This window comes from Streptomyces sp. NPDC107575, assembly GCF_055657265.1.
Genome location: NZ_JBVKBG010000004.1, coordinates 775,811 through 889,687, shown reverse-complemented (window position 1 = coordinate 889,687; position 113,877 = coordinate 775,811). Strand labels below are relative to the sequence as shown.

The window sequence follows — 113,877 nt, the reverse complement described above, 5'->3', positions numbered from 1 at the left end:
ACGCTGGCGGCCGGCCCAGATGCCCCAGAACCCGGCAGCCACCGCAGCGACAACCGGAATGAGCAACCACAGGAGCGCTGCCATGCCGACCTCCCGACCCCATGAGCGACTGCCACTGACGTATCAGCAGATTAACCATCCGCAGTCCCAACGCTCGCCGCAGGGGGGCGGTTACGCAACTGGAGCCTCAGCAGGCTCCCACCCACTCCTCCGTCCCGTCCGAGAAGGTCTGGTGCTTCCAGATCGGCACTTCGTGCTTCAGGTCGTCGATGAGCTTGCGGCAGGCCTCGAAGGCCTCGCCCCGGTGCGGGCAGGACACGGCGACGACGACCGCGAGATCGCCCACGGTCAGATCACCGACTCGGTGCACGGCCGCCAGGGCGCGCACGGGGTACTCGGCGACGACCTTCTCCGCGACGCGCCGCATCTCCGCCTCGGCGGTCGGATGGCAGGAGTAGCCGAGCTTGTCCACGTCGGCCCCGCCGTCGTGATTGCGCACGGTCCCCACGAAGAGCGCCGTGCCTCCCGCGGCGTCGTCACCGACGGCCGTGAAGACCTCGTCCACGGAGAGCGGCGTCTCTCGGACGGCGAGCAGCTTGATGGGGTCCTGTGCCGCGTGCTCGCCGGGGTGCTCGTGCTGGGTGGGTGCCATGCCCTCATCGTGCCGCACGCCGCCGACAACCGTGAATAGCGTTTTCGACCGGCACGCGCGCGTACGGGGTTGGAGCCTCCTACAGGTGGGCCGTGCGGTCGGTCCGTGTCAGATGCGCCGTCGCGCCTTCCGCACGCGCCGCACCACGGCCGCCGTGCCCAGCAGAGCGACGGTCGCGCCCGCGGCACCGGCCGCCGTCGCGTCCTTGCGTCCGAGGCGCCGGCCCGCCACGGTGCGCCGGCCCGCGACCTCCTCGAGCAGTTCCGCGAGGACCTCCTCGTTGGTCCACTGGGGTCGCCACCCGGATTCGTGCAGCCTGCTCCCGCTGACCACCCACGGGTACATCGTGTAGGCGAGGTCGCCCGCCGGGGACGGCGTCAGGCCGATCCGGTGCAGCCGGGCCGCCGCGCCCAGGGCGACCGCGGAGGGCAGCTCCATGCGCCGGATGCCGCTGAGCTCCTCGACCTCCTCCTGCTCCAGCCAGCCGTCGCAGCCGACTGCGAGCTCCCCGTCGACCCTCTCCAGGGCCGCGTGCTCCAGGGCGCTGCACAGGTCGTCCACGTGGCAGAACTGCCAGGCGGGCCGCGAACCGGCCACCACAAGGAGGCGCGGCGACTCGAAGTACCTGGTGAGCGCGGTGTCCGTGCCGCCGACGAGCACCGCGGGGCGCACCACGGTGACGTTCAGGCCCGGATGCGCGCGCGGGGCACGGCGGGCGAGCCGCTCGACCTCCAAGAGGTCGCCGACCCCGGTCGCCTCGGCGGTGGCGCGCAGTTCCGCGTCCTCGGCGAGCGGGAGCTCGTTGTCCTCGAGGGCTCCGTAGACCATCGTCGAGGTGCACAGGACGACGCGGTGCACGCCTGCGGCGGCCGCGGCCGTGAGCACCGTCTGGGTGCCCCGCACGTTGTACGCGGTGCGGGCCGCGGGGTCGGACTCCAGGTCGAGGTCGAGGGCCAGGTGCACGACGACGTCGGCGCCGCGCAGCTTCTCGGCGATGGCCGGGTCCCGCACGTCCAGGACGTGCCAGGTCGCGGACGCGCACTCGCCGCGCCGCTCGTCGATGGCGAGGACCTGCTTGATCTCGTCCGACGCGGCGAGCCGCTCGGTGAGCAGGGCGCCGATGCCGGACGCGGCACCGGTGACCGCGACGACGGGGCCGCGGACGGCGGATTTGGACGAAGGGTTTCGCGCTGCGCGAACCTGCGGATCTGGGGAACTCACCGGGCGTCTCCAGCGGTTGTCTTCAGTACGTACCTGTATGACGCGTACGTACCAGGAGGCATCCATCCTGCCGCAGGCCATTCGTCGGCGAAGCACTGAGGCCCGATCCGGTCATGGTGTCTACGCTGGGTGTGTAGTCGGGCAGTCGCCGCCGGGCCAAGAAACCGGCGGCCCAACCAGCCGAGGAATCCCGTGAGTGACACCCCATTCGGTTTCGGCCTTCCGCCGGAGGAGCCGGACGACGGCGACGAGGGCAAGAAGAAGGACCAGCAGGGCGGTGGCGGTCAGGGACCGGCCGGCCCGTTCGGATTCGGGTTCCCGGGCCTGCCCGGCGCGGGCGGCCCGGGAGGCGAGGGCGGGGACAACCCGTTCGCGGCCATGTTCGGCTCGATGAATCCGAACGATCTGGGGGCGGCCTTCCAGCAGCTCGGACAGATGCTCTCGTACGAGGGCGGCCCGGTGAACTGGGACATGGCCAAGGACATCGCCCGCCAGACGGTCTCGCAGGGCACGCAGGACGGCGTCAAGGACGCCAGCGTGGGCCCCGCCGAGCGCACCGCGGTCGAGGAGGCCGTGCGCCTGGCCGACCTGTGGCTGGACGACGCGACGTCGCTGCCCTCGGGCGCGCACTCGTCGGTGGCCTGGAGCCGCGCCGAGTGGGTCGAGGCGACCCTCCCGGTGTGGAAGGAGCTCGTCGACCCGGTCGCCGAGCGCGTCGGCATGGCCATGGGCGATGTGCTGCCCGAGGAGATGCAGGCCATGGCGGGCCCGCTGATCGGCATGATGCGCTCCATGGGCGGCGCCATGTTCGGCCAGCAGATCGGTCAGGCCATCGGCGTGCTCGCGGGCGAGGTCGTCGGGTCCACGGACATCGGCCTGCCCCTGGCCCCGGCCGGCAAGGCCGCGCTGCTGCCGCTGAACATCGAGTCGTACGGCAAGGACCTCGGCGTCCCCATGGAGGAGGTCCGGCTCTACCTGGCGCTGCGCGAGGCGGCCCACCAGCGGCTGTTCTCGCACGTGCCGTGGCTGCGCTCGCACCTGTTCGGCGCTGTCGACGGGTACGCGCGCGGGATCAAGGTCGACACCTCGAAGCTGGAGGACGTGGTCGGCCAGTTCGACCCGCAGAACCCCGAGCAGATCCAGGAAGCGCTCCAGCAGGGCATGTTCCAGCCGGAGGACTCCCCGGAGCAGAAGGCCGCTCTGGCCCGCCTGGAGACGGCTCTCGCGCTCGTCGAAGGCTGGGTCGACGCGGTGGTCCACGCGGCCGCGAAGCCGCGCCTGTCGTCCGCCGACGCGCTGCGCGAGACGCTGCGCCGCCGCCGTGCGACCGGCGGTCCCGCGGAGCAGACGTTCGCGACGCTGATCGGCCTGGAGCTGCGTCCGCGGCGCCTGCGCGACGCCTCGCGCCTGTGGGCCTCGCTCACGGACGCGCGCGGTGTGGACGGGCGTGACGGCCTGTGGGCGCACCCGGACATGCTGCCGACGGCGTCCGACCTGGACGACCCGGACGGCTTCGTGCACCGCGACGAGCAGCTGGACTTCTCCGAGATCGACAAGATGCTCGGCGAGGCGGCGAGCGGCCGCTCCACCGAGAAGCCGGACCTGAAGAAGGACCAGGACGACCAGGACGGCCAGGGCGAGGGCGACAAGAGCGAGGGCGACTCCGACAAGTGAGCCTGTACGACGACACGGTCCTCGTGCTCAAGGGCTACGAGGACCAGCCGGACCTGCGCCAGGTCTATCTGGACCATCTGTCGGAGCACGGCGCCGACGGCTTGTGGAAGCCCTGCACCGCGGGGCACATCACGGCGAGCGCCCTGGTCGTCGACCCCGCGCGCGGGCGCGTGCTGCTCACGCTCCACAAGAAGCTGCAGATGTGGCTTCAGATGGGCGGGCACTGCGAGCAGGACGACCCGACGCTGCGGGCCGCGGCCCTGCGCGAGGCGACGGAGGAGTCGGGCATCCCCGGCCTCACGCTCCTCGAGGGCGGCCCGGTCCGCCTGGACCGGCACCCGATTCCGGGGCCCTGCACCCAGCACCTGGACGTGCAGTACGCGGCGCTCGCCCCGGCGGACGCCACGGAAGCGATCAGCGACGAGTCCCTGGACCTGCGCTGGTTCGGCTACGACGAGGTGGCGGACGTCGCCGACGCGTCCGTCGTCCGTCTCGTGGAGGCCACGCGGGCGCGGCTCTGACGCACCCCATGTGTAAGGGGCGGTCGCCATTGGCGACCGCCCCTTACACATGCTCTTACGGAGGCGTCAGCTCCAGACGTTCCCCTGGTTCTGACCGCGGGCGCCCTGCTGCCCCATCCCGTACTGCGCGGCGAGGCCTCCACCGACCGCCGCGTGCTGCGGCGGCAGCAGCTCGCTCGGCTGGACCAGCGCGTAACCGCTGCCCATGAAGCTGAGCTCCCAGCCCTCGCCGGTGTTGCCCCGGCGCCGCCAGACGCCGGACGAGTGCGTCTGCGCCTGCATCTGCACCCGCAGCCCGGTGGACCAGGCGACGATGGCGTCCGCGTCCGCGTTGACGTACTGGTCGGGCGTGACCCGGAGCATCAGCGGCTGGCCGGACGTCATCAGCGCGACCTTGCCCTGCCCGGTGATGTTGAGCTGGTACTTGCCCGAGCCGGAGATGCCGAACTGGCTGTCCACGGCGACGACCTCGTGGTGCAGCGACGAGTCCATCGCCAGCACGTAGCTGCTGTCGACGGTCAGGCCGTCCTGTTCGACATCCACTACGTGGATGTACTGGGCGAGGTTCGCCAGGTAGACGGTGCCCTGCCCGTGGCAGCGCATCAGGCTGAGGCCCTCGCCGGTGTGCGCGCGGGCGCGCTGCTGTCCGGACGTCTGGTACTCGCCGTCGAACTCCATCAGCCCCTGGTAGGCGACCATCGCGCCCTTGCGGGCGAGGATGTCGTCATGGCCCTCCAGGGCGACCCGCAGCATCTGCGGGTTCTGCACCGTGTAGCGCTCCTGGGTCTGCTGCTCGGTGTGCGCGAAAAGCGGACTCTGCATGGTGTGCTCGTTCCCCCTCAGCCCCGGACTCGGAGGCGGTCGGTGCTGTCCTCACTGGGCTGTACGACGACGATGCCTTCCCCGGAGAAGCCCATCTGGTAGGCCTCGCCGCTGCCGCGCCCGATGAGCGAGCCGGCCCGGAAGCTGCGCTTGCCCTTCACCTTGAGACTCGGCGACCAGGCGATGAGCGCGTCGGGGTCCACATACGTCTCGTCCTCGCCGCGGCCGCAGTCGACCACGATGGGGGTGCCGCGGGAGGTCAGCGCGACGTGTCCCTGGCCGCTGACCGTGATGTTCCACAGGCCCTGCCCCGTGAACTTGGCGAGGCCCTTGACGCGCTCGACGCCCCACTGGAGGTGTGCGTCGAAGGCGAGGAGGTTGGTGCCGTTGACGGAGATCGACTCGCCGCCGAGGTTGATGACGACGACGTCGGCGCCGTAGTCGGCGAGGTAGAGCAGGCCGTCACCGGAGCACTTCATGAGGGGCGCGCCCTCGCCGGTCATCCAGTCGCGGGCGATCTGGCGGACGGCGGGCGGGTTGGGCTCGTACTGGACGAACCCTTCGTAGGCGACCATCGAGCCCACGCGCGCGAAGAGGTCGTTTCCGGTCTGCATGGCGACCTTCAGCATGTTGCTGCCGTGGTTCTCCATGCGGGCGGCTACCGGGGTCGGGGCGAAGCCCGCGAGCGGCTGGTTCATGACGGGCTCCCTCAGACCTCGTACGGCTGGACGACGATGAAGTTGCCGGGTGCGCCCCGGAACTGCAGGTTGACGCCTTCGCCGCTGTCGCCCGGGTAGGCGTTGCGGCGCATGCGGACCTGGTTGGAGACGATCGCCTGCGCGGCCGCGGACCAGGCCACGACGGCGTTGGAGTCGGCGAACGTCGTGGGCGTGACCGGCAGCACGACGGGCGTGCCGTGGGTCTTCACGACGACCGTCCCGGTGCCCTGGAACTGGAGCACGAACAGGGCTCCTCCGGGGATGCCGTGCCCTTCGATCCTGCGCACTTCGTGCTGCAAGCTCTCGTCGAACGCGAGGACGTTCTCCGCGGAGACGCAGATCGCGTCTCCCTGGAGCTCGATGGGGTGCACATGGGTGGCCTCTTCCGCGAAGAAGACCTGGCCGCGGCCGGAGCAGCGCATCAGCTGCATCTCCTGGCCGGTGGCGTTGCCCACGATGCGGCCGGCGAATCCGGCGCCCTTGTAGCTGAACTCGACCTTGCCCTGGTAGAGCACCATGCTGCCCTGGCGGGCGAGGACGGGCTGGTCTCCGCTCGCGCCGAGGTCGACGCGGATCAGCTTCTTGTTCTGGAGCGTCCAGCGCTGACCCGTGGGGGCCTCGCGGTACTTCTCCAGAGCGGCGGCCACGCCCGGCGCGGCGGCCTGCTGCGGGATGCCCTGCTGGGCCGGGGCCTGACCGAAGACCGGCTGGGCGAGCGGCGTCGGAGGCTGCTGCCCGAAGCCCTGCGGAGCGGGCGGCGTCTGGGGCTGCTGGCCGTAGCCGGGCGGCAGCGTCGCGCCCCCTTGGCCGGGGACCTGCCCGAACTGCGGCTGCTGGGGCGGCTGCTGGTCGTACGGGCTCGGAGCGCTCGGCGCCGGGGCCGGCGGAGGCGGGACCGTGCCGGGCGGCGTAGCGAGCGGGGCGGCGATGGTGGGCGCCGCGTGCACCGAAGGCGCGGGGGCCGGCGGGGGCGTGGGCGCCTGCGCCGGTGCGACGTTCTGCGGCGTCGGCTCGGGAGTCGGGGCGGGGGCCGGAGCGGGCGCCGCCGGGGCCGCGGGAGCACCGAAGGCCGGCGGTGCGGCGGCCTGAGCGGGGGGCGCGAAGCCGGGAGCAGCGAAGCCGGGCGCCGCCTCCTGCTGCGGCGCGGCCGCGGGCTCCTCCTCGGCGACCTCGCCACCGAAGTTCCTCAGCAGCGCGTCAAGACCTCCGTCGAAGCCCTGCCCGACAGCGGCGAACCGCCACACGTCCTTCAGATAGAAATCGCCCAGCATCACCGCACGCTCGGTGGAGAACTCACCACCATGGAAGGAATAGCGCGCGACTTCCTCACCACCGGCGACGATACGGATGTATCCGGGAGCGACCTGCGACATCTGCCCCGCACCGTCGATGGTCGCGGTGAACGAAAGCTTTTGGATGCTCGCGGGGATCTTGTCGAGTGTGACGCGGAAGGATTCGGTGTCACCGGCCTGTGCGCCCAGCAGCTGGACGGACTCCTCGGGCGTTTTCGGCTGGTTGAAGAAGACGAAGTACCGGTCGTCGGACAACCGCTCCTCGGCGTCGAGGCCGAAACAGCTGATGTCGAAGCTCAGTCCGGGGCCGGTGATCTGTACACCCACGTACAGATCCGTGCCTGCGGTGAGGTCACTGATCTTGGCCTTGTGGCCGCGTTGGAATTCCCTGGCCATGCGTAACGACCGTCCCCCATCCCGATGGTGATTGCGTCGCGCCAGGCTATCCGCAAACACCGACACTGAGAGAAATCGGTACACCCCTGGTACAGAAGCCGCGCGGAAAGGCGATCAGTCGCCGCGCGCGGCGGGCAGGTGCGGGAGCCGGTCGGCGGCGACCACTCCTTCGAGATATCCACGCGCCCGCTCCGTGCGCGGATACGCCTCCAGGAGCCTCCAGAACCGCGGCCCGTGGCCGGGGACCAACAGGTGCGCGAGCTCATGGATGAGCACGTAGTCGACGACGTACTCGGGCATGCCCTGCAGCCGGTGGGAGAGCCGGATGCTGCCCTCCGCCGGAGTGCACGAGCCCCATCGGGTGTTCTGGTTCGTGACCCAACGCACCGAAGCGGGGCGGGCCTTCCCCTCGAGGTACTGGTCCGACAGCCGCTCGGCGCGGTCCGCCAGCTCGGTGTCGCCGAGCACCCGCTTGCTCTCCTGGGCGGCCAGCTTGTCGAGCATGACGCCCACCCAGCGCTTCTCCTCGGCCTCCGACATGCGCGCCGGGATGAGCACCACGGTGCGATCTCCCTCGCGGTACGCGGAGACGGTCCTGCGACGCCGGGAGCTTCTGCGCACCTCGACCGCGCTCGCCCCCAGGCCGCCTGAGGGCGGGCTGGTCGTGCTGCGCTGCGTCTTGGTGGCACGGTGCAGTGGGTCGGCGGACACGCCCCGACGTTACCCGCTGGACCGTGCGGAAGTCCCGCCTCCGGAAGTCTTCGGTGCGGCCCCGCGATCCGCCCCTCGGTTAGTACGACTATCACCCACAGCCTGTGGACAACTTTCCGCACGGATCCGGCCGCCCGGGCATGCTGGCGGTCGATCGACGGGAACGACACCGTCGGCACAGTACGGGGGACAGCCATGCATCCGATCCTGAAACCGGCCCTGCGGCGCGGCTGGCACGACCTGAACACGGTGCAGTTCGGACTGACGCCGGCGCACGCGGTGGTGCTCGGGCCGGTCGACACGGCCACCGGCAGCTTCCTGACACTGCTCGACGGCACCCGCGGGGTCCCGCTCCTGCGGCAGGAGGCCCAGCGGATGGGCCTTCCGGACGGCCACGTGGACGCGCTCCTGGAGCGGCTGAGCGGAGCGGGGCTCCTCGACGACGCGACCGGCGGCGGTGCTCCGGCCGTGGAGCTGCGCAAGCAGACGCGCGTGCTGGACCGGCTCCGTCCCGACCATGCCGCCCTGACGGTCACGACCTCGGAACCGGCCGAAGCGATACTGAAGTTGGCCGCCCGGCGCGCGATGCGGGTCCAGGTGAGAGGTGCCGGACGAGTGGGTGCGGTCATCGCCTCTGTGCTCGCGTCCGCGGGCATCGGCCATGTCGATGTGCGGGACGGCGGATGCGTCGAGCCATGGGACGTGGCACCGGGCGGGCATCCGGTGGAATCGACGGGCGAGCGCCGGGACGTGTCGGCCCGTCGGGCGGTGCGCTCGATGGCGCCTGCCAGGCCACCGCGCCCCGACCGGCGCAGGCCGGCCCCGGAGCGCCTCGCGGAGCCGGATCCCGAAGCACCCCCGCTCTCCCTCGTGATCGTCGCCCCGCGTGACGGACTGGCGGTCCACTCCCCCGACCCGGCCGCGGTCGAGGACCTGCTGGGGGCCGGCATTCCCCACCTGTACGCGGGCGTCGTCGAGGCCACAGGCGTGGTCGGGCCGTTGGTGCTGCCCGGTGGGACCGGCTGTGCGCACTGCCTGCTCCTCGGGCGCACGGACCGGGATCCCACCTGGCCCCGGCTGCTCGCCCAGTGGAGTTCGGGGCCGGCCGGCCGTCAGGTGCAGGCCTGTGACCTGGGCCTTGCCACCGCTGTCGCGGGACTCGCCGCGGCGCATGGACTGGCCTTCCTCGACGGGGAGTTGCCGTCGAGCACGGGCGCCCGCTGGGAGGCTGCCGCACCGGGGCTCGACTGGCACGCCCGGCCGGTGTGGCCACATCCGCAGTGCCCGTGCGGTGCGGGTGAGGGAGGTAACGGGCAGGAGGTCTCCGAGGACGCAGTGCCGCACGACACAATGGCGGGGTAGGCAATGGCTGTCGGTACTACGGCACCCGGGCATGCGCGGCATGGCTGTTCGGCATTTGGAGGGGTGTATGTCTGATCTTCCCCGGAAGGCGGTTACCCGTACCGCCAAGCTGGCAGCGCTGCCGATCGGCTTCGCGGGCCGCGCGACCTGGGGCATCGGCAGACGCATCGGCGGCAAGTCGGCCGAGCTCGTCGGGCGGGAACTGCAGCAGCGCACGGCGGAGCAGCTGTTCAAGGTGCTCGGTGAGCTCAAGGGCGGGGCCATGAAGTTCGGGCAGGCGCTGTCCGTCTTCGAGTCCGCCCTCCCGGAGGACGTCGCGGGCCCGTATCGCGCCGCCCTGACGAAGCTTCAGGAAGCCGCGCCTCCGATGCCGACCCGCACCGTGCACGCGGTTCTCGACGAGCGGCTCGGCGAGCAATGGCGCGAGCTGTTCCTCGAGTTCGACGACAAGCCCTCGGCCGCGGCGTCGATCGGGCAGGTGCATCGCGCCGTGTGGCACGACGGCCGCGAGGTCGCCGTGAAGGTGCAGTACCCGGGGGCGGGCGAGGCCCTGCTGTCGGACCTCGGCCAACTGAGCCGCTTCGCGCGCCTGTTGGGCCCGCTCGTCCCGGGCATGGACATCAAGCCGCTCATCACCGAGCTGCGCGACCGGGTCTCCGAGGAGCTGGACTACGCGCTGGAGGCCCAGGCCCAGCGGGCCCACGCGGAGGAGTTCGACGAGGACCCCGACGTCGTGGTGCCGCACGTGGTGCACCAGTGCGAGCAGGTGCTGGTGACGGAGTGGATCGACGGAACGCCGCTCGCCGAGGTCATCGACAACGGCAGCGAGGACGAGCGCGATCGCGCGGGTCAGCTGCTCGCCCGCTTCCTCTTCTCGGGGCCCGCGCGCACGGGCCTGCTGCACGCAGACCCCCACCCGGGCAACTTCCGGCTGCTGCCGGACGAGAAGGGCGGCTGGCGCCTCGGCGTCCTCGACTTCGGCACGGTCGACAGGCTGCCCGGCGGTCTGCCCGAGCCGATCGGCGTCTCCCTGCGCAGAACGCTGGACGGCGAGGCGGACGCAGTCTACGAGCTGCTCTGCGAGGAGGGCTTCGTCAAGGAGTCGATCGAGCTCGAACCGGACGCCGTGCTCGACTACTTGCTGCCGATCATCGAGCCGGCCCGCGTCGATGCCTTCACGTTCACCCGCTCCTGGATGCGCAATCAGGCCGCCCGGATAGCCGATCCCCGCTCCCCCGCCCACCAACTGGGCAAGCAGCTCAACCTGCCGCCTTCGTATCTGCTGATACACCGGGTGACGCTCAGCACGATCGGGGTGCTGTGCCAGCTCGGGGCCACCGTGCGGCTGCGGGACGAACTGGAGGCGTGGGTACCGGGCTTTGCGACCGGGGATGCGGCGGAGGTCGAGGAGTGGCCGGCGGCGGAGGCCTGATCACCACCAGTCGGAGTCGAGCCGTCCCTCGATGGCCCTGATGTTCTCCCGGGCGCAGGCGTCGCAGAAGTACCGCCGGATACCGCCCTCGACGGAACATGTCCAGGTCAGCGGCAGCTCCCGGACGGTCGTGCCGCAGCGCGCGCACGCGAGGGTCTGGTGGTCGGGCTGCTGCGCGGAGTCCCCGCCAGGAAGAGACGTCACCCGGCGACGATAACGCGATGAGCCGATGAACGCCGGGCGCCACACGCCTCGGGGGCCGGTCCGCTTCGGACCGGCCCCCGAGGGGAGCAGCCGCGCTGTCGCGGCGACATTCGACGAACCCGGTCGTGGGTTCGCTTACTGCATGACGGCCTGGGCGAGCGCGCGCCGGGCACGCAGCGAAGCGCGCTCGGCACGGCGCTGCATCCGGCGGGCGGTGGCCAGGCGCACGGCCCGGCGTTCGCTCTCGGACGCCCTCAATTGGTCGTGCATATGCGCACGAGCCAGGGCTTCTGGGATGAGTTGCATCTGACGGGTCCTGTTCTGGCGCGACTCGTTCGCGCCGGCGGTGGTGAAGTCTGGGATCGCGGAGCCTTCGGGCTCGCTCGTGAACGGCTTCATCGGGGCCTGCTTCTTGGGGTCGTGCGTGAGGGGGCGGTCGATCGTTCCGGGGGTGTTCATGCCACGACCGGGTTCTTGCGCGGGCGGCCACGCGGCCGCTTCCGGGCGACGACAACGCCCTGGACGAACAGCTCTCCGCCCCAGACGCCCCACGGCTCACGCCGCTCCTTGGCGCCGGCGAGGCAGGCCTCCATCAGCGGGCAGGTACGGCAGAGGGACTTGGCGTACTCGACGTCCGCCGGCGACTCCGCGAAGAAGACCTCGGGGTCATAGGCACGGCAGGGGACGGGTACGTCGAGGTTCTCGATGGCGTCGTCGAGCGCGGTGAGCGCGGTCAGCGGGTTCAAGGTGGAGTCCTCCGTGGACACGGGCGGGGAGAGAGGGCCTGAAGGCGGTACGGACGGGGCGTGCGCTTCGAGTTGCACGGTGTCTTCTTCCTCGTCTGGTCGTCCGGCCGGTGGGCCGGTTGGTGGCGGTACCGGGTTCTTTTCTTGTCCCGAGGCCCCTTCGTTCTGGTTCCTCGGAAGATCGCTGGATCTTTCGGGAAAACAGAAGGGCCGCGGATCCCGGATGGGGTTCCGCGGCCCTGAAGGCGCCGGCCTGATCGTCGTCAGGCTGGATCGCTCCAGGGTTCGAGCCCACGGAAGGCCCACATCGTGTGGTGCTGCGTCGTCTGCTTCCGGAATCCGGCACCGGCCGCCGCAAAGGCATAGGCCTGAGCCTGTGCCGTCGCTACTGCTTCCGGTGCCTTGGTCGGTCGCTCATTGCGCTCGCGGACGGGAAGACCCGCGAGGGACAGGCCGGACTCCGGACGGATGGCGGAGATGCCAGACAGACCGGTGCCCAGGTTCGAGGAGCCGAGCAGGCAGGAAGCGACGACCGAGAGATCGGTCATTTTGGCGGTGCTGATGGAGCTGGCGTTGATGCTGATCACTGGAATCGCCTCCTCTCGGCGTCTCGGGGACCGGTGCGAACCGATCCGACGGCTTTCAAGTACAACACGGAACCAGGGCCTCCGAGAAGGCCGCTGCTTTCGTGCTTAAGAACCTATGGGGATTGTTGGGGCATGCGCAAACTATTTTTTCGACGAGTTCGCATCAGTCGTCCCCCGCCTCCTCATCGATCTGATCGTCAATCGTCTGACCTGCGCAAATAGCCAGAACATCGGATCCGTACGTCCGAAACTTCCGGCGTCCGACGCCCGGGATGCGGGACAGCTCGGCCGCGTCCTCGGGGGCGGACTCGGCGATGGCGATCAAGGTCTTGTCCGTGAAGACGCAGAACGCGGGCTGGCCGAGACCCTCCGCGGTGCGGCCGCGCCACTCGATCAGTCGCTCGTACAGCCCCTCGTCCATGTCCGACGGGCAGTCCTCACAGCGCATCAACTTCATCTCCACGGCCTCGAGGGTGCGCCCGCACACGCGGCAGCGGGCCACCTTCCGGTCGCCCCTGGGGCGTGAGGTGCCGCCGGGCGACTCGCGGGTGCCCGTACGGGTGCCGAACTCGATGCCGCCGCGTCCCGCACTCGCCCCGCGTCCCGCCACTCCCTTGGACCCCGGCCGCAGCCCGTCGAGGAAACGGCTCGGCCTGCGGTTCGGCCGGCCGCCCGGCGAACGGGACAGCGCCCAGGAGAGACCGAGATGGCGCCGCGCGCGGGTCACCCCGACGTACAGGAGCCGCCGCTCCTCCTCGATCTGCTCGTCGGTCTTGGCGTAGGTGATCGGCATCATGCCCTCGGCGAGGCCGACCAGGAAGACCGCGTCCCACTCGAGGCCCTTCGCCGCGTGCAGCGAGGCGAGGGTGACGCCCTCCACGGTCGGGGCGTGCTGCGCGCTCGCCCGCGCGTCGAGCTCCGCCACGAACGCGCTCAGGGGCGCGGTGGGCTCGGCTCTCGCGAGGTCCTCCGCGAGCCGGGCGATGGCCGCGAGCGACTCCCAGCGGTCCCGCACGGCGCCGGAACCCGCGGGCGGCTCGCTGGTCCAGCCCGCTCCGGACAGCACGGCTCTGACCTGGGAGGGCAGATCGACGGCCTCGTCGAGCCCCGCGTCGTTGTCCCCGAAGCGGGCCGCCGCGCGCAGCTCGTGGTGTGCCTTGCGGACCTCGGCGCGCTCGAAGAAGCGCTCGGCACCGCGCAGCAGGTAGGGCACGCCCGCGTCGGCGAGGGCCTGTTCGTAGATCTCCGACTGCCCGTTCGTCCGGAACAGGATCGCGATCTCGCCGGCCGACACCCCGGCGTCCATCAGCTCCCGGATGCGGCCTGCAGCGCCTTCGGCCTCGGAGGGCTCGTCGGCGTACTCGACGTAGGTCGGCTCGGGCCCCGCCTCGCGCTGCGAGATCAGCTCCAGGCGGTGCTCGGCGGCGCGACCGCTCGCCCGCTCCAGGACCCCGTTGGCGAGGTGCACGACCTGGGGCGAGGAGCGGTAGTCACGGACCAGCTTGACGACGGTGGCACCGGGATGGCGCGTGCGGAAGTTGAGCAGATGGTCGGGGGTGGCCCCGGTGAAGGAGTAGATCGTCTGGCTGGCGTCGCCGACGACGCAGAGGCTGTCGCGGTCGCCGAGCCACAGGTCGAGCAGGCGCTGCTGGAGGGGGCTGACGTCCTGATACTCGTCGACGACGAAGTGCTGGTACTGGGCGCGGACCTGCTCGGCGATGTCCTGCCGGTCCTGGAGGATCCCGACGGTGAGCAGCAGCACGTCCTCGAAGTCGATGACGGAGCGGTCCCGCTTGAGCGTTTCGTACGCGGAGTAGATCTGGGCGATCTCCGCGGGATGCCGGGGCGCCTCACGGCCCGCCTTGTGCACCGCCGCGGCATAGTCGCCGGGGACGGTCTGCGTGACCTTGGACCACTCGATCTCCGCGGTCACGTCGCGCAGCTCACCGCGGTCCAGGCGCAGCCGAGAGGCGGCAGCGGCGTCGGCGACGAGCTGGATCTTGCGGTCGACGAGTCGGGGCAGCTCCCCTCCGACGGCCTTGGGCCAGAAGAACTGGAGCTGGCGCAGGGCGGCGGAGTGGAAGGTGCGGGCCTGTACTCCCATGGCGCCGAGCTGCCTGAGCCGGCCGCGCATCTCGCCGGCGGCGCGGTTGGTGAACGTGACGGCGAGGACGGTGTTGGGCTGGAGGATCCCGGCGCGGACGCCGTACGCGATGCGGTGGGTGATCGCCCGCGTCTTGCCCGTGCCCGCGCCCGCGAGCACACACACCGGACCGTGCAGGGCCGTCGCCACGGCGCGCTGCTCGGGGTCGAGCCCCTCGAGCACCGCGTCGGCGGATTCCGGGACCTGCGGGAACAGGGTGGAGTGCGTTGCTGCTGTCACCCCGCCATGCTGCCAGGTCCGCGGGGACGGATGCGTCGCGTTGTCCACAGGCGTCGAGCGTTAGTCGTACTAACGCGTTCGACGTGCGGGAATGGTCGCCGGGTCGCGTACGTTCGACTACTTGCGAACACGCACCCCCAGCCACCGAAGGAGCGCGAGGAAATGCCGGGCACTGTGACGATGTACAGCACCACGTGGTGCGGCTACTGCCAGCGGCTGAAGAAGCAGATGGACCGTGAGGGCATCGGGTACACCGAGGTCAACATCGAGCACGACCCGCAGTCCGCGGCCTTCGTCGAGAAGGCGAACGGCGGGAACCAGACGGTCCCCACGCTCCTCGTGGTGTCCGACAGCGGCACCGAGTCGGTCATGACGAACCCCTCGCTGGCCCAGGTCAAGCAGGCCATGGCCGCCTGATCCAGCCGGCTTCGAGCGAACGGCCCCCGCCCGCCCACGGGTACGGGGGCTTTCCGCTGCCCGCGGCCGTTTTCGTCTCTGCGGTCAGAAGACCAGCACCACGGCCAGCACGGCGAGGAAGACCAGCAGGACGATCATCGCCAGCAGGTTCGCCGCGCGGTTGCCGGTGATGTCCTGGTTGCCCCTGCGCCTGAGCGCCCACTCGCGCCGCCGGGCCGCCGCTTCCTCTTCCCGCCTGCGCTGTTCCGCGGAGCCGGTCATGACCTCGCCCCCTTCAGGGCTACTGGGACCACCCTCCCACGAGGTCAGCGGGCCCGCAGATCACTCAGAGCGCGTCGCTGGGCTTCGGCAGTGGCTTGCCGTACCAGAGCTCGATCAGCCGGGCCGCGATCGAGATCCCGTAGGGAGGCATGACCTCGCCGGAGTCGAAGGCGGTCCGCAGGTCCTCGCGGGAGAACCAGCGCGCCTCGTGGATCTCGTCGCCGTCCACGTTGATCTCGAAGGACGTGGCGTGTGCCATGAAGCCGAGCATCAGGCTGGACGGGAACGGCCAGGGCTGGCTGGCGACGTACTCGACGTCCCCGACGACGACGCCCGCCTCCTCGAAGACCTCTCGCCGCACCGACTGCTCGATGGACTCACCGGGCTCGACGAAGCCGGCGAGCGTCGAGAAGCGCCCTTCGGGCCAGTGCACCTGGCGGCCGAGCAGGATGCGGTCCTGCTCGTCCGTCACGGCCATGATCACGGCCGGGTCGGTGCGCGGGTAGTGCTCGGCCCCGCAGGCCGGGCAGCGGCGGATGTGGCCCGCGGCGGCGATGACGGTGCGTTCGCCGCAGCGGGAGCAGAAACGGTGCAGCCGCTGCCAGTTCTCCAGGGCGACGGCGTGCACCATGAGGCCCGCGTCCCGCTGCGAGAGCAGCATCCCCGCCTCGCGGAGGCCGGCGGGGCGCGCGGACTGGTCCATACGCCCGGGAAGCGTGTCCTTCTGGAGCGCGAAGTAGCTCACGCCGTCCTCGTCGGTCCCCAGGAAGTAGCGATGGGCCTCGGTGAGGGGCGCCTCGAAGGCCGGGGTCATGACCAGTTCCGTCCGGCCGTCCGGTGTCTCGTCGATCAGCGCCTGGCCGCCGGAGACCACGAAGACGCGGGTCGTGGGGTGGCTCCACGCGGCGGCGAGCCAGGCCTCGTCGAGGCGGTGGTGCGCCGCGCGGTCGATGCCGCTCGGCGCCGAGAGCGAGAGCGGTCGCCCTGCGGCGAGGTCGGCGGTTCGGTCGGTCCAGGTGGTCACGAGTGCTTCCAACTCCCCCGGTGGAATGGGTGGTTCGGCGGGCGGTTCAACGAGGCGGGTGCGCGGTGCCTCAATCAGTGTGCATCTGCCCAGCTCTCCGCGAGATCGCCCCACAGGTAGGCGGTTGTTTCGACACCCTTCATGAGGAGGTCGAGTTCGACCTTCTCGTTGGGCGCGTGCCAGCCGTCGGACGGCACGGAGATGCCGAGGAAGAGCACCGGGGCGTTCAGGACGTCCTGGAGGTCGGCCGCGGGGCCCGAGCCGCCCTCGCGCGTGAAGCGGATCTTCTGCTCGAAGGCCTGTCCCATGGCGCGTACGACGGACTTCAGCGCCGGGTGGTCGAGCGGGGTGAGGCAGGGTCGGGTGGCGGCCCCGAAGGTGACCGTGTGGCGGATCCCCGCGGGCAGCTGCTCGGCGACCCAGGCGGTGACGGCCTTCTCGATGTGGTCCGGGTCCTGGCCTGCGACCAGGCGGAAGGAGAGCTTGAGCATCGCGGAGGACGGCACGATCGTCTTGCCGCCGGGGCCCTGGTAGCCACCGCCGATGCCGTTGACCTCCGCGGTGGGGCGGGCCCAGATGCGCTCCAGGGTGCTGTGCCCGGCCTCTCCGTGGGTGGCGCGGGACTTCGCCGTGCGCAGCCACTGCTCCTCGTCGAACGGGAGCTCCGCGAAGAGCTCGCGCTCCCGGTCGGTGAGCTCCACGATGCCGTCGTAGAAGCCGGGGACGGCCACGCGCGCGTGCTCGTCGTGCAGCGCGGCCACGAGGCGGGCCGCGGCGGTCGCCGGGTTCGGGACGGCGCCGCCGAACGAGCCGGAGTGGATGTCCTGGTCGGGCCCGTACAGCTCGATCTCGCAGTCGGCGAGGCCGCGCATGCCGGTGCACACCGTGGGAGTGTCCTCGGACCACATGCCGGTGTCGGAGACGATCACGGCGTCCGCGGTCAGGCGCTCCTTGCGCTCTTCCACGAGGGCGCGGAAGTGCGGGGAGCCCGACTCCTCCTCACCCTCGACGAGGAGCTTGAGGTTGACGGCGGGCGCGGTGCGGCCGGTCGCGGCCAGGTGGGCGCGCACGCCAAGGGTGTGGAAGAAGACCTGTCCCTTGTCGTCGGCCGCCCCGCGCGCGTGGAGACGCTTTCCGACGACGACCGGCTCGAAGGGGTCGGTGTCCCAGCCGTCCTCGCGGGCGGCGGGCTGTACGTCGTGGTGCCCGTAGACGAGGACGGTGGGGGCCTCGGGGTCGCCGGAGGGCCACTCGGCGAACACGGCGGGGGCGCCGGGCGTCTCCCACACCTCGGTGGTCGGGAAGCCCGTCTCGGCGAGCTTCGCGGCGAGCCAGTCGGCGCTGCGCCGCACATCCGGTGCGTGGTCGGGCTGGGCGGACACGGACGGGATCCGCAGCCACGCGGCGAGGTCCTCGAGGAACGCCTCGCGCTGGTTCTCGATGTACGCACGGACTGTGCTGACGGCAGTGTCAACGGGCTTGCTCATGGTCACGAGCCTATCCGCCCGCCCGAACGTGTTCGTCCGGCGGTTCCTCCACGGGCTCCACCGGCTCCTGCGGGTCCTCCAGCAGGAGCCGCTCCAGCTCCTCCCGGCCGGGCAGCCGACGCGGCCGGACCGTCTCTCCGGTGCGTACGTACAGGAACGCGGCGCTCACCGCCTCCAGGGGCACGCCCTGCTGCTCGGCCCAGGCGAGCCGGTAGACGGCCAGCTGGAGCGGGTCGGCGGACTTCCGGTGGGCCGTCTTCCAGTCCACGATCTCGTACGTCGCGTCGTCCCCGTCGCCCTCCTTGTAGACGGCGTCGATACGGCCGCGGACGACGCGGCCCGCGATGGCCAGCTGGAAGGACGTCTCCACCCGGTAGGGGGCGCGGTGGGCGTACGGGGTGCGCTCGAAGGCCTCCTTGAGCTCCTCCAGGTCCCGCTCGTCCGCGATCTCGGCATCGCTGCCGGGCAGCTCCTCCGGGTCGAGCATGGGCAGCCGGAGCTCTTCGAAGCGCGACTCGATCCAGGCGTGGAACCGGGTGCCCCTGCGGGCCGCCGGCTGGGGCGGCTGAGGCATGGGGCGGGCCAGTTCCTGGGCGAAGGCGTCCGGGTCCGCGGCCATCCGAAGGAGCTGGGACGCGGTGAGCGTGTGCGGGACGGGAACGTCGCGCACGGCCGCGCGGGCGCGCAACAGCTCGCTGCTCAGTGCCTCGAGGTCGCGGTCCCAGGAGGCGATGGTGCGCGCCTCCTCCGGGGTGAGCTCCGCCTCGGGGGTAGGAGCGGGGTGCGGCACGACCGGGGCCGCCCGCTCGGGCTCGGCCGCGCGCGCGTCGGCACCGGCCGGGAACGCGGCGTCCTCGTACGGGTCGCGGTCGCCTTCGTCAGGAGCGTGGTCGCCTTCGTAAGGGTCGCGAGCGCCCTCGTCCGGAACGTAGCCGTCCTCGTAAGGGTCGTAGGGCGGTTCGTCGTCCTCGGGCGGCGGTGGCCAGTCGGGGTCCTCGAAGGGCGGCTCGTCGAGGACGGCGGGGTGGGTCTCCGTGTGGGGGTGGGCGGTCTCCGGCCCTGTCGCGCGCTCCAGGTGCGCCAGGACCGTGTGGGCGGCGGCCCGGCGGCGCGCGCGTGCCTCCTCGTCCAGCGGCAGCGGCCAGGCGTGCTCGACCGCGTTCTCCTGGAGGGCCGGGTTCTCCTCGTCCTCTGCCGGTTCGTCCGCCCAGGCCTCGATCTCGCCGTACCCCGCGGCGCAGTGCTCGTACAGGGCCTCGAGGAAGTCCGACGGTCCACGTGTGCGCTTCTGGGACGGGCCCCACCAGTGCCCGGAACCGAGCAGCAGGGAGCGCGGGCGCGTGAACGTGACGTATCCCAGGCGCAGTTCCTCGGTGTGCTGGTGGTCCTTCATGTCGGCGTGGAAGGCCTTCATGCCCTTGGCGTCCCACGTCTCGATGTCGGGCAATGTGGCGCCGTCACCGCGCAGTTCGTGGGGCAGGACCTTGGCCTGTGCCGTCCACTTCTCGCGCCCCTGGGTGCTCGGGAACGTGCCGTTGACGAGGCCGGGGACGGCGACGACGTCCCATTCGAGGCCCTTGGACTTGTGGGCGGTGAGCACCTTCACGGTGTCCTCGCCACCGGGCAGCGCGTTGTCGAGGCCCTTCTCGTACTGCGCCGCGGTGCGCAGGAATCCGAGGAAGGCGAGCAGCGTCGCGGAGCCGTCGTTGGCCGCGAAGGACGCGGCGATGTCGAGGAAGTTGGACAGCGTCTCGCGCCGCCGGGCCGCCAACGCGTGCGGGGACGCGGAGAGTTCGACCTCCAGGCCGGTGACCGCGAGGACGCGGTGCAGCACGTCCATGAGGGGGTCGGACAACGAGCGGCGCAGCTCGCGCAGTTCGGTGGCGAGCCGGGCGAAGCGCACGCGCGCGTCCGGGGAGAACGGCAGCCCGTCGTCGTCCTCCGCGTTCTCGGCCGAGGTCTCCAGGAACGTGTCGAGCGCGTCCGCCAGCGATATCACCTCGGAAGGGTCGACCCCCTCGACGGCGGCGGCCAGGCGCCGGTCCGGGTCGTCGTCCTCTCCCCCGCGCGCGTGGGAGACCAAATAGCGTGCCCGGCGCCCGAGGAGAGCGAGGTCGCGCGGGCCGATGCGCCAGCGCGGGCCGGTCAGCAGCCGCACGAGGGCGGCATTGGCGCCGGGGTCCTGGAGGACCTCGCACATGGCGACCAGGTCGGCGATCTCCGGGAGGTGCAACAGGCCGGAGAGGCCGACCACTTCGACCGGGATGTCGCGGGCGACCAGGGCGCCCTGGATCTCGGCGAAGTCGGTCGCGGTGCGGCACAGCACGGCGATCTCGCCGGGAGGCGTCCCCGTGGCGACGAGGTGGCCGATGGAGTCGGCGAGCCAGTCGATCTCCTCGCTGTGCGTGCTCAGGAGGGCGCAGCGCACGACGCCGTCCCGCTCGGCCCCGGGGGCGGGGCGCAGGGCCTCCACGCCCGCGTGCATCGCCCTGAGCGGCTCGGCGAGCCCGTTGGCGAGGTCGAGCAGGCGGCCACCGCTGCGCCGGTTCTCGCTGAGCGCGAAACGGGTGGCCGGGCGCCCGTCCGCGTACGCGAAGTGGCGCGGGAAGTCGTCGAGGTTGGCGACGGAGGCGCCGCGCCATCCGTAGATCGCCTGGCAGGGGTCTCCGACCGCGGTCACGGCGTGGCCCGTGCCCCCGCCGAAGAGGCCCGCGAGCAGGATCCGCTGGGCCACGGAGGTGTCCTGGTACTCGTCGAGCAGGACCACGCGGAATTCGTCGCGCAGGATCTCGCCGACCTCGGGCCGCGTGTCGGCGAGCGTCGCCGACAGGGCGATCTGGTCGCCGAAGTCGAGGAGGTCGCGCGAGCGCTTGGCCGCCCTGTAGTGGCCCACGAGTTCGGCCAGCTCCAGGCGCGCGGCGGCGGCCTCGGGCACCTTCCGCAGGTCCGCGTTGCTGAGCTTGACGCCTTCGAGGGCGCGCAGCAGCTCCTGGTCGTACGCGCGCAGCTTGCCTGGTTGTACGAGGTGTTCCGCCAGCTCGCCGTCCAGGGTGAGCAGATCGCTGACCAGGTCGGCGAAGGAGCGCGTGAGGGCGGGATACGGGCCGGGCGCTTCGCGCAGCACGCGCGCGGCGAGCTGGAAGCGGGTGGCGTCGGCGAGCAGCCGTGTGGTGGGTTCGAGCCCGAGGCGCAGGCCGTGGTCGGTCAGGAGCCGGCCCGCGAAGGCGTGGTACGTGGAGATCACGGGCTCGCCGATGGGGTCTCCCCTGCTCGAACGAAGTTGAGAGCTTGGGGAAGGGTTGTCCGGGTCGATGGTGTCGGGGTCGGTGACGCCCGCCTTGACCAGGGCCTTGCGGACGCGCTCGGACAGCTCGCCCGCCGCCTTGTTGGTGAACGTCAGGCCGAGGACCTGCTCGGGGGCGACCTGACCGGTGCCGACCAGCCAGACCACGCGCGCGGCCATCACCGTCGTCTTCCCGGAGCCCGCTCCGGCCACGATCACCTGCGGGGCGGGCGGCGCGGTGATGCAGGCCGTCTGCTCCGGGGTGAACGGGATGCCGAGCAGCTCTTTGAGCTGCTCGGGGTCGGTGAGGCGCGTGGTCACCTCATCGAGGCTAACCGGCACCACTGACAGCGCCGTCCTGTTCCGGCTCAGTGGAGGCGCACGTCACTCGACCACGTGTTTGCCCTCCGTGCGCGCGCTGCACGAGGCGCGGAAGGCGCAGTGCGTGCAGTGCTGTCCGGTGGTCGGCACGAAGCGCTCGTCGAGGACCTTGCCGGCCGCGGTGGCGAGGAGATCGCCGACCCATTCCCCTTCGAGCGGCTCTTGCGCCTGCACCTTCGGCAGGGCCTCGCCGCCGTCCTTCTTGGCGGCGCCCTGCCGAAGCTGCACCAGTTCGGCCCCACCGGGGTGCGGCCGAACTCCGTCGAAGACCTCGTCGACCGCGCCCTCGTGCACCGCGAGCTGGTACACGGCGAGCTGTGGATGGCGGGCGACGTCCGCGGCGCTCGGCGCCTGCTTGCCGGTCTTGAAGTCGACCACGTAGGCGCGGCCCTCGTCGTCGCGCTCCACGCGGTCCATGGAGCCGCGGATGCGCACTTCGTAGGAGCCCGCTTCGAGCGTCACGTCGAAGTCGTGCTCGCTGGCGACGGGGGTGCGGCTCGTCCGGTCCATGACGTGCCACCGCAGGAAGCGCTCGAGCGCGGCGCGGGCGTTCTCCTTCTCCTGGGCCGACTTCCAGGGCGCGTCGAAGGCCAGCGAGTCCCACACGGAATCCAGGCGCTCCATGAGGACGGCGAGGTCGGCGGGTGTGCGCCCGGAGGCGACCTCGTCGGCCAGGACGTGCACGACGTTGCCGAAGCCCTGGGCCGCGGTGGCGGGGGCGTCGGCCTTCACCTCGCGGCCGAGGAACCACTGCAGGGCACAGGTGTTGGCCAGCTGGTCGAGGGCGCTTCCGGAGAGGACCACGGGGTTGTCCCGGTCGCGCAGCGGGACCTTGCTCTCGGTCGGCTCGTACATGCCCCACCAGCGGTAGGGGTGGGCGGACGGCACGAGCGGTCTGCCGTCGTCGTCACTGAGCGCGGCGAGCTGGGCGAGGCGGCGCGCGGCAGCCTCGCGCAGCCCTTCGGAGACGCGCGGGTCGACCGTTGTGGAGCGCAGTTCGGCGACGAGCGCGGCGACCGCCAGCGGGCGGCGCGGGCGCCCGGTGACGTCCTTGGGCTCCACGCCCAGCTCGGTGAGGAACCGGGACGGCTGGTCGCCGTCGTCCGCGGGGGCCTTCACCGCGGTGACGACGAGCCGCTCCTTCGCGCGCGTGGCGGCGACGTAGAAGAGGCGTCGTTCCTCCGCCAGCAGCGCTCCGGGGGTGAGGGGTTCGGCGAGGCCGTCGCGACCGATGCGGTCCGCCTCCAGGAGCGAGCCGCGGCGCCGCAGGTCCGGCCAGAGTCCTTCCTGGACGCCCGCGACGACGACGAGCCGCCACTCCAGGCCCTTGGAGCGGTGCGCGGTCATCAGGCGCACGGCGTCGGGGCGTACGGCCCGTCCGGCGAGGGTGTCGGCCGCGAAGTCCTGGGCCTCCAGCTCCTCCAGGAAGTTACGGGCGCCACGGCCGCCGGTGCGCTCCTCCGCGCGCGAGGCGACGGCGAACAGGGCGCAGACGGCGTCCAGGTCTCGGTCCGCGTTGCGCCCTGCCGCGCCGCCTCGGCGAGCGGCGCGCTCGAGCCGGGTCGGCCAGGGAGTGCCGTTCCACAGCTCCCAGAGGGCTTCCTCCGCGGTGCCGCCGTCGGCGAGCTTCTGGCGGGCCGTCGTGAGGAGCGCACCGAGACGCTGCGCCCCGCGCGCGTAGGCGGGGTCGTGCAGAGCGAGCCGCTCGGGCTCGACGAGGGCACGCGCGAGCAACTCGTCCGAGGGCGGCGGCAGCGCGTTCCCGGCCGCGCGCTCCTCCTCGCGCAGGGCGCGCCCCAGGCGGCGCAGATCGGCCGCGTCCATACCGGCGAGCGGCGAGGCCAGGAGTTCGAGCGCCGTCTCGGTGTCGATCCGCGGCTCGCCTTCCAAAGCGACCGGACCGTCCTGCGCGTCCTGCGCGTCCTGCGCGTCCTGCGCGTCCTGCGCGTCCTGCGCGTCCTGCGCGTCCTGCGCGTCCTGCGCGTCCTGCGCGTCCGAAGTGTCGGCGGTCTCGGTTCGGGCCGCCACCTTGAGGGCCGTCAGCAGCGGCATCACCGCCGGTTCGTGGCGCAGCGGCAGGTCGTCGCCGTCGATGTCGAGGGGAACGCCGGCCGCCGTGAGCGCGCGCCGCACCCCCGGAATGCTGCGCCCGCCGGCACGCACCAGGACAGCCATGTCGCTCCACGGGATGCCGTCCTCCAAATGGGCACGCCGCAGGATGTCCGCGATGTTGTCGAGCTCCGTACCGGACGTCGGATACGTGTAGACCTCGGCCCTGCCCCCGTCGCGCACGGGCGACAGCTCACGGTGGGCCCGCACCTTGTGCGCGGGCAGCCGGGTCAGGGGCATCCGCTGGGTGATGCGGCGCGTCGCCTCCAGGAGACGGGCACCGGAACGCCGGGAGGTGGTGAGCACCTCGACCGGTGCGGGGGCGCCGTCCGCCTGCGGGAAGTCTCCGCGGAATTCCAGGATGCCGTTCACGTCCGCGCCCCGGAACGCGTAGATCGACTGGTCCGGATCGCCGAACGCGACCAGCGTGCGCCCCCCGCCCGCGAGCGCGTGCAGCAGCCGCACCTGGGCCGGGTCGGTGTCCTGGTACTCGTCGACGAACACGGCGTCGTACTGCGTGGCGAGCCGCTCCGCGACCTCCGTGCGGTGCGCGAGGAGGACGGCGCGATGCACCAGCTCCGCGTAGTCGAGCACGCCCTGCGCGTCGAGGACGTCCAGGTACTCGGCGAGGAACGTGGCGGCCGCCCGCCAGTCCGGGCGGCCGATGCGGCGCGCGAACGCGTCCAGGGCGGCAGGCCCCAGACCCAGCTCACGGCTCCGGGCGAGGACCGCGCGCACCTCGTCGGCGAAGCCCCGCGTGGTGAGGCACGCGCGCAGCTCGTCCGGCCAGCGCACATGCGCGAGCCCCGCCTGCTCCAGGTCGATCTGCCCCGCGAGCATCTCCCGTACGGCGACGTCCTGCTCGGGACCCGAAAGGAGGCGCAGGGGCTCCACGAAGAGATCCGCGTCCTGGTGGGCGCGGACCAGGGCGTAACAGAACGAGTGGAACGTCGTCGCCTGTGGAGCGCGCGCCGCCCCGATGCGCTGTGCCATGCGGTCGCGCAGTTCGACCGCGGCCTTGCGGCTGAACGTGAGCACCAGGATGCGTGCGGGATCGGTGCCCTTGGCGATGCGCGCCGAGACGGCCTCCACGAGCGTCGTGGACTTGCCCGTCCCGGGACCGGCCAGGACGAGGAGCGGCCCGTGGGCATGGTCAACCACCGCACGCTGATGTGCGTCCAGACGAGGGGGGTCCACCGGAGCCGGCCGGGTACGCACCAGTCGGTACGCACCGGGGAGCCCCTGTCGAACCTGGTGCTGCGACAGGTGCCGGGTGGACGAGGAGGAGCTCACGTGGATCGCTGGTCCTGGTGGGTGTGCTGGTGGTCGAAGAGCCGCCCGCGCGAAGCGGTGGCCAAGGGTTGAAGGAGGTGTCTGCCATCGACGGTGCCGTCGACGCTACGCCGTCGAGTGTGGCGGAAGCCGGGCTTCCGGCGCCCCTCCCGCACTCCTGCGGGCGCGGATGTGCCCGGTCTCACCAACGGACACGGGAGCGCCGAAGTGCCCCGCATGCCCCGTTTCCCCCATACGGGTCACCGGCCCCCCACCCGCGCGCGGGATGGCCGAAGCTGTCAATTGTGAGCTTCCGTACCCGCCCGGCCGTCCCACCGCGCGCGCTTCATGTCGAGGCGTGGCACGTGCCCCTCGGCGGCCCGGGACGCCTCACGCAGGGGTGTGCTCTCCTCCCTGTAGTGCTCGAGCGCGCGCAGTTCGCTCCCCGGCAGGAACTGTCCGTCCGCCCGCACCACACGCCACCACGGAACCGCGCCTCCGTAGAGGGCCATCACCCTCCCCACCTGGCGGGGGCCGCCCTCCTCGAGCCATTCGGCCACGTCCCCGTACGTCATGACCCGGCCGCGCGGGATCAGCTCCGCGACGTCCAGGACCCGCTCCGCGTACGCGGGAAGCTCTCCCGCCGGTTCGCTCTCCTTGCTCATCCGGCCCATCCTGCCGCACGGCACCGACAGTGCGGGCGGACGTACGAGAGGCGGGCCCCACAGACGCGGACCGCGACGCCGGCCGAGGACTCCCGCCTTCTCGAATGCACCCTGATGCCCCCCTATGACGGTGCGGCATGCCACCATCGTGCGGGCGGTGACTGGTGATACGAGATCAAGAAGAGACCACGGAGCAGCAGAGCGTGCACCCCGACAAGGCGGAGGGCACCTCTGTGGCACCGGCGCGCCCTGACGACGACGGCCGACAGGCCGCCGAAACGAAGCACGAGCAACCGTTGCACGACCCCGACTGTGCCGACGGTGACGCGCACACGGAGCAGGTCGACGGCGACGAACCGCTGCTCCCCGCGCGCGTGCACCGCCCCTCCGACCTCATGCGGCTCCTCGTCGGCCTGCTCGCCGTCGTCGTGCTGCTGGCCATCGCGGCGTTCGCGCACGGCACGACCTCGGGCTTCGCGCAGGACATCGACAAGGGCACCGGCCAGGCGCCCGACCTCCTGACCAAGTTCGCGGGCCTCGCGTCGAGCATCGCCATCCTGCTGGTCCCGGTCGCGTTCGCCATCGAGCGGCTCGTCAAACGCGACGGCCTGCGGATCGCGGACGGAGTGCTCGCCGCCGTCCTCGCGCACGGCGTGACGCTCGCGACGGATCTCTGGGTCGCCAAGGCCGCCCCGCAGTCCATCAAGGAAGCGCTCACCACGGTGTCGCCCAGCGACATCCACGCGCTGACCGACCCGGTGCACGGCTACTTGGCGCCCGTCATCGCCTATATGACCGCCGTCGGCATGTCCCGGCGACCACGGTGGCGCGTCGTGCTGTGGGTGGTGCTGCTGCTCGACGCCTTCGCGATGCTGGTCACCGGCTACACGACACCGTTCTCGATCATCCTGACAGTCCTCATCGGCTGGACCGTCGCCTACGGAACGCTGTACGCCGTCGGCTCCCCGAACGTGCGCCCCACAGGGCAGACGCTCCTGGCCGGCCTGCGCCACGTCGGCTTCCACCCCGTCAACGCGTCCCGTGAGGAAGCCCAGGAGGGCACCACGGAGAACGGCGACCGGGGGCGGCGCTACTTCGTCACCCTGGAGGACGGCCCGCCGCTCGACGTCACCGTGGTGGACCGGGAGCAGCAGGCACAGGGCTTCTTCTACCGCGTGTGGCGGCGTCTGACGCTGCGCGGCATCACGCAGCGCCGCAGCCTCCAGTCGCTGCGCCAGGCCCTGGAACAGGAGGCGCTGCTCGCCTATGCGGCGATCGCCGCCGGGGCGAACGCGCCGAAGCTGATCGCGACCTCCGAGCTCGGCCCCGACGCCGTCATGCTCGTCTACGAGCACGTCGGCGGCCGGTCCCTGGACTCGCTGCCGGACGAGGAGATCACCGACGAGCTGATGCGCGACACCTGGCACCAGGTCCAGGCGCTCCAGTCACGGCGGATCGCGCATCGCAGGCTGGCCGGTGACGCGATTCTGGTGGATCGTTCCGGCACCGTGGTCCTCACGGATCTGCGCGGCGGTGAGATCGCCGCGGGCGACCTGGTGCTCCGCATGGACATCGCGCAGCTGCTCACGACGCTCGGCCTGCGGGCGGGCGCCGAGCGCACGGTCGCGTCCGCCGTGGGGGTCCTCGGCCCGGACACCGTCGCCGACTGTCTACCGCTGCTCCAGCCGATCGCGCTCACCCGCTCCACCAGGGCGACGCTGCGCAGGCTCGGACGTGAGCGTGCCCAGCGCGAGCGCGAAGCCGTCCTGGAGGCGTCCAGCAAGGCCAAGCAGACGCGCATCGACGAGGCCGCGGCCACCGACGCCGGCAAGGTGTCCGTACGCGCCGAGAAGAAGTCCGAGAAGGCGGAACGGCAGGCCGAGAAGCGGGCCCTCGACGAGGCCCTGGAAGAGGCCCGCGAGGAGGATCTGCTGACCCAGATCCGCCACCAGGTGCTGCGCATCCGGCCGCAGGCACCCGTCGAACCGGCCCGCCTGGAACGCATCAGACCGCGCACGCTGATCAGTTTCATCGCCGGTGCGATCGGCGCGTACTTCCTGCTGTCGCAGCTCACCCACATCGACTTCGGGGCGATCGTCGGCGAGGCCGAGTGGGGCTGGGTCGGCCTCGCGGTGCTGTTCTCCGCGCTCAGCTACGTAGCGGCCGCGATGAGCCTGCTCGGCTTCGTGCCGGAACGCGTCCCCTTCATGCGGGCCGTCGCGGCACAGGTCGCCGGGTCCTTCGTGAAGATCGTGGCGCCGGCGGCGGTCGGCGGAGTGGCGCTCAACACGCGCTTTCTGCAGCGTGCGGGGGTGCGTCCGGGGCTCGCCGTGGCGAGTGTGGGCGCCTCTCAGTTGTTCGGCATGGGCAGCCACATCCTGCTGCTGCTGACCTTCGGTTACCTGACAGGGACCGAGAAGACGCCCTCCCTGTCGCCGTCCCGCACGGTCATCGCCGGTCTGCTGACCGTCGCTGTGCTCGTCCTCGTAGTGACGTCGATTCCGTTCCTGCGGAAATTCGTCGTCACGCGCGTGCGCTCACTTTTCGCCGGTGTCGTGCCCCGCATGCTCGATGTGCTGCAGCGGCCCCGGAAGCTGCTCACCGGCATCGGCGGCATGCTGCTGCTGACCGCCTGCTTCGTGATGTGCCTGGACGCCTCGATCCGCGCCTTCGGGGACGAGACCCAGACCACGATCAGCCTGGCCAGCGTCGCGGTGGTCTTCCTGGCCGGTAACGCGCTGGGCTCGGCCGCCCCGACACCGGGTGGCGTGGGCGCCGTCGAGGCGACCCTGACGGTGGGCCTGATCGCGGTCGGCCTGCCCAAGGAGGTGGCGGCGCCCGCGGTGCTGCTGTACCGGCTGCTCACCCTGTGGCTCCCCGTCCTCCCCGGATGGCTGTTCTTCAACCACCTGACAAGGAAGGGCGCTCTCTAGGCGACTTGGGCATCCTTCGGGCGGCGACGACCTCACTCGCACAGCCCGCAGCCCGAGCGCCCCGCACCCCGCCGCCGCAGGATGGACGCATGCCCAATCCGTCCTGGTCCCGTACCGCTGCCCTGACCGCCGCCACCCTGCTGTCCGTGTCGCTCGCGGCGTGCAGCAGCGACACGGACGACGACGTGGATCTTTCGTCCCAGGAGCTGAGCTGGAAGGACTGTCCCGCACCCGCGGAGTCCCAGGGCGGCGGCGACGCGCCTTCCCCGCTTCCCGGCGGAGCCGAGTGGCAGTGCGCCACCATGAAGGCGCCACTCGACTGGAGCGACCCCAAGGGCGAAACGATCGACCTGGCGCTGATCCGCGCCAAGGCGAGCGGCAGCCAGGACAAGCGCATCGGCTCGCTGATCTTCAACTTCGGCGGCCCCGGCGGCTCCGGGGTCACCACCCTCCCCGCCTTCGGCTCCGAGTACGCGAAGTTGCGCACCCGCTACGACCTCGTCAGCTTCGACCCGCGCGGAGTGGGTCGCAGCGCGGGCGTCGAATGCGAGGACGACAAGCAGCTCGACGAGTACTTCCAGCAGGACTCGACACCGGACGACACTGCGGAGCAGAAGAAGCTCGTCGACAACATCAGGACGTTCAACGGCACGTGCGAGAAGAACTCCGACAAGGTCCTCCCGCACGTGCGCACCACGGACGCGGCCCGCGACATGGACCTCATGCGCCAGGTCCTCGGCGACGAGAAGCTGCACTACTTCGGCATCTCGTACGGCACCGAACTGGGTGGCGTCTATGCCCACTTGTTCCCCAAGAAGATGGGCCGCGCCGTGTTCGACGGCGTCGTCGACCCCACACAGGACCCGGAGGAGGGCGCGCTCGGCCAGGCGAAGGGCTTCCAGCTCGCCCTCGACAACTACGCGAAGCACTGCACGTCGCAGGCCGAGGACTGCCCCGTCGGGGACACCCCGCAGGACGTCAAGACCAAGATCGCCAAGCTGTTCGACGAACTCGAGGAGAAGCCGATCCCGGGCATCTTCCCGCGCGACCTCACGCAGACCGCGGCGACCAACGGGGTCGCGCAGGCCCTGTACTCGCAGGACTTCTGGGAGTACCTGACCGAGGGCCTCCAGCAGGCCTACAACGGCGACGGCAAGATCCTCATGGCGTTGTCGGACTCGATGAACGGGCGCAACGAGGACGGCAAGTACAGCAATATCCAGGCCGCGAACATCGCCATCAACTGCGCCGACGACAAGCCCCGCTACTCGGCGAAGGACGTAGAGGCGAAGCTGCCGGAGTTCCGCGAGGCGTCCCCGATGTTCGGCGACTATCTGGCCTGGGGCATGCTCAACTGCTCCGGCTGGGCCGTCGACGGGGCCGCCGAGCACCCGGACGTCAGCGCGCCCGGCTCCGACCCGATCCTCGTCGTCGGCAACACCGGCGACCCGGCCACCCCGTACGAGGGGGCGAAGAAGATGGTCGGCGCGCTCGGCAAGGGCGTGGGCGTCGAGTTGACGTACGACGGCGAGGGTCACGGGGCCTACGACAGCGGAAACAAGTGCGTGCACGGCGCCGTGAACACCTACCTCCTCACGGGGAAGCCCCCGAACGAGGGAACGGTCTGCAAGTGATCCCGGAGTTGTCCACAGGCCGAGTCGGAGGCCAGCGGACGCTCCTACCATGGCCTGACTGTCTTTCGAACGGGGGCAGTTGAGGGGGGAGGTGCCATGGCGGCACAGGATTCGCGTGCGCCCGCGGGCGCACGCACACACCGGAAGATGGGGGCCCGCGCGCTGGCCCTGGCCGCGGCCGTCGTGCTGACGGCCGGGCCGATCGCGGGCTGCAGCGGCTCGGGCGGGGACGCCGGCGGAGGCGATCCGACGTCGCCTCCGGCATCCGCCTCACGCTCCGGCGGCGCGGCGCCGGGCGACGGCGGCTCCCCCACTCTCCCCTCGTCGCTCACCGACCAGCGCCTCGACTGGGGCCGCTGCCGGGCGCACGCGGGCTCGCCCGCGCCCGGCTCCGACTGGCAGTGCGCGACGCTCAAGGCGCCACTCGACTACGCCGATCCGTCCGGTCCCACGATCGACCTCGCCCTCATCCGCACCAAGGCGCGAGGGGACGAGGACGGGCGGATCGGATCCCTGCTCTTCAACTTCGGCGGCCCCGGCGGCTCCGGAGTCGACCTGCTGCCGGCCTTCGCGCCGCAGTACTCGAAGCTGCGTGAACGGTACGACCTGGTGAGCTTCGACCCGCGCGGCGTCTCGGCGAGCCGCGGGCTGCGCTGTCGCAGCGACAAGGAGACGCGGGCGGCCGAGTCCGTCGACCTCACCCCGGACACCAAAGCGGAGGAGGCCGCGTACCTCCGGGACGCCATCGCGTTCGGCAAGGGCTGCAGCGAGCAGGCCGGCGCACTGCTCGCCCATGTGTCGACCACCGAGGCCGCGCGCGACATGGACCTGATGCGTCAGGCTCTCGGGGACAAAAAGCTGCACTACATGGGCGTCTCCTACGGCACCGAACTGGGCGGAATCTACGCCCACTTGTTCCCCGACAAGGTCGGACGCCTCACCTTGGACGCCGTGGTCGATCCGACCGCGGGACGCATTGAGCAGGCAGAGAACCAGGCCCGCGGCTTCCAGCGGGCCCTCGAGAACTACTTCAGGTCACGCGGCAAGGACCCCCGGGAGGGAGCGCGAGAGATCGCCGCACTCCTCAAGAAGCTCGACGGGAAACCTCTGTCCGTCCCGGGCGGACGGGAGTTGAACGAATCGCTCGCGACGACAGGCATCGCGGTCACTCTGTACAGCAAGAACAGCTGGCCCGCCCTGACACGAGGTCTGCGGGACGCGGAGCGGGGCGACGGCAGCACCCTGCTCTCACTGGCCGACTCGTACAACGACCGTGACGCGAGCGGGCGTTACGGCACGGCGAGCCACTCCCAGCGGGCGATCTCCTGCCTCGACGACAAGGTGCGGCCCACCGTGCGGGAGACGAAGGAGCGGCTCGCGAAATTCCGGGAGATCTCGCCCGTGTTCGGGTCGTACATGGGCTGGGACACGGCGGGCTGGTGCCATGACTGGCCGGTGCCCGGCCAGTGGGACGACCCGGATGTGAGCGCGCGAGGAGCGGCGCCCGTTCTCGTCGTGGGCAACACCGGCGACCCGGCGACTCCCTACGAAGGGGCCCGCCGCATGGCCGACGAGCTGGGCAAGGGCGTCGGCGTCGAGCTGACGTGGAAGGGCGAGGGGCACGGGGCGTACGGCTCCGGCAGCGCCTGCGTGGACTCGGCGGTCGACGCGTATCTCCTGGAGGGGCGAATACCGCGCGACGGCAAGGTGTGCTCCTGACGGCGAGCGTCCGCCCCGATACGACGGACGGGCCTCGCGCGTCGTGCGCGAGGCCCGTCCGATCAGCTCACAGCGGCTGAGCCGAGGCTCAGTAGACCGGCTTGTCCGGCTCGATCTGGTTGACCCAGCCGATGACGCCGCCGCCGACGTGCACGGCGTCCGCGAAGCCCGCGGACTTCAGTACGGCGAGGACTTCCGCACTGCGGACACCCGTCTTGCAATGCAAGACGATCTTCTTGTCCTGCGGCATGTCCTGGAGGGCCGTGCCCATCAGGAACTCGCCCTTCGGGATCAGCTTGGCGCCCGGGATGGAGACGATCTCGTACTCGTTCGGCTCGCGGACGTCGATGATCTCGATGCTCTCGCCGTCGTCGATCCACTCCTTGAGCTGCTTCGGAGTGATCGTGGAACCGGCGGCCGCCTCCTGCGCCTCGTCGGACACGACGCCGCAGAAGGCCTCGTAGTCGATGAGCTCGGTGACGGTGGCGTTCGGCCCGCAGACCGCGCAGTCGGGGTCCTTGCGGACCTTGACCTGGCGGTACTGCATCTCGAGGGCGTCGTAGATCATCAGACGGCCGACCAGCGGGTCACCCACGCCGGCCAGGACCTTGATCGCCTCGGTGACCTGGATGGAGCCGATGGACGCGCACAGCACACCCAGGACACCGCCCTCGGCGCAGGACGGGACCATGCCGGGGGGCGGGGGCTCCGGGTACAGGCAGCGGTAGCACGGCCCGTGCTCGGACCAGAAGACCGAGGCCTGGCCGTCGAAGCGGTAGATGGAACCCCACACGTAGGGCTTGTTGAGCAGCACGCACGCGTCGTTGACGAGGTAGCGCGTCGCGAAGTTGTCCGTGCCGTCGACGATCAGGTCGTACTGGCTGAACATGTCCATCACGTTGTCGGCCTCGAGCCGCTCCTCGTGAAGGATCACGTTCACGTACGGGTTGATGCCGAGGACCGAGTCCTTCGCGGACTCCGCCTTGGACCGGCCGATGTCGGCCTGGCTGTGGATGATCTGGCGCTGCAGGTTCGACTCGTCGACCTCGTCGAACTCCACGATGCCGAGCGTGCCCACGCCGGCGGCGGCCAGGTACATCAGGGCCGGCGAGCCAAGGCCACCGGCGCCCACACAGAGCACCTTGGCGTTCTTCAGCCGCTTCTGCCCGTCCATCCCGACATCCGGGATGATCAGGTGGCGGGAGTACCTGCGGACCTCGTCTACGGTGAGCTCAGCAGCTGGCTCGACCAGGGGTGGCAGCGACACGGGGACTCCGTTGGTCGGTATCTACGTACGGTTGTTCCGTCTGTAACACTGCCACGCCCTCCTTCATTCCGAGACACCGCGTCCGATGCGCGAGACGATTTCGTCCCAGTAACCGGGCATCGCCTCCCACGGGTCGGTCGAGCCGTCCCGGTCCGTGCGATCGGTGAAGTAGATCGTGCCCGCGCCCTGCCAGCGCGCGATGCGCAGCGCCTCCTCGAGATGGCCGAGGGGCATCCCGTGGACGAAGTGACAGAACCGCTCGTGCGGATAGTCGGCGGTCCACTCGGCGACCTGGGACCAGCGATAGTCGCTCCAGGGTCCGGAGAAGGTCACCAACTGGTCGGCGCTCTCGGCGTAACCGGGGTACGGGTGGGTGCCGTGGTTGAACACGATGTGCGCGTCGTCGACGAGGGCGCGCAGGGTCGTGGTGGCGCGCCGGACCTCGGGGAGCGCGGCCCGCTCGGTGGGGCAGCGGTCGAAGTAGAAGCCGTCCACCTGGTACCAGTCGAGGAAGCGGTGGGCGTCGGAGACGAGTTCACCGAAGGCGCGGGCACCGTAGGCCAGGTCCAAGTGACCAAGGACACGCACCCCGGCCCGCCGAAGCCGGCCCGCCGCCTCCAGGCAGTGCTGGTCGGGGCGGGAACCCGGACCATTCGCAACATTCAGTACAACCCAGTGCAAAGGCGTTGCGGGGCGGGTGAGTTCGGCCCACTCCGCGGGTGCGACGAGGGGGTGCGCGAAACCGGGGACACCGAAGCCCAGTCGTACGTCGGTGCTCGACAGGCCGGTCGCGGTCGGGGTCAGATACGGCATGCCGCCTCCATCCAGATGTCGGCGAGGGACTCTTCGAGGTTGATGCGGGGACGCCAGCCGAGCCGGTCGCGGGCCGTGCGCACGTCGGCCTGCTGCCAGCTGCCGCAGCCGTCGGGGTACGGATACGCGGTCGGCACGGGTGGCATCCCGTGGTCCGATTCGGTGCGGGGGTGGCCGACGGATGGCCGCATCCCGACGGCCGGGCCGTCGAGTTCGTGGAGGGATCCGCCGAAACCGGCGACGCGGGCGAGCACGGCGGCGGCGTCACGCAGACGCACGGCGCGGCCCGAGCCGATGTTGATGACGCCCTGCGCGGCGGAGAGCGACGCGGCGTGCACGGCGCGCGCCACATCCCGTACGTCGATGAAGTCGCGCTGTGCGCCGAGGCCGCCCAGCTTCAGTTCCCCGTCGCCGGCCTGCATCGCGCGGCGCATCGCCTCGGCGAGCCGGCCGAGCGGGGATCCGGCCGGGGTGCCGGGCCCCGCGGGCGAGAAGACGCGCAGGACGACGGCGTCGAGGCCGGAGCCGAGGACGAGTTCGGTGGCGGCGAGCTTGCTGACGCCGTACGGGCCGCCTGGCCTGGGCACCGCGTCCTCCGCGGTGGACGAGCCGGGCTGCGAGGGCCCGTACTCGGCGCCGCAGCCGATCTGCACGAGGCGGGCGCCGCAGCCGCTGCGCCGAAGGGCCTCGCAGACGGTGGCGACGGCCACGGTGTTGTGCCGGGTGAGTTCGCGGGCGCCGCCGCGGGTGGCGCCGGCGCAGTTGATGACCACTCCCGGGTGGACGGCGTCCAGGAAGCGGGTGAGTGCTCCCGGGCTGCCGGTGGCGAGGTCGAAGCGGACGTCGGCGTCGTCGCCCCGGCCGAGTGTGGTCAGCTGCACGGCGGGGTCGGCCAGCAGGCGGTCGGCGACGAAGCGGCCCAGATACCCGTTGGCTCCGATCAGCAGAACCCTCATCGGGTGCCTCCCAGGGCTCGCGCTCCGGTCCCTCGGAGCGCTCCGAGGGCGCCGCGCGCTGCGCGCGGGACGCGCCGGTCGAGGATTCCGCGCTGCCCGTGCGGTCCGGAGTATCCGGCGTATCCGGCGCCTCCGGGAGGAGGGGTGGTCATCTGGCGTTCTCCTTATGGGGGTTGCCCTGGGTCTTCGGATGGGCCCGCGGTGTCGGCCCCGCGGGAGGTGGGTGGTGCTGGTCATGTGGCGAGGGCCGGCCGCGGTGGCGCGGCGCGCTCGACGGGAGCGGCGGTGGCGGTCACGGTGCCCAGCCGATCGGGTCGTCGGCGTTCGCGTGGGCGGAGGCCCGGGTCAGGGTGCGGGTGGCGTGCACGAGGAGGACGAGGGCGGCGACGGCGCAGGCGACCGCCGGGACGACACCCGCGCCGACGGCGTCGACGGCGGTCTCGACGGGCAGGCCCAGGACGTCGCAGCCGGGGAGGCGTGCGGCGAAGACCGTGGCGACGGCCAGCACTTCGAAGGCGACGGCGGCGCCCAGTGCGAGCGCGGGTGCGTGTGTGCGGCGGTGCGCGGTGAGGAGGCGGGCGAGCAGGAGCAATACGCCGAGGGCGCCCGCTCCGGCGTAGTCCACCTTCTCGTCGAGTACGGCGCCGGCCAGCACGAGGAGTGCGACGAGGGCGAGCGCGAACAGGGCCACGGCCCCGAGGAGCAACGGGCGGACGGAGGAGGCGAATTCGGCGAGTCCGCGGCTCGTGGCGAGGCGGCGTCGCGCTCCGCCCGAGAAGAGCTGGGCGCACCAGGTGGCCGGCGCCACCGCGACGGCGAGCGCGGCCAGTGGCGCGACCGCCGGGGCCCAGGGCTCGTCGGGCCCGCCCGCGAGCGCGGCGTCGAGGAGTCCGTCCCCGAGGAGCGCGTACGCGAGCAGCCAGCAGGACCAGAGCCGGGCCGAGGGGGCGGAGGGGCCGTCGACGGCACGCAGCGGCCCGTGGCGCAGCGTCGCGCGCAGGGCGACGAGGGCGGCGAGGACACCGACGATGCCGACGGCCAGGCGGACGGTGCCCGTCGTGGCGTGGAGGCCGAACAGCGTGAGCGCGCAGGCGGCGCCCGGCAGCAACGCGAGCCCGGCCCACAGACCGCGCACGCCGGTGGCGGGAGCGGTGGCCTCGACGACGGGCTCGTACGGGCCGCCGTCCCTCGACGCGCGGGCGTACATCTCCTCGGCGAGCGAGAACACGTCCTTGTGGCGGAAGCGGGCGGCGGTCCTGTCGGTGACGCCGTGAGCCTCGAGACCCGCGGCGATCTCCAGCGGGTCGACGGCCCGCTCGCACAGGTCACGGTGCCGGTGCATCAGCCCCTTGACCGGGTCGGCGCCGGAACGGCGTTGGGCGGGACGGGAGTTGGCGCCGCGGGGCTCGACCTCCTGCGACTCCGCACCGCGCGGACCGACGATCCGCGCGACATCGGCACGGTGGTCCGCCTCCGTACGGAAGTCGTCGTCACCTTGGCCCTCAGGACGGGTGTCCGGGTCATGGGAGTCGGCGCCACGGGAGACCGGGGCATGGGAGTCGGCGTCACGAGAGTCCGCGTCACGCGAATCCGCGCCACGGGAGACCGCGCCACGAGAATCCGCGCCACGAGAATCCGCGCCACGAGAGACCGCGCCACGGGACCCCGCCTCACGAGAATCCGCCTCATGGGACCCCGCGTCACGGGAATCCGAGCTGCGGACTTCGCCACTGCTGGACCCCATGCCACCCGGCTCCACATCGCTGGACTCAGCGCCGCTCGGCTCCATCGGCTCCACGTCGGCGGGGCTCACATCACGGGCACCGCCCTCAAGGACCGACGACCGCCACGCCGCTGGATCGCCCAACAGCCCCACGTCCAGATCACCCAGATCGCCCAGGTCACCCAGGTCGGCCTGTTCCGTGGCGGCCACGTCGCCGGTCGCCTCGCCGCCGCGCGTGCCCAGCGCCTCCGCCGACCCGGCGCCCCATGCTCCGGCGCTCACCGGCACCCGGGGCGCATCGGCGTCGCCCCCGGTCCCGGTGTCGCCGAACGCGGCGCGCTCACTCGTGCGTTCGCTGATCCGCCCGGTCATCCGTCCGCCTCCCCGCTGCCCTGCGTCATCCCGGCCAACTGCTCCCGCTCGCCGCCGTCGGCTCCCCAACTGGTGCCTGCCGCCCCGCCCGAGCGCCCGGCCAGCCATGCGCCGCCCCGGTCCCCCGTGCTCTGCGTGGTCCAGCGGCCCGGCACATGGGCCTCCGGCGGGTACGCGAACGGCAGGGGGTCGCCCGCGTCGTCGACGACCTCCCGGCGTACCGGGCAGCGCGAGACGATCTCCAGGTAAATGCTGTGAAATGCCGTGACGTTCTGTTCGACGGTGAACAGCTCCAGGGCGCGCGCCCGCGCCGCCGCGCCGAGCCGTTCGCGCCGCGCGGGGTCGCGCAGCAGCGCCACGCACGCCTCGGCGAGCGCGCGCGGATTGCGCGGCGGCACCACGAGCCCCGTGCCGCCGATCACCTCGACGACGGCGCCCGCGTCCGTGGACACCGTCGCGCGCCCGCAGAACATGGCCTCGACCAGGCTGACCGGGAAGCCTTCGACGACGCTGGAGAGGACGACGACACCGCAGGAACCGTAGACATCGGCGAGGTCGGGGGCCTCGGGGGACCCCAACTCCTCGAAGGAGACGGGGTTCTCGCCCACGGCGTGGATCCCCTCCGCCTCGTCGGGGAAGAGCTGCGCGGCGAGGGCCTTGCAGTGCCCGAGATACAGGGCCGCCTCGCGGTCCGCCGCGGGGTCCGAGGCCTCGGCCACGCCGCCGGGCCCGGCGGACGCCCTCGCGGAGACGAACCCGTCGGCCGGCCATCCACCGCCGTCCACAAGGCCCGCACCCGCGGCGGCGCCCGCTCCGGCCCCCGCGACCGCCCCGGCCTCAGGCACCCCCACGATGCGCAACCGGGCCCTCGGCTCCTCCTTGCGGATCTCCGAGAACGCGTGCAGCAGCGAGATCAGGTCCTTGGAGGGGTCGACGCGCCCGACCCAGACGAGGGTGTCCGGGTCGCCCGGCCCCTCCCGCTCGCCCACCGCGGCGAAGTGGCCGGCCTCCATGCCGGGGTGAATGGTGCGCAGCTTCGCGCGGTCGGCGCCGCACCGCTCCTGCCAGCGCCGCGCGTGCGCGTTGCCGGGCGTGATCACGGTGGCCTGCCGGTAGACCTCGGCGGCGAGTCGGCCGTGGAACGCGGCGAGGAGCGCGCGCACCGGCGCGCTCAACTCGGCGTCGCCCGCGGCGATGTACCGGGCCCTGAGCTGCACCCCGTACTCCGTGACGAGCAGCGGCACCCCGTAGAAGTGCTTGGCGATAAGACCGGGCAGAGCGGCCGCGCCACCGGAGGCCGCGTGGCAGAGGTCGACGGACGCGAGCCCGCCCCCTCCGGACAGCCCCGTGGGGAACCCTGAAGAAGAAACGGAAGAGGCTGAAGAAGCCGAAGAAGCCGATGCAGAAGCACCCGAGGCGCCCGACGTCGCCCCCGGGCCACCCGACGACAAAGCCGAAGCCCCCGACGCCGCCGCCTCCGACGTCGCACCGGCGCCCGCTCCCGCTCCCGTCCCCACCCCGTACCCCGAAGCCGCACCGAACCCGGACCCGTCCTCGTACCAGTCCAGCGACAGCGGCCGCAGCTCGCGCTCCACATGCGCGGCGAAGGAGAGCAGATCGGGCACGCGGGCCGCGCGCACCGCACGGAGTGCGCCGGGCGCGCGGCAGGCGCGCTCCAGGATGCGTACGGCGGCCTCGGAGCGCAGGGAGATACCAAGGGCGCCCTCGTCGCGGGCGAGTTCGGCGAGCCCGTACAACGCTTTGGCGAAACGGTCCGCCTCGCTCGCTCCCATGTCATCGGAGGTCGCGTCGGCCGAGACCACGGCCTCGACCAGCTCCCGGTACAGCGCGGCGAACCGACGCCGCGCCCGCCGCCCGAACGCGCCGTCGCGTGCGCCGCTCTCGCTCCCGGGCGCCGCCGCCCACATCGGAGCGGTCCGCACGCGCATGACCTGAGGCGGCAGTTCGAGCCACCCCGCGCCCTCCTGCTCCTGGCTGGTGGCGAGCGCGTAGATGTCGAACTCGTGCTGATCGAGCCCGCGCACAAGCCGGTCGCACCAGAGTCTGGCCTCACCGTTCACATACGGATAACCACCCTCGGTAAGCATTCCGATGCGCACGCGTACACCCCCGATCTCCCTTACAGGGAGCCGCCGTTGGATTGGCGGCTCGCAGCGGGACGAACGTATGCGGACATGCCGGTGGCGTGATGGACGGTTGTCCATCACGCCACCAAAAGGGGTGAACGGGCGTAACTTTCCCGCACGCGCGACGTTTGGTCGCGCTATGAGATCAAACGGCTACGGATAGCTACGTAGCGTCAACCCTTGGGAAAGGCCCAGGGGTTGGGCTTGCACGTGATCCCGTCGGACGTCAGGAACTTGGTCTGCTGCTGCATGACCGGCGCGAGCGCGCCGTCCTGCGAGCAGGTCACGTGATTGAAGCCGAGCCGGTGCCCGACCTCGTGGTTGATCAGCATCTGCCGGTACGGGTAGATGGCGTTGTCGCCGAGGACCTTGTCGTACGTCTTCGAACCCTGGGCCCACCGGTACGCGTTGATCATCACGCGGTCGGTCGCGGCGGAGTCGCACGACACGTTGTCCTCCGTCGTGTCGAGGCCCGACTTCGCGCACCAGTCGGCCGTCGTGCCCGGGCTCGCGAGCGTGATCACGAAGTCCGGCTTCCCGGAGGAGACGCGCTCGAAGGTGCGGGCGCTGTCGTGGGCCCAACTCCGCTTGTCGTTCAGGGTCTTCTGCACCGCCTGCGCGAACAGCGACCCGTCGAGCCCGAGCCCCTTCTCCACGTCGACGCGGTAGCGGAACTTCTGCCCGCTGCCCGGCGCCTTGTCGGATCCGGGGACCGCCGCGAACGCGCCGGAGGCCTTCAGGTCCGTCGCGAGCGGGTACTTCTTGGCCATCTTCTGCCCGTACGTCACCGGGGCGGCGGGCGCCGTCTCCTTCGGGACGGCCCGCTGGTCCGTGCGCGAGGCGGAGCCGCCGTGCGGACGGCTGCCCTCGGCGGCCTGCGCCCGCGCGTCACGCGCGGAGCCGCCGTCCCTGTCGGCGACCTGCCCGGCGACGACCACGGCGAGCACGGTCGTGACGGCCGCGGCGGCGATGCCGGTGAAGGTCATGCCCCTGCCGCGCTTCTCCCGCCCGCCGTCGGTCCCGGCCGGCGCCCCGTCCTCCGGCGGCGCGGGCGGCTCGGCGTCCCACTCGCTCACGCGCGCGTACGGGTCCGTGGCGACAGGAGCGGCGACACCCGCGGAAGCGCTGGCATCCGCGACCGCGTGGGCACCCACGGGCGCGTGGACCCCCGTAGGGGCATCGAACGCGTCGATGTACTCCTGCCGCGGATGACCGTGAACCGGAGTCCCCTGAACCGGAGTTTCCTGGACCGAAGCCTCCTGGGCCGGAGTCTCCCGCCGCGGCCGCGGCCCCGGCAGCGGTGAATCGGCGGGGGCCGTCGCCCCGTGCTCAGGTCCGCGCGCCGACGCCACCGGCCCCGCGACCCGCGGCACGGACGTGCCCCAACCGCCGCCCGGCTCCCGCGCTTCGGGATGGCCGCCGCGCACCGGACCAGCACCTGGACGCGCGGACGTGTGCCCCGGGAAGGGGGGACGTCCGGACACCGGAGGCGGGGTGGGAGCGGGCGGCGCCTCTGCGGGCCCGCGTCGTCTGCGCCCGGTGCCCGCGGCCGGCCGTGGCGCGGCGTGCGCCTCGGCCTCTACCTGTACGTCGACAGCGTCCTCCGCGCCGTCTGCCGATCCTCGGCGGCGATGCCGTCCCACAGGCCGCCTCAGCTCCCCAGTGTCGTGTGGTCGTCGGTGCCGGATGCGTCGCTCGCGGCATCTCCGACACTACTGGCGCTCCCGCGCCTCTTGTTCAACGCTTCGGTGTCGGCGAGGAGTTCCCGGAACGCCGTCGCCACCGTGCTCGGGTACTCCATCATCGCGACATGCCCCGCGTCCGGGAGCGTGAGCAGCCTCGAGTCCCGGAAGGCGCGTGCCGCGCGGGCCGCCATCCGGTACGAGACCAGCAGGTCACGCCCGCCGTATATGAGCTGCGTCGGCGCGAGCACGCGCTCGGCCTGGCGCCAGAGGCCGTGCTGCCCTCCGAGCGTGTACGCGTTCACGACTCCGCGCGCGGAGCGGGCCATCGCGTCCCAGAAGTACGGCAGCCGGAGCCGTCGTTCCATCTCCTCGACGGCCGCCCTGAAGCCCTCGGGCGTGACCCGGTTCGGGTCTCCGTAGCAAAGGGCCATCACGCCGCGCACCCGCTGCTCGGGCGTCCACTCCTTCGTCAGGCGCGTGAAGAGCGGGGCGACGCCGGGCACCGCGAGCAGTCCGGTCGGCAGCGCGGTGCGCTGCACCCGGATCTCCGGCAGTGCGGGCGACACCAGGGTGAGCGTGCGGACGAGATCGGGGCGCGCCGCGGCCACGCGCGTGGCGATGGCTCCGCCCAGCGAGTTGCCGAAGAGGTGCACAGGGCCGCGGCCCTGTGCGTCGAGATAGCGGACGATCGCGCGCGCGTGCCCGCTCACCGAGTAGTCGCCGTTGTCCGGTGGCGGCGAGTCGCCGAACCCCGGCAGATCGACCGCCTCCCCGTCGACGACGTCCGCGAGCAGCGGCATCAGCGCCGACCAGTTCTGCGAGGAGCCGCCGAGCCCGTGCACGTACAGCGCGGGCGGCAGCCCCTCGCGCGCTCCGGGACGGGACCGCACCGACAGCGTCAAGCCGGGAAGTCCGACCGATCGCAGGCGCTCCCCCTCGGCGGCTTCGACGGCGCCCGGCTTGGGCGTCGCGGCGGCGATGGCGGCAGGCACGCGCGGCGACTCGGTCGAAGACATGCGACATATGTTACGAGACGATCACACAGTGGATCGCGTGTTCGCCGTCACAGATCCGAACGCGGCACGACCGGGCGGGTTCGGACAGGGGATCCCGGGCCACTTCGGCCCCGGGGCCCGTGCCGCCCGGGAGATCCCCGAAGGGTCGCATAGCGCCCCGATCGGGTGTCTCATACGCTCGATATCAGGGCACCCGTCCACCGCAAGGACAGGTGAGGAAGGGAGCCACCGATGACGGTCGACCCGAGCGACCCCGAAACCTTCACGGAGCGCCGCCCCGCCGAGGCGGGCGTGGAGACCCCCGAGGCCGACAGCGCGGAGCAGTACACGGACCTCGCACCCGAGCAGGACGACGAGCCCGACACGGAGGCCGACCCGGACACCGCGAACGAGGCGGACCGGGCGGAGCAGGCCCGCGTCGTCGCGATCGACGAGGACGACTATCGGTGACCACTGCACCGATACCGGTGAACGGTCCGCCGATACCGGTGAACGGTGCGCCACGATCCACCCATTTGTGACCACAGATGTGACATCGGGCTCACTACATGCGGTTTTCACAGGAGTCCGGTCCGTGAAATTCTGCGCTCGCACCGCGCACATCAGGGTTACCCAAAAGTACGATGGCGTCGCGGCGCACACCGCACACGGACAATCTTGGGAGGCGGCGTGACAGCCATCGAGCAGACGGAGGCAGCGCGCCCCAAGGGCACACGCCTGCCGCGCCGTGCCCGTCGCAATCAACTTCTGGGCGCCGCCCAGGAGGTTTTCGTCGCGCAGGGGTACCACGCGGCCGCGATGGACGACATCGCCGAGCGGGCAGGCGTCAGCAAGCCGGTGCTCTACCAGCACTTTCCCGGCAAGCTCGAGCTCTACTTGGCGCTGCTCGACCAGCACTGCGAGTCCCTGCTGCAGTCGGTGCGCACGGCGCTCGCGTCCACGACGGACAACAAGCAGCGCGTCGCGGCGACCATGGACGCCTACTTCGCGTACGTGGAGGACGAGGGCGGCGCGTTCCGGCTCGTCTTCGAGTCGGACCTGACGAACGAGCCGGCGGTGCGCGAGCGCGTCGACCGGGTCAGCCTGCAGTGCGCCGAGGCGATCTCGGACGTGATCGCGGAGGACACGGGCCTGTCCAAGGACGAGTCGATGCTCCTCGCGACGGGGCTCGGCGGCGTCTCGCAGGTCGTCGCGCGCTACTGGCTGTCCAGCGCCAGCCCGGTCGAGCGCGACACGGCGGTGCAGCTGTTGACGTCGCTGGCTTGGCGCGGCATCGCGGGCTTCCCGCTGCACGGCGCAGAGCACCACTGAGCGCGCCCCACTGAGCACGCCCCTGCGCGCACCCGGCCCGGCACCACGGCGCGCTCTGTTCCCGTCCGGCTGTTCGCTCTTGGCGTGCAGCCGTGGCGCCGGGAGTCTCGCCTGGCCGGGCTAATGTTTGCTGGGTACGGCGCGGTGTTCCGCGCACATCACGGATCGTCGGAGGGACAAGGCCGTGGAGGTCAAGATCGGCGTGCTGCACACGCCTCGCGAGATCGTTCTGGAGAGCGACCAGTCCGCCGAGGAGGTCGAGAGCGCGGTGTCCGCGGCGCTGTCCGGCAAGTCCCAGCTCCTCTCCCTGAAGGACGAGAAGGGCCGCAAGGTCCTGGTCCCCGCCGAGCGCCTCGCCTATGTCGAGCTCGGCGAGCCGTCGGCGCGGAAGGTGGGCTTCGGCCCGCTCTAGAAGCTCCCTGAAGGGACGCGCGCACAGAACGTGAAAGGCCTGATGGCACGGCTGCCATCAGGCCTTTTGCGTGGTCACGGCAGACACCCGGCCGATCCTCGCGCGGAGGGTTGCACCCGCGGGGCCAGGGGTAGACCGGCTACGTCCGACACGCACCCAACGGCCGCGCGGGAGGTATCCGCACCATGCTTCTCGAAGTTCTCGGCTCCGCACTGCTCGGCATGGCACTCGCCCTCGGGGCGGGCCACCGACTGCCGCACAGGCTGCCGTCACGCACGCTCGTGCTGCCGACCGGCGTCGCGGGCGCCCTGTTCGGGGCGTTCGTCACCCACAGCGCGCTCGGGCCCGGCCATGCGATCGCCACGCTCGGCGGCGCGGTCGCGATGTCCGTGGCCCTGCTCTCACTGCTGCTGCGCCCCACCCGTGGCAGAGCACGGCAGCAGCTGACCCCGTACGCGTAGCCGGAGAGCACAGGCGCCAGACCCGGGAGCCAGGTCCTGGGCAGCGGCAGCACCCGCTGAAGCCAGGTCCTAGGCGGCCAGCCCCAGCGCCGCCATCCGCTTGGTGTGCGCCTCGGTGATCCGCGAGAACATCTTGCCGACCTCGGCCAGGTCGAAGCCGTCGGCCACGCCCCCGACCAGCATCGTGGACAGCGCGTCCCGGTCCGCGACCACCCGCTGCGACTGCGACAGCGCCTCCCCCATCAGCCGCCGCGCCCACAGCGCGAGCCGGCCGCCCACGCGCGGGTCGGCCTCGATCGCGGCGCGCACCTTCTCCACGGCGAAGGACGCGTGGCCGGTGTCGTCGAGCACGGCGAGAACGAGCGAGCGGGTGTCCGAGTCGAGGCGGGCCGCGACCTCCCGGTAGAAGTCGGACGCGATCGAGTCGCCGACGTACGCCTTGACCAGGCCCTCAAGCCAGTCCGACGGCGCGGTCTGGCGGTGGAAGCCGTCGAGCGCCTCGACGAACGGGTCCATCGCGTCGGTCGGCTCCACGCCGATCGCCGACAGCCGGTCGCGCAGCTGCTCGAAGTGGTGGAACTCGGCGGACGCCATCTTGGCCAGCTCCGCCTTGTCGGCCAGCGTGGGCGCCAGCTTCGCGTCCTCGGCGAGCCGCTCGAACGCCGCCAGCTCCCCGTACGCGAGCGCGCCCAGCAGGTCGACGACGGCGGCGCGGTAGTTCTCGTCCGCGGCCGCGGTGGCCCAGTCCTGGGCTGCGATACCGGTGAGGCCCTGGTTTCCTTCGGGTGTTTCGGCGGACGGCGTGGCGTTGTCAGGCGTCTCCATGAAGCGCACAATAGCCCGCTCTCCGTGTCTCGGAAGTCCCTGGTCAAGGAGTGTGACAACGGCTACGTGCGGCATTCGGCCATCGCACATGCGCGATTCCGGGGTATGGTGGTAAAGAGCCCGCCGAGTGCAAGGCGCCGCAAACGCGCTTCTGCGCACTTTCGGACGGGCCTCATGAATGAGGATGCCCGGTCGGAGGCCCGATCGGCTCCGACCCGACAGCCCTCCGGGTCGTACGTCACAAGGCGTACGGATCGAGGAGGGGCCCTCAGCGGCACGAGCGCTCGAGCGTCGGCAGTGGTCCCGCGCCATCCGGTCCACCCGATCCCCGCAGACCGCGGCTCGAGTCCGGTGTACCAGACCGGCACGGTCGAGAAGACCCCCGCGTTCGCCTCGCGCCGCACCTCACAGAAGAGGCAACACCCTGACTACGCAGACTTCGACTTTCCGTCAGCTCGGCATTCTTCCCGAGACGGCGGAGGCCCTTGAGGCCGTCGGCATCATCAATCCCTTTCCCATCCAGGAGATGACCCTCCCCGTCGCCCTTTCCGGCACGGACGTCATCGGCCAGGCCAAGACCGGCACGGGCAAGACCCTCGGTTTCGGCCTGCCGCTCCTGGAGCGCGTCACCGTCCCCGCGGACGTCGAGGCGGGCCGGGCCACGCCCGAGCAGCTCACCGACGCCCCGCAGGCCCTCGTCGTCGTCCCGACGCGCGAGCTGTGCCAGCAGGTGACCAATGACCTCCTGACCGCCGGCAAGGTGCGCAATGTGCGCGTCCTCGCCATATATGGCGGTCGTGCGTACGAGCCCCAGGTCGAGGCCCTGAAGAAGGGCATCGACGTCGTCGTCGGTACACCCGGCCGACTGCTCGACCTGGCAGGCCAGAAGAAGCTGAACCTCTCGCACGTCAAGGCGCTCGTCCTCGACGAGGCCGACGAGATGCTCGACCTGGGCTTCCTGCCCGACGTCGAGAAGATCATCAACATGCTTCCGGCGAAGCGTCAGACGATGCTGTTCTCGGCGACCATGCCGGGCGCCGTCATCGGCCTGGCCCGCCGCTACATGTCGCAGCCGACGCACATCCGTGCCACGTCGCCGGACGACGAGGGCGCGACGGTGCGCAACATCGCGCAGCACGTGTACCGCGCGCACAACATGGACAAGCCCGAGATGGTCGCGCGCATCCTGCAGGCCGAGGGCCGCGGACTCTCGATGATCTTCTGCCGTACGAAGCGCACGGCGGCCGACATCGCGGACCAGCTCAAGCGGCGCGGCTTCGCCTCCGGCGCGGTCCACGGCGACCTGGGCCAGGGCGCGCGTGAGCAGGCGCTGCGCGCGTTCCGCAACGGCAAGGTGGACGTCCTCGTCTGCACCGACGTCGCCGCGCGCGGCATCGACGTCGACGATGTGACGCACGTCATCAACTACCAGTCCCCCGAGGACGAGAAGACCTATCTGCACCGCATCGGCCGCACCGGCCGCGCGGGCAAGAAGGGCATCGCGATCACGCTGGTCGACTGGGACGACATCCCGCGCTGGCAGCTGATCAACAAGGCCCTCGAGCTGGACTTCAACGACCCGGTCGAGACCTACTCCTCCTCCCCGCACCTCTACGAGGAGATGAACATCCCGGCGGGCACCAAGGGTGTGCTGCCGCGCTCGTCGCGCACGCGCGCCGGGCTCGACGCCGAGGAGATCGAGGACCTGGGCGAGACCGGTGGCCGCGGGGCGTCGTCCTCGCGCGGTGGCCGGGGCGACCGCGACCGGAACCGTGACCGTGACCGTGGTCGGGACCGCGAGCAGCGCGAAGAGCGCGAGCGCCCGGCGCGCGCGCCGCGCCGCCGTCGCCGCATGCGCGGTGGCGAGCCGGTCGGCGCCGGAGAGGCCACGACCGCGCCCGCGGCACCGTCCGCACCCGCGTCCGTCCCCGCTCCCGCCGAGGAGTCCGCCGAGCCGCGGACGCCGCGTCGTCGCCGCCGTACGCGCGGCAACGCCGCCGCCACGCAGGTCGCGCCGGTGGCCCCCGCCGCCGAGGCGGTCGTGGAGACGGTCGAGGCGGAGATTCCCGCCCAGCCGCGTCGCCGTACGCGCAAGAAGGCCGAGCCCGTCGTCGAGACGGTGGAGACCGTGCCGGCGGCCGCGGAGCCGGAGCAGGCCGCGCCGAAGGCGAAGCCCGCTCGCACCCGCAAGAAGGCGGAAGCCGCGGTCGAGACGGCCGAGGCCACCGAGGTCGCCGAGGCGAAGCCCGCCACCCGGACCCGTACGCGGAAGAAGGCCGAAGCGGCCGTCGACACCGCTGAGGCCGCCGAGGCGAAGCCCGCCACGCGCACGCGCACCCGCAAGAAGGCGGAGGCCGCGGTCGACACCGCCGAGGCCACCGAGGCGAAGCCGGCGCGTACGCGCAAGAAGGCCGAGCCGGTCGCCGAGGCGGCGGACGCGAACGAGGCGAAGCCGGCCCGTACGCGCACGCGCAAGAAGGCGGAGGCCGCCGTCGACACCGCCGAGGCGGCCGAGGCCAAGCCCGCCACGCGCACCCGTACGCGCAAGAAGGCCGAGCCCGTCGTCGAGACCGCTGAGGCGGCCGAGGCGCCCGTGGCGAAGCCGCGCCGCACGCGCAAGAAGGCGGAGGCCGCGGTCGACACCGCGGAGGCCGCCGAGGCCAAGCCCGCCACGCGCACCCGTACGCGCAAGAAGGCCGAGCCCGCCGCCGAGACCGCTGAGGCGAAGCCCGCCACGCGGACCCGGAAGAAGGCCGAGCCCGCTGCCGAGACGGCCGCCGAGACGACGGTGACGAAGCCGCGTCGTACGCGCAAGAAGGTCGAGGCCCCCGAGGCCTGATCGGTCCACGGCGAAAGGCCCGGATCCCGCTGCTGCGGGGTCCGGGCCTTCGTTGTCGGTGGCTGCGCGTAATCTCGGCAGCATGAGCAGGCCCGCGACCTTCACCCCGCCGCCCGGCACCCGTGCGCACCGCCTCCGCACCGCCCGTGGCGACTTCGCCGCGCTCATCGGCGAGCCGGCCGAGGGCCCGGTCCTGGGCACCGCCCTGCTGCTTCCCGGGTTCACGGGGAGCAAGGAGGACTTCATCGAGCTGCACGCCCCGTTGAGCGCGGCCGGTTACCGGACCGTCGCCGTGGACGGCCGCGGGCAGTACGAGTCGGAGGGCCCGAAGGACGACGAACGGCCTTACCAGCAGCGCGAGTTGGCGCTCGACGTGCTCGCGCAGGTCGCGGCGCTCCGAGCCGGCGAAGGAGCCGTCGGGGGAACCGGCCGGGTGCATCTGCTGGGCCACTCGCTCGGCGGGCTCGTCGCGCGCGCGGCGGTCATCGAGGATCCCGCGCCGTTCGCCTCGCTCACGCTGATGTCCTCGGGCCCCGCCGCCGTCGCACCGCCCCAGCAGGAGCGCGCCAAGCTGCTCCAGGACGCCCTCGTCGCGCTCGACATGGCACAGGTGTGGCAGGCCATCCAGGGCCTGGACGCTCCGGAGGACGCCGCCGACCTCCGTGGTGACGGCGAGGATCTGCGCCGCCGCTGGATGGCGAACAGCCCGGCCCAGCTCATCGCCACGGCTGGGCAGCTGCGCACGGAGCCGGACCGGGTGGCCGAGCTCGCCGCGCTCGGCCTCGCGATACATGTCCTGTCGGGCGAGCGGGACGACACCTGGCCCGTGCCCCTCCTCGACGACATGACGGAGCGCCTCGGCGCGGACCGCACCGTCGTCGCCGGGGCCGAGCACTCCCCCAATACGGACCAGCCGGGGGCCACGGCCGCCGCGCTCGCCGCGTTCTGGGACCGCCACCCGACGGCGTAGAACCACAGGTCACAGCCGTCTCGCCGCACTACTGACGCACGAGTCATTAGCCGATCGAAAAATTTCCTTAGCGTAGGGAATGTTTGCAGCGGGCAACTCGTTGTACCCACTGGAACGCGCGGCACTGCGGCCGCGCAATTCACTCTTAACGGCCGGGCAACCGCCCGGCCGTACGGCGGGATCAAGCTGAGAAGCCCCGCACCAGTAGTTCTCCTTCAGGAGGATCACCAGACGAAGGGAGAAGCCCATGCGCTTCGAAATCATGCGACTCGACGATGTCGACGGCACCGCCGTGGACAGCACCGTCGTGGACGCCGCCTCCGTCAACCGGATCGTTCAGCAGGCCGCCGCCATCGGGCAGCGCCTCTACATCCGCCCGGCAGAGTCGTCCGCCTCGTAACGGCGTAAGACGACTTTCACGCGTCGAAGCCCCCGTACGCACGCTGCGTACGGGGGCTTCGCTGTGGTTCCGGACGGTCAGGAACCCTGGATCACCTGCGTCACACCGTTGATGATCTGCTGCACCGCGATCGCGGACAGCATCATGCCCGCGAGCCGGGTCACCAGGACCACGCCGCCGTCCTTGATGACGCGGATGATCACCAGCGAGTAGCGCATCACCAGCCACAGCACCACATGGATCGCGACGATCGCGGACCAGACGGAGATCTGGTCCCCCATCGAGTCCGCGTCCTGCACCGCGAGGATCACGGAGACGATCGCGCCCGGCCCGGCGAGCAGCGGCATGCCGAGCGGCACGAGGGCGACGTTCACGTCCTTGGTCTGCTTGGGCTCGTCGGTCTTGCCGGTCAGCAGGTCGAGCGCGATCAGGAGCAGCAGCAGACCGCCCGCGATCATCAGCGCCGGGACGGAGACGTGCAGATAGGCCAGGATCTGATTGCCCAGGACGCCGAACACGGCGATGACGCCGAAGGCGACGCAGACCGCCTGGAAGGCCATGCGCTTTTGGACCTTGGCGGGGCGGCCCGCGGTGAGGGCGAGGAAGATCGGAGTGATTCCGGGAGGATCCATAATCACAAAAAGCGTGAGAAAAAGGGATCCGAAGACGGCAGCGTCGAACACGGTGGGGTGCCTTGCGAGAGTGGTGCGGAAGGGTGGGTCGGGTCACGTACGGAGCGCGTACGTGGTGACGAGCGCGGGGCGCGTCAGGCGCGGTGTCCGCCGGCGCCCGGCACCGGGAAGGCGCCCGTCGCGCGCCGCGTGATCTCCCCGTAGACCTCGGGGTCGGTGGTGTACTCGCCGAGCACGCACGTCTTGCGGCTGCCGTGGTAGTCCGAGGACCCGGTGGTCAGCAGGCCGACGTCGGCGGCGAGGCCGCGCAGGCGCTCGCGGGTCGCGGCGTCGTGGTCCATGTGGTCGACCTCGATGCCGTCGAGCCCGGCCTCCGCCAGCTTCGCGATCGCCGACTCGGGGACCGTACGGCCACGCTTGACGGCGGCCGGGTGCGCGAAGACGGTGACGCCACCGGCGGCCTTGACCAGCCGGATCGCCTCGAAGGGATCGGTCTCGTGCTTCGGGACGTACGCGCGCCCACCGTCGGCGAGCCAGTCGCCCGTGAAGGCGTCCGAGACCGTCGGTACGACGCCGAGCTCGACCAGCGCCGTGGCGACGTGCGGGCGGCCGACCGAGCCGTCGCCCGCGATCCGGGCGACCTGCTCCCAGGTGACCGGCACACCCAGCTCGTTCAGCTTGGCGATCATGCCCTTGGCGCGCGGCACCCGGTCGTCGCGGACCAGCTCGCGCTCGGCGAGCAGGGCCGGCTCCTCGGGGTCGAAGAGGTACGCCAGCATGTGCATGCTCACGCCGTCGAGGCGGCAGGAGAGCTCGGCGCCGGTGACGAGGGTGAGCCCCCCGGGCAGGGCGGCGACGGCCGCGGCGTGCCCGCGCGTCGTGTCGTGGTCGGTGAGCGCGACGACGTCGAGGCCGGACGCGGCGGCGTTCCGCACGAGCTCGGCCGGGCTGTCCGTGCCGTCGGAAGCGGTGGAGTGGGTGTGCAGATCGATGCGCACGGCTGCGTACTCCAGGCTCGACGGACTGACGGGGACCGCTCAAGGATAACGGGGATTCACGCACCCCCGTCACCACCGAACCGGGCACGGGCCCCTTACCGCACCCGTACCCCGGAGGCTCACTTCAGAATGCGCGGCGACAGCGCCCCGCACGGCAGCAGGTCCACCTCGGCCCCCGCGTCCCGCAGGTCCGTGAGCACCAGCTCGTCGTACATCAGCATGCCGGTCTGCTCCGGCCACACGACCGCCCACAGCCACAGGCCGCGCGCCTCGCCGGCGAAGACCGCCCGGTCGTCCGGGGTCCCGGAGACGTGCCACATCGGGGTGGGCCTGCCCGCGGCGAGCACCTTGGCCTGCGGGGGACCCGAGACCTCCATGTACGGGCCGGGGTCGGGCCCGTCGATCCCCGCGTAGCGCGCGCCGAGGCCGACGCCCAGCTCCTCGGCGACGAGCACCAGCTCACCGGGGCCGCCGAGGGGTCCGGGTCCCGAGCAGGCGACGGCGGTGGCACGGCCGCCGTGGCGCTCGTCCCCCGCGTTGGCCACGCCGGTGAACAGCCAGCCGACGGGCAGCGGCCAGGGCATCCAGACCGGCACCCGCGCGCGACTCACCACCACGCTGAGCGCCTCGACGCTGGGCGGGATCACGGGCTGCATCGGATGCACGGTCCCGTGCACATCGCACTGCCAGGAGTCGGCAAAGAGTCCGGGAGCCCTGACCCGGCCACCACACTTCGGGCAACTGGGTTCGCCCCTCATAGAGCCCCACGGTCCTCCCCGTCCCGCGCCGCGTCAAGGACGATCACCCGTCCGGACGGCAGGGCCGTGGCGCCCCGACCAGGAGAGATAGATGTAGCTTGCATTAATTAGCTGCTCTAACTTATTATGTGTATACGCCAACGATCCTGCGGGGCCCGAAAGGCCCAACGGACTCGAAGCACTCGAAGGAGCAGCAGGCATGAGCCACAGCAGTACAGGGGGTCCCGCCGAAGGGGACACGTTCGACGCAGGTGCGGGCAGCATCCTGCGTCAACCGAAGGCGGTCTGGGCGACCGCCGGGGCATCCGTCGTCGCCTTCATGGGCATCGGCCTGGTCGACCCGATCCTGCCGTCGATCGCCAAGGGCCTCGAAGCGACACCGAGCCAGGTCTCCCTGCTCTTCACCTCGTACTTCCTGATCACCGCCATCGCCATGCTGGTGACCGGATTCGTCTCCAGCCGCATCGGCGGCAAGAAGACCCTCCTCGTCGGACTCGCCCTCGTGGTGGTCTTCGCGGCGCTCGCGGGCACGTCCGGTTCCGTCGGGGAGCTCGTCGGCTTCCGCGCGGGCTGGGGGCTCGGCAACGCGCTGTTCGTGTCGACCGCGCTGGCGGTCATCGTCGGCGCCGCCGCGGGTGGCAGCGCCGCCGCGATCCTCCTCTACGAGTCCGCGCTCGGACTCGGCATGGCCTGTGGGCCACTGGTCGGCGCGCTGCTCGGCAATGCCAGCTGGCGTTACCCGTTCTTCGGCACCGCCGCGCTGATGGCCATCGGATTCGTCTGCATCACCGTGCTCCTGAAGGAGCAGCCGAAGCCCGCGCAGAAGACCTCGATCCTCGACCCCATCAAGGCGCTCGGCCACGGCGGCCTCGCGTCCGCGGCGATCTCGGCCTTCTTCTACAACTACACGTTCTTCACGGTGCTGGCCTTCACGCCGTTCGTGCTGAACATGACCCCGTACAAGTCGGGCGCGGTGTTCTTCGCCTGGGGTGTGCTGCTGGCGCTGTTCTCGGTGATCGTCGCGCCGCGCATGCAGGCCCGCTTCGGTTCGCTCAAGGTGCTCGGCGGCTCCCTGGTGCTGCTCGCCCTGGACGTGCTCGTCCTCGGGTACGGCAGCCACACCGCGGCCATCGTCTGCACGATCCTGTCCGGCGCCTTCATCGGCGTGAACAACACGGTCTACACGGAGCTCGCGCTCGGCGTGTCGGACGCGCCGCGCCCGGTGGCGAGCGCCGGCTACAACTTCGTCCGGTGGTTCGCCGCCGCGGCCGCCCCGTTCTTCGCGCCGAAGATCGAGGAGTGGAGCAACATCCACATCCCGTTCGTGGTCGCCGCGGTCACGGCGGTGCTCGGCGCGGTCGTGGTCTGGGTGCGCAGGAGCGCGCTCACCCACGAGGCGGAGGAGCTGGAGCCGAAGCACGCCACCGAGGACAGCGTCTCGGTCTACGCCAACTGACGGGCTCTCAGCCCAAGGGCTCCTCAGTCCAAGGGTTCCTCAGTCCAAGGGCTCCTCAATCCAGGGAAACGGACTTGCGCAGCGGATCGCGCAGGTCCGTTCCACTGTTCAGCCATTTCTCCTGGAGCGCGGCCGCGCCGTGCACCCGCTTCCACGCCGCCTCGTTCGGCGTCATGGGCAGCAGCGGCAGGAAACGTACGGGCTCCAGCGGTGCGTCGAGCTCCAGGTCCTCGATCAGGCCGCCCGGCTCCGCGACGAGGGTCGAGGTGAACGGGGCGGCGGGCCACAGCGGTTCGCCCACGTCGAGCGAGGCGCCCGGCGCCACGACGAGCCCCTCGACCTGCGGGGAGGCCGCGAGGACCGCGAGCGGGCGCAGCACCTTGTCGGTGTCGGCGAGCCCGGCGCGGACGGTCAGGACCAGCTCGGCGCGGGGGCCCGCGACCGGGTCGGCGAGGGCCGCCGTGGGGTCGGTCATCGGGGACGCCGACATGCCGAGGGTGGCGTAGCGCACCACGTCGCCCTCTGTGAAGCGCAACACCTCGATCCGGTCGGTGCCGAGGAAGGTGACCGCGGCTCGCGCGTCCGGTTCACCCAGGGTTGTCCTGAGACGCGCCTCCACGAGCGCGAGAACTTCTGCCATCCCGCGAGCATAGATCTCGCCATCAACGGGTAAGGACGGGGCCCGCTTTCGCCGGTCGGCTGATACTCTTGGCCGCTGGTCGGGACAACACGCAGCGCGTGTCCGCCGAGGGCCCCCGCGAGCCCGTCGGAGTACCGACCCGTTTCACGTCCCCCACGGGGGACCGGCCGGAGGAGGTGGGGCTGTCATGGATCGAAGTCGACCGTGCAGTACTACCCGTTCTTCCGGCCTGTAGGGCCCAGGGCCTCATTTTCCCCGCAGTCAGCCGCACTCCGTGCTGGCCGCGCCTGCCGGAAGAGCACTTCGTTCCCCTGATCTCATCGACGCCCGCCTCGGACGTCGCGATCTGAATCAGTCAGCGAAGCCGCCCCGCATCGGTGCGGTGCTTCCCGCTTTGTGGACGTGCAGCATGTCCCGGTTTCCGGTTGGCCAGGACGTCCTCATTCCGGGTGGTTCCACCCGACGCACGGCGACTCCCGCCCGCGAAGGAGCCTGCCCATGTCGATGATGCGCGACCTGCGAGCCGCCGTCCGTCCCTCGCTGCGCAAGAGCGTCGCCCCGTACGCCAACGAGGCCCGTTCCTCTTACGACTTCACGCGTGACGCGGCCGCCTGTTCGGCTGTCGTGGACTGCGCCGTGTACCGCGACGGAGTCCGCGTCCCGTCCTCCGAGTGCCTCACGCCCGGCGGGGCGAAGCACCAGGTGCGGCGCGACGGGGGCTTCGCCTGGATCGGCCTGCACGAGCCGACCGAGGAGGAATTCGCCGGTATCGCCGCCGAGTTCGGCCTGCACCCGCTCGCCGTCGAGGACGCCGTCCACGCCCACCAGCGGCCCAAGCTGGAGCGTTACGACGACACGCTGTTCACCGTCTTCAAGACCATCCACTACGTCGAGCACGCCGAACTCACCGCCACCAGCGAGATCGTGGAGACCGGCGAGGTCATGTGCTTCACCGGCCGGGACTTCTTCATCACGGTCCGACACGGCGGGCAGGGCTCGCTGCGCGCGCTGCGGCACCGGCTCCAGGACGACCCCGAGCTGCTCGCGAAGGGCCCGAGCGCCGTGCTGCACGCCATCGGCGACCACGTCGTCGACGGGTACCTGGCCGTGGCCGACGCGATGCAGGACGACATCGACGAGGTCGAGACCGAGGTCTTCTCGCAGCCCGGAAAGGGCTCCCCGCGCGGCTCGGACGCGGGCCGGATCTACCAACTCAAGCGCGAGGTACTGGAGTTCAAGCGGGCCGTCGCGCCGCTGCGGCGCCCGCTGCAACTGCTCAGCGAGCGGCCGATGCGGCTGATCGACCCGGACATCCAGAAGTACTTCCGGGACGTCGCCGACCACCTGGAGCGCGTCCAGGAACAGGTCATCGGCTTCGACGAGCTGCTGAACTCGATCCTCCAGGCGAATCTGGCGCAGGCCTCCGTCGCGCAGAACGAGGACATGCGCAAGATCACCTCGTGGGCCGCCATCATCGCAGTGCCGACCATGGTCTGCGGCGTGTACGGGATGAACTTCAAGCACATGCCGGAGCTGCACTGGCGGTACGGGTATCCGATGGTGCTCGTGCTCATCGGCGGCGTGTGTTTCGCGATCCACCGGACGCTGAAGCGCAACGGATGGCTGTAGGGCTGTCAGTGGCGGTGGCTACGCTTTCCGTATGACGACTGCTGAACTGCTCGATGCCGCCCTCGTCGAGGAGGCCACGAAGAAGTCCGGGCTGATCTGGGTGCGCGGGGAGCGGGGCGTGGAGCGGGCCCTGTGGCACGTGTGGCACGAGGGCGCGGCGTGCCTCGTCGGGGACGGGCCGGGCGAGCAGCCGCTGCCCGACCTGGTCGACGGCGGCGCGGCGCTCGTCACGGTCCGCAGCAAGGACAAGGGCGGGCGGCTCGTCGGCTGGCGGGCGAAGGTCGTCGAGCTGGCGCCGGGCACGGAGTCGTACGAGGCCGTGGTCGGCGAGCTGAAGGGCAAGCGGCTGAACGCGCCGGACTCCGAGACGATGCCGGAGCGGTGGGCGCGGGAGTGTCGGGTGGTCCGTCTCGAGCCGGCGGGCGGGGCACCGGAGCCGGTGTCCGACGGGTCGCTGGCCGCGGTGCCGGTGGGGTCGCCGGCGACGACGCGCAATCCTGTCCCCGCAGGCCTACCGAAACTTCTGCGGCGCCGGCGTTGACGCCTCGGGGCGCTGCCCCGGACCCCGCTGCTCAATCGCCGCAGGGGCTTATTCAGGCAGCGCCTGCCCGTAGTCGACCGTTTCCGTGGACTTGGGTTCGCTGAGGGGGAAGTCCTTGCCCCAGTCGCCGAGTTGGATCGTGCCGGCGCCCCCGGCGCGCTCCAGGCGCATCGGGTACGCGCTGCCCTCCAGGGACACGTCGAGCGTGCCGCCCGCGCCCTTGGCGCCGGTCAGCTCTATCGTGCGGACGCCGCCCGACGTCCCGCGGTCGCCCTTCGCGAGCGAGCCGTGCAGCCCGAGCAGGCCGTCGAGCAGTACGCCCTTGTCGGTGAACGTGCTCAGCCGCTGATAGGCCGGGTCGCCCTTCGGCACCTTCACGTACTTGCCGTCGAGCTTCTGCGCGGCGTTGCCCGCCCCGTGCCCGCCCTTGCCGTCCTCGGAGTGCGTCCAGAAACCGGCGCCCGCCTTGAGGTACAGGTGGTCACCGACCCGCAGCAGCCGGAACGTGCCGCCGCCCGTGCTCACCGAGCCCGTGCCGCCGTCGGCCTTCAGCCGCATGTCCAGCTTGTACGTCTTCTTGTTGACGACCACCGTGCCGGCGACGTGCACCGCGTCCGCGCCGCGGGCCGCCTCGACCGTACGGGACTGGATCTTGGCCGGGGTCAGCTTGCCCACCCCGTTCGTCCCCGCGTCCGGGTCCTCCTCGCCGCACGCCGCGAGGCCCACCGCGAGCCCCGTGCACATCACGCCCACCATGAGTGTCCTGCGGGTACGGCGGTTGAGGGGGCGCAGGGTCACGGGCGGACTACCTCTCGTACGGCAGCTTGGTGGGGGCAGGTACGGCAGCGTACCTCCGCGATCTGCGGTTACCCGCCCAGGCCGGGTGGCCGAAGCGCAAAGGCGCGGGGAACGGGGAGCGGCTAGCCTGGGCGGGAAATTGACTGAATATCTGGACGAATGCGGACCAAATCCGGAAGGAGGCGCGCGAGGACATGGCTGGAGGCGCTCCCCGGATCTTCGTGTCGCACCTCTCCGGCATCGCCGTCTTCGACCCGAACGGTGACCAGGTGGGCCGCGTGCGCGACCTGGTGGCGATGTTGCGCGCGAGCCGCAGGCCGCCGCGGCTGCTCGGGCTCGTCGTCGAGCTGTCGACCCGGCGCCGCATCTTCCTGCCGATGACCCGCGTCACCGGAATCGAGTCCGGCCAGGTGATCACGACGGGCGTGCTGAACGTCCGGCGTTTCGAGCAGCGGCCCACCGAGCGGCTCGTCCTCGGCGAGATGCTCGACCGGCGCGTACGGCTCGTGGAGACCGGCGAGGAGGTCACCGTCCTCGACGTCGCCATCCAGCAGCTGCCCGCGCGCCGCGACTGGGAGGTCGACCGGGTCTTCGTACGGAAGGACACCCCGAAGCGCGGCGCGTTCCGGCGCGCCAAGGGCGAGGCGATCACCGTCGACTGGTCGGGCGTCGACGGCTTCAACGTGGAGGAGCACGGGCAGGGCGCGGAGAGCCTGCTCGCCACGTTCGAACAGCTGCGCCCCGCCGACCTCGCCAATGTGCTGCACCACCTCTCCCCCAAGCGCCGCGCGGAGGTCGCCGCGGCGCTCAGCAACGAACGCCTGGCCGACGTGCTTGAGGAGCTCCCCGAGGACGACCAGATCGAGGTGCTCGGCAAGCTGAAGGAGGAGCGCGCCGCCGACGTCCTGGAGGAGATGGACCCGGACGACGCCGCCGACCTCCTCGGCGAGCTGCCCGAGGACGACAAGGAGCGCCTCCTCGATCTGATGAAGCCCAGCGAGGCGGCGGACGTGCGGCGCCTGATGGCGTACGAGGACCGGACCGCGGGCGGACTGATGACGACCGAGCCGATCGTCCTGCGCCCCGACGCGACGGTCGCGGAGGCCCTCGCCCGCATCCGCAATCCCGATCTGTCCCCCGCGCTCGCCGCGCAGGTGTACGTGTGCCGGCCGCCGGACGAGACACCGACCGGCAAGTACCTCGGCACGATCCACTTCCAGCGGCTGCTGCGGGACCCCCCGTACACGATGGTCAGCTCGATCCTCGACGAGGATCTGCAGGCCCTGACCCCGGAGGCCGGGCTGCCGGAGATCGCCGGGTTCTTCGCGACGTACGACATGGTGGCCGCGCCCGTCGTCGACGACAGCGGCTCGCTGCTCGGCGCCGTGACCGTGGACGACGTGCTCGACCACATGCTTCCCGACGACTGGCGCGAACAGGAATTCCATCTTTCCGGGGAGGTGAACCATGCCGACTGAGGAGCGCGAGCGGGACGCCCCGCGCAGGCCGCGCATCCGGCTCGACCAGCCGCGCGCGCCCCGCCGCAAGCTGATCCCCGACTACGACCCGGAGGCCTTCGGCAGGCTGTCCGAGCGGATCGCACGCTTCCTGGGGACGGGCCGGTTCATCGTCTGGATGACGGTGCTCATCATCGTGTGGGTGGTGTGGAACATCGTCGCGCCGCCCGATCTGCGCTTCGACGAGTACCCGTTCATCTTCCTGACGCTGATGCTGTCGCTGCAGGCCTCGTACGCCGCCCCGCTGATCCTGCTCGCGCAGAACCGGCAGGACGACCGCGACCGGGTCAATCTCGAACAGGACCGCAAACAGAACGAGCGGTCCATCGCCGACACCGAGTATCTGAGCCGTGAGATGGCGGCCCTGCGGATCGGGCTCGGCGAGGTCGCGACGCGCGACTGGATCCGCTCCGAGCTGCAGGACCTCGTCAAGGAGTTGGAGGAACAGCGGCACTCCGCCGCGGGGTCCGGGGCATTCCCCGCGGAGCGCGAGCGGGGACGTGACGTAGACGACCGCTGACAGGGCTTTCCGGGTGCGGGTTACCCCGCCGTAGACTCGGGTGCATGGCTACGGAAGACGCGGTGCGCGAGGCACTCGCGACAGTGAACGACCCCGAGATCAACCGGCCCATCACCGAGTTGGGGATGGTCAAATCGGTGGACATCGGTGCGGACGGAGTCGTCGCGGTCACCGTGTACCTGACCGTCTCCGGCTGCCCGATGCGCTCGACGATCGAGAACAACGTGCGCGAGGCCGTCGCCCGCGTCGACGGCGTGACCGATGTGCAGGTCACCCTCGACGTGATGAGCGACGAGCAGCGCAAGGAGCTGGCGAACGCGCTGCGCGGCGGCACCGCCGAGCGCGAGGTCCCGTTCGCCAAGCCCGGCTCGCTGACCCGCGTGTACGCGGTGGCCTCCGGCAAGGGCGGCGTCGGCAAGTCCTCGGTGACCGTGAACCTGGCGGCGGCGCTCGCCGCGGACGGCCTGAAGGTCGGCGTCGTCGACGCGGACATCTACGGGCACAGCGTCCCGCGCATGCTGGGCGCCGACGGCAAGCCCACGCAGGTCGAGGACATGATCATGCCGCCGTCGGCGAACGGCGTGAAGGTCATCTCGATCGGCATGTTCACGCCGGGCAACGCGCCGGTCGTGTGGCGCGGCCCGATGCTGCACCGCGCGCTCCAGCAGTTCCTCGCGGACGTGTTCTGGGGCGACCTGGACGTGCTCCTGCTCGACCTGCCGCCCGGCACCGGTGACATCGCGATCTCCATCGCCCAGCTGGTCCCGAACGCGGAGATCCTGGTCGTCACCACGCCGCAGCAGGCCGCCGCCGAGGTCGCCGAGCGGGCCGGCTCGATCGCCGTGCAGACCCACCAGAAGATCGTCGGCGTCGTCGAGAACATGTCCGGGCTGCCCTGCCCGCACTGCGGCGAGATGGTCGACGTGTTCGGCACGGGCGGCGGCAAGCTGGTCGCCGAGGGCCTGACCCGGACCACGGGCGCGGAGGTGCCGGTGCTCGGCTCCATCCCCATCGACGTACGCCTGCGCGAGGGCGGCGACGAGGGCAAGCCGGTCGTGCTCACCGACCCGGAGTCCCCCGCGGGCTCGGCGCTGCGCGGCATCGCGGACAAGCTCAGCGGGCGCCAGCGCGGCCTGTCGGGGATGTCCCTGGGGATCACCCCGCGCAACAAGTTCTGAGTCCTGACGGACCGTGAGAGAACGGCGGGCCGCCCTTTCCGGGCGGCCCGCCGTTCTTCGTCACGCTTCCGGATCCGGCTCCAGCGCCGCGATGTCCTTCACGACGGAGAACCCGAGCCCGTACGCGCTCATGCCGCGCCCGTACGCGCCCAGGTGCACCCCGGCCTGCGTGGAGCCGGCGAGCACCCAGCCGTACTCGGACTCCCGGTAGTGGAACGGGGTGGGCACCCCGTCCACCGGCAGCGTCAGCGTCGCCCAGTCCTCCGACGCGAGGTCGTCGGCGAGCACCCACGCCGTCTCGGTCTGCTGCTCCAGCCAGTCGTCGCGCAGCGTGTGATCCATCTGCACCGGCCAGGTGTACGAGAGCAGTCCGACGCCGGCGAGCCAGGCCGCCGAGGAGACGGACGTGGCCTCCAGGACGCCGGTGCCGTCGGCGGTGCGCCGTACCGGATTGGCGGCGACGGTCACCACGACCGCGAACCGCTCGGTGTCTTCCGTGAGCTCACTGCGTACGGACGGCTCGTCGCCGTGCCCGATCGAACCGTGCTCGACGGACCCGTCCGCCGTGGTGCCGACCTGCATCAGCCAGCGCGGTCCCGTGAAGGCCTCGTCGAGGCCGTACCACGGGAAGGGCGCCAGCAGGTAGCCGTCGACCGTACGCCGGGCCGTGAGAGCCTCGCCGGCCCCCTCGGTGGCCGGCGCCTGCGCGCCTACCCGACTCGTCGTCTCCATGTACCCGGCCGCCTCCTCGCTCAGTTACGGACCGGCGCGGCCCGCCCCCCTCGGGCGTCCTCACGTCCGCTCCGCGCAACAACAAGGCAGGATGCCACACCGGGTCCGCGGGGCCCGGTTTCGTCAGGCGTGGTTCAGCCGTGTTCGAGGTGGTTCGGGGTGGTTCAGGTCGCGTCCGCGTCGAAGGGCGGCGGCTCGACGGCGGCCGGCTTCGCGGACTTCTCGGGACGCTTCTGCATGTCGACCGCCTCGGGCCGCTTCTGCATGTCCACGCGGCCACCGCCGCCGGACGGGGTCGACGAGCCGGAGTCCTCCAGCTCGCCCACGGTGTGCACCGCGTCGGAGACGTCGGCCATCTCCTTCTTCAGGTCGAAGCCGTTGCGAATCTCCTTGAGACCCAGCTCGTCGCTGTCCAGCTGCTTGCGGATGAACGTCTTGGGGTTCAGGTCCTCGAACTCGAAGTCCTTGAACTCAGGGCCGAGTTCGTCCCGAATGTCCTGCTTCGCACTGTCCGAGAACTCCCGGATCTTCCGGATGGTGCGTGAAACGTCCTGAATGACCTTCGGGAGCTTGTCGGGGCCGAACACGAGAACGGCCAGCACGACGATCGTCACGACCTCCAGCGGGCCAATATCGTTGAACACCTTGCACTCCTAGCGTGTCCTCGGCCCGCGATCGGTCATCAGCAGCAGGTCTTCGGCAGGGTCCGGCAGCGGACCCGGTCCACGGTACCCGGCCCACCTGTCCATTCGGTAGCCACCGGGGAACCTCCAGGATCGCGCATCCCGCGCCACGACCGGTCAAGGGACGGTCAGCCGCCGGTCAGAGGACGGTCAGGGATCGGCCGGAACCCGATCAGCCGCCGTCGGCGGAACCGAGGACGAGCGACACCTTCCGTTCCTTTCCGCCCCGTTCGACCGTGAGGACCAGTTTGTCCTGGGGGCGGTGGGTGCGGATCTTGACGATCAGCTCCTCGCCGGAGTGCACGGGGACGCCGTCGACCTCGGTGATCACATCGCCCTGCTGGATGCCCGCCCTGGCGCCCGGGCCGCCCGGACTGACGGCCGAGCCGCCGCTGTTGCCCTTCGTGCCGACGCGGGCGCCGTCGCCCGAGAAGTCCATGTCGAGGGTGACCCCGATCACCGGATGCGTCGCCCGGCCGGCGTTGATCAGCTCCTCCGCCACGCGTTTCGCCTGGTTGACCGGGATCGCGAAGCCGAGGCCGATCGAGCCCGACTGCCCCTCGGGCAGCTCCGAACCGCCGGTGTCGGCCGAGCGGATCGCGCTGTTGATGCCGATGACGCGGGCCTTCGAGTCGACCAGCGGTCCGCCGGAATTGCCGGGGTTGATGGGCGCGTCGGTCTGCAGCGCGTCCACGTAGCTGACGTCGCTCCCGTCGCCCTTCTCGCCGCCCGCCGTGATGGGGCGCCCCTTGGCGCTGATGATGCCGGAGGTGACCGTGTTCGCCAGGTCGAAGGGGGCTCCGACGGCGACGACGGGGTCGCCCACCTGCACGTTCTCGGAGTTGCCGAGGGGCAGCGGCTTCAGTCCGCGCACCCCGGACACCTTGATCACGGCGAGGTCGTAACCGCTGTCGTGCCCGACCTGCTCGGCGCGGGCGCTCTCACCACTGGAGAACGTGACCGATATCTCACCGTCGGAGTCGGCGGACGACACGACGTGATTGTTCGTGAGGATGTGCCCCTGGCCGTCGAGTACGAAGCCCGTGCCGGTGCCCTCCTCCGAGGAACCCGCGGTGTGGATGGTGACGACGCCGGGCAGCGTGCGCGCCGCGATCCCGGCCACGCTGTCGGGATCCCGGTGCTTGGACTCGGCGTCTGCCTGCGGCAGTTGAATGTGCGCCCCGACCCCGGTCCGCTCCAGATACGACCCGATCCCCCCACCGATACCTCCGGCGACCAGGGCGATGACGACACCCCCGAGCACGAGCTTGCGCCGCTTCGGTGTTTCAAGCCCCGCCGGCGTTTGAGGCGCGGGGTCCGGGGCGGAGCCCCGTGGCGTGGGAACGGTCGACCGCTCGGCCACCTCACCCCTGGCGGAGCCCTCCGTGGGAATCCCCTCGTCCATGTCCCGCCGCTCTCCCCAAACCTGGCCCACGGCACCGCACCGCCGACTCCCACGCGCGCGCCCCGGATCCGCACCCGCCGCACCGCCTCACCTGGATTCAACCAGGTTCGACGGCGCGGGCGCAGAGTGTGTCAGCGCAGGGACGAAGGACGGGACGACGCGGTCGGCGACGAGGCCGAGGCCGCGGAGAGACCGGGCCCGGCCTCCTCGAAGGAGGCGCCGTCGGCCGAGGCCGAGCCCGAGGGCCGGGCGGAGGGCTGCGACGCGACCGAGACCGCGACAGCGGGAGCGGCGGGGCGTATGAGAGGCGACATACGGGCCGCACCGGCCAGCAGCGGCGTCGCGAACGGGTAGCCCGCGCTCTCCGCGTGCCCACCGCCGGGCAGCAGCGGCGCGCCCGCCTCCGTCGGCGAGACGGGTGCCGCGAGGGCGCCCCCGCGCTGGCCGAGCGGCGAGGAGTACGACCTGCGGCGCTGGTTGTCCGAGGCCGAGGCGGCACCGGCCTGCTGGCTGCGCAGCGGCGTGACATTGCTGCCGGAGCCGCCCCCGCGCACATCGCTGCTGTCGGCCGGGGCGGCGGTCGTGACCCCGCCGAGCGCGATCGCGGCGAGCGACACCGCTCCGGCGGCGGCGAACGCGAAGCGTCGGGACCGCGAGCCCCGGTCGCTCTCGTGCCGGTCGGGACGGGCCACTTCGTGGATGCGGAAGCCGTGCCGGTCACTGGGGAGGACCGCGGCGTGCGCCGCGGACGGCGCGTAGCCGAACGGCTCCGGGTCTACGTCGAAGACTCCCTGGCCGAAGCCGCGGATGCCGCCGAGGGGCCGGCCGCTGCCGAATCCGCCTCCCCCGAACGGTGGTGTGCCACCGTCGGAGTCACCTCCCGCGGGCAGCCCCTGGAGGCGGGCGAGAAAGCTCTCGGAGGGCGGCGGCGGGGCCGCCTGCGCGAAGACGCTCTTGAGACGGCGCTGGGCGTCGGCCTCGGCCTTGCACCGGGCACACGTCGCCAGGTGCGCGAGGACGCGCTCGCGGGCGTCGTGGTCCAACTCGCCGTCGACCAGGGCGGCCAGCCTGTCCCCCAGGTGTTCGTCGGCCGCGGTCTGTTGGCGTTCGGCAGGATTGAGACGTGATCCACTCACGCGGTCGCGCCCCCTCCTCCGAGGACGGGGAAGGCGCCCGTCCCACAGGCCTCCGCGAGCGTGCGGCGCTCCTTGCGGGCCTCGGGCGAGCGGTGCTGCAGCGCCTTGCGCAGCTGCGAGCGGCCGCGGTGGATACGGCTGCGGACCGTGCCCAGCTTCACGCCGAGGGTCGCGGCGATCTCCTCGTAGGAGAGCCCCTCGATGTCGCACAGGACGACGGCGGCGCGGAACTCGGGCGCGAGGGTGTCGAGCGCCTGCTGCACGTCGGCGTCGAAGTGCGCGTCGTTGAAGACCTGCTGCGGCGAGGGTTCTCTGCTGGGCAGCCGCTCGGCGGCGTCGTCGCCCAGCGCGTCGAAGCGGATGCGCTGCTTGCGACGGACCATGTCCAGGAACAGGTTCGTGGTGATGCGGTGCAGCCAGCCCTCGAAGGTGCCGGGCGTGTACGTCGAGAGCGAACGGAAGACACGGACGAAGACCTCCTGCGTGAGGTCCTCCGCATCGTGCTGGTTTCCGGTCAGGCGGTACGCGAGGCGGTAGACGCGGCCACTGTGCGTGCTGACGATCTCCTCCCACGAAGGGGGAGTCCACGCCTGTGATTCCGCATCGGCGGCAAAGGTCGCGGTCTGCGCGGAGTCAGTGGTGCGGATTCGGTCAGCGGTGTTGGTCACGGATTTCGGCTCACCCGCCGACCTGAGAAGACGCCGAAGCACTCCTCCCCGATCCACAGGCGCAGCCGCACCTCCCCTGTCGGCTCTGGTGGTGTCCAGTGGAGCACCTACCATAACCACTCCGTCCGTTAGCTCCGGATAAGCGTTTTTACTCAGATTTGCCGGTCGGCTCTCGACCGCCGCCCGCACGGCTGTCGTCATCGCGCTCTCCCCCGCAGTTCCCCGTGTCCAGCCTGCTCTTTTCCCCTGCCTGTTCAAACGCGCGGTCCCATCTGCGAGTTCCCGCCACCAACGGATAAAGTCACGCGCAGGCATCCACGGGGACGGGAGAGGGCCATTACCGGCAACCGGCAGACGAGTTGGGCGTTCGCCGACGCCTTTGTCGCCGAGGACGACGCGATTCGCTGGGCCCGGGACCGGGCCCGCGAGGCAGGGCTGTACCCGGTGTCCCCCGGCGCGGGCGCGACGCTCGGGATGCTCGCTGCCACGGTAGGGGCGAAGGCCGTCGCCGAGATCGGTACGGGCACGGGCGTGTCCGGGGTCCATCTGCTGCACGGGATGCGGCCCGACGGCGTCCTCACCACGGTCGATCCCGAACCGGAGCGGCAGCAGTTCGCGCGCCAGGCGTTCCGCGCGGCCGGCTTCGCCAGCAACCGGGCCCGGTTCATCCCCGGCCGCGCCCTGGAGGTGCTGCCGCGCCTCGCCGACAGCGGGTACGACCTGGTCTTCTGCGACGGTGACCCGCTGGAGTGCCTCGACTACCTCGCTGAATCGTTGCGCCTGCTGAGGCCCGGTGGCCTGGTCGTCTTCCAGGGGGTCCTTGCCGAGGGGCGGACCGTCGACGCGGGGCCGCAGCCGGTGGAAGTGGTGCGCCAGCGCGAGCTGCTGCGGGCCGTGCGCGAGAGTGCCGAGCTGGTGGCGTCGGTGCTGCCGGTCGGCGACGGGCTGCTCTGCGCCGTCAAGCGCTGAGACCTGCACATACGACTGCCCCGGCACCAAATGTGTGCCGGGGCAGTCGAAAAGGTATGGTCGCTCGCGCGTCAGCCGACGACCGGCCCCGCCCCGTCTCCGCGGGGAAGGGTCGCGGGTGCAGAAGGTGTCAGCCCACTACCTTCTTCAGTTCGTCACCGAGGGCGCTTGCCTCGTCCGGCGTCAGCTCGACCACGAGCCGACCGCCGCCTTCGAGCGGAACGCGCATGACGATGCCCCGCCCCTCCTTGGTCACCTCGAGCGGGCCGTCACCCGTCCGCGGCTTCATGGCCGCCATGCTCGTTCCCCTTCCTGAAACCAGCTCATCGTCAGCCGACGGCCCTATGGATGGGCACACGTCACCGGCATCGAACACATTGCTTCCAGGCCATTATCCCGCATCGCGGGACCCGATGACCAACATCGGTCGGCATCGCTTGCGCAACGCACTTGACCAAAACCACTCAATTCGGGGATCCGACTGCGATACTGCGCCATCTTCGGACCCAAGCCGACGCGAATTCGTTAGACGCAGGTCACATGCCGAGAGCGTTCCATGTGTCGTGATCTACGTCATGCTGAGCACGGACGACTGAGCGACCGCATAGGAGGAGTCCCATGGCCGACACCGTGCTCTACGAGGTGAGCGACGGGCTCGCGACGATCACGCTGAACCGCCCCGAGGCGATGAACGCGATGAACACCGAGTCCAAGGTCGCCCTCCGCGACGCGGTGCAGGCGGCCGCCGCCGACGAGACGGTCCGGGCGGTACTTCTGACCGCGGCCGGCGACCGGGCGTTTTGCGTGGGCCAGGACCTCAAGGAACACGTCGGCTCGCTGCTCGCGGACAAGGAGTCCGGCGAGGGCCGCACCATGAACACGGTGCGTGAGCACTACAACCCGATCGTGCGAGCCCTGACCCAGATGCCGAAGCCCGTGGTGGCGGCGGTGAACGGCGTGGCGGCCGGCGCCGGATTCGGTTTCGCGCTCTGCGCCGACTACCGGATCGTGGCGGACAGCGCGTCCTTCAACACCTCGTTCGCGGGCGTGGCGCTGACCGCCGACTCCGGGGTCTCCTGGACGCTGCCGCGCCTGATCGGCCCCGGTCGCGCGGCCGACCTGCTGCTCTTCCCGCGCTCCCTGAAGGCGCAGGAGGCGTACGAGCTGGGGATCGCCAACCGGCTCGTACCGGCGGCCGAACTCGCCGAAGAGGCGCGGAAGTTGGCGCGCACGCTGGCCGAGGGGCCGACCGTCGCCTACGCCGCGCTGAAGGAGTCCCTCGCCTTCGCCGGCGACCACTCCCTCGACGAGGCGCTCGACAAGGAGGACGAGCTGCAGACGCGGGCCGGTGCCTCCGAGGACCACACCATCGCGGTGCAGGCCTTCATCGCGAAGGAGCGCCCGAAGTACCTCGGGCGCTGAGCCGGTTCACACCGGACTCACACCTTCGTACGCCCGCGGGAGACGCAGTCCGCCAGATGGTCGTCGACCAGACCGCAGGCCTGCATCAGCGCGTAGGCCGTCGTCGGGCCGACGAAGCGCAGGCCGCGCTTCTTCAGCTCCTTGGACAGGGCCGTCGACTCATCGGTGATCGCCGCCACGTCGCCCAGCACCTTCGGGGCCGGGCGCGTCGCGGCGTCCGGCGCGAAGGACCAGATCAGCTTGTCCAGCTCGCCGGGCGCCCAGTCCACGAGCGCCCGCGCGTTCGCCAGCGTCGCGTCGATCTTGGCCCGGTTGCGGATGATGCCGGTGTCGGCGAGCAGGCGCTCGCGGTCGGCGTCCGTGAAGGCCGCCACGTCCGCGATCTTGAAGCCGGAGAACGCGGCGCGGAAGCCCTCGCGGCGTCTGAGGATCGTGATCCACGACAGGCCCGACTGGAACGCCTCCAGGCAGAGGCGCTCGAACAGCGCGTCGTCGCCGTGGACCGGGCGGCCCCACTCCTCGTCGTGGTACGCGACGTAGTCCTCGGTGGACAGGCCCCAGGGGCAGCGCGGCTTTCCGTCGGGGCCGGGGACGGCGCCCCCTGTCGGCTCGCTCACCGGAATCCCTCCCCCGCACCGAATCCGAATCCGTACTCGTCAGGTGGCGCGTAACCCGTGTCCGGGCCGGGCTCGGGCGGTCGCGGGGCGGCCCGGCCGTGGGCCGAGGTGAGGGCGGCCTCCAGCTCCGTGATCCGCGCGTCCCGCTCGGCCAGCTCGGCCCCCAGGCGGTTCAGCGCGTCGTCCACCTCCGCCATCCGGTAGCCCCGCACCGCCGTGGGCAGCCGGAGCTCCTCCAGGTCGGCGGCGGCCAGCGGGCGGTCGGGCGGCAGCGGGTCCGCGTAGAACTGGGACGGCTCGTCGCGCAGCGTGCCGCTGTCGCCGCCGCCGATGACCGCGAACGTCACCGCCGCGATCACCACGACCAGCGCGGCGACCAGAAACAAGAACATGACCATGTCTGCCGTCCCCTGCGTTCGACCGGGCCGTGCGGCCCTCAACCGTCAGGCTTCGATCGTGCCATGCCGCACTGACAGTTAAGGTCGCAGACGACGTTCAACCGGGAACGAGTAGAGAACCAGAAGGAGAGTCACAGGGGATGCTCAGGCTGGGCCAGCACGAATTCGGTGCGCACGAGCCGGTGATCATGGCGATCGTGAACCGGACCCCGGACTCCTTCTACGACCAGGGCGCCACCTTCCGCGACGAGCCCGCGCTCGCCCGCGTCGAGCAGGCGGTGTCCGAGGGCGCCATGATCGTGGACATCGGCGGGGTGAAGGCCGGGCCCGGCGAGGAGGTCACCGCCGAGGAGGAGGCGCGGCGGACCGTCGGCTTCGTCGCCGAGGTGCGGCGCCGCTTCCCCGACGTGATCATCAGCGTCGACACCTGGCGGCACGAGGTCGGGGACGCCGTCTGCGAGGTGGGCGCGGATCTCCTGAACGACGCGTGGGGCGGTGTCGACCCGAAGCTCGCGGAGGTCGCGGCGCGCCACAAGGTGGGCCTCGTCTGCACGCACGCGGGCGGCGCCGAGCCCCGCACGCGCCCGCACCGGGTGACGTACGAGGACGTGATGGCGGACATCCTCGACGTGACGGTGTCGTACGCCGAGCGGGCCGTCGCCCTCGGGGTGCCGCGCGAGTCCGTGCTCATCGACCCCGGCCACGACTTCGGGAAGAACACGCGGCACTCCCTGGAGGCGACGCGGCGCCTTCCGGAGATGGTCGACACGGGCTGGCCGGTGCTCGTCTCCCTGTCCAACAAGGACTTCGTCGGCGAGACCCTCGACAAGCCGGTCAAGGAGCGGGTCATCGGGACGCTCGCGACCACGGCGGTGTCGGCGTGGCTCGGGGCGCAGGTCTACCGGGTGCACGAGGTCGCGGAGACGCGGCAGGTCCTCGACATGGTGGCCTCCATCGCGGGCCACCGGCCCCCGGCGGTCGCCCGCCGGGGACTCGCGTAGCGGACTTCTTCCAGGGGCCTACTTACCGGTCTCCTTGGTGACCAGCGTGATCGCCTCCTCCACGTCGTCCGTGACGTGGAACAGCAGCAGGTCGGCCTCCGAGGCCTTGCCCTGGGCGATCACCGTGTTCTTCAGCCAGTCGACCAGGCCGCTCCAGTACTGCGAACCGAACAGGACGATCGGGAAGCGCGTCACCTTCGTGGTCTGCACGAGGGTGAGCGCCTCGAAGAGCTCGTCCAGGGTGCCGAGGCCGCCGGGCAGCACCACGAAGCCCTGGGCGTACTTCACGAACATCGTCTTCCGTACGAAGAAGTAGCGGAAGTTCAGGCCCAGGTCCACGTACGGGTTGAGGCCCTGCTCGAAGGGCAGCTCGATGCCGAGGCCGACCGAGGTGCCCTTGGCCTCCACGGCGCCCTGGTTGGCCGCCTGCATGGCGCCGGGGCCGCCGCCGGTGATCACCGCGAAGCCGGCCTCCACCAGGGCCTTGCCGATGGCGACACCCGCCTCGTACTCCGGTGAGTCCACCGGGGTGCGCGCGGATCCGAACACGCTGATCGCGGGCGGCAGTTCGGCGAGCGTGCCGAAGCCCTCGATGAACTCCGACTGGATGCGCAGGACCCGCCACGGGTCGGTGTGCACCCACCCCGAAGGGCCTTCCGTGTCGAGCAGACGCTGGTCGCTCGTCCCTGGCTGCATCTGGTCACGGCGCCGGACCACCGGCCCTGTCCGCTGCTCCTTGGGACGTCGCTTGCCCTCCGGGTTGCTCATCGTCTGCTCCCTTCCTGCGCAGGTATCACGCACTTACGTAGAGCAAGGGTAGGTCTACGCGGGTTACATACGAGGGACCTCGGCGTATCAGGAAGCGGTGAGCCAGGCGGCCAGCCGCTTCTCGCCCTCCAGGATGAGCGCGGTGTCGACCCGCTCGTCGATCTTGTGGGCGAAGATCGGGTTGCCGGGGCCGTAATTGACCGCCGGAACGCCGAGCGCGCTGAAGCGGGAGACGTCGGTCCAGCCGAACTTGGGGCGCACCTCGCCGCCCACCGCTGCCACGAAGGCGGCGGCAGCGGGGTGGTTGAGGCCGGGGCGCGCGCCGCCGGTGTGGTCGTCGACGACGAACTCCTCGATGGGGCAGCCCGCGAAGAAGTCGCGGACGAACTGCTCGGCCTCGGCCATCGACCGGTCCGGCGCGTAGCGGAAGTTGACCGTGACGGCGCACTCGTCGGGAATGACGTTCTTGGCGAGGCCGCCCTCGATGCCCACCGCGTTGAGCCCCTCGTGGAACTCCAGGCCGTCGACGACCGGCTTGCGCGGCTCGTAGGCGGCGAGGCGCTCCAGGATGGGGGACGCGGCGTGGATGGCGTTGCTGCCCATCCACGCGCGCGCGGAGTGGGCCCGCTCGCCCTTGGTCTTCAGAATGACGCGCAGGGTGCCCTGGCAGCCGCCCTCGACGTCGCCGTTCGTCCCCTCCAGGAGGATCGCGAAGTCACCCTCCAGCCAGTCGGGGTGGGCGTCGGCCACATGCCCCAGACCGTTGAGGTGTGCGGCGACCTCTTCGTTGTCGTAGAAGACGAACGTGAGGTCGCGGTTGGGCTCGCGGACGGTCTGCGCGATCCGCAGCTGGACCGCGACGCCCGCCTTCATGTCGCTGGTGCCGCAGCCCCACAGCACGCCGTCCTCGTCGAGCCGCGAGGGGACGTTGTCGGCGATCGGGACCGTGTCGATGTGGCCCGCGAGGATGATCCGCTCCGCGCGCCCCAGGTTCGTGCGGGCCACGATGTTGTTGCCGTGCCGGTCCACCGTGAGGTGCGGCAGCTCCCGCAGGACCTCCTCGATCGCGTCGGCGAGCTCCTTCTCGGCTCCACTGGGCGAGGCGAAGTCGACCAACTGCGCCGTGAGGCGCGCGGCGTCCTGCGTGAGGTCAAGGGAGGTGCGGTCCATGGCGCCGAGCCTAATACCCATGGGGCGAGGGGCCTGTCAGTGGACTCCAGTACCTTGGACGCGTGCCTGAGCCCCCCACTCTCGTCCGGCGCGGCCGCCTCCTCCGTATCGGCGCGGCCGTCGTCGTGCTGCTCGCCGTGGCCACGTACGTGGCCGTGCAGTACGCCACCGGGGGCCGCTCCAAGCCGAGATGCACGGTCGTCTCGGCGAACGGGGACGGGGCGACGTACGAGTTCACCTCCGAGCAGGCGGTGAACGCGGCGACGATCGCCGCCGTCGGCACCTCGCGCGGCATGCCCGAGCGCGCGATCACGATCGCCCTCGCGACGGCGCTGCAGGAGTCGGGTCTGCGCAATATCGAGCACGGCGACCGGGACTCGCTCGGCCTGTTCCAGCAGCGCCCCACGAAGGGCTGGGGCACCGCGGACCAGATCATGGACCCGGCGTACGCGTCCGAGCGGTTCTACGCGCACCTGGCGGAGATCCCCGGCTACTCGCGGCTCCCGCTGACCGCGGCCGCGCAGCGCGTGCAGCGCAGCGGCTACCCGCAGGCGTACGCGAAGCACGAGCCGGACGCCACGCTGCTGGCCGCCTCGCTGACCGGCCGCGCCGCGGCGTCGCTCACCTGCGAGGGCCGGGCGTCCGGCGCCGACGCCGCGCGCTCGGGCGACCCCGCGCGCGTGCGGGCCGCGCTCGCCCGTGACTTCGGGCGCGATGTGGCCGCGGCGAAGGGGCCGGGCGAGGGCTCCGTCCGTGTTCCCGTGCCCGCCACCGTCGACTCGGCCGAGGGCGGGGAGCGGCAGCGCGGCTGGGAGCTGGCGCAGTGGGCGGTGGCCAACTCCTCGGCGCTGCGCATCGAGCGGGTCTCCTACGCGGGCCGCGAGTGGACCGCCGGGGAGGCCGGGGACAAGTGGCGCAAGGCGTCGTCCGCGGAGCGGGGCGGGCGGTCCGGTCCCGCGGCCTCGATGTCCGTCGGCGAGGTCCGCATCGTCACGGGGCAGTAGCCCCGCCTCACCCGAACGGGTAATGCGGATCATGCCGGGTGGACGCCGGAGAGGCCCCTTCGAGTGAGGCGGGACCCTGCCGCCAAGACCCTTGCGAGCGGGGCGCTGTAAGGGTTCTGCAGCGGTCGGCGATGCGTGCCCTTTGCCCGTTTCTGCCCACAACTGATAATGCGACACATTGCGAACCCTTTACGTTTCCGACCCGCAACCTTCCTGGGGCCTGGGGCGGTTGTCACGGCGTCCGGTCGCTGCACGGCAGCCGGGCACCCAACGTTCTCTCCCGTTTAAGGAGCATCATGTCCCTCCCCCTGACCCGCCGGATCGCCCGTGCCGCGCTGCTCGTAGCGGCAGGAGCGGCGCCCGTGGTCGGTGCGGCCGGCTCCGCGAGCGCCGTCGAGCTTCCGGCCACGTCGAACCTGGGCGGCGTGACCGCCCTGGACGGTGCGCACGTGGGCAGCACGGTCGACGGTGCGGCGCAGAACGTCAGCGGTACCGCCGGTGCCACCGGCGGCAAGGCCGTCAAGAAGGCCGTTCCGGCGGCGGGCAAGGTCGTGGGCTCCGGCGCGAAGACCGCCGTGCCGGCCGCGCAGAAGACCGCGGGCGGGGTGGCCGGCAGCGCGGGTGACGTGCTCGGCGAGACGGCCGGGACCGCGACGGACGGCGGGCTGCCGGTGGGTGGTGGCGGCCTCCCGACCGACTCGCTGGGCGGCCTCCCGATCGGCTGACCCTTGGTGTGACCCGAACGGGGTGCCGGGAGCGTTTCTGCTCCTGGTGCCCCGTTTTGCTGCCGGGCCGTGGCCGGGGCCTACGCAATTGGCGCGCGGCACCGGAGGTTGGCACTTCGCCGGGGCCGAGGCCCGTCACCCTCGTTGCGCGGCACCGGGGCGCCGCCTTGCCCACCCTGCCGCCCAAGGCGGCAGATTGCCCAAGGCGGTGGAGGTCGACCGTCACGGGTGGGGAGGCGTTCCCTCGGCAGATGGCCCGAGGCGGGGGCGGCCGACCGCAACGGGAGGGGAGGCGTTCCCTCGGCAGATGGCCCGAGGCGGGGGCGGCCGACCGCAACGGGAGGGGAGGCGTTCCCTCGGCAGATGGCCCGAGGCGGGGTGAGGTCGACCGCGGTGGGCGGGGAGCCGTGGCGGCGGCAGGTTGTGGCGCCCCGTGAGGCCGACGCCCCCGGAGGGGGCGGGTGGGTGGGAGATAGGCCGGGGGCGGAGAGAGAAACGGGAGTGCCGGGCGGCGGAGTCGGCCCGGTTTCGTCCGGCTCCGCCGCCGTCCCGGTCGGCACCGACCCGTTCCGCGCCCTCCCGTTCCGCCCGCCCCGTCCCCCGTCCGCGTCGCCTCAGGTCAGACGTGTCACCGCCGCCGCCACCCGCTCGTCCGAGGCCGTCAGGGCCACGCGGACGAAGGTGGCGCCGGCCTCGCCGTAGAAGTCGCCGGGGGCCACCAGGATGCCGAGGTCGGCAAGCGCGGCGACCGTGTCCCAGCAGGACTCGTCGCGGGTGGCCCAGAGGTACAGGCTCGCCTCGCTGTGCTCGATGCGGAAGCCGTGGGCCAGCAGGGCCGAGCGCAGCGCCTCGCGGCGGGCCGCGTAGCGCTCCCGCTGCACCCGCACGTGCTCGTCGTCGCCGAGCGCCGCGACGACCGCCGCCTGCGTCGGCGCGGAGGTCATCATGCCGCCGTGCTTGCGGATCTGGAGGAGCGGACCGAGCACCGAGGCGTCGCCCGCGATGAACGCCGCGCGGTAACCCGCCAGGTTCGAGCGCTTGGAGAGCGAGTGGACCGCGACCAGGCCCTCGTGCGAGCCGCCGTTGACGTCCGGGTGCAGGACCGAGACCGGGTCGGCCTCCCAGCCCAGCTCCAGGTAGCACTCGTCGGAGAAGACCAGGATGCCGTGCGAGCGCGCCCAGTCCACGATGCGCTTCAGCTCGTCCTTGGCGAGGACGCGACCCGTGGGGTTCGACGGGGAGTTGAGCCACAGGAGCTTCAGACCGGTCGGGTCGAGCTCGGTCGGGTCGTCGTAGACGACGTAGTCCGCGCGGGCCAGGCGGGCCCCCACCTCGTACGTCGGGTACGCGAGCCGCGGGTAGGCGACCTTGTCGCCCGGGCCGAGGCCCAGCTGGGTGGGGAGCCAGGCGACCAGCTCCTTGGAGCCGACGACCGGCAGGACGTTCGTGTGGTCGAAGCCGCGGGCGCCGAGGCGGCGTTCGCACCAGCCGACGAGCGCGTCGCGCAGCTCGGGGGTGCCCCAGACCGTCGGGTAGCCCGGCGAGTCCGCGGCGTCGACCAGCGCCTTCTGGATCAGCTCGGGAACCGGGTCGACGGGCGTGCCGACGGAGAGGTCGACGATGCCGTCCGGGTGCGCCGCGGCCGTCTTCTTGTACGGCTCGAGCTTGTCCCAGGGGAAGGCGGGGATGCGGTCGATGGGGGCCGGGACGGAGGACACCTGGTCAGCTCGCTCTCTTACGGGGTGGTGAAACAAATGCCTCGGTCCCGTACGGCAGTCAGAGCCGTACGGGACCGGGGCAGCGCCTGTGCGTACCGCTGAACTCGGAAATTACTGGTTCTGCGGCGGCAGCTCGGCGATGAAGGGGTAGTCCTTGTCGATCAGGCCCATCTTCGAGGCACCACCGGGCGAACCGAGGTCGTCGAAGAACTCGACGTTCGCCTTGTAGTAGTCCTTCCACTCCTCAGGAGTGTCGTCCTCGTAGAAGATCGCCTCGACCGGGCAGACCGGCTCACAGGCACCACAGTCGACGCATTCATCCGGGTGGATGTACAAGGACCGCTTGCCCTCGTAGATGCAGTCGACCGGGCACTCCTCGATGCACGCCTTGTCCTTGACGTCGACACAAGGCTGCGCGATGACGTAGGTCACGCTGTCGTTCCTCCTCGATAGGGCGCTGGCGGGCCTCCGCAGGCTCCGCCGCCTGGCGCGCGGGAGCGCGGCGTCGTCGATGCCCGCCTCTAGTATCTCCGTTCCTGGCCATGATCCGAACAGGAGGGGTGGGGCGAGCTGTGGAATTCACTGCGGGCGGACGCCTGGAAGTTCGCATTTCAGCCGATGACGTGGGGAAACGCGTCTCTGTGCGACGGGTGAGCGGGGACGGTTCCGCGGGTCGAAAGTTCACCGACACCGTCGGGGTTCTCACATCGTGGAACGACGGTGTGCTCCTCATCACACAGAAGAACGGTGAAGGCGTGCGGATCGAGGAGTCCGCGCTGGTCGCGGGCAAGGTCGTGCCCGCGGCGCCCGCCCGCCGCCGGGGCCCCTCCGCCACGTATCCGGAGCTCGCCCGCGTCGCCTCGCGCGCCTGGCGGCCGATCGAGAGCGAGCGGCTGGGCGAGTGGGAGTTGAGGGCCGCCGAGGGATTCACCCGGCGGGCCAACTCCGTGCTCCCTCTGGGGGACCCGGGACGTCCGCTCGACGACGCGCTGAGCCACGTACAGGAGTGGTACGCGGCCCGTGGCCTTCCGGCGTACGCGCAGACGGCGACCGGGGCCGAGGGGGCGCAGGAGGTTCTGTGCGCGGCCCTCGAGGAGCGCGGCTGGGCGCGCGAGGTGAGCGCCGAGCTGCGGATCGCCGCGCTCGCGCCCATCGGTGACGCGCCGGACGCGCCGCGGGTGCTGCTGAGCCGTGAGCCGGACGAGGCGTGGCTCGCGCGGTACCAGCGCAAGGGAGCGAGCGAGGTCGCGCTGAAGGTGCTGTGCGCCGGGCCCTCGGTGTGGTTCGCGACCGTGCCGGGAGACGGTGGCGTGCCCGCCGCGATCGGGCGGTGCGTGGTCGACGGGCGGTGGGCCGGGTTCGCCGCCGTCGAGGTCGACCCCGCGCAGCGGCGCCAGGGGCTCGCCACGGACGTGATGACGGCGCTGGCCCGGCAGGCGCTCGACGAGGGCGCGTCGGCGGCCTGGCTCCAGGTCGAGGCGGAGAACGAGGGGGCGCGCGCCCTGTACGACCGCCTGGGTTTCGCCACGCATCACGCGTACCACCACTACCGTGCTCCGGAACGGCGTGACGGTTGATGCCGTAGCGACGAACGCCGTACCGATTGCTGCCGTATCGATCGGCCTGAGAGGGCACGAGGCACGTATGTCCCCCCACCTTTCCCCCCGTTCCACGGAGCTGCGGCGGCGGTTCGCCGAGGAGGCGCGGGCCGAGCGGCCCGATCTGGCGCAGCTGTGCCTGCTGCTCGCCGCGCAGGGCGACGCCTCGCTCGACGAGGCCAGCATGGACGCCGTGCAGATCGAACTGGACGAGCTCGCGGGACGGCTGCCGTACCGGCCCGGTTCGCCGCACGCCTGGGCCACCGCGTGCGCGGAGCTGCTCGGCGCGCGCACCGGTTTCCACGGCACGCCGAACGACTACCAGCGCCTTGAGTCGTCCCTCCTGCACGAGGTCGTGCGGCGCCGCAGAGGGCTGCCGATCCTGTTGTCGGTGGTGTGGATCGAGGTCGCACGGCGGGCCGGGGCGCCGGTGTGCGGGGTGGCCCTGCCGGGGCACTTCGTGGTCGGTTTTGGCCCCGCCGACGAGCAGGTGCTGGCCGATCCGTTCGACGGTGGGCGGGTGCTGACGGGGGCCGACGCGCAGACGCTCGTGGCGGGGGCGACGGGCGGCCCGCTGGATCCTTCGATGCTCCAGCCCGCCGATCCGCTGGACGTGGTGCTGCGGATCCTCAACAACATCCGGGCGTGGGCGGCGACGCGGCCCGAGCGCTCCGATGTGGCGCTGTGGGCCGTGGAGCTGTCGCTGCTGCTGCCCGCGCACCCGGCGCGCCTGCGCTACGAGCGGGCCCAGCTCCTCGTGCGCCGCGGGGACTTCGTGAACGGCGCGGTGGAGCTGGAGGCGTACGCGGAGGTGGTCGGGGCCGTCGACGAGACGGCGGCGGAGTCGGTGCGGGAGCAGGCGCGGGCGGCCCGCGCGATGCTGAACTGAGCGACCGGACCGGGACCGCCGGGGGTCACAGCCAGCCCTTCTCCCGCGCGGCGGCCACCGCCTCCGCCCTGTTGCGCACCGCCAGCTTCTGGATCGCCACCGACAGGTAGTTGCGGACGGTGCCCTGCGACAGGTGCAGCGCGGCCGCGAGTTCCGCGTTCGTGCGGCCGTCCGCCGCCGCGCGCAGCACCTCGCGCTCGCGGTCGGTGAGCGGGTTCGCGCCCTCCGCGAGGGCCGCGGCCGCCAGCGTGGGGTCGATGACGCGCTCGCCCGCGAGGACCTTCCGTACGGCCGCGGCGAGCTGCGCCGCGGGGGCGTCCTTGACCAGGAACGCGGCGGCGCCCGCCTCCATGGCGCTGCGCAGATAGCCGGGCCTGCCGAAGGTGGTGAGCACGACAACCTTCAGCTCCGGGAGCGCCTCGCGCAGCAGGGCCGCCGCCTCGATGCCCGTACAGCCGGGCATCTCGATGTCGAGGAGCGCCACGTCCACGGCGTGCGCGCGGGCCGCCGCCACCACCTCGTCGCCGCGTGCGACCTGCGCGACGACCTCGATGTCCGCCTCGAGGCCGAGCAGCGCGGCGAGCGCCTCGCGCACCATCGACTGGTCCTCGGCAAGCAACACCTTGATCGTGCTCATGCGGCGGATCCTACGGAGGCGGCCGGGACCCGGGCCACCAGACGGAAACCTCCGCCGCGCGCGACGTCCGTCTCCAGCGTGCCGCCTGCCGCCGTGAGGCGTTCCGCGAGGCCTGTGAGGCCGTTGCCCGGGGGTGTGCCCGAAGGGCCCGAACCGTCGTCCTCCACGGTCAGTTCGACGCGCGGCCCTTCGAGGGTCTCGCGCCGGGTGACGTCGACGACGCAGCGGTGCGCGCCGCTGTGCCGTACGACGTTGGTGACGGCCTCGCGCAGCGTCCAGGCGAGCGCCGTCTCCTGTGCCTCGGCCAGCTCGGGGGCCTCGGAGGGCACGTCCGCGGCGATGCCGGCGGCGGTCAGCGCGGCCTGGGCGCCCGCGAGTTCGGTGCCGAGGCGGGCGCGCCGGTAGCCGCTGACGGCCTCGCGCACGTCGACGAGGGCCTGCCGGCTGACCTTCTCGATGTCGGCGACCTGGTCGGCCGCCTTGTCGGGATGGTCGGGCAGCATCCGGCCCGCCAGTTCGCTCTTGAGCGTGATGAGCGAGAGGGAGTGGCCGAGCAGGTCGTGCAGGTCGCGGGCGAGCCGCAGCCGCTCCTCGTTGGCGGCGAGCTGGGCGACCCGGGCGCGGGCCTGGCGCAGTTCCCGTGTCGTGCGCACCAGTCGGCGTACGCCCGTCATGGAGAAGCCGCCGAGCAGCGCGGGGACGACCAGACCGATGTCGGGGCCCACGCCGAGGTGCACGGCGAGCGCCACCATCACGCCGGTCACCACGAGGATCGTGATCTGCGCCTGCCGCATGGGCAGGACGGCCCCGCAGCCGACGGCGACGTACACGAAGAGCACCAGCCAGGGCTCGCCGAGCGTCAGGCAGAGCACGCAGGCGATCACGGGCAGGACGCCGAGCACCACGAGCACGACGGCGCGGGCGAGCGGGCGGCTCGTGTGCCGGAACACCAGCACCAGGTACGTGAGCGTGAACGCCCCGAGCCCGGCCCAGCCGAGCACGGTTCCCACGGTGCTGTGGTGGCCCGCCAGCAGATCGCCGACCGGGTCGCCGAGGAAGACCAGCCACATGCCGATCCACAGCAGTTTCACGAACAGCTCGCGACGGTTCTCCGGCGCGCGGCCGGCCTCCGCCCACTGTCCTGGCTCGTTCACGCGCTCGCTCACGCCTTCAACGTGTCCTTCCGGTACAGCCAGGCCGCGCCGCCCGCGAAGAGCAGGAAGTACGCGACGAGCAGCGCGACGTCCTTGGCCTCGGGCGCGCCGCCCAGCTCGATGGCCTGACCGAGGGCAGCGTACGCGTGGGTGGGCAGCCATTCCGCGATGTCCCGCAGCCACTGCGGGAAACTCGTCGTCGGCATCCACAGGCCGCCCAGGATCGACAGCCCGAAGTACGTGATCATCGTGATCGGCCGGACGGCGTCGCCGGACGCGAGGTAGCCGATGGCGACGCCCAGCGCGGCGAAGACGAGGCTGCCGGCCCAGATCGCGCCGGTGAGCGCGAGCCACTGCCAGGCGTCGAACCGTACGTCCTTGAAGGCCGCGGCCACGACGAAGACGACCACGATGGACGGCAGCGAGACGACGGCCGCGCTCGCCGTCTTCGCGAGGACATAGCCGCGCCCGGGCAGCGTGGTGAGCCTCAACTGCCGTACCCAGCCGCTCTCCCGCTCCTTCGCGATGCGCTCGCTGTTGCCCATGAGGACGGCGGTGAGCGCGCCGAAGGAGGCCATCGAGACCATCATGAAGGCGGGCAGGTTCAGCCCGGTGCTGTCGACCATGGTCGATGTGTCGGCCTTGCCCGCGATCAGCAGGAACAGCACGGACGGGTAGATCACGGAGAAGAACAGGAACTTCCGGTTGCGCAGGGCGCGGGTGAGTTCGAGCTTGATCAGACTGTTCATCGGGCCTTGGCCTCCTCGGCCTCGGTGATCGCCACGAAGGCCTGTTCCAGGCCGAGTCCGGCGACTTCGAGATTGCGCGGGTAGACGCCGAGCCCGTAGAGCGCGTGCACGGTCGCGTCGGCGTCGGTGGACTGGATGCGGACGGTGTGGCCGCTGATCGACACGCCGGTCAGGAACGGGAGTTGCCCGATGGCGGCCTCGTCGATCGGGCCCTCCAGGTCGAAGGAGACCCGGCGGGCGCCGGCCTTCGCCTTGATCTCGGCGGCCGTGCCGTCGGCGAGGAGGCGGCCGCGGTGCAGCACGAGGACGCGGTCGGCGATCGCGTCTGCCTCCTCCAGGTAGTGCGTGGCGAACAGCACCGTGCGGCCCTGCTCGGCCTGCTCGCGCATGGTCGCCCAGAACGCCTGCCGTGCGCTCACGTCCATGCCGGTCGTCGGCTCGTCGAGGACGATGAGGTCGCTGTCGCCGGCCGTGGCGAGGGCGAAGCGGACGCGCTGTTCCTGGCCGCCGGAGAGCTTGTTGACCTTGCGGTCGGCGATCCCGGTGAGGCCCGCGCGGGCCAGCACCTCGTCGGCGGGGTACGGCTTCGGGTGCAGGGCGCAGCCGAGCCGGACGAGTTCGCGCACGGTCACCTCGTCCATCAGGCCGCCGCTCTGCAGCATGGCGCCGACCCGTCCCGCGGTGATCGCCTCGCGCGGGCTCGTGCCGAAGACGCGGACCTCGCCGGTGTCGGCGGGGCGCAGGCCGAGGAGCAGGTCGAGGGTGGTGGACTTGCCCGCGCCGTTCGGGCCGAGCAGGGCGACCGTCTCACCCGCGTGCAGTTCGAGGCCGAGGCCGTCGACCGCCCGCACGGTGCCGTACGTCTTCGTCACCCCGCTGAAGGTGACCGCTGCGTGTGTCGTCATGGCATTCAGCGTCGCCGGTGGGCGGGGGTGCGCGGCAGTGCCGACAAGCGTGAGTCCCGCATGACGGATGTCATGCGGGACTCGTGACGCGGGTGCGCGGGCGGAGCTACGAGGCGTTCGTCTGGATCTCCGCGGTGCGCTCGGCGGCGGTCTTGCCGAGCAGCGCCTTGCCGATGGCGGCGGCCACGTCCGTGGGCTGAACCGGCGTCTTCTTGCCGGTGCCGCGGGTGACGAGGACGCCGTCGAAGGTCGTGCCGTACAGCTTCTTGAGCTCCGGGAGGTTGTACTTCTCGACCAGCTTCCCGTTGACCGGCTGCACGCTCAGGATCTTCGGCAGCGACTTGTCCGGGCCGAACTGGATCGAGGCGCCGCCCGCCTTGACCGTGATCAGACCGGACATCGCGGGCTCGGCGAACTGCTGCATCTTCCGGTCGACCTCGGCGTCCGAGATCGTCGGCTTGTGCGTCGACGTCGCCAGCGGGACCGCTCCGGAGGCACCGGTCTCGATCTGCGCGTGGTACGCGTCCTTGACGGCGGACACCGACTGGGCGATGTCGAGCCCCTTGCCGGTCTTGCCGTAGACGGGGACGGCCTTGCCCGGCTCGAACTTGATCGTGCCGTCGCCGGACGCGGCGGCGCCGCCCGCGGCCCGCTGCAGGGACGCGGCCAGCTTCTCCTCGTCGACGGGCATGACGGGGGCCACGACCCGCTCGTTGCCGAACAGCGAGCCGATCACCGAGACCGGGTTGTAGTCGCTGCCCGCGGCCGCGGCCACGGTCGACGCGGTGTCGAAGGAGAGGCCCGCCTGGGCCGGCCGCATCGCGACGGTCTTGCCGCCGACCTGCAGCTTCAGCGCCTGCTCCGTGCGCTTGCCGAGGGCGTTCTCCAGCTTGGTGGTCGCCTCGTCGCGGGTGCCGCCGCCGATGTCGACGCCGGCGACGGTGGTGCCCTTCGGGACGTCGGCGTGGTTCATCAACAGGCCCGCGCCGTACGCGACTCCGGCGAGGCCGACGACGCCCGCGCCGAGCAGCACCAGCTTGTTGCGGCCCTTCTTCTTTTTCGGCGCCGGGGTGGACGGCACCGGGTCGGGCAGCTTCGGCGGGGTGTGCACGGCGGGGCCGTCCGGGCCCTGCTGGAACGGGTCGGAGGCGCCGGGCTTCTTGGGGCCGCCACCGGCCGAGGGGACGACGCGCATGCCGCTGGTGAGCGTGTCACCGGAGACGTTGCCGCTGTTGCCGCCCGCGGGCGGCTCCGGGGCCGGCTTCTGCGGCGTGAGGATCGCGGTGTCGTCGCTCATCCGCGGCGGCGACTGACCGGCGCCGGGGACCGGCGGGTTGGGGGCGCTCGGCGGGACCATCGGGCCGTCGCCCGCGGCCGGGCCCGTGGTGGGGCCCGCGGGCCCGGTGGGGCCTTCGCCGCGGTCGGGCGCGCCCGGGTCCTGGTTGGCGTTGGTGTTGGCGGAGAAGAACGGCAGGTCGTCGCGGGGGCCCGAGGCGCCTCCCGAGCCGAGGGGGCCCGCCGCCACGGCGCCGGACACGTCGAACCCGCCGGAGGAGCCGCCGGACGGGCCGCCCATGGGGCCGTTGGCGGAGCCGCCGGTGGGGCCGCCCAGCGGGCCGCCCGAAGTGCCGGACGGCTTGCTCCCGTTGGCACCCGGGGCGGGCGGCGTGGGCGCGCCGGTGGCCGGGCCACTCGTGCCGACCGTCGGCACCGCGCCGGTCGCCGGGCCGCCCGCTCCGCCGCGCGGCTTGCGCGGGGCGAACCAGTCGCTCGTCTTCTCCTCGCGCTGCGGCGCGGGAGCGGCGGGCGCGGACGCCTCGGGGGCGGCGGGCGCCTGGCCCTGGTCCGCCTGGCCGCCGTACGAGGGCGGCGACGCGGGACGGCCGCCCTGCGTCGCGTCCGGCGCGGGGGCGGCGGGGCCGGCGTCGGCCCGCTTGCCGGCGCCGCTGTCCGGATTGGCGTCGACATCGCTCATCGGCGTCCGCATGACGACAGGCGGGATCGGCCGGGAACCGGGGATGTTGATCCGGATCCGGGTCGTCAGCGTCGTCTCGGTCTTCGGTGACTCCGGGGCGCCGTGGTCGCCCGGCGGCGTCGGACCGGCGTCGTCGGACGCCGCGCCCTGCGCGGGCGATCCGTACGGAGGCGTCCCCGACGGGTAGGCGGCAGCGCCGCGCCCCTGGGGCCCGGAGGACGAACTGTCAGTTTCACGACTCAAGGCAGGTTCTCCCGGTTGGCTCCGCCGCCCGTCTCGACCTCGCGCGGGCTGCTCGGCGGCGCGCACCACCATACTGTCCGCCGCCGGAAGTCACGGTGCGACGGATGACGAATCCGGAACGGCGGGCGCCGCACGACGCCCCAAGGTGCTCCGTCACTTCCCAAGTCGGGAGGCGGACACGGGTGGTTGCCCCGGCAGCCAGAAGGTGGCACACATCACAGCCACGGCCATCCCTCCGAGGAGGAAGAGGTAGGAGCCGAGTCCCGCGCCGAACAGAAAGTCGCCCTCGGGGCGGCTCGCGGTGAGCAGAATCACCGCCAGCACCCAACCCGCCGCCGGTGCGACGGCGCCCGCGCGACCGCCCGCCACACGCGCGCCCCCGTGGAACAGACCGGCCGCCCCGAGGAGCGCGAGCAGCAACCCGCCCGGGAACCAGCCCCCTTGGACCAGCGCGCCGCCGACCGCGACGACCGCACCGAGGACGAAAAGGACAAGCAGGACAGCCGTCCGCGCGGCGCCGAACCCGCTGAAACTGAAGGGCAGGTCGACGTTCTGCGCGGCCGCCCCGGCGGGGGCCGCCTTTCCGCTGGACGCCGCGGCCCGCCGGTTCTTGTCGCCGCTCATCGCTCGGTCACTCCCTCGAGACCCTCGAACAGGTCCTTCTCGTACGGCGATCCGGGCTCGCCCCGCACCAACTCGTAGTACTCGATGTCGAACAGCGGCTGCGCGAGCTTGTTGGACAGCGCGAAGACGCCGCGGTCGTCCGGCACGGCGACCTGCGTGGCGTGCGCGCGCATCGCGGCCGCCTTCCGCTCCGCGTACGGCCGTCCGTCGATCTCGGCGGTGATCCGCCCGTCGTCGACGACGCCCGGGACGTCGGCCACCACGGCGGCGACGCCGAAGGGTGTGGTGTCGAGCACGCCCGCCAGCCACCGGAAGCGGTCCTCGACGACCGAGCGCGGCACGCGGTTCCAGTAGACCTTGGCGATCGCGTGCGGCTCCCCGAGGTCGCGCCGGAAGGCGGTCTCGGCGGCGAGCTCGGCGGCGCGCATCGCGACGCGGTGGGCCTGGATGTGGTCGGGGTGCCCGTACCCCCCGTCGGGGTCGTACGTGATCAGGACCTGCGGGCGGGTCTCGCGGATCACGGCGACGAGGTGCGCCGCGGCCTCGTCGAGGTCGGCGGCCCAGAAGGCGCCCTCCCGCTCGTTCTGCGGGGCGCCCATCATTCCGGAGTCGCGGAAGCGTCCGGGGCCGCCCAGGAAGCGGTGGTCGGTGACGCCGAGCTCCTTCATGGCGGCGGCCAACTCGCCGATCCGGTGCGGGCCGAGGATGTCCTCCCGGTCCGGGGCGAGATGGGCCAGTTCGTCCGGAATGACCTCGCCCTCTTCGCCGAGCGTGCAGGTCACCAGGGTGACCTGGGCGCCTTCGGCGGCGTACTTGGCCATGGTGGCGCCGTTGTTGATCGACTCGTCGTCGGGGTGGGCGTGCACGAGGAGCAGGCGCCGACCTGGCTTTTCCGTCATGCCCCCAGCCTAGAACGCCCCACCGACACCGGGCGCGGCTAGAACTTGATGCCGCCGACCATGTCCGCCACGTTCGTCGTCAGCTCCTTGATCGTGGGAGCGACGGACGAACTCGCCAGGTAGAAGCCGAGGAGCACGCACACGACCGCGTGCCCCGCTTTCAGTCCCGACTTCTTGATCAGGATGAAGACGATGATCGCGAACAGCACCACGGCCGAGATCGAGAGTGCCACAGCGGTCCTCCTCCAAAGTGATCCGGTCGCCGACGGACTCGTACCCACGCACTGCTAACGATCATAACTATCCGTGCCCGCGCACGAGTCGCGATCAGGGAGCACCCGATGCGACCGGGAGCGCACGGGGGCGCGCACGCCACATCTCTCCCCAGGGCCCTCCTGGCGGATCCCGCTGGAGTCGCGACCGATTGTTCACGGCCGTCCGAACCCAGCCGGATCCGCCAGGAGGGCCCTAGGCTTCATCAATGACCATCGAGACCTTCCCCCGTCAGCACGCGCGTACCCAGCGCTTCACCTTGGGGGCGCCGCGGGCCTTCACCGTGGCGCCGGACGGTGAGCGTGTCGTCTTTCTGCGTTCCTCCTCGGGTACCGATCGGGCGAACGCGCTGTGGGTGCTTGACGTGGCGGCTGGTCAGGAACGGGTGGCCGCCGATCCGGTGGCCCTGCTCGGCGGGGCGGCGGAGAACCTCTCGGCCGAGGAGCGGGCCCGGCGCGAGCGCAGCCGGGAGGGCGGCGCGGGCATCGTGGGCTACGCGACGGACGCCGCCGCCGAGTTGGCCGCCTTCGCCCTGTCGGGGCGCCTGTTCACGGCGGAGCTGCGGGTCGGCACCGCGCGCGAACTGCGGGTGCCGGGTCCCGTGTTGGACCCCCGCCCCTCCCCGGACGGGCGGCACGTCGCGTACGTCTCCAAGGGTGCGCTGCGCGTCGTCGGCGCGGAGGGCGAGGACGACCGGGCGCTCGCAGAGCCGGAGTCGGAGACCGTGACGTACGGGCTCGCAGAGTTCGCCGCGGCGGAGGAGATGTCCCGGTACCGCGGCCACTGGTGGTCGCCCGACTCGGACCGGCTGCTCGTGGCCCGCGCCGACGACGCGGACGTGCGGCGCTGGTGGATCGCCGACCCCGCGCACCCGGACCGGGAGCCGGCCCGCGTCGCCTACCCCCGTGCCGGCACGCCCAACGCCGAGGTGCGCCTGTTCGCCTACGACCTCGACGGCTCCCGCACCGAGATCACCTGGGACCGCAAGGCATACCCGTACCTGGCGCGCGTGCACTGGTCCGCGGACGGTGCCCCGCTGCTCCTGGTCCAGGCCCGCGACCAGCGCAGCGCGCTCTACCTGGCGGTGAACACGGACGACGGTTCGACGCGCATGGTGCACGCCGACGAGGACGACGAGTGGCTGGAGCTGCTGCCCGGCGTGCCGTGCTGGTCGCCGAGCGGGCAGCTCGTGCGGATCGCCGACGAGGGCGGCGCGCGGGTCCTCGCGGTGGGCGAGCGGCCGCTGACGGGGCCCCAGTTGCACGTGCGCGCGGTGCTCGACGTGGGCGAGAGCGACGTCCTCGTCTCCGCCTCCGCGGGGGCCGACGCCGAGTCCCCCGAGACGGGCGAGGTGCACGTCTACCGGGTCAACGAACTCGGCACGCAGCGCGTCTCCGCGGAGCCCGGCGTGCACTCCGCGGTCCGCTCCGGTGACGTGACGGTCCTCGTCTCCGCCACACCCGACTCACCCGGCGCACGGGCGCGCGTGGAGCGCGAGGGGAAGACCCCCGAGAAGGCGGTCCTCATCGCCTCGCACGCCGAGCGCCCCCTCCTCACCCCGCGCGTGACGCTCACGGAGGCGGCGGGCATCCCGTGCGCCGTGCTGCTCCCCTCCTCGTACGCGGAGGGGGACGGGCCGCTGCCGGTGCTCATGGATCCCTACGGCGGCCCGCACGGGCAGCGCGTCGTGGCCGCCCACAACCCGCATCTGACCTCGCAGTGGTTCGCCGACCAGGGCTTCGCGGTGATCGTCGCGGACGGCCGCGGCACACCCGGCATCTCCCCCGGCCGCGAGAAGTCGATCCACGGCGACTTCACGCTCACCCTCGACGACCAGGTCACGGCGCTCCACGCGCTCGCCGACCGGTTCCCGCTCGACCTGTCCAAGGTCGCGATGCGCGGCTGGAGTTACGGCGGCTATCTGTCGGCGCTCGCCGTGCTGCGCCGCCCCGACGTCTTCCACGCGGGCATCGCGGGCGCCCCGGTCACGGACTGGCGGCTGTACGACACGCACTACACGGAGCGCTACCTGGGCGACCCGGCCATGTCCCCGGAGACGTACGCGAAGAGTTCCGTGGTGACCGACGACGGGCTCACGGAGGCCGCCGAGCAGCACCGGCCGATGCTGATCGTGCACGGGCTCGCGGACGACAACGTGGTGGTGGCGCACGCCCTGCGGCTGTCCTCCGCGCTGCTCGCGGACGGCCGCCCGCACGAGGTGCTCCCACTGTCGGGCGTGACCCACATGACGCCGCAGGAGCAGGTCGCCGAGAATCTGCTGCTGCTCCAGGTCGACTTCCTGAAGCGGTCGTTGGGGCTCTGAGGCCTGCCTCGGAACAGGTCCGGGCCGGAGCGACATGGCGTGCTCCGGCCCGGCTCTACGGCACCCGCACGGCCGTACGCGACACACTCTGGCGCGGTCGCGTATCGGCGCCGCTTCGGCCGCGTTGCCCGCGTGTAAAGACCCGTCAGGTCCCTACTCCGTCGGCACGACGTGCTTCTCTTCCGCGAAGTGGCAGGCCGACGGGTGGCTCGCCGGGGTGTCGCCGCCCTTGAAGACCTCGGGCACTGCCAGCAGCGGCACCTCGTCCACGCACTTCTGCTGCGCCTTCCAGCAGCGCGTGCGGAAGCGGCAGCCGGAGGGCGGGTTGGCCGGCGAGGGCACGTCACCGGCGAGCAGGATGCGCTCGCGGCCCTCGCGCGCCTCCGGGTCGGGCACCGGCACCGCGGACAGCAGCGCCTGCGTGTAGGGGTGCGTCGGGTGGTCGTAGATCTCCGCGTCCGAGCCGATCTCGACGATGCGGCCCAGGTACATCACGCCGACCCGGTCGGAGATGTGCCGCACGATCGACAGGTCGTGGGCGATGAAGACGTAACTGAGGTCGAACTCGTTCTGGAGCCGGTCCAGGAGGTTGACCACCTGCGCCTGCACCGACACGTCGAGCGCGGACACCGGCTCGTCCGCGACGATGATCTCGGGGCGCAGCGCGAGCCCGCGCGCGATGCCGATGCGCTGGCGCTGGCCGCCGGAGAACTGGTGCGGGTAGCGGTTGATGTACTCGGGGTTGAGCCCGACGACGTCGAGGAGGTCCTGGACCTTCTTCCTGCGGTCGCCCTTCGGGGCCACCTCGGGGTGGATCTCGTACGGCTCCCCGATGATGTCGCCGACGGTCATCCGGGGGTTCAGGGACGTGTACGGGTCCTGGAAGACCATCTGGATGTTGCGGCGGACCGCCTTCAGGGCGCGCCCCGACAGCGTGGTGATGTCCTCGCCCTTGTACGTGATGACGCCGGCCGTGGGGCGCTCCAGGTTCACCAGCATCTTCGCGACGGTCGACTTGCCGCAGCCGGACTCCCCCACGATGCCGAGCGTCTCGCCCTGCCCCAGGTCGAAGTCCACCCCGTCGACGGCCTTCACCGAGCCGATCTGCTTCTTGACGAGGACGCCCTGGGTGAGCGGGTAGTGCTTGGTCAGGCCGCGGACCTGGAGGAGGGGTTCGTGTCCCGAGACCGAGCCGTTCTGCGCGTAGTCGTTCTCGGCCTGGGCCTTGTGGAGGAGGTGCTCGGCGATCCTGCCCTCGCGCTTCAGGTCGTCCTTGCTCACGTGCTTACCGTGTTGCGGCATCGAGCGTCTCCTTCCAGAAGTGGCAGGCGCTGCGACGGTCCTCGGATACGCGGGCGAGCGGCGGGACGTCCGTGCGGCACACGTCCTGCGCCATCGGGCAGCGCGGGTTGAAGGCGCAGCCGGGCGGGATGTTCATGAGGTTCGGCGGGAGCCCCTTGATGGCGAAGAGCTCCTGGCCCTTCTGGTCGAGGCGCGGGATCGATTCGAGCAGGCCCTTGGTGTACGGGTGGGCGGGCGCCTTGTAGATCTCGTGCACCGGCGCCTGCTCGACGATCCGGCCCGCGTACATGACGGCGATCTTGTCGGCGACGTCCGCGACGACGCCCAGGTCGTGGGTGATGAGGATGAGCCCCATGTTGAGCTCGCGCTGGAGTTCGGCGAGGAGGTCCATCACCTGGGCCTGCACGGTGACGTCGAGAGCGGTCGTCGGCTCGTCCGCGATGATCAGCGAGGGCTCCAGGGCGAGCGCCATCGCGATCATGATGCGCTGGCGCATGCCGCCGGAGAACTGGTGCGGGTACTGGCTCACCCGCTCCTTCGCGGCCGGGATGCGCACCCGGTCCATCAGCTCGACGGCCCTGGCCCGCGCGTCCTTCTTCGACATCCCCTTGTGGACGACGAACATCTCGCCGAGCTGCTCGCCCACGCTCAGGACGGGGTTCAGCGAGGACAGCGCGTCCTGGAAGATCATCGCCATCTCGGCGCCGCGGATCTTGCGCCGCTCCTCCTCCTTGAGCTTCAGGAGGTCCTGGCCCTTGAAGAGGATCTCGCCGCCGGCGATCCGGCCCGGCGGCATGTCGAGGATGCCCATCACGGCCTGCGCGGTGACGGACTTGCCGGATCCGGACTCGCCGAGGACGGCGAGCGTCTCGCCCTCGTCGACGGTGTAGTTGACGCCGTTGACCGCCTTGGCGACGCCGTCGCGCGTACGGAACTCGACGTGCAGGTCGCGTACTTCCAGCAGAGCCATGTGCGACTACCTCAGCTTGGGGTCGAGGGCGTCGCGCACCGCGTCGCCGAGCATGATGAACGCCAGGACCGTGAGGGCCAGCGCGCCCGCCGGGTACAGCAGCATGTGCGGGGCGTTGCGGATGTACGGGGCGGCGTTGGAGATGTCGATGCCCCAGGAGACCGCGGGCGGCTTGAGGCCGACGCCGAGGAACGAGAGCGTCGCCTCCAGGGCGATGTACGTACCGAGCGCGATGGTCGCGACGACGATCACCGGGGCGACGGCGTTCGGCAGGATGTGGCGCAACAGGATCCTGGAGTTGGAGGCGCCGAGGGTGCGCGCCGCGTGCACGTAGTCGTTCTCCTTGACGGTGATGACGGAGCCGCGGGCGATGCGGGAGATCTGCGGCCAGCCGAGCAGCACGATGAACCCGACCACCGGCCACACCGTAGTCGACGTGACCACCGACAGCAGGACCAGGCCTCCGAGGATGACGGGGATGCCGAAGAAGATGTCGGCGACGCGGGACAGCAGGGCGTCCGCCCACCGTCCGAAGAACCCGGCGAGCGCGCCGAGGATCCCGCCGAGGAGCGCCACCCCGGCCGTCGCGCACACGCCGACGGTGATCGAGGCCCGGGCCCCGTACACGGTGCGCGTGTAGACGTCGCAGCCCTGGGCGTCGTAGCCGAAGGGGTGTCCCGCGGTGGAGGTGTCCTGGCCGTGCGCGAGGTCGCAGTCGTTGGGGTCGCCGCTCGCGAGGAGCTGCGGCCAGATCGCGACGATCACCAGGAACAGGATGATGAGCGCCGAGACGATGAAGACCGGGTTGCGGCGCAGCGAGCGCCAGGCGTCCGACCACAGGGAGCGCGCGGGCCCCTCCGCGCCGCCGCCCTCGGGCGTGCCCGGCGTCAGCTGGGCCTCGACGGTGACCGGGGTGACGGGCTCAGGCATAGCGGATCCTCGGGTCAAGGACGGCGTAGAGCAGGTCGACGATGAGGTTGGCGAGCAGGAAGACGATCACCAGGACGGTCACGAAGCCGACCACCGTCGGCGAGGACTGGTGCAGGATGCCCTGGTAGAGCTGGTAGCCGACGCCGCGGATGTTGAAGATCCGCTCGGTCACGATGGCCCCGCCCATCAGGGCGCCGATGTCGGTGCCGATGAAGGTGACCACCGGGATCAGCGAGTTGCGCAGCAGGTGCCGCCAGATGATGCGGCGCCGCGGCAGGCCCTTGGCGACGGCGGTGCGGACGTAGTCGGAGCGGGCGTTCTCGGCGACGGACGTGCGGGTCAGGCGGGTCACGTACGCGAGGGAGACCGAGGCGAGGACGAGGCCCGGCAGGATCAGCTCGCTCAGCGGCGCCTCGTACGCCACCGAGGGCTTGACGATCCCCCACTGCATGCCGAACAGGAGCTGGGCGACGAGGCCGGTCACGAACGTCGGCACGGAGATCACGACCAGGGTCAGGACGAGCACACCCGTGTCGATGGGCTTGCCGCGGCGCAGTCCTGTGATGACGCCGAGGCCGATGCCGATGACGATCTCGAAGACGATCGCCACGAACGTCAGCTTGATGGTGACGGGGTAGGCGCGCAGCATCAGGTCGGCGACGGAGTCCCCGTTGAAGGCGGTGCCGAAGTCGCCCTGGAAGATGTTGCCGAGGTAGATCAGGTACTGCTGCGCCAGCGGCTTGTCGAGGTGGAACTGCTCGCGCAGCGCCGCCTGGGTGGCCGGGTCGCAGGCCTTGTCGCCGCAGAGCGCCGCGGTCGGGTCGCCCATGACGTTGACCATGAGGAAGATCAGCAGCGTGGTGCCGATGAACACCGGGATCATCTGCAGCAGCCGTCGGATCACATAACGCCCCACGGCACCTCCCTCAGGTCACCCGAGCGGTCGCGGTTCTCAGTCACTGACGGTCATCTCCTCGAAGACCGGCACGCTGAAGGGGTTGAGCTTCACGTCGTGCACGCGGGTCCCGTAGACGGCGGTGCCGTTCTGGTACCAGAGCGGGATCGCCGGCAGCTGCTCGGCGAGGATCCGCTCGGAGTCCTGGAAGTCCTTGATCGCGCTCTTCGGGTCCGGGTCCGCGTTGGCCTTGTTGATCAGCGCGTCGAACCGCTTGTCGCTCCACTTGCCGTCGTTGCTGGGGGCGCCCGTGGTGTAGACGGGCTGCAGGAAGTTCTGGATCAGCGGGTAGTCCATCTGCCAGCCGCTGCGGAACGGGCCCGTGAACTTGCCGCTCTGGATCTGCGTACGGAAGTCGGCGAAGGTGCCCACCGGATTGCCGACGCAGGACTTCGAGTTGCCCATGACCCGGTTGATGCTGTTGCAGATGGCGTCGATCCACTGCTTGTGGTTGCCGGTGTCGGCGTTGTAGCTGAGGACGAGCTTGCCGTGCGGGAAGCCGCCGCCCTCGTCGATCAGCCGCTTGGCTTCCTTGGGGTTGTACTCGCAGCGGTCGCCGCAGATCTCCGGGTTGTAGCCGCCCTCCTCGCGGAGGACCGGGGACGTCCAGTCCTTCGCCGGGATCCGGGTCTTCTGGAAGATCTTGTCGGTGATCTGCTCGCGATTGATGGCGAGCGAGATGCCCCGGCGGACCTTGAGGGCGTCGGCGGTGGCCCACTCCTTGTCGTACATCGGGAACATCAGCGTCTGGATGATGCCGGCCGGGGTGTTGATGTACCGGTTGTCGATGTCCTTGTGGAGATTGCTGAGCTGCTCGGCGGGGACGGCGTCGGTCACGTCGAGCTGGCCGGCCACGACATCCGTGTACGCGGTGTTGTCGTCGGTGTAGACGAGCAGGTCGACGCCCTTGTTGCGGGGCTTGGTGCCGTTGTACTGGTCGTTGAGGCGCAGCTGCATGCGGCCGCCGCGCTCGTAGTTCGTGACCTCGTACGGACCGTTGCCGAAGGGCTTCTCCAGCCACGCGTCGTGGTCGGTGAAGAACTTCTTCGGCAGCGGGGAGAAGGCGGCGTAGCCGAGCATGTCCGGGAAGAGCGAGAACTTCTGATTGAGCTTGACCGTGAAGTGCGTGTCGTCGACGACCTTGAGCCCTGACAGCTTCTTCGCGGTGGGCTTCCCCTTGACGGGGTGGACCTTGTCGTAGCCGTCGATGTAGCCGAAGAAGTCGGCGCCGATCTGCGCGTTCGGCAGGTAGGCGGCGTAGTTCCAGGCGTCGACGAAGGACCGCGAGGTGACCTTCGTGCCGTCGGCGAACTTCCAGCCGTCCTTCAGCGTGACCTTGAAGTTCTGCGCGTCGTCGCTGGTGATCGACTTGGCGACGGCGTACTTGGGCTCGGCCGTCTCGGGGTCGTAGATCTTGAGTCCCCGGAAGATCATGTCGAGGACCTTGCCGCCGTTGACCTCGTTGGTGTTCGCGGGTTCCAGCGGGTTCTGCGGGTCGCCCCACTTCGCCCGCACGATGCCCGACTCGGTGGCCGTGGCACCGCAGGACGCGAGCCAGGGCACGCCCAACACCAGGGCGGCGGCCAGGGCGCCGGTACGCAGGCCGAGGCGCATCAAAGTCCTCCAGAGGCGGTACGGGGACGAGCCTTGCGCCTATTGGAACCGTGAAGGACCGGATACGCCTGTTGTGTCACCCATCTGAGGGCAAGGGGGACGACGGCCCCTGGCCCCGACATGCCGCTGCCCGGCGCCGGTGCGAACACCGGGCCGGGCAGCGGAAGAAGCCGGGGGTCAGGACTTGTCGTCGTCCTCCAGGGCCGCGAGGGCCGGGTCGAGGACGATGTCCTCGGCACGCGCCTCGATGCTCGGGTCCTCCGGGAAGTGGCAGGCCGTGAGGTGGCCCGACTCGCTGCCCCCGAGCTGGACCAGCGGGGGCTCCTCCGTGGCGCACTTGTCCTGCGCCTTCCAGCACCGCGTGCGGAACCGGCAGCCGGACGGCGGCATGATCGGGGAGGGCACGTCGCCCTCCAGGCGGATCCGCTCCCGCTTGTCGGCGTCGAGGTCCGCGTCCGGCACGGCCGACATCAGCGCGTGCGTGTACGGGTGCCGCGGCCGGTTGTAGAGCGAGTCGCGGTCCGCGATCTCCATGATCTTGCCGAGGTACATCACGGCGACCCGCTGCGAGAAGTGCCGCACGATGGCCAGGTCGTGGGCGATGAAGACGAACGCGATGCCCATCTCCCGCTGAACCTCCTGCAGAAGGTTCACCACCTGCGCCTGGATCGACACGTCGAGCGCCGAGACCGGCTCGTCCGCCACGATCAGCTTCGGCTCGAGGGCCACCGCGCGGGCGACGCCGATGCGCTGGCGCTGACCGCCGGAGAACTCGTGCGGGAAGCGGTTGTAGTGCTCCGGGTTCAGGCCCACGATCTCCAGGAGCTCGCGCACCCGGTTCTCCCGGCCGCCGGGCGGGTTGATCCCGTTGATCTCCATCGGGCCCGCGATGATCGAGCCGACCGTCTGCCTCGGGTTCAGCGAGGCGTACGGGTCCTGGAAGATCATCTGGATCTCGGACCTGATCGGCGCCAGCTGCTTGCGGCTCGCGTGGCTGATGTCCTGGCCCTTGTACGTGATCGTGCCCTGCGTGGGCTCGTACAGGCGGGTCAGGAGGCGGCCCGTGGTCGACTTGCCGCAGCCGGACTCGCCGACCAGGCCCAGGCTCTCGCCCGCGTGGACCTCGAAGTCCACGCCGTCGACGGCCTTGACCGCGCCGACGGTGCGGCGGATCGGGAAGCCGCCCTTGATCGGGAAGTGCTTCTGCAGTCCCTGGACCTGGAGCAGCGGCTCGGTGTCGCGGTCGCGCTGGCCGGGGATCGCGTCGGCGACCGCCGTGGTGGTGTTGCTCTTGTTGTCGCTCATGGTCATGCCCCAGTCGCCGGTCTCTGCTCAGCCCAGCCGGGGCTGAATCGTCTCGATGAACACCTGCTGCTTCTGGTCCGCCGTCAGGTGGCAGGCGGAACCGCGCCCCGCCGGGAGGGCCGGACGCTCGCCCGAGCAGCGCTCGCCGGACACCTTGTCGGTGAAGGCGCAGCGCGGGTGGAACGGGCAGCCCGAGGGCGGGTTGAGCAGCGACGGCGGCGATCCGGGGATCGGCAGCAGCGGCTCGTCGATGTCCGAGGTCAGCCGCGGCATCGAGCCCAGCAGGCCCCAGGTGTAGGGGTGCTGGGGCTGCTTGAGCACCTCGCGCACGCTGCCCCGCTCGACGGCCCGGCCCGCGTACATGACGAGCAGGTCGTCGGCCATGTTCGCGACGACGCCCAGGTCGTGGGTGATCATGATGATCGCGGAGCCGAACTCCTGCTGCAGGTCCTTGAGCAGGTCGAGGATCTGCGCCTGGACCGTCACGTCGAGGGCCGTGGTCGGCTCGTCGGCGATGAGCAGTTCGGGGTTGCAGGCCAGCGACATGGCGATCATGGCGCGCTGGCGCATACCGCCGGAGAACTGGTGCGGGTAGTCGTCGACGCGCTGCTTGGGCTGCGGGATGCCGACCTTCTCCAGCATCTCGATGGCCCGGTCCCGGCCCTCCTTCTTGGAGGCGCCGGTGTGCTTGCGGAACGGCTCGGCGATCTGCCGGCCCACCGTGTAGTACGGCGAGAGCGCGGTCAGCGAGTCCTGGAAGATCATCGCCATCTTGTTGCCGCGGAGCTTCTCCATCTCCAGCTCCGTGGCGGTGAGGAGCTCCTTGCCGTCGAGGAGGATCTCGCCGTCGATGGTGGTGTTCTTCTTGGGGTGCAGGCCGAGCACGGTCAGGTTGGTGACCGACTTGCCGGAGCCGGACTCGCCGACGATGCCGAGCGTCTTGCCGCGCTCGAGGTCGAAGGAGAGGCCGTCCACCGCCTTGACGGCGCCGTCCTCTGTGGAGAACTGCACCCGCAGGTCGCGTACCGACAAGAACGCGTCGGAACCGGTCGGGGCCGGGGCGTCCTCGGGCTTGGTGAGTGTGGTCACGGGAGTTCTCCTAGGACAGCCGCACGCGCGGGTCGATCACGGCGTACAGGGCGTCCACGACGACATTGCAGATGATGATGAAGGCGGCGCTGACGATCATGACGCCCATGAGGACGGGCAGGTCCTTCCCGGTGACCGACGTGATCGCCAGTCGGCCCATCCCCGAGAGGTTGAAGGTCAGTTCGGTGACCATGCCGCCGCTGAGCAGCGAGGCGATGTCCATGCCGAGGATGGTGATGATCGGGATGAGCGAGCCGCGCCAGGCGTACCGGAAGAACACGAAGCGACTGCTCATGCCCTTGGCCTTGGCGGCCCTGACGTGCTCCTCCTGGAGCTGCTCGATCATCGAGGAGCGCGCCATGCGCGTGTAGTTGGCGGTGAAGATCGTCGCCATCACGATCCAGGGGATCAGCAGGCCCATGAACCAGGACGCCGGGTTCTCCCAGAACGACACGTACTTGGGCGCCTTCAGCCAGCCGGTGCTGTAGACGAAGATGCCCATCACGATCGGGCCGAGCAGGTAGATCTGGAACGAGCTGGTCACCAGGGAGGCGCCGGAGAAGAGCTTGTCGATCCAGGTGCCGCGGAAGCGGGCGGCGAGCAGACCGGCGCCCAGACCGGCGGTGAGGAAGACGACCAGGCCGCCGAGCATCAGCGAGAGGGTCAGCGGGAGACGGTCCATCATCGTGTCCCAGACCATCTGGTTGTTCCGGAACGAGACGCCGAAGCACGGGGCGTCGCAGTGGCCCACCGCGAAGTCACGGCCGACGAAGATCCCCTTGAGGAACTCCCAGTACTGCACCGGAATCGGCTGATCGAGCCCCAGGTTCTTGTGAATGATCGCCAGCGCGTCCGGGGTGCAGTTCTTGCCGCACGCGAGCGTCGCCGGGTCCTGTGGGATGGCGAAGTACATGAAGAACGTGAAGGCGCTGATCAGCAGAAGGATGAGTGCTGCGCCAGACGTCCGGCGTATGAGAAATCGAAGCATGGCAGAAAGCTGCTCTCAGGACGGTGGCGGTGGGAGACCAGGAGGGGATGTGCGGCGGCCCGGGGGCGAGGGCTCCGCCGCGCCCTCACCCCCGGGAACTGCCTTGTGCGAACTACTTCTTGAGGAAGATCCGCGTCGGGTCGGTGTAGTTGGTCACCGACGAGTAGCGCAGACCGCCCACGTTGGAGCCGGCGATCTGGAAGATCTTCGTGTAGTAGATCGGGGCGGCCGGGTTGATCTTCTCCGAGATGTACTTGGAGAGCTTCGCGTACTCCTTGGCGCGCTCGGCCGCGTCCGCGATCTTCTGGATGCGGGCGCTCTCGGCGTTCACGTGCTTGTCGTTGACGTGGGAGTAGTTGGAGGCGCCGTCCTGGATGTTGGCACCGTCGTACGACGGCGGGAAGACGGTGTTGCCGTCGGCCCAGTCCTGGCCCCAGCCGGTCATGTACAGGTCCATGCCGTTCTTGACCTTGCCCATCTGCTCGTACCAGGTGGCTTGGTCAACTTCCTTCTTCTGGATGTCGAGCCCGATCTTCTCCAGGTTGTTGATGATCAGGTTCGCCTGCGTGACGCGGACATCGACGTTGGCGTAGGCGTAGACGAGCTTCTTGCCCTTGGCGCCGGCCTCGTCGATCAGCTTCTTCGCCGCGGCGATGTCACCGTTCGGCTTCTTGGCGCGGTTGAACGGGTCGAGCTTCTCGTCGTAGCCCGGAGTGGAGGGCGACGTCAGCGAGTTGGCGGGGTCACCGCCGTAGGCACCGCCGTCGGCGTGGCCGGCCGCGGTGGCCGGGATCGCCAGGGCGATGGCATCGCGGATCTTCTTGTCCTTGATGCGGTCCATGTTCATGTTCAGCTGCCACACGTACGGGCCGTAGCCCTGCACCGTGCGCTTCATGACCTTCTTGTCGGTCGTGATCTTCTGCAGCTGGGTGGCGTCGATCTGGCCGGAGAACATGACGGCGTTCTTGGCCTCTCCGCGGTCGGCCAGGATCGTCTTGGTCTGGTCGGCCTTGGAGACGTTGTAGTCGATGTTGAACCCGTCCACGTAGTTGTGGCGCATCGGGTCCGTCTTCTCGTCCCACTTGTCGTTGCGGACGAGCTTGAGGCTCTTGCCCGGCTTGTAGGCCGAGATCTTGTACGGGCCGGTGGCGACCGGCTTCTGGTCGTACTTCTGCTTGGTGTCCGTCTTCTCGGGCACGACCGAGTACGCCGCCATGGCCAGGGCCTGCGGGACGTCGGTGTGGGCTTCCTTGAAGTGGAAGACGATGGTCTTGTCGTCCGGGGTGTCCAGGACCGACTTCGGCAGGTGCTTGCCCTCGTACGGGCCCTTGTACGCCTTGCGGTACGAGGTGCCGGAGCCGGACAGCCACTGCTGGATGTACGTCGGACCGTCCGTCAGGAACGAGGAGTACAGGCGCTCGATGGAGTGCCGGATGTCGGCCGACGTGATGGTGTGGCCGTTCTCGTCCTTGACCCCGTCCTTCAGCTCGAAGGTCCAGGTCTTGCCGCCGTCCGAGGACTTGCCCGCGTCCTTGGCGAGGTCACCGACGACCGTCTGGGTGCCCTTGTCGTCCTCGGTGTACGTGGTCAGGCCACGGTAGAGGAGCTTGGAGAGCAGACCGGCGTCGGAGACGTATATCTGCCCCGGGTCGAGGTGCGAGAAGTCGGTCTCCTGGTAGACCTGGACCGTGCCGCCCTTCTTGGCGCCCGGGACCGCCTTGGCGGGGCCGACCGACTGCTGCGCGGTGCCCATGATGACCGGCTTGGCCTGGGCCTTCGCATCGGTCTTGGACTTGCCCACGGTCTTGTCGTTGTCGTTGCTGCCGCTGCTGCAGCCGGTCAGCGTGAGGGCGCCGACAGCGGCGGCGACGATCGTCGCCTGCGCCGTGCGCGAACGAAGGATGCTCATGGAGTTGAATCCACCTGCCTGTGAGTAGTGATCCTTGTGTGCTGCCTGACGCATCCGGCTGTGTCGGTCCGGCGCCCGGGTGGCAGCGACCCTCGGTGAGGCCTTGTCAGCGTCCGGTCTTGGGATCGAACGCGTCCCGGACCGAGTCACCGAAGAGGTTGAACGCCACGAAGAAGACGACCATGGCGACACCCGGGAAGTACAAGTAGGTCGGGTCCACCTCGTAGATCTTCGCCGCCGTCGCGAACATCAGGCCCCAGTCGGGCGTGGGGTCCTGGTAGCCGACACCGACGAAGGAGAGGAAGGCGACCGAGAGGATGGTGCTGGGAAGCAGGTAGGTGCCCTGCACGATGATCGGCGTCACCAGGTTGGGCAGCAGTTCCTTGCGGATGATCCGCCAGGGCGAGGCGCCGGCGACCTTGGCCGCCTCGACGAACTCCCGCTCGCGCAGCGACAGCGTCACCGCGCGCACCAGGCGGGCCAGGGTCATCCAGGTGAGCAGCCACATGATGCCGGTGATGGCGAGGAACCGGACGTAGACCGGCGTCTCCTCGTCGGGGGCCACGAAGACGGTGACGATGACGGGCATGGCCGCGACCATGAACAGCTGGTTGGGCAGCGCCATCATGAAGTCGGTGAGCCGGCCGAGCCAGTAGTCGATCTTGCCGCCGAAGTAGCCGCCCAGAAGGCCGAGCACGACGCCGAGGATCACCATGCCGATGGTCGCGCACAGCGCGGTGTAGAGCGACGTCCGCATGCCGTAGAGGAGATACGCGAAGACGTCGCGCCCGTAGTTCGGGTCGATGCCGAACCAGTGCTCGGGCGACATGCCGCCGTTGGGCCCTGCCGGCAGGTTGAACTCGTTGAGGAGCGTGGGGTCGTCCTGGCCGTAGAAGGTGTACGGGTCCTTGCCGTACAGGCTGCAGATGACCGGGGCGAGCGCGGCTATCGCGAAGAAGGCGATGACGATCCAGGCGGATATGACACCCGTCCTGTCCCGCTTGAAGCGCCGCCACATCAACTGACCGGGGCTGCGCCCCTCGAGCTTCTTGGGCTCCTTCGCGTCGCCCTGCGGCGCGCTCTCCTTGTCCAAGGCGGAAGAGGTCTCGGCGCCCTCAATCTCGATTGGACTTGTCATGATTCGTCCGTTTCACAGGTATCGGAGGCCATCGGAGGCGGAAGCAATCCGGCGGCCGTCGCACGGCGTACGTCACTCGAAGCGCGCGAGAAGGACCAACGACTGGGGTGAGGCCCACCCCTGAGGAACTGTCAAAAACCGTCGCAGCGTCGGATCGCCACCTCGACCGCCTCCTCATGAGTCCACTTCGTTCACTGCAAGTGGAGGCAGAAGACCGTCACCCCGTCGACACCCCTGACGGCGAAGTTGACGCTGCCTCAGTGCGCTCGCGAGTCGCCGCCCCCCTTAGCGCGTGACCCATTGACCCGAGCTCTACGCGGACCACTATTAGCCACAGTCGCTGTCGCGACCACACTCTTTTGGTCTCGGTTCGATCACACCTGATGCGTACTTCTCCCAAAATCCGGACAAACAGATCCGAGATAGAGGGTCACGAAACGGACGTGTTACATATCTATCGACCATCCACGTCCGGATTCCGGACTCGGGAATGGACTTAATCACTTGCGCTCGCCCGGTTCTTGACCCTCTGTTGGGAGACAGAACGACCGCGGGCGTCACTGCGCGTAGACCGCGTGAAGACTAGCGGCAACGCAAAGGGCCCGGCACCCCCCGAAGGGGTACCGGGCCCAACTGCCGTCAGGTCAGCTGTGCTTGGCGCGCGAGGCGCTGCGGCCGCGCTCCTTCTGGTCCAGGACGACCTTGCGGATGCGAACGGCCTCCGGGGTCACCTCGACGCACTCGTCGTCGCGGCAGAACTCCAGGGACTGCTCCAGGGAGAGCTTGCGGGCCGGGACCACGTTCTCCGTGGAGTCCGCGGACGCGGCGCGCATGTTGGTGAGCTTCTTCTCCTTGGTGATGTTCACGTCCATGTCGTCGGCGCGCGAGTTCTCACCGACGATCATGCCCTCGTACACCTCGGTGCCGGGCTCGGTGAACAGCACACCGCGCTCCTGGAGGTTGATCATCGCGAAGGGGGTGACCGAGCCGGCACGGTCGGCGACCAGCGAACCGTTGTTACGGGTCTGCAGGGTGCCGAACCACGGCTCGTGGCCCTCGTGGATGGAGTGCGCGATACCCGTACCGCGGGTGTTCGTCAGGAACTCCGTACGGAAGCCGATGAGGCCGCGCGACGGGACGACGAACTCCATGCGGACCCAGCCGGAGCCGTGGTTCGACATGTTGTCCATGCGGCCCTTGCGGACGCCCATGAGCTGCGTGACGGCGCCCATGTGCTCCTCGGGGACGTCCACCGTCATGCGCTCGACCGGCTCGTGCGTCTTGCCGTCGATCTCCTTGGTGACGACCTGCGGCTTGCCGATCGTCAGCTCGAAGCCCTCACGGCGCATCTGCTCGACGAGGATGGCGAGCGCCAGCTCACCGCGGCCCTGCACCTCCCAGGCGTCGGGGCGCTCGGTCTCCAGGACGCGCAGCGAGACGTTACCGATCAGCTCGCGCTCCAGGCGGTCCTTGACCTGGCGGGCGGTGACCTTGCGGTCCTTGACGCTGCTCTTCGCGTCGGCGCCCTTGCCGCCACCACCGCGGCCGACCAGCGGCGAGGTGTTCGTACCGATGGTCATGGAGATCGCGGGCTGGTCCACCGTGATCAGCGGCAGGGCGACCGGGTTCTCCGGGTCGGCCAGCGTCTCGCCGATCATGATGTCCGGGATACCGGCGACGGCGCAGATGTCACCGGGGCCCGCGACCTCGGCGGGCTTGCGGGTGAGCGCCTCGGTCATCAGCAGCTCGCTGATGCGGACGTTCTGGATCTCGCCGTCGCGCTTCATCCAGGCCACGGTCTGGCCCTTGCGCAGCTCGCCGCGCTCGACGCGGAGCAGCGCGATACGGCCGAGGAAGTTGTCGGCGTCCAGGTTGGTGACGTGCGCCTGGAGCGGGGCGTTCTCCTCGTACGTCGGAGCCGGGATGTGCTCCAGGATCGTCGTGAAGAACGGCTGGAGGTTCGTGGAGTCGGCCGGGACCGTGCCGTCCTCCGGCTTGGTCATCGAGGCGACGCCGTCACGGCCGCAGGCGTAGACGATCGGGAACTCGATCTGGTCCTCGTCCGCGTCGAGGTCGAGGAAGAGGTCGTACGTCTCGTTGACGACCTCGTCGATCCGCGCGTCGGGGCGGTCCGTCTTGTTGATGCACAGGATGACGGGGAGCCGCTGCTTGAGCGCCTTGCCCAGCACGAAGCGGGTCTGCGGGAGCGGGCCCTCGGACGCGTCGACGAGCAGGACGACACCGTCGACCATCGACAGGCCGCGCTCGACCTCGCCACCGAAGTCGGCGTGGCCGGGGGTGTCGATGATGTTGATCGTGATCGGGTCCTCGCCGGCCTTGGGGTGATACTTCACCGCCGTGTTCTTGGCGAGGATCGTGATGCCCTTCTCACGCTCCAGGTCGTTCGAGTCCATCACGCGATCGTCGACCGACTCCAGCTGGTGGGCGGCGAAGGCACCGGCCTGCTTCAGCATGCCGTCGACGATGGTGGTCTTGCCGTGGTCGACGTGAGCGACGATGGCGACGTTACGGATGTCGTGGCGCGTGGCCATAGTGAGGCGTACTCCTGGAGTGAGTGGTCGGCTGCGCGCTCATTGCTTTACGCGGGCCCTGCCGGGCTGGACATGCCACGGCCTCACCCCATGCTACGTGTCTTGGCGCCCTGCGGCTCAGCCGGGCCGGGCGGGCCGCTCCCCAAGTAGCGGCCCGCCCGAAGAAACCGCAGGTCAGCCTGCGTCCTGCGCAGGTGAGCCGCCGAGCTTGCCGCCCGGCTTCAGGAAGCCGATGTCCTCGTAGGAGGGCTCCTGGAAGCCGAACGCCCCGGCGTTCACCAGGTTCGCCTTCGCCGCCACCAGTTCGGGCCGCTGGTACAGCGGAATCGATCCTGCGGCGGCCCAGATGCGCTCGTCGGCCTGCCGGACGAGCGAGCGCTCCTTCTCCTGGTCGAGCTCCCCCACGGCCTGGTCGAAGAGCTGGTCGATGTGGTCGGTGCCGACCCGCGTGTAGTTCTGCTCGACCGTGAGCTCGCCGTCGGCGGCCGGGACCGGCTTGGCGTAGATCGGGCGGGCGTCGGTGGCCGGGTAGGCGGAGCCGGGCCACGAGTACAGCGCCATGTCGTAGTCGCCGGCCGCGATGTGGTCCTTGAAGTAGGTCTCGTCGTCGACCTTCGTGATGTCCGTGCGCACGCCGATCTTCTGCAGCATCGCCGAGATCCGGTCGGCGACGGACTGCAGCTGCTCGGCGTCGGGCCCGGAGGGCAGCACGAAGTTCAGGGTCAGCGGCTTGCCGTCCTTGACCATCTGCCCGGTGGCGGCGCCGGCCTTGGCACCGTCCTTGCCCCCGGCCTCGCCCGCGTCCTTCGCGGCGGCCTGCTGCGGAGCGGGGGTCCCCTTCGGGGCGTACGCGCCGGGGGCCGCGCCCTGCTTGGCGTCGCCCGCGTGCTTCCCCTCCCGCTCGGCGGAGCGCACCTTCGCGGCGTCGGCCTGGTGCAGGAGCGCGGAGTGCTGGGCGGCGGCGAGGGCGCCCGGACCGAGCAGCGGGGGCGCGGCGTCGCCGGGCTTGGCGTCGTCGGCGGGCTTCTGGTCGTCCTCGCCCATGATGTACGTGCCGTCGTCGGACTCGGCCGCGGCGCCCTGCGCCTTGCCGCCCGCCGTCTTGGGCTTCTCCGTCTGCCCCTCGATCGGGCCGCCGCGCACCCAGCCCGCCTCCGCGAGCAGCGCCTGCGCCTTGTCGGCGTCCTGCTTGCCGAGCGCGTCGCTGTTGTCGGCGTACGCGGCCTGCCCGGACAGGGCGAGGTGGCTGCCGACGGTCCTGGCCGGAAGCCCCAGCGGCTTGAGCACGCTCTGCGCGAGCTTGCCCCGGTCGAGGGCGCGGGCCACGGCCTGGCGCACCCGCTCGTCGGCGAGCGGGCCGGTCGAACCGTTCAGGGCGAGCTGCGTGTAGGCCGGTTCGAGGGACTTGCGGACGACGAAGCCGTTCAGGCCCGCCTGCTCCTTCGCGTACTTCTTGACGGCCTTGCGGGTCTTCGCGCGGGCCTCGAGCTCAGCCTCGGCGACCTCCCAGTCCTCGTTGTGCGCCCGCGCCCAGGAGCGCAGCGCGTCACCTGAGGTGACGCCGGAGCCTGGCCCGTGCGCGAGCGGTCCTGACGCGCCCTTGTCGCGGGCCGCGTACGCGATGCGCTCGGCGGCCTCCGGGTCGACGTCGGCGAGGTCGAGCTTGCCGGCGGCGAGCGCGGCGGGCCGCTTGTCTCGCGGCACTGCGGTGAGTTCCAGCTTCTCCAGCTTGGCGGGGCGGCCCCACCAGCGGGGGTTGCGCTCCAGCGTGACCTGCTTGCCGTCCCGGTCGAGCTCGTCGAGCGCGAAGGGGCCCGCGGTCACCTTGAGCTTGCCGCGCGCGCCCTCGTTGAAGGTGTCCGGGGTCCCCATGACGTCCTTGGGGTACAGCGGCGAGAACAGCGAGCGCCAGTCCGCGTACGGCTTGGCGAACGTGACCCTGACCTCCAGGTCGTTCTTGCCGCGCTCGACGTTCTCGATGCGGTTGTAGCCCGCGTTGTGGGCGGTCCAGTACGCGCTGTTCTTCCCCGACAGGGCGCGCCACTGCGCGGCGAAGTCCGCGGCGCCGATCTCCCGGCCGTCGCTCCACACCGCCTGCTGGTTCAGCTTGTACAGCACGACCTGCTTGGGCTCGGTCTTGATGACCTCGGCCTTCTCCAGGTAGTCGGGGTCGGCCTGCGGACGCCCCTCGGCGTCGAGCCGGAACATCGAGGGCAGCACGGCCCCGGTGACCCGGCTCGTGGCCGCGTCCGCGTCGGCCTGGAAGGCGTTGAGGGTCTGCGGCACGTCGTCGATCGCCCACCGCAGCGTGCCGCCGTCCTTGACCTGCGTGCGGGCGGCCGAGGCGACGTCGGGCGCGGCGGCGGGCCGACCCGATTCGTCGCTGGAGCCGCAGCCGGCGAGCGCGGTCACGGCGAGCGCGCCGCTCACGAGGAACGCGGCCGAGCGTGCGGCGGCTCCTGGGCGCCTTGGGACGTGGGGCATCACGGGTACCTCCGGGGCTGGCCGGTTTGTCTCGTTTGGCGGTATATGGAGCTGATCACATCTATCGGCCAACTGAAGTGGATGTGCGGAGGGGCGCCGTCCGACACGCCCGCAGACCGCCCGGAAGCCACCCGTGCGGCCCAAAGCAGCTCCACCCCGCCCCGCCCCGACGGCGTGAATTCGCGGGCACGCACCACGGCGTACACCGGCAATCCGCACGGATCCCTTCACAAACGGCAATGTGACGCGCGACACTCGCAGGCGCATGAGCAACTCCGCCGCACCAGCGGAAGTGAGGCCAAGTCATGTCCCTGCACGACGACTTGACGGCGGTTCAGCGCTGTGTCGACGAGCTCGCGCGCGCCGTCGGGCGCCTGCAGCCCCAGCTCGAGGGCGTCGCGGGAGGCCCGGATCTGCGCCGGGTCCGCGCCGACACCGCACATCTGCGCGAGAGCGTCGCCCTGCTGCGCGAGTCGGCCGCGAGCCCGGACGCGCCGCGCCGCCCCGATCTCGTGACGATCCCCGACGCCCCGTACGACAGCTCCCTGTGGACCGACTCGGACGACGAGGGGCTCGGCGCGCGGGACCGGCACGCGCCCTGATCCGCCCGACCCGTCCACGCCGCTCTGTCCGCACTCCCCCATCCCCCCGTCCCTGCGAGCGGAGGCTTCGTTGGCCACCGGCACGGAACCCACCAGTACCGAAGAACCCCATACGAAAGGCGGCACCGGCGTCCGAGGCCGGACGCGTGCCGCGATCGCCGCGCCCCATCTGCGCACGGACCGCTGGTGGCTGGCCCCGGCCGCGACCGCGGGCGGACTGCTCGCCTTCATCGTCTACTCGACGTGGCGGGCCTTCGCGAACGCCGACTACTACGCGGCCCCGTACGTTTCGCCGTTCTACTCGCCCTGCCTCGCGGACAACTGCGAACCGATGCGGCACGGCCCCAACTGGGAGATCTTCGGCAGCTGGTGGGGCCTGTCCCCCGCGCTGCTCATCCTGATCTTCCCGCTCGGCTTCCGGCTGACCTGCTACTACTACCGCAAGGCCTACTACCGCGGCTTCTGGGCCTCGCCGCCGGCCTGCGCGGTGGCGGAGCCGCACAAGAAGTACAGCGGCGAGACGAAGTTCCCGCTGATCCTGCAGAACATCCACCGCTACTTCTTCTACGCAGCCGTCCTCGTCGCCTGCATCCTGACGTACGACACCGTGCTGTCGTTCCGCGACGAGAAGTACGAGTGGGGCCACATGGGCCTCGGCACGCTCGTCTTCCTGCTGAACATCGCGCTGATCTGGGCCTACACGATCTCCTGCCACTCCTGCCGGCACATCGTCGGCGGCCGCCTCAAGCACTTCTCGAAGCATCCGGTGCGGTATCGGCTCTGGGGCTGGGTCGGGAAGCTGAACGCCCGTCACATGCTGCTCGCCTGGGCCTCGTTGGTGAGCGTGGCGCTCGCCGACTTCTACGTGTATCTGGTCGCGTCCGGTGCTTTCGATGATCCGAGGTTCTTCTGATGTCTGTAGTGCAGCGGCAGCAGTGGGATGTTGTCGTGGTGGGCGCCGGTGGCGCGGGGCTGCGGGCCGCGATCGAGGCGCGTGAACGGGGCGCTCGTACGGCGGTGATCTGCAAGTCGCTGTTCGGCAAGGCGCACACGGTGATGGCGGAGGGCGGCATCGCCGCCTCCATGGGCAATGTGAACTCCGGGGACAGCTGGCAGGTGCACTTCCGCGACACGATGCGCGGCGGCAAGTTCCTCAACCAGTGGCGGATGGCGGAGCTGCACGCACGCGAAGCCCCCGACCGCGTATGGGAGTTGGAGACCTGGGGCGCCCTGTTCGACCGGACGGGCGACGGACGGATCTCGCAGCGCAACTTCGGCGGGCACGAGTACCCGCGGCTCGCGCACGTCGGCGACCGGACCGGCCTGGAGCTGATCCGCACGCTCCAGCAGAAGATCGTCCAGCTCCAGCAGGAGGACTTCAAGGAGACCGGCGACTACGAGTCCCGCCTGAAGGTCTTCCAGGAGTGCACGGTCACCCGGGTCCTGAAGGACGAGGCGGGGGCGGTCTCCGGCACCTTCTGCTACGAGCGCGAGAGCGGACGCTTCTTCGTCATCGAGGCGCCCAGCGTGGTGCTCGCGACCGGCGGCATCGGCAAGTCCTTCAAGGTGACGTCGAACTCGTGGGAGTACACGGGCGACGGCCACGCGCTGGCCCTGTTGGCGGGCGCCCCACTGCTCAACATGGAGTTCGTCCAGTTCCACCCGACGGGCATGGTCTGGCCGCCCTCGGTGAAGGGGATCCTCGTCACGGAGTCGGTGCGCGGCGACGGCGGGGTGCTGCGCAATTCCGAGGGCAAGCGGTTCATGTTCGACTACGTGCCCGATGTCTTCAAGGAGAAGTACGCGCAGTCGGAGGAGGAGGGCGACCGCTGGTACGAGGACCCGGACCACAACCGCCGACCCCCTGAGCTGCTGCCGCGCGACGAGGTGGCGCGGGCCATCAACGCGGAGGTGAAGGCGGGCCGCGGCTCTCCGCACGGCGGCGTCTTCCTCGACGTGTCCACCCGCATGCCCGCCGACACGATCCGGCGCCGACTGCCGTCCATGTATCACCAGTTCAAGGAGCTGGCGGACGTCGACATCACGGCAGAGGCGATGGAGGTCGGGCCGACCTGCCACTACGTGATGGGCGGCATCGCGGTCGACTCGGACACGGCGGCGGCGCGCGGCGTACCCGGGCTCTACGCGGCCGGCGAGGTGGCCGGCGGTATGCACGGCTCCAACCGGCTCGGCGGCAATTCGCTCTCCGACCTGCTGGTCTTCGGCCGCCGGGCGGGGCTGCACGCGGCGACGTACGCGGAGGCGCGCACGGCCCGTCCTGGGGTCGCGGACGAGCAGATCGACACGGCGGCGGCGGAGGCGCTGCGCCCCTTCTCGGCGGAGGGCCAGGAGGAGGGCGTCACACCCGAGAACCCGTACACCCTGCACCAGGAGCTGCAGCAGGCGATGAACGATCTCGTCGGGATCATCCGGCGGGAGGGCGAGATGGAGCAGGCGCTGCGCAAGCTCGCGGATCTGCGGGTGCGGGCGCGGCGGGCCGGGGTGGAGGGGCACCGGCAGTTCAACCCGGGCTGGCACCTCGCGCTCGACCTGCGGAACATGCTGCTGGTCAGCGAGTGCGTGGCGCGGGCCGCCCTCGAGCGCACGGAATCGCGCGGCGGGCACACCCGCGAGGACCATCCGGCGATGAACCGTGAGTGGCGGCGGGCGAATCTGCTCTGCCAACTCCGGGACCCCACCGGCGGTTTGGCGGCCACCGACCCGGTGCGCGGCCAGATCACCCTCACCCGCGAGACGACCGAACCGATCCGCCCCGACCTGCTCGCCCTGTTCGAGAAGGAGGAGCTGGTGAAGTACCTGGCCGAAGAGGAGCTTTTCGAGTGAGCAGCTACGAGGCGGCCTTCCGGGTGTGGCGGGGCGACGTCGGCGGTGGCGGCCTGGAGGACTTCAAGGTCGAGGTGAACGACGGCGAGGTGGTCCTCGACATCATCCACAGGCTGCAGGCGACGCAGGCCCCCGACCTGGCGGTCCGCTGGAACTGCAAGGCGGGCAAGTGCGGTTCGTGCTCGGCGGAGATCAACGGGCGGCCACGTCTGATGTGCATGACGCGCATGTCGGTGTTCGAACGCACCGACACGATCACGGTGACGCCGCTGCGCGCCTTCCCGGTGGTCCGCGACCTCGTCACCGACGTCGGCTTCAACTACCGCAAGGCCCGCGAGGTCCCGGCCTTCGTCCCGCCCGCCGGGGTGGGCCCCGGCGAGTACCGGATGATGCAGGAGGACGTCGACCGCTCGCAGGAGTTCCGCAAGTGCATCGAGTGCTTCCTGTGCCAGGACACCTGCCACGTCGTCCGTGACCACGAGGACAACAAGGCGGCCTTCGCGGGCCCCCGCTTCCTGATGCGCGTCGCGGAACTCGACATGCACCCCTTGGACGCGGCCGCCGAAACGGGCCTGGACCGCAAGACCACCGCCCAGGACGACCACGGCCTCGGCTACTGCAACATCACCAAGTGCTGCACCGAGGTCTGCCCCGAGGGCATCCACATCACGGACAACGCGCTGATCCCCTTGAAGGAACGCGCGGCGGACCGCAAGTACGACCCGGTGGTCTGGCTCGGCAACAAAATCCGCCGTCGCACTTAAAGCCCCTGCGGCGTTTGAGCAGCGGGGTCCGGGGCAGAGCCCCGAGACGTGTGCGAACGATGCCGCCATCACATGCCGAAGGGGCACCCCGTGCTCGGGGCGCCCCTTCAATGACTGGTCGACCGACGGAGTCAGTCCGTGCCGGATTCCATCGCCGCGCGGTCCAGCGCCTCGTCCTCCGCGGAGATCTCGCCGCGGGAGGCGATGGCCTGGGCGCCGCCTTCCGGCATGGTGCCGATCAGGCCCGTGACCGCGGCCTGGGCCGCGCCGGCGACCGGGCTGCCCTCGCCGAGGAGGCCGAGGCCCGCGTACTGCTCGAGCTTGCCGCGCGAGTCGGCGATGTCGAGGTTGCGCATGGTCAGCTGGCCGATCCGGTCGACCGGGCCGAACGCCGAGTCCTCGGTGCGCTCCATGGAGAGCTTGTCCGGGTGGTACGAGAACGCCGGGCCCGTCGTGTCGAGGATCGAGTAGTCCTCGCCGCGCCGCAGCCGCAGGGTGACCTCACCGGTGATCGCGGCGCCGACCCAGCGCTGCAGCGACTCCCGGATCATCAGGGCCTGCGGGTCCAGCCAGCGGCCCTCGTACATGAGGCGGCCGAGGCGCCGGCCCTCCGCGTGGTACTGGGCGACCGTGTCCTCGTTGTGGATCGCGTTCACCAGGCGCTCGTACGCGGCGAAGAGGAGGGCCATGCCCGGCGCCTCGTAGATGCCGCGGCTCTTGGCCTCGATGATCCGGTTCTCGATCTGGTCGGACATGCCCAGGCCGTGGCGGCCGCCGATCGCGTTCGCCTCCATCACGAGGTCGACGGCGGAGGCGAACTCCTTGCCGTTGATCGTGACCGGGCGGCCCTTCTCGAAGCCGATCGTGACGTCCTCGGTGGGGATCTCCACCGACGGGTCCCAGAACTTGACGCCCATGATCGGCTCGACCGTCTCAAGGGAGACGTTCAGGTGCTCGAGGGTCTTCGCCTCGTGCGTGGCACCCCAGATGTTGGCGTCCGTGGAGTACGCCTTCTCCGCCGAGTCCCGGTAGGGCAGGCCGTGCGCGACCAGCCACTCCGACATCTCCTGCCGGCCGCCGAGCTCGGTCACGAAGTCCGCGTCGAGCCACGGCTTGTAGATCCGCAGGTTCGGGTTGGCGAGCAGACCGTAGCGGTAGAACCGCTCGATGTCGTTGCCCTTGTACGTCGAGCCGTCGCCCCAGATCTGGACGTTGTCCTCCAGCATCGCCCGCACCAGGAGCGTGCCGGTGACCGCGCGGCCCAGCGGCGTCGTGTTGAAGTACGCGCGACCGCCGGAGCGGATGTGGAACGCACCGCAGGTCAGCGCGGCAAGGCCCTCCTCGACAAGGGCGGCCTTGCAGTCGACGGCACGCGCGATCTCGGCGCCGTACGCCTTCGCTCGGCTGGGCACGCCGTCGATGTCGGGCTCGTCGTACTGGCCGATGTCGGCGGTGTACGTGCACGGGACGGCGCCCTTGTCACGCATCCACGCGACGGCGACCGACGTGTCGAGGCCGCCCGAGAAGGCGATGCCGACGCGCTCGCCGGCCGGGAGGGAGGTGAGGACCTTGGACATAGGAAGAGTATGCATGAGAATGCATGACCATGCAACGGGGGTCGGAGGGATGTGCTCCGCGTCACCACGAGGACCGGCCGTACAGCCGCTCAGAACAGGCTGAGCAGCGCCTCCGTCGGATCCGCCATGCCCGTCTCCCCGTCCGGCAGCGGCAGCTCGAACCAGACCGTCTTCCCGCGCGGCGTCCGGCGCGAGCCCCATGCCGCGCTCAGCAGCCCGACGAGCTGAAGACCGCGACCGCCCTCGTCCGTGTCCCGCGCCCTGCGGCGGCGCGGCTGCACGAGGCCCGCGTCCCACACCTCGCACACCAGCGTCCGGTCGAGGAGGAGGCGGAGCCTGATGTCCCCCTCGCCGTACCGCAGCGCATTGGTGACCAGCTCGCTGACCAGCAGCTCCGACGTGTCGACGAGGCTCTCCATGTCCCAGCTCAGCAGCTGTGCCCGCGCGTACTCGCGCGCCTTGCCCACCGACTTCGGCTCGCGCGGCAGCGTCCAGTCGCCGACGTTCCCGCTCGGCAGCCCCTGCACCCGGGCCATGAGGAGCGCGATGTCGTCCTCGCCGTGATGGGTGTCGAGGGTGTTGAGGACGTGGTCGCAGACGTCCTCCAAAGCCGGGGACGGGTCGTCCAGCGCGTTGCGGAAGGCCGAGAGGCCCTCGTCGAGCGGATGGTCGCGGGACTCCACCAGGCCGTCCGTGTAGAGGGCGAGCAGCGAGCCCTCCGGCAGCTCGACCTCCACCTCCTCGAACGGCTCGCCGCCGACGCCGAGCGGCATCCCCGGCGGCACGTCGAGCATGAGCGCGCCCTCGCCGGGCTCGACGAGGACCGGCGGCAGATGGCCCGCGTTGGCGAACGTGCAGCGCCGGGTGACCGCGTCGTACACCGCGTAGACGCAGGTGGCGAGGTACACCTCGGAGAGGTCCTCGCCGCCGAAGGAGCGGGCGGTGCGGGCCTGGCGGGTGCCCTGCTGGGCGCCGCCGGGGGTGCCGAGTCCGCGGGCGATCTCGTCCAGCGCGCTCAGCACTTCGGCCGGTTCGAGGTCGAGCAGGGACAACGTCCGTACGGCGGTGCGCAGTTCGCCCATGGCGACGGCGGCGCGCAGGCCGCGGCCCATGACGTCGCCGACGACCAAAGCGGTGCGGTGGCCGGGGAGTTCGATGACGTCGAACCAGTCGCCGCCGACCTCGGTCGCGGCGTTGCCCGGCCGGTAGCGGCAGGCGATGTCGAGCCCGGCCGCCTCCGGGTCGTCCGGCGGGAGCAGGGAGCGCTGCAGGATCAGCGCGCGCTCGTGCTCGCGGCGGTACAGGCGCGCGTTGTCGATACAGACCGCGGCGCGCGCGGCCAGCTCCATGGCGAGCGCCCGGTCCCGCTCGGTGAACGGCTCGCTGCCCTTCGTGCGGGAGAACTGCACGAGCCCGACGACGGTGTCGTGCGCGACCATCGGCACGGCGAGCGTGGACTGCACGAGGCCGCGCTGCTCGGTGGGCAGCGTCTGCGGGCGCGCGGTGCGCAGCGCGTTCGCACAGGGCGAGTTGAACGAGAAGCGGTGCACCGCCCCTACGTTGACGGGGGCCTCGCCCCCCAGATCGAGGAACGGCACGTCGGCGACGGCGCTCGCGGCGGCCACCCTGCGCAGTTCGGCGCTGCCGTCGGCGAGGCCAGGCGGCGTCTCGTCGCCGGCGAGCAGACCCTGGTACAGGTCGACGGAGGCGAGGTCGCAGAAGCCGGGGACGACGACGTCGAGGAGTTCGCGGGCGGTCGTCTCCAGGTCGAGGGAGTTGCCGATGCGGGAGCCCGCCTCGTTCAGGAGCGCCAGGTTGCGGCGGGCGTGCGCGGCCTCGCGGGCGGCCGCGTGCCTGCGCGTGACGTCCGTGGCGAGTCCGGCGACGCCGATGGGGCGGCCCGAACCGCTGTGCACGCGGTACAGGTTGATGGACCAGTGCCGCCGCTCCGTGGACTCCGGTGCGGGGCCGACCAGTTGCATGTCGGTGACCGCGTCACCCGTCTCCAGGACCCGGCGCAGCGCGCCCTGCACGCGGTCCGCCTCGTGCCGCGGCAGGTAGTCGTGGACGGTGCGGCCGCGGTGGTCGTCGACGTGTCCGCCGAAGACCGAGGTCAGGGTGCGGTTGGTGCGCTGGACCTTGAGGTCGGTGCCGAACAGCAGGAAGCCGAAGGGAGATTGGCCGAAAATGGCCTGCGAGGCGGCGAGGTCGGTCTCGATGTGGCGCAGGGTCCGCACGTCGACGACGATGCACACCGCGGCCCGCTCGCCGGACTCGGTGGTCGTCGGCATCACATAGATCTCGGCGAGCCCGGTCGGCCCGGCGCCCGCCGCGGCCGGCGCCTCCGCATGCGGTTCCGCTTCCGATTCCCCTGAGCGCGCGGGCACCCGGAACGGGACGACGCCCGTCCACTCCTGCCCGTCCAGGATCTCCGCCATCTTGCGGTGCCCGCGCTCGCGCAGGTCCGCGGCGACGAAGGCCTCGATGGGGTCCTTGCCCACGGCCTCCTCGGCCGGGATCCCGAAGAGCTGCGCGGCCCGCCGGCTCCACTGGTCGATCGCGCCGTCGGAGCCGATGGAGAAGGAGGCGACCTTGATGTAGTCGTAGATCGAACCCGGCGGGCTCGCCTGCCAGAGGTCGGTCCGGCCGAAGGACTCATCGGGAAGGACCGAGGGGGCGCCCGCTTCCGGTTCCGGGATCGGTTCCGCCCGCTCCGTGCCCGCGGCATCAGGAGCGGCACCGCCCGGCGGCACCCGCTCCGCGCGCGGCGTCGAAGCCGCGCTCGCGGGGCCCTCGGGCGCCCTGCCCTTCGCTGGTATCTCGCTCACGCGAACCGTCCCCTCCAGCTCACCGCGTCCGGCACCGGTCACCGAGGCGGCTGCACGCAGTATCCAGCACTACGGAGCCGCGCAACACGGTGTTCACGATCACACCATGGTCCCGACGCTTTTTGGCCCGTCGGGACCGACTGTTTCCGTACCCAGGGTGCGGGTGCGCCCACACACGGCATCTCACACCCGGTCCCTCACCGGCGTCTGTCCCACTCGGGCCGCTCCTAATCCGGCAGCGCCAGCTCGAACCACACCGTCTTCCCGGTCTTCCCTCCCGAGCGCTCCCCGCCCGGCCGCGTGCCCCAGCGCCGCGACACCTCCGTCACCAGTTGCAGGCCGCGCCCGCCCTCCTCGTCGGGGGCCGCGGTGCGGGCGCAGGGCGGGTCGGGCAGCGGGTCCGAGACCTCCACCAGGAGGACTCCCGGAGGCCCGGGCGGGCAGGCGAGCCGGACGCCGATGGGCCCGGACGCGTACCGCAGCGAATTGGTCACCAGCTCGCTGACCAGCAGCGCGGCGAGGTCGGCGAGCTCCTCGAGCCCCCAGTCGACGAGCTGTGTACGCACCTCGGCGCGCGCCCTGCGGACGGCCGACGGGTCGGCGGGAAAGGCCCACTCGACGCAGTCGCCTTCAGTGTGGAGCACGCGGATCACATCCCTGGCCCGCGAAGGACCCTGTCCGGTTTCAGAGGGTTAATCGGGATATACCCGGACGGAGTGGCGCGCTATCGCGAAGTGGGGTGCGCCGTGGCACGGACGGCGTAGGCGTGGCGCGCGGGAAACGGGCACGAGCCCCGGTCAGCCGCGGTCCCGCAGGACCTCCTTCACCGCGGGCACGTCCTGGTCGAGCCAGTCCACGGACCAGATCTCGTCCGCCGTCAGCCAGCGCAGCTCGTCGTGGTCCTGGAGGGGGCGCGGGGCGCCGGAGCGCAGGTGGCAGCGCCAGACCCGCAGTACGTACCCGGCCTTCAGCGGCCATTCCCCGGGCACCCGGGCGAGCGGTTCGGCCTCGATGCCGAGTTCTTCGCGCAGTTCGCGGACGAGCGCGTGCTCCGGCGCCTCGCCCGGCTCGACCTTGCCACCGGGCAGCTCCCAACGGCCCGCGAGCTCGGGGGGCGCGCTGCGCCGCGCGGCGAGCAGCCGCTCCTCGGTGTCGTACAGGGCCGCGGCGACCACGACGGTCGGTGATGGTGACTCAGGGGGCATGCGCCGGAGCCTATGGCCCCGTCAGAGCGCCGTGTTGTTCCGCCCCTGCCCCAGGCGCTCCACCCAGTACGTCGGCTGGTGGCCCCTGCGGTCGTCGAGACTGTCGGCCATGCGCTGGGCCTCGGCCTTCGTGGCGTAACGGCCCACCCGGTAGCGGTTCCCGTTGTCGTCCTCGCGGATGACCTGCCACGGAAGTGTGGCCGTGCTGTCGCTCATCGCGCCCCGCCCCTCCCTGGCCGCACCGGCCTCGACTCGCATCGCGCCCTGCCTCCCATCCCCGAGGAAACCGCAAACCGCATATGCCCGAGCCTACGCCTGACCTTTACGCACCGGATACGGATTGGCACAAAGAGATACGCAACAAG

The 113,877-nt window shown here is 71.1% G+C and carries 100 protein-coding genes and 1 pseudogene (1 of these 101 running past the window's edge); 33 read left to right on the top strand and 68 right to left on the bottom strand.

Features of this window, described 5'->3' with window-relative positions; genetic code table 11:
- The 3 genes from ACZ7L4_RS23730 to ACZ7L4_RS23720 form a co-directional block, all read right to left on the bottom strand.
- A protein-coding gene (locus ACZ7L4_RS23730; protein ID WP_266713872.1) for a hypothetical protein crosses the window boundary here: on the bottom strand, positions 1-84 show its 5' portion. 81 nt of this gene lie to the left of the window's left edge; the window shows 84 of its 165 coding nt (coding positions 1-84); it begins with the start codon at positions 82-84; the stop codon falls past the left edge of the window.
- Positions 85-187: 103 nt separating this feature from the next.
- A complete protein-coding gene (locus ACZ7L4_RS23725; protein ID WP_472105282.1) occupies positions 188-652 on the bottom strand; it encodes a molybdenum cofactor biosynthesis protein MoaE in 465 nt (154 codons plus the stop codon).
- 108 nt (positions 653-760) lie between these two features.
- On the bottom strand, positions 761-1,873 hold the full coding sequence (locus ACZ7L4_RS23720) for an SDR family oxidoreductase (RefSeq protein ID WP_472105280.1): 1,113 nt from the start codon (positions 1,871-1,873) through the stop codon (positions 761-763).
- A 192-nt stretch (positions 1,874-2,065) separates the two neighbouring features.
- On the opposite strand from ACZ7L4_RS23720, the gene ACZ7L4_RS23715 reads away from it, so the two are divergent.
- A complete protein-coding gene (locus tag ACZ7L4_RS23715) occupies positions 2,066-3,547 on the top strand; it encodes a zinc-dependent metalloprotease (RefSeq protein WP_472105278.1) in 1,482 nt (493 codons plus the stop codon).
- Entirely contained in the window at positions 3,544-4,068 is a 525-nt protein-coding gene (locus tag ACZ7L4_RS23710) for an NUDIX hydrolase (protein ID WP_472105277.1), read from the top strand. Before ACZ7L4_RS23715 ends, ACZ7L4_RS23710 begins: the two co-directional genes overlap by 4 nt.
- Positions 4,069-4,134: 66 nt before the next feature.
- Here ACZ7L4_RS23710 and ACZ7L4_RS23705 read toward each other — a convergent pair whose 3' ends face one another.
- The 4 genes from ACZ7L4_RS23705 to ACZ7L4_RS23690 form a co-directional block, all read right to left on the bottom strand.
- Complete coding sequence (locus ACZ7L4_RS23705) at positions 4,135-4,890, bottom strand: AIM24 family protein (RefSeq protein WP_472105275.1); 756 nt, start codon at positions 4,888-4,890, stop codon at positions 4,135-4,137.
- A 17-nt stretch (positions 4,891-4,907) separates the two neighbouring features.
- Positions 4,908-5,588: an AIM24 family protein gene (locus ACZ7L4_RS23700; protein ID WP_266713860.1), complete on the bottom strand. Its 681-nt coding sequence runs from the start codon at positions 5,586-5,588 to the stop codon at positions 4,908-4,910.
- A gap of 11 nt (positions 5,589-5,599) precedes the next feature.
- Entirely contained in the window at positions 5,600-7,297 is a 1,698-nt protein-coding gene (locus ACZ7L4_RS23695) for a TerD family protein (protein WP_472105274.1), read from the bottom strand.
- A 114-nt stretch (positions 7,298-7,411) separates the two neighbouring features.
- Positions 7,412-8,008 carry a M48 metallopeptidase family protein gene (locus ACZ7L4_RS23690; RefSeq protein WP_472105272.1) on the bottom strand — a complete coding sequence of 199 codons (597 nt, stop codon included), beginning with the start codon at positions 8,006-8,008 and terminating at the stop codon, positions 7,412-7,414.
- A gap of 195 nt (positions 8,009-8,203) precedes the next feature.
- Here ACZ7L4_RS23690 and ACZ7L4_RS23685 point away from each other — a divergent pair, with 195 nt between their 5' ends.
- Together ACZ7L4_RS23685 and ACZ7L4_RS23680 are read left to right on the top strand one after the other, a co-directional pair.
- On the top strand, positions 8,204-9,370 hold the full coding sequence (locus ACZ7L4_RS23685; RefSeq protein ID WP_472105270.1) for a ThiF family adenylyltransferase: 1,167 nt from the start codon (positions 8,204-8,206) through the stop codon (positions 9,368-9,370).
- 67 nt (positions 9,371-9,437) lie between these two features.
- Positions 9,438-10,802, top strand: a complete 1,365-nt coding sequence (locus ACZ7L4_RS23680; protein ID WP_472105268.1) for an ABC1 kinase family protein — start codon at positions 9,438-9,440, stop codon at positions 10,800-10,802.
- Here ACZ7L4_RS23680 and ACZ7L4_RS23675 read toward each other — a convergent pair whose 3' ends face one another.
- The 5 genes from ACZ7L4_RS23675 to ACZ7L4_RS23655 form a co-directional block, all read right to left on the bottom strand.
- Positions 10,803-11,006: a hypothetical protein gene (locus ACZ7L4_RS23675; protein WP_450811008.1), complete on the bottom strand. Its 204-nt coding sequence runs from the start codon at positions 11,004-11,006 to the stop codon at positions 10,803-10,805.
- Between the two features lie 135 nt (positions 11,007-11,141).
- Positions 11,142-11,465: a hypothetical protein gene (locus tag ACZ7L4_RS23670; protein ID WP_472105266.1), complete on the bottom strand. Its 324-nt coding sequence runs from the start codon at positions 11,463-11,465 to the stop codon at positions 11,142-11,144.
- The gene (locus tag ACZ7L4_RS23665; RefSeq protein ID WP_399237289.1) at positions 11,462-11,830 is read right to left on the bottom strand and encodes a WhiB family transcriptional regulator; all 369 of its coding nucleotides are present in this window, start codon (positions 11,828-11,830) and stop codon (positions 11,462-11,464) included. The genes ACZ7L4_RS23670 and ACZ7L4_RS23665 overlap by 4 nt, the downstream gene beginning before the upstream one ends.
- A 185-nt stretch (positions 11,831-12,015) precedes the next feature.
- On the bottom strand, positions 12,016-12,339 hold the full coding sequence (locus tag ACZ7L4_RS23660) for a hypothetical protein (protein ID WP_472105264.1): 324 nt from the start codon (positions 12,337-12,339) through the stop codon (positions 12,016-12,018).
- Between the two features lie 163 nt (positions 12,340-12,502).
- Positions 12,503-14,722: an ATP-dependent DNA helicase UvrD2 gene (locus ACZ7L4_RS23655; RefSeq protein WP_472105262.1), complete on the bottom strand. Its 2,220-nt coding sequence runs from the start codon at positions 14,720-14,722 to the stop codon at positions 12,503-12,505.
- Between the two features lie 162 nt (positions 14,723-14,884).
- On the opposite strand from ACZ7L4_RS23655, the gene ACZ7L4_RS23650 reads away from it, so the two are divergent.
- Positions 14,885-15,139: a glutaredoxin domain-containing protein gene (locus tag ACZ7L4_RS23650; protein WP_450811012.1), complete on the top strand. Its 255-nt coding sequence runs from the start codon at positions 14,885-14,887 to the stop codon at positions 15,137-15,139.
- Between the two features lie 84 nt (positions 15,140-15,223).
- Here the strand turns inward: ACZ7L4_RS23650 and ACZ7L4_RS23645 are convergent, their stop codons facing one another.
- From ACZ7L4_RS23645 to ACZ7L4_RS23620, 6 genes are all read right to left on the bottom strand, one after another.
- On the bottom strand, positions 15,224-15,400 hold the full coding sequence (locus tag ACZ7L4_RS23645) for a hypothetical protein (RefSeq protein WP_472105260.1): 177 nt from the start codon (positions 15,398-15,400) through the stop codon (positions 15,224-15,226).
- 64 nt (positions 15,401-15,464) lie between these two features.
- Complete coding sequence (nudC, locus tag ACZ7L4_RS23640) at positions 15,465-16,424, bottom strand: NAD(+) diphosphatase (RefSeq protein ID WP_422409573.1); 960 nt, start codon at positions 16,422-16,424, stop codon at positions 15,465-15,467.
- A 74-nt stretch (positions 16,425-16,498) separates the two neighbouring features.
- Complete coding sequence (locus ACZ7L4_RS23635) at positions 16,499-17,911, bottom strand: dipeptidase (RefSeq protein ID WP_472105258.1); 1,413 nt, start codon at positions 17,909-17,911, stop codon at positions 16,499-16,501.
- Between the two features lie 10 nt (positions 17,912-17,921).
- Positions 17,922-21,515, bottom strand: a complete 3,594-nt coding sequence (locus tag ACZ7L4_RS23630; RefSeq protein WP_472105256.1) for an ATP-dependent DNA helicase — start codon at positions 21,513-21,515, stop codon at positions 17,922-17,924.
- Between the two features lie 63 nt (positions 21,516-21,578).
- A complete protein-coding gene (locus ACZ7L4_RS23625) occupies positions 21,579-24,977 on the bottom strand; it encodes an ATP-dependent helicase (RefSeq protein WP_472105254.1) in 3,399 nt (1,132 codons plus the stop codon).
- 278 nt (positions 24,978-25,255) lie between these two features.
- Positions 25,256-25,621 carry an MGMT family protein gene (locus ACZ7L4_RS23620; RefSeq protein ID WP_472105252.1) on the bottom strand — a complete coding sequence of 122 codons (366 nt, stop codon included), beginning with the start codon at positions 25,619-25,621 and terminating at the stop codon, positions 25,256-25,258.
- Positions 25,622-25,785: 164 nt separating this feature from the next.
- On the opposite strand from ACZ7L4_RS23620, the gene ACZ7L4_RS23615 reads away from it, so the two are divergent.
- The 3 genes from ACZ7L4_RS23615 (at position 25,786) to ACZ7L4_RS23605 (ending at position 31,907) form a co-directional block, all read left to right on the top strand.
- On the top strand, positions 25,786-28,554 hold the full coding sequence (locus tag ACZ7L4_RS23615; RefSeq protein WP_472105250.1) for a lysylphosphatidylglycerol synthase transmembrane domain-containing protein: 2,769 nt from the start codon (positions 25,786-25,788) through the stop codon (positions 28,552-28,554).
- A gap of 89 nt (positions 28,555-28,643) precedes the next feature.
- Entirely contained in the window at positions 28,644-30,188 is a 1,545-nt protein-coding gene (locus ACZ7L4_RS23610) for an alpha/beta hydrolase (RefSeq protein WP_472105248.1), read from the top strand.
- A 147-nt stretch (positions 30,189-30,335) separates the two neighbouring features.
- Positions 30,336-31,907 carry an alpha/beta hydrolase gene (locus ACZ7L4_RS23605; protein ID WP_472105657.1) on the top strand — a complete coding sequence of 524 codons (1,572 nt, stop codon included), beginning with the start codon at positions 30,336-30,338 and terminating at the stop codon, positions 31,905-31,907.
- 88 nt (positions 31,908-31,995) lie between these two features.
- On the opposite strand, the gene moeZ is transcribed toward ACZ7L4_RS23605, so the two are convergent.
- The 7 genes from moeZ to ACZ7L4_RS23570 form a co-directional block, all read right to left on the bottom strand.
- A complete protein-coding gene (gene moeZ / locus ACZ7L4_RS23600; RefSeq protein WP_450811020.1) occupies positions 31,996-33,174 on the bottom strand; it encodes an adenylyltransferase/sulfurtransferase MoeZ in 1,179 nt (392 codons plus the stop codon).
- Between the two features lie 63 nt (positions 33,175-33,237).
- Entirely contained in the window at positions 33,238-33,987 is a 750-nt protein-coding gene (locus ACZ7L4_RS23595) for a spherulation-specific family 4 protein (RefSeq protein WP_472105247.1), read from the bottom strand.
- Positions 33,975-34,943, bottom strand: coding sequence for an NAD-dependent epimerase/dehydratase family protein (locus ACZ7L4_RS23590; RefSeq protein WP_472105245.1), 969 nt, complete (start codon positions 34,941-34,943; stop codon positions 33,975-33,977). The genes ACZ7L4_RS23595 and ACZ7L4_RS23590 overlap by 13 nt, the downstream gene beginning before the upstream one ends.
- 292 nt (positions 34,944-35,235) lie before the next feature.
- Positions 35,236-37,038, bottom strand: coding sequence for a hypothetical protein (locus ACZ7L4_RS23585; protein WP_472105243.1), 1,803 nt, complete (start codon positions 37,036-37,038; stop codon positions 35,236-35,238).
- Positions 37,035-39,263 carry a DUF3492 domain-containing protein gene (locus ACZ7L4_RS23580; RefSeq protein WP_472105242.1) on the bottom strand — a complete coding sequence of 743 codons (2,229 nt, stop codon included), beginning with the start codon at positions 39,261-39,263 and terminating at the stop codon, positions 37,035-37,037. The genes ACZ7L4_RS23585 and ACZ7L4_RS23580 overlap by 4 nt, the downstream gene beginning before the upstream one ends.
- Positions 39,264-39,358: 95 nt before the next feature.
- Complete coding sequence (locus ACZ7L4_RS23575; protein ID WP_472105240.1) at positions 39,359-40,828, bottom strand: DUF3152 domain-containing protein; 1,470 nt, start codon at positions 40,826-40,828, stop codon at positions 39,359-39,361.
- Positions 40,829-40,836: 8 nt separating this feature from the next.
- Entirely contained in the window at positions 40,837-41,886 is a 1,050-nt protein-coding gene (locus ACZ7L4_RS23570) for an alpha/beta fold hydrolase (protein WP_472105238.1), read from the bottom strand.
- 231 nt (positions 41,887-42,117) lie between these two features.
- Here ACZ7L4_RS23570 and ACZ7L4_RS23565 point away from each other — a divergent pair, with 231 nt between their 5' ends.
- The 4 genes from ACZ7L4_RS23565 to ACZ7L4_RS23550 all read left to right on the top strand — a co-directional run bounded on the left by ACZ7L4_RS23565 (position 42,118) and on the right by ACZ7L4_RS23550 (position 44,070).
- Positions 42,118-42,336, top strand: coding sequence for a hypothetical protein (locus ACZ7L4_RS23565; protein ID WP_385768585.1), 219 nt, complete (start codon positions 42,118-42,120; stop codon positions 42,334-42,336).
- Positions 42,337-42,555: 219 nt separating this feature from the next.
- Complete coding sequence (locus ACZ7L4_RS23560) at positions 42,556-43,197, top strand: TetR/AcrR family transcriptional regulator (protein ID WP_306317972.1); 642 nt, start codon at positions 42,556-42,558, stop codon at positions 43,195-43,197.
- A 184-nt stretch (positions 43,198-43,381) separates the two neighbouring features.
- Positions 43,382-43,609, top strand: a complete 228-nt coding sequence (locus ACZ7L4_RS23555; protein WP_326013968.1) for a DUF3107 domain-containing protein — start codon at positions 43,382-43,384, stop codon at positions 43,607-43,609.
- A 185-nt stretch (positions 43,610-43,794) separates the two neighbouring features.
- On the top strand, positions 43,795-44,070 hold the full coding sequence (locus ACZ7L4_RS23550; RefSeq protein WP_422409547.1) for a hypothetical protein: 276 nt from the start codon (positions 43,795-43,797) through the stop codon (positions 44,068-44,070).
- Between the two features lie 69 nt (positions 44,071-44,139).
- Here the strand turns inward: ACZ7L4_RS23550 and ACZ7L4_RS23545 are convergent, their stop codons facing one another.
- A complete protein-coding gene (locus tag ACZ7L4_RS23545; protein WP_472105235.1) occupies positions 44,140-44,895 on the bottom strand; it encodes a ferritin-like fold-containing protein in 756 nt (251 codons plus the stop codon).
- A gap of 526 nt (positions 44,896-45,421) precedes the next feature.
- On the opposite strand from ACZ7L4_RS23545, the gene ACZ7L4_RS23540 reads away from it, so the two are divergent.
- From ACZ7L4_RS23540 to ACZ7L4_RS23530, 3 genes are all read left to right on the top strand, one after another.
- Positions 45,422-47,734 carry a DEAD/DEAH box helicase gene (locus ACZ7L4_RS23540; RefSeq protein ID WP_472105233.1) on the top strand — a complete coding sequence of 771 codons (2,313 nt, stop codon included), beginning with the start codon at positions 45,422-45,424 and terminating at the stop codon, positions 47,732-47,734.
- 82 nt (positions 47,735-47,816) lie between these two features.
- Positions 47,817-48,704, top strand: coding sequence for an alpha/beta fold hydrolase (locus ACZ7L4_RS23535; protein ID WP_472105231.1), 888 nt, complete (start codon positions 47,817-47,819; stop codon positions 48,702-48,704).
- 247 nt (positions 48,705-48,951) lie between these two features.
- Positions 48,952-49,104, top strand: a complete 153-nt coding sequence (locus ACZ7L4_RS23530) for a hypothetical protein (RefSeq protein WP_306317966.1) — start codon at positions 48,952-48,954, stop codon at positions 49,102-49,104.
- A gap of 77 nt (positions 49,105-49,181) precedes the next feature.
- Here the strand turns inward: ACZ7L4_RS23530 and ACZ7L4_RS23525 are convergent, their stop codons facing one another.
- From ACZ7L4_RS23525 to ACZ7L4_RS23515, 3 genes are all read right to left on the bottom strand, one after another.
- Entirely contained in the window at positions 49,182-49,787 is a 606-nt protein-coding gene (locus tag ACZ7L4_RS23525) for a MarC family protein (RefSeq protein WP_472105229.1), read from the bottom strand.
- Between the two features lie 83 nt (positions 49,788-49,870).
- Positions 49,871-50,734, bottom strand: a complete 864-nt coding sequence (locus ACZ7L4_RS23520) for a PHP domain-containing protein (RefSeq protein WP_472105227.1) — start codon at positions 50,732-50,734, stop codon at positions 49,871-49,873.
- Positions 50,735-50,853: 119 nt separating this feature from the next.
- Positions 50,854-51,492: a DUF6758 family protein gene (locus ACZ7L4_RS23515; protein WP_472105225.1), complete on the bottom strand. Its 639-nt coding sequence runs from the start codon at positions 51,490-51,492 to the stop codon at positions 50,854-50,856.
- A 199-nt stretch (positions 51,493-51,691) separates the two neighbouring features.
- Between ACZ7L4_RS23515 and ACZ7L4_RS23510 the strand changes: the two genes are divergently transcribed.
- The gene (locus ACZ7L4_RS23510) at positions 51,692-52,948 is read left to right on the top strand and encodes an MFS transporter (RefSeq protein WP_472105223.1); all 1,257 of its coding nucleotides are present in this window, start codon (positions 51,692-51,694) and stop codon (positions 52,946-52,948) included.
- Between the two features lie 55 nt (positions 52,949-53,003).
- On the opposite strand, the gene ACZ7L4_RS23505 is transcribed toward ACZ7L4_RS23510, so the two are convergent.
- A complete protein-coding gene (locus tag ACZ7L4_RS23505; protein ID WP_472105221.1) occupies positions 53,004-53,588 on the bottom strand; it encodes a suppressor of fused domain protein in 585 nt (194 codons plus the stop codon).
- 498 nt (positions 53,589-54,086) lie between these two features.
- Here ACZ7L4_RS23505 and ACZ7L4_RS23500 point away from each other — a divergent pair, with 498 nt between their 5' ends.
- Positions 54,087-55,217, top strand: coding sequence for a magnesium and cobalt transport protein CorA (locus ACZ7L4_RS23500; RefSeq protein WP_450811035.1), 1,131 nt, complete (start codon positions 54,087-54,089; stop codon positions 55,215-55,217).
- A 31-nt stretch (positions 55,218-55,248) separates the two neighbouring features.
- The gene (locus tag ACZ7L4_RS23495) at positions 55,249-55,758 is read left to right on the top strand and encodes a hypothetical protein (RefSeq protein WP_472105219.1); all 510 of its coding nucleotides are present in this window, start codon (positions 55,249-55,251) and stop codon (positions 55,756-55,758) included.
- Positions 55,759-55,806: 48 nt separating this feature from the next.
- Here ACZ7L4_RS23495 and ACZ7L4_RS23490 read toward each other — a convergent pair whose 3' ends face one another.
- Positions 55,807-56,514, bottom strand: a complete 708-nt coding sequence (locus ACZ7L4_RS23490; RefSeq protein ID WP_472105655.1) for a hypothetical protein — start codon at positions 56,512-56,514, stop codon at positions 55,807-55,809.
- A 236-nt stretch (positions 56,515-56,750) separates the two neighbouring features.
- On the opposite strand from ACZ7L4_RS23490, the gene ACZ7L4_RS23485 reads away from it, so the two are divergent.
- The 3 genes from ACZ7L4_RS23485 to ACZ7L4_RS23475 are packed head-to-tail and all read left to right on the top strand — an operon-like array spanning position 56,751 to position 59,771.
- Entirely contained in the window at positions 56,751-58,034 is a 1,284-nt protein-coding gene (locus ACZ7L4_RS23485) for a magnesium transporter MgtE N-terminal domain-containing protein (protein WP_472105217.1), read from the top strand.
- Entirely contained in the window at positions 58,024-58,593 is a 570-nt protein-coding gene (locus tag ACZ7L4_RS23480; RefSeq protein ID WP_472105215.1) for a DUF1003 domain-containing protein, read from the top strand. The genes ACZ7L4_RS23485 and ACZ7L4_RS23480 overlap by 11 nt, the downstream gene beginning before the upstream one ends.
- 44 nt (positions 58,594-58,637) lie before the next feature.
- On the top strand, positions 58,638-59,771 hold the full coding sequence (locus tag ACZ7L4_RS23475) for an Mrp/NBP35 family ATP-binding protein (protein WP_472105213.1): 1,134 nt from the start codon (positions 58,638-58,640) through the stop codon (positions 59,769-59,771).
- Positions 59,772-59,831: 60 nt separating this feature from the next.
- Here the strand turns inward: ACZ7L4_RS23475 and ACZ7L4_RS23470 are convergent, their stop codons facing one another.
- From ACZ7L4_RS23470 to sigE, 5 genes and pseudogenes are all read right to left on the bottom strand, one after another.
- Positions 59,832-60,503 carry a hypothetical protein gene (locus ACZ7L4_RS23470; RefSeq protein ID WP_472105211.1) on the bottom strand — a complete coding sequence of 224 codons (672 nt, stop codon included), beginning with the start codon at positions 60,501-60,503 and terminating at the stop codon, positions 59,832-59,834.
- A gap of 164 nt (positions 60,504-60,667) precedes the next feature.
- A complete protein-coding gene (locus tag ACZ7L4_RS23465) occupies positions 60,668-61,147 on the bottom strand; it encodes a sec-independent translocase (protein WP_472105209.1) in 480 nt (159 codons plus the stop codon).
- Positions 61,148-61,358: 211 nt separating this feature from the next.
- Positions 61,359-62,453, bottom strand: a pseudogene (locus ACZ7L4_RS23460) (S1C family serine protease); the annotation flags it as partial.
- A 269-nt stretch (positions 62,454-62,722) separates the two neighbouring features.
- Complete coding sequence (locus tag ACZ7L4_RS23455) at positions 62,723-63,727, bottom strand: anti-sigma factor family protein (protein WP_472105207.1); 1,005 nt, start codon at positions 63,725-63,727, stop codon at positions 62,723-62,725.
- Positions 63,724-64,437: an RNA polymerase sigma factor SigE gene (gene sigE, locus ACZ7L4_RS23450; protein WP_385763693.1), complete on the bottom strand. Its 714-nt coding sequence runs from the start codon at positions 64,435-64,437 to the stop codon at positions 63,724-63,726. The genes ACZ7L4_RS23455 and sigE overlap by 4 nt, the downstream gene beginning before the upstream one ends.
- 228 nt (positions 64,438-64,665) lie before the next feature.
- Between sigE and ACZ7L4_RS23445 the strand changes: the two genes are divergently transcribed.
- Positions 64,666-65,364, top strand: coding sequence for an O-methyltransferase (locus tag ACZ7L4_RS23445; protein ID WP_450811130.1), 699 nt, complete (start codon positions 64,666-64,668; stop codon positions 65,362-65,364).
- Between the two features lie 130 nt (positions 65,365-65,494).
- Here the strand turns inward: ACZ7L4_RS23445 and ACZ7L4_RS23440 are convergent, their stop codons facing one another.
- Positions 65,495-65,662, bottom strand: a complete 168-nt coding sequence (locus tag ACZ7L4_RS23440; RefSeq protein WP_266713770.1) for a DUF3117 domain-containing protein — start codon at positions 65,660-65,662, stop codon at positions 65,495-65,497.
- Between the two features lie 320 nt (positions 65,663-65,982).
- Here ACZ7L4_RS23440 and chcB point away from each other — a divergent pair, with 320 nt between their 5' ends.
- Positions 65,983-66,786 carry a 2-cyclohexenylcarbonyl CoA isomerase gene (gene chcB, locus ACZ7L4_RS23435; RefSeq protein ID WP_450811044.1) on the top strand — a complete coding sequence of 268 codons (804 nt, stop codon included), beginning with the start codon at positions 65,983-65,985 and terminating at the stop codon, positions 66,784-66,786.
- 17 nt (positions 66,787-66,803) lie between these two features.
- Here chcB and ACZ7L4_RS23430 read toward each other — a convergent pair whose 3' ends face one another.
- Together ACZ7L4_RS23430 and ACZ7L4_RS23425 are read right to left on the bottom strand one after the other, a co-directional pair.
- On the bottom strand, positions 66,804-67,403 hold the full coding sequence (locus tag ACZ7L4_RS23430) for a DNA-3-methyladenine glycosylase I (RefSeq protein ID WP_472105205.1): 600 nt from the start codon (positions 67,401-67,403) through the stop codon (positions 66,804-66,806).
- Complete coding sequence (locus ACZ7L4_RS23425; protein ID WP_472105203.1) at positions 67,400-67,801, bottom strand: DivIVA domain-containing protein; 402 nt, start codon at positions 67,799-67,801, stop codon at positions 67,400-67,402. Before ACZ7L4_RS23425 ends, ACZ7L4_RS23430 begins: the two co-directional genes overlap by 4 nt.
- 140 nt (positions 67,802-67,941) lie before the next feature.
- Here ACZ7L4_RS23425 and folP point away from each other — a divergent pair, with 140 nt between their 5' ends.
- A complete protein-coding gene (folP, locus tag ACZ7L4_RS23420) occupies positions 67,942-68,802 on the top strand; it encodes a dihydropteroate synthase (protein WP_385763684.1) in 861 nt (286 codons plus the stop codon).
- A gap of 18 nt (positions 68,803-68,820) precedes the next feature.
- On the opposite strand, the gene ACZ7L4_RS23415 is transcribed toward folP, so the two are convergent.
- Positions 68,821-69,570, bottom strand: a complete 750-nt coding sequence (locus ACZ7L4_RS23415) for an LOG family protein (protein WP_422409512.1) — start codon at positions 69,568-69,570, stop codon at positions 68,821-68,823.
- Between the two features lie 87 nt (positions 69,571-69,657).
- Positions 69,658-70,740, bottom strand: coding sequence for a succinyl-diaminopimelate desuccinylase (gene dapE / locus ACZ7L4_RS23410; RefSeq protein WP_472105201.1), 1,083 nt, complete (start codon positions 70,738-70,740; stop codon positions 69,658-69,660).
- A gap of 62 nt (positions 70,741-70,802) precedes the next feature.
- On the opposite strand from dapE, the gene ACZ7L4_RS23405 reads away from it, so the two are divergent.
- Both ACZ7L4_RS23405 and ACZ7L4_RS23400 read left to right on the top strand, forming a co-directional pair.
- Positions 70,803-71,744 carry a VldE C-terminal domain-containing protein gene (locus ACZ7L4_RS23405; protein WP_472105199.1) on the top strand — a complete coding sequence of 314 codons (942 nt, stop codon included), beginning with the start codon at positions 70,803-70,805 and terminating at the stop codon, positions 71,742-71,744.
- A 296-nt stretch (positions 71,745-72,040) separates the two neighbouring features.
- Positions 72,041-72,469, top strand: a complete 429-nt coding sequence (locus ACZ7L4_RS23400; RefSeq protein ID WP_472105197.1) for an ATP-binding protein — start codon at positions 72,041-72,043, stop codon at positions 72,467-72,469.
- A 614-nt stretch (positions 72,470-73,083) separates the two neighbouring features.
- On the opposite strand, the gene ACZ7L4_RS23395 is transcribed toward ACZ7L4_RS23400, so the two are convergent.
- Together ACZ7L4_RS23395 and fdxA are read right to left on the bottom strand one after the other, a co-directional pair.
- On the bottom strand, positions 73,084-74,187 hold the full coding sequence (locus tag ACZ7L4_RS23395; RefSeq protein WP_472105195.1) for a bifunctional succinyldiaminopimelate transaminase/glutamate-prephenate aminotransferase: 1,104 nt from the start codon (positions 74,185-74,187) through the stop codon (positions 73,084-73,086).
- Between the two features lie 111 nt (positions 74,188-74,298).
- Positions 74,299-74,619 carry a ferredoxin gene (fdxA, locus tag ACZ7L4_RS23390; RefSeq protein WP_385763672.1) on the bottom strand — a complete coding sequence of 107 codons (321 nt, stop codon included), beginning with the start codon at positions 74,617-74,619 and terminating at the stop codon, positions 74,299-74,301.
- Between the two features lie 140 nt (positions 74,620-74,759).
- Between fdxA and ACZ7L4_RS23385 the strand changes: the two genes are divergently transcribed.
- Together ACZ7L4_RS23385 and ACZ7L4_RS23380 are read left to right on the top strand one after the other, a co-directional pair.
- Positions 74,760-75,764 carry a GNAT family N-acetyltransferase gene (locus ACZ7L4_RS23385; RefSeq protein ID WP_472105193.1) on the top strand — a complete coding sequence of 335 codons (1,005 nt, stop codon included), beginning with the start codon at positions 74,760-74,762 and terminating at the stop codon, positions 75,762-75,764.
- A gap of 67 nt (positions 75,765-75,831) precedes the next feature.
- Positions 75,832-76,674: a transglutaminase family protein gene (locus ACZ7L4_RS23380; RefSeq protein ID WP_472105191.1), complete on the top strand. Its 843-nt coding sequence runs from the start codon at positions 75,832-75,834 to the stop codon at positions 76,672-76,674.
- A gap of 25 nt (positions 76,675-76,699) precedes the next feature.
- Here the strand turns inward: ACZ7L4_RS23380 and ACZ7L4_RS23375 are convergent, their stop codons facing one another.
- The 8 genes from ACZ7L4_RS23375 to ACZ7L4_RS23340 form a co-directional block, all read right to left on the bottom strand.
- Complete coding sequence (locus tag ACZ7L4_RS23375; RefSeq protein ID WP_472105189.1) at positions 76,700-77,311, bottom strand: response regulator transcription factor; 612 nt, start codon at positions 77,309-77,311, stop codon at positions 76,700-76,702.
- Positions 77,308-78,381, bottom strand: a complete 1,074-nt coding sequence (locus ACZ7L4_RS23370) for a sensor histidine kinase (RefSeq protein WP_472105652.1) — start codon at positions 78,379-78,381, stop codon at positions 77,308-77,310. Before ACZ7L4_RS23370 ends, ACZ7L4_RS23375 begins: the two co-directional genes overlap by 4 nt.
- Positions 78,382-78,473: 92 nt before the next feature.
- Complete coding sequence (locus ACZ7L4_RS23365; RefSeq protein ID WP_472105187.1) at positions 78,474-79,214, bottom strand: ABC transporter permease; 741 nt, start codon at positions 79,212-79,214, stop codon at positions 78,474-78,476.
- On the bottom strand, positions 79,211-80,119 hold the full coding sequence (locus ACZ7L4_RS23360) for an ABC transporter ATP-binding protein (protein ID WP_472105185.1): 909 nt from the start codon (positions 80,117-80,119) through the stop codon (positions 79,211-79,213). Before ACZ7L4_RS23360 ends, ACZ7L4_RS23365 begins: the two co-directional genes overlap by 4 nt.
- A gap of 106 nt (positions 80,120-80,225) precedes the next feature.
- Positions 80,226-82,337, bottom strand: coding sequence for a hypothetical protein (locus ACZ7L4_RS23355; protein WP_472105183.1), 2,112 nt, complete (start codon positions 82,335-82,337; stop codon positions 80,226-80,228).
- Between the two features lie 153 nt (positions 82,338-82,490).
- Entirely contained in the window at positions 82,491-82,961 is a 471-nt protein-coding gene (locus tag ACZ7L4_RS23350) for a DUF6113 family protein (RefSeq protein WP_472105181.1), read from the bottom strand.
- Positions 82,958-83,860 (bottom strand): N-acetyl-1-D-myo-inositol-2-amino-2-deoxy-alpha-D-glucopyranoside deacetylase, encoded by a 903-nt coding sequence (mshB, locus tag ACZ7L4_RS23345; RefSeq protein WP_472105179.1) that lies wholly within the window; start codon positions 83,858-83,860, stop codon positions 82,958-82,960. Before mshB ends, ACZ7L4_RS23350 begins: the two co-directional genes overlap by 4 nt.
- A gap of 38 nt (positions 83,861-83,898) precedes the next feature.
- On the bottom strand, positions 83,899-84,093 hold the full coding sequence (locus tag ACZ7L4_RS23340; protein ID WP_351333402.1) for a hypothetical protein: 195 nt from the start codon (positions 84,091-84,093) through the stop codon (positions 83,899-83,901).
- A gap of 248 nt (positions 84,094-84,341) precedes the next feature.
- Here ACZ7L4_RS23340 and ACZ7L4_RS23335 point away from each other — a divergent pair, with 248 nt between their 5' ends.
- Entirely contained in the window at positions 84,342-86,456 is a 2,115-nt protein-coding gene (locus ACZ7L4_RS23335; RefSeq protein WP_472105177.1) for a S9 family peptidase, read from the top strand.
- A 153-nt stretch (positions 86,457-86,609) separates the two neighbouring features.
- Here the strand turns inward: ACZ7L4_RS23335 and ACZ7L4_RS23330 are convergent, their stop codons facing one another.
- The 12 genes from ACZ7L4_RS23330 to ACZ7L4_RS23275 form a co-directional block, all read right to left on the bottom strand.
- Positions 86,610-87,758, bottom strand: coding sequence for an ABC transporter ATP-binding protein (locus ACZ7L4_RS23330; protein ID WP_472105175.1), 1,149 nt, complete (start codon positions 87,756-87,758; stop codon positions 86,610-86,612).
- Positions 87,742-88,728, bottom strand: a complete 987-nt coding sequence (locus tag ACZ7L4_RS23325) for an ABC transporter ATP-binding protein (RefSeq protein WP_472105173.1) — start codon at positions 88,726-88,728, stop codon at positions 87,742-87,744. The genes ACZ7L4_RS23330 and ACZ7L4_RS23325 overlap by 17 nt, the downstream gene beginning before the upstream one ends.
- Positions 88,729-88,734: 6 nt before the next feature.
- A complete protein-coding gene (locus ACZ7L4_RS23320; RefSeq protein WP_422409488.1) occupies positions 88,735-89,658 on the bottom strand; it encodes an ABC transporter permease in 924 nt (307 codons plus the stop codon).
- On the bottom strand, positions 89,651-90,574 hold the full coding sequence (locus ACZ7L4_RS23315) for an ABC transporter permease (RefSeq protein WP_399237364.1): 924 nt from the start codon (positions 90,572-90,574) through the stop codon (positions 89,651-89,653). Before ACZ7L4_RS23315 ends, ACZ7L4_RS23320 begins: the two co-directional genes overlap by 8 nt.
- A 36-nt stretch (positions 90,575-90,610) precedes the next feature.
- A complete protein-coding gene (locus ACZ7L4_RS23310) occupies positions 90,611-92,227 on the bottom strand; it encodes a peptide ABC transporter substrate-binding protein (protein ID WP_472105171.1) in 1,617 nt (538 codons plus the stop codon).
- Between the two features lie 177 nt (positions 92,228-92,404).
- Positions 92,405-93,532 (bottom strand): ABC transporter ATP-binding protein, encoded by a 1,128-nt coding sequence (locus ACZ7L4_RS23305; RefSeq protein WP_450811068.1) that lies wholly within the window; start codon positions 93,530-93,532, stop codon positions 92,405-92,407.
- 27 nt (positions 93,533-93,559) lie between these two features.
- Positions 93,560-94,621 (bottom strand): ABC transporter ATP-binding protein, encoded by a 1,062-nt coding sequence (locus tag ACZ7L4_RS23300; protein ID WP_422409484.1) that lies wholly within the window; start codon positions 94,619-94,621, stop codon positions 93,560-93,562.
- 10 nt (positions 94,622-94,631) lie between these two features.
- Complete coding sequence (locus tag ACZ7L4_RS23295; protein ID WP_422409482.1) at positions 94,632-95,609, bottom strand: ABC transporter permease; 978 nt, start codon at positions 95,607-95,609, stop codon at positions 94,632-94,634.
- Positions 95,610-95,721: 112 nt separating this feature from the next.
- Positions 95,722-97,518 carry an ABC transporter substrate-binding protein gene (locus ACZ7L4_RS23290; RefSeq protein WP_472105168.1) on the bottom strand — a complete coding sequence of 599 codons (1,797 nt, stop codon included), beginning with the start codon at positions 97,516-97,518 and terminating at the stop codon, positions 95,722-95,724.
- Positions 97,519-97,624: 106 nt separating this feature from the next.
- Entirely contained in the window at positions 97,625-98,656 is a 1,032-nt protein-coding gene (locus tag ACZ7L4_RS23285; RefSeq protein WP_472105166.1) for an ABC transporter permease, read from the bottom strand.
- A 644-nt stretch (positions 98,657-99,300) separates the two neighbouring features.
- Entirely contained in the window at positions 99,301-101,208 is a 1,908-nt protein-coding gene (gene typA, locus ACZ7L4_RS23280; RefSeq protein ID WP_450811073.1) for a translational GTPase TypA, read from the bottom strand.
- Between the two features lie 174 nt (positions 101,209-101,382).
- On the bottom strand, positions 101,383-103,692 hold the full coding sequence (locus tag ACZ7L4_RS23275; protein ID WP_472105164.1) for an ABC transporter family substrate-binding protein: 2,310 nt from the start codon (positions 103,690-103,692) through the stop codon (positions 101,383-101,385).
- Between the two features lie 305 nt (positions 103,693-103,997).
- Here ACZ7L4_RS23275 and ACZ7L4_RS23270 point away from each other — a divergent pair, with 305 nt between their 5' ends.
- The 4 genes from ACZ7L4_RS23270 (at position 103,998) to ACZ7L4_RS23255 (ending at position 107,902) form a co-directional block, all read left to right on the top strand.
- Complete coding sequence (locus tag ACZ7L4_RS23270) at positions 103,998-104,294, top strand: hypothetical protein (RefSeq protein ID WP_472105162.1); 297 nt, start codon at positions 103,998-104,000, stop codon at positions 104,292-104,294.
- 70 nt (positions 104,295-104,364) lie between these two features.
- The gene (locus ACZ7L4_RS23265) at positions 104,365-105,207 is read left to right on the top strand and encodes a hypothetical protein (protein ID WP_472105160.1); all 843 of its coding nucleotides are present in this window, start codon (positions 104,365-104,367) and stop codon (positions 105,205-105,207) included.
- The gene (locus tag ACZ7L4_RS23260; protein ID WP_472105158.1) at positions 105,207-107,138 is read left to right on the top strand and encodes a fumarate reductase/succinate dehydrogenase flavoprotein subunit; all 1,932 of its coding nucleotides are present in this window, start codon (positions 105,207-105,209) and stop codon (positions 107,136-107,138) included. The genes ACZ7L4_RS23265 and ACZ7L4_RS23260 overlap by 1 nt, the downstream gene beginning before the upstream one ends.
- Complete coding sequence (locus ACZ7L4_RS23255) at positions 107,135-107,902, top strand: succinate dehydrogenase/fumarate reductase iron-sulfur subunit (RefSeq protein ID WP_472105156.1); 768 nt, start codon at positions 107,135-107,137, stop codon at positions 107,900-107,902. Before ACZ7L4_RS23260 ends, ACZ7L4_RS23255 begins: the two co-directional genes overlap by 4 nt.
- 131 nt (positions 107,903-108,033) lie before the next feature.
- Here ACZ7L4_RS23255 and argG read toward each other — a convergent pair whose 3' ends face one another.
- The 5 genes from argG to ACZ7L4_RS23230 form a co-directional block, all read right to left on the bottom strand.
- Positions 108,034-109,479: an argininosuccinate synthase gene (gene argG, locus ACZ7L4_RS23250; RefSeq protein WP_450811079.1), complete on the bottom strand. Its 1,446-nt coding sequence runs from the start codon at positions 109,477-109,479 to the stop codon at positions 108,034-108,036.
- A gap of 89 nt (positions 109,480-109,568) precedes the next feature.
- On the bottom strand, positions 109,569-112,307 hold the full coding sequence (locus ACZ7L4_RS23245; protein WP_472105154.1) for a SpoIIE family protein phosphatase: 2,739 nt from the start codon (positions 112,305-112,307) through the stop codon (positions 109,569-109,571).
- A 227-nt stretch (positions 112,308-112,534) separates the two neighbouring features.
- The gene (locus ACZ7L4_RS23240) at positions 112,535-112,960 is read right to left on the bottom strand and encodes an ATP-binding protein (RefSeq protein WP_472105152.1); all 426 of its coding nucleotides are present in this window, start codon (positions 112,958-112,960) and stop codon (positions 112,535-112,537) included.
- Between the two features lie 144 nt (positions 112,961-113,104).
- Positions 113,105-113,512 carry a (deoxy)nucleoside triphosphate pyrophosphohydrolase gene (locus tag ACZ7L4_RS23235; protein WP_472105150.1) on the bottom strand — a complete coding sequence of 136 codons (408 nt, stop codon included), beginning with the start codon at positions 113,510-113,512 and terminating at the stop codon, positions 113,105-113,107.
- A 21-nt stretch (positions 113,513-113,533) separates the two neighbouring features.
- Entirely contained in the window at positions 113,534-113,728 is a 195-nt protein-coding gene (locus tag ACZ7L4_RS23230; RefSeq protein WP_472105148.1) for an SPOR domain-containing protein, read from the bottom strand.
- Between the last annotated feature and the right edge of the window lie 149 nt (positions 113,729-113,877).

Bases quoted from the DNA above. Each gene is read 5' to 3' on its own strand.
- ACZ7L4_RS23650 (WP_450811012.1), top strand. From the start codon at position 14,885: ATGCCGGGCACTGTGACGATGTACAGCACCACGTGGTGCGGCTACTGC.
- ACZ7L4_RS23380 (WP_472105191.1), top strand. From the start codon at position 75,832: ATGTCCCCCCACCTTTCCCCCCGTTCCACGGAGCTGCGGCGGCGGTTC.
- ACZ7L4_RS23550 (WP_422409547.1), top strand. From the start codon at position 43,795: ATGCTTCTCGAAGTTCTCGGCTCCGCACTGCTCGGCATGGCACTCGCC.
- ACZ7L4_RS23545 (WP_472105235.1), bottom strand. From the start codon at position 44,895: ATGGAGACGCCTGACAACGCCACGCCGTCCGCCGAAACACCCGAAGGA.
- ACZ7L4_RS23565 (WP_385768585.1), top strand. From the start codon at position 42,118: ATGACGGTCGACCCGAGCGACCCCGAAACCTTCACGGAGCGCCGCCCC.
- ACZ7L4_RS23230 (WP_472105148.1), bottom strand. From the start codon at position 113,728: ATGAGCGACAGCACGGCCACACTTCCGTGGCAGGTCATCCGCGAGGAC.
- folP (WP_385763684.1), top strand. From the start codon at position 67,942: ATGCTCAGGCTGGGCCAGCACGAATTCGGTGCGCACGAGCCGGTGATC.
- ACZ7L4_RS23375 (WP_472105189.1), bottom strand. From the start codon at position 77,311: ATGAGCACGATCAAGGTGTTGCTTGCCGAGGACCAGTCGATGGTGCGC.
- ACZ7L4_RS23400 (WP_472105197.1), top strand. From the start codon at position 72,041: ATGTCCCTCCCCCTGACCCGCCGGATCGCCCGTGCCGCGCTGCTCGTA.
- ACZ7L4_RS23235 (WP_472105150.1), bottom strand. From the start codon at position 113,512: ATGCCCCCTGAGTCACCATCACCGACCGTCGTGGTCGCCGCGGCCCTG.
- ACZ7L4_RS23470 (WP_472105211.1), bottom strand. From the start codon at position 60,503: ATGGAGACGACGAGTCGGGTAGGCGCGCAGGCGCCGGCCACCGAGGGG.
- ACZ7L4_RS23285 (WP_472105166.1), bottom strand. From the start codon at position 98,656: ATGACAAGTCCAATCGAGATTGAGGGCGCCGAGACCTCTTCCGCCTTG.
- ACZ7L4_RS23540 (WP_472105233.1), top strand. From the start codon at position 45,422: ATGACCCTCCCCGTCGCCCTTTCCGGCACGGACGTCATCGGCCAGGCC.
- ACZ7L4_RS23425 (WP_472105203.1), bottom strand. From the start codon at position 67,801: ATGGTCATGTTCTTGTTTCTGGTCGCCGCGCTGGTCGTGGTGATCGCG.
- ACZ7L4_RS23260 (WP_472105158.1), top strand. From the start codon at position 105,207: ATGTCTGTAGTGCAGCGGCAGCAGTGGGATGTTGTCGTGGTGGGCGCC.
- ACZ7L4_RS23500 (WP_450811035.1), top strand. From the start codon at position 54,087: ATGTCGATGATGCGCGACCTGCGAGCCGCCGTCCGTCCCTCGCTGCGC.
- ACZ7L4_RS23320 (WP_422409488.1), bottom strand. From the start codon at position 89,658: ATGCCTGAGCCCGTCACCCCGGTCACCGTCGAGGCCCAGCTGACGCCG.
- ACZ7L4_RS23680 (WP_472105268.1), top strand. From the start codon at position 9,438: ATGTCTGATCTTCCCCGGAAGGCGGTTACCCGTACCGCCAAGCTGGCA.
- ACZ7L4_RS23475 (WP_472105213.1), top strand. From the start codon at position 58,638: ATGGCTACGGAAGACGCGGTGCGCGAGGCACTCGCGACAGTGAACGAC.
- argG (WP_450811079.1), bottom strand. From the start codon at position 109,479: ATGTCCAAGGTCCTCACCTCCCTCCCGGCCGGCGAGCGCGTCGGCATC.
- ACZ7L4_RS23645 (WP_472105260.1), bottom strand. From the start codon at position 15,400: ATGACCGGCTCCGCGGAACAGCGCAGGCGGGAAGAGGAAGCGGCGGCC.
- ACZ7L4_RS23310 (WP_472105171.1), bottom strand. From the start codon at position 92,227: ATGCGCCTCGGCCTGCGTACCGGCGCCCTGGCCGCCGCCCTGGTGTTG.
- ACZ7L4_RS23485 (WP_472105217.1), top strand. From the start codon at position 56,751: ATGGCTGGAGGCGCTCCCCGGATCTTCGTGTCGCACCTCTCCGGCATC.
- ACZ7L4_RS23585 (WP_472105243.1), bottom strand. From the start codon at position 37,038: ATGACCGGGCGGATCAGCGAACGCACGAGTGAGCGCGCCGCGTTCGGC.
- ACZ7L4_RS23515 (WP_472105225.1), bottom strand. From the start codon at position 51,492: ATGAGGGGCGAACCCAGTTGCCCGAAGTGTGGTGGCCGGGTCAGGGCT.
- mshB (WP_472105179.1), bottom strand. From the start codon at position 83,860: ATGACGGAAAAGCCAGGTCGGCGCCTGCTCCTCGTGCACGCCCACCCC.
- ACZ7L4_RS23510 (WP_472105223.1), top strand. From the start codon at position 51,692: ATGAGCCACAGCAGTACAGGGGGTCCCGCCGAAGGGGACACGTTCGAC.
- ACZ7L4_RS23305 (WP_450811068.1), bottom strand. From the start codon at position 93,532: ATGAGCGACAACAAGAGCAACACCACCACGGCGGTCGCCGACGCGATC.
- ACZ7L4_RS23335 (WP_472105177.1), top strand. From the start codon at position 84,342: ATGACCATCGAGACCTTCCCCCGTCAGCACGCGCGTACCCAGCGCTTC.
- ACZ7L4_RS23535 (WP_472105231.1), top strand. From the start codon at position 47,817: ATGAGCAGGCCCGCGACCTTCACCCCGCCGCCCGGCACCCGTGCGCAC.
- ACZ7L4_RS23695 (WP_472105274.1), bottom strand. From the start codon at position 7,297: ATGGCCAGGGAATTCCAACGCGGCCACAAGGCCAAGATCAGTGACCTC.
- ACZ7L4_RS23700 (WP_266713860.1), bottom strand. From the start codon at position 5,588: ATGAACCAGCCGCTCGCGGGCTTCGCCCCGACCCCGGTAGCCGCCCGC.
- ACZ7L4_RS23365 (WP_472105187.1), bottom strand. From the start codon at position 79,214: ATGAACAGTCTGATCAAGCTCGAACTCACCCGCGCCCTGCGCAACCGG.
- ACZ7L4_RS23610 (WP_472105248.1), top strand. From the start codon at position 28,644: ATGCCCAATCCGTCCTGGTCCCGTACCGCTGCCCTGACCGCCGCCACC.
- ACZ7L4_RS23705 (WP_472105275.1), bottom strand. From the start codon at position 4,890: ATGCAGAGTCCGCTTTTCGCGCACACCGAGCAGCAGACCCAGGAGCGC.
- ACZ7L4_RS23670 (WP_472105266.1), bottom strand. From the start codon at position 11,465: ATGAACACCCCCGGAACGATCGACCGCCCCCTCACGCACGACCCCAAG.
- dapE (WP_472105201.1), bottom strand. From the start codon at position 70,740: ATGGACCGCACCTCCCTTGACCTCACGCAGGACGCCGCGCGCCTCACG.
- ACZ7L4_RS23685 (WP_472105270.1), top strand. From the start codon at position 8,204: ATGCATCCGATCCTGAAACCGGCCCTGCGGCGCGGCTGGCACGACCTG.
- ACZ7L4_RS23595 (WP_472105247.1), bottom strand. From the start codon at position 33,987: ATGCCGTATCTGACCCCGACCGCGACCGGCCTGTCGAGCACCGACGTA.
- ACZ7L4_RS23605 (WP_472105657.1), top strand. From the start codon at position 30,336: ATGGGGGCCCGCGCGCTGGCCCTGGCCGCGGCCGTCGTGCTGACGGCC.
- ACZ7L4_RS23530 (WP_306317966.1), top strand. From the start codon at position 48,952: ATGCGCTTCGAAATCATGCGACTCGACGATGTCGACGGCACCGCCGTG.
- ACZ7L4_RS23490 (WP_472105655.1), bottom strand. From the start codon at position 56,514: ATGGTGGGCGTGATGTGCACGGGGCTCGCGGTGGGCCTCGCGGCGTGC.
- ACZ7L4_RS23275 (WP_472105164.1), bottom strand. From the start codon at position 103,692: ATGCCCCACGTCCCAAGGCGCCCAGGAGCCGCCGCACGCTCGGCCGCG.
- ACZ7L4_RS23440 (WP_266713770.1), bottom strand. From the start codon at position 65,662: ATGGCGGCCATGAAGCCGCGGACGGGTGACGGCCCGCTCGAGGTGACC.
- ACZ7L4_RS23635 (WP_472105258.1), bottom strand. From the start codon at position 17,911: ATGAGCAAGCCCGTTGACACTGCCGTCAGCACAGTCCGTGCGTACATC.
- ACZ7L4_RS23725 (WP_472105282.1), bottom strand. From the start codon at position 652: ATGGCACCCACCCAGCACGAGCACCCCGGCGAGCACGCGGCACAGGAC.
- ACZ7L4_RS23480 (WP_472105215.1), top strand. From the start codon at position 58,024: ATGCCGACTGAGGAGCGCGAGCGGGACGCCCCGCGCAGGCCGCGCATC.
- ACZ7L4_RS23620 (WP_472105252.1), bottom strand. From the start codon at position 25,621: ATGAGCAAGGAGAGCGAACCGGCGGGAGAGCTTCCCGCGTACGCGGAG.
- ACZ7L4_RS23370 (WP_472105652.1), bottom strand. From the start codon at position 78,381: ATGTGGCTGGTCTTCCTCGGCGACCCGGTCGGCGATCTGCTGGCGGGC.
- ACZ7L4_RS23330 (WP_472105175.1), bottom strand. From the start codon at position 87,758: ATGCCGCAACACGGTAAGCACGTGAGCAAGGACGACCTGAAGCGCGAG.
- ACZ7L4_RS23270 (WP_472105162.1), top strand. From the start codon at position 103,998: ATGTCCCTGCACGACGACTTGACGGCGGTTCAGCGCTGTGTCGACGAG.
- typA (WP_450811073.1), bottom strand. From the start codon at position 101,208: ATGGCCACGCGCCACGACATCCGTAACGTCGCCATCGTCGCTCACGTC.
- ACZ7L4_RS23350 (WP_472105181.1), bottom strand. From the start codon at position 82,961: ATGAGCGGCGACAAGAACCGGCGGGCCGCGGCGTCCAGCGGAAAGGCG.
- ACZ7L4_RS23290 (WP_472105168.1), bottom strand. From the start codon at position 97,518: ATGAGCATCCTTCGTTCGCGCACGGCGCAGGCGACGATCGTCGCCGCC.
- ACZ7L4_RS23415 (WP_422409512.1), bottom strand. From the start codon at position 69,570: ATGAGCAACCCGGAGGGCAAGCGACGTCCCAAGGAGCAGCGGACAGGG.
- ACZ7L4_RS23360 (WP_472105185.1), bottom strand. From the start codon at position 80,119: ATGACGACACACGCAGCGGTCACCTTCAGCGGGGTGACGAAGACGTAC.
- ACZ7L4_RS23505 (WP_472105221.1), bottom strand. From the start codon at position 53,588: ATGGCAGAAGTTCTCGCGCTCGTGGAGGCGCGTCTCAGGACAACCCTG.
- ACZ7L4_RS23580 (WP_472105242.1), bottom strand. From the start codon at position 39,263: ATGGACAACCGTCCATCACGCCACCGGCATGTCCGCATACGTTCGTCC.
- ACZ7L4_RS23325 (WP_472105173.1), bottom strand. From the start codon at position 88,728: ATGGCTCTGCTGGAAGTACGCGACCTGCACGTCGAGTTCCGTACGCGC.
- ACZ7L4_RS23590 (WP_472105245.1), bottom strand. From the start codon at position 34,943: ATGAGGGTTCTGCTGATCGGAGCCAACGGGTATCTGGGCCGCTTCGTC.
- ACZ7L4_RS23495 (WP_472105219.1), top strand. From the start codon at position 55,249: ATGACGACTGCTGAACTGCTCGATGCCGCCCTCGTCGAGGAGGCCACG.
- chcB (WP_450811044.1), top strand. From the start codon at position 65,983: ATGGCCGACACCGTGCTCTACGAGGTGAGCGACGGGCTCGCGACGATC.
- ACZ7L4_RS23570 (WP_472105238.1), bottom strand. From the start codon at position 41,886: ATGTCTTCGACCGAGTCGCCGCGCGTGCCTGCCGCCATCGCCGCCGCG.
- ACZ7L4_RS23295 (WP_422409482.1), bottom strand. From the start codon at position 95,609: ATGCTTCGATTTCTCATACGCCGGACGTCTGGCGCAGCACTCATCCTT.